Source organism: Flammeovirga yaeyamensis, assembly GCF_018736045.1.
GTDB classification, from domain to species: domain Bacteria; phylum Bacteroidota; class Bacteroidia; order Cytophagales; family Flammeovirgaceae; genus Flammeovirga; species Flammeovirga yaeyamensis.
On sequence record NZ_CP076132.1, the window covers coordinates 4149431 to 4264773 of the forward strand.

Annotated in this window: 96 protein-coding genes and 1 tRNA gene (2 of these 97 running past the window's edge); 56 read left to right on the forward strand and 41 right to left on the reverse strand. The window is 34.0% G+C overall.

What is annotated here, in order from left to right; genetic code table 11:
* The 4 genes from KMW28_RS16360 to KMW28_RS16375 all read right to left on the reverse strand — a co-directional run.
* A protein-coding gene (locus KMW28_RS16360) for a class I SAM-dependent methyltransferase (RefSeq protein ID WP_169662747.1) crosses the window boundary here: on the reverse strand, positions 1-623 show its 5' portion. Its footprint begins 85 nt before the window's first position; the window shows 623 of its 708 coding nt (coding positions 1-623); its start codon is at positions 621-623; its stop codon lies beyond the left edge, outside the window.
* 20 nt (positions 624-643) lie between these two features.
* A complete protein-coding gene (lgt, locus tag KMW28_RS16365; RefSeq protein WP_205958126.1) occupies positions 644-1492 on the reverse strand; it encodes a prolipoprotein diacylglyceryl transferase in 849 nt (282 codons plus the stop codon).
* Positions 1493-1606: 114 nt separating this feature from the next.
* Positions 1607-2203, reverse strand: a complete 597-nt coding sequence (locus KMW28_RS16370) for a chromate transporter (protein WP_205958127.1) — start codon at positions 2201-2203, stop codon at positions 1607-1609.
* Positions 2203-2757, reverse strand: coding sequence for a chromate transporter (locus KMW28_RS16375; protein ID WP_066212847.1), 555 nt, complete (start codon positions 2755-2757; stop codon positions 2203-2205). The genes KMW28_RS16370 and KMW28_RS16375 overlap by 1 nt, the downstream gene beginning before the upstream one ends.
* A 304-nt stretch (positions 2758-3061) precedes the next feature.
* On the opposite strand from KMW28_RS16375, the gene KMW28_RS16380 reads away from it, so the two are divergent.
* Both KMW28_RS16380 and KMW28_RS16385 read left to right on the forward strand, forming a co-directional pair.
* Positions 3062-6016, forward strand: coding sequence for a M16 family metallopeptidase (locus KMW28_RS16380; protein WP_169662748.1), 2955 nt, complete (start codon positions 3062-3064; stop codon positions 6014-6016).
* 188 nt (positions 6017-6204) lie between these two features.
* Positions 6205-7506 (forward strand): transglycosylase SLT domain-containing protein, encoded by a 1302-nt coding sequence (locus tag KMW28_RS16385; protein WP_169662749.1) that lies wholly within the window; start codon positions 6205-6207, stop codon positions 7504-7506.
* Positions 7507-7579: 73 nt separating this feature from the next.
* Here KMW28_RS16385 and KMW28_RS16390 read toward each other — a convergent pair whose 3' ends face one another.
* From KMW28_RS16390 to KMW28_RS16400, 3 genes are all read right to left on the reverse strand, one after another.
* Positions 7580-8938 carry a hypothetical protein gene (locus tag KMW28_RS16390; protein WP_169662750.1) on the reverse strand — a complete coding sequence of 453 codons (1359 nt, stop codon included), beginning with the start codon at positions 8936-8938 and terminating at the stop codon, positions 7580-7582.
* A 176-nt stretch (positions 8939-9114) separates the two neighbouring features.
* The gene (locus KMW28_RS16395; protein WP_215585755.1) at positions 9115-11541 is read right to left on the reverse strand and encodes an ABC transporter permease; all 2427 of its coding nucleotides are present in this window, start codon (positions 11539-11541) and stop codon (positions 9115-9117) included.
* 1 nt (position 11542) lies between these two features.
* Positions 11543-12238 (reverse strand): ABC transporter ATP-binding protein, encoded by a 696-nt coding sequence (locus KMW28_RS16400; RefSeq protein ID WP_169662752.1) that lies wholly within the window; start codon positions 12236-12238, stop codon positions 11543-11545.
* A gap of 246 nt (positions 12239-12484) precedes the next feature.
* On the opposite strand from KMW28_RS16400, the gene KMW28_RS16405 reads away from it, so the two are divergent.
* The gene (locus KMW28_RS16405; RefSeq protein ID WP_066212826.1) at positions 12485-12721 is read left to right on the forward strand and encodes a hypothetical protein; all 237 of its coding nucleotides are present in this window, start codon (positions 12485-12487) and stop codon (positions 12719-12721) included.
* Between the two features lie 36 nt (positions 12722-12757).
* Here KMW28_RS16405 and KMW28_RS16410 read toward each other — a convergent pair whose 3' ends face one another.
* Positions 12758-13567, reverse strand: coding sequence for a hypothetical protein (locus KMW28_RS16410; protein WP_169662753.1), 810 nt, complete (start codon positions 13565-13567; stop codon positions 12758-12760).
* Between the two features lie 353 nt (positions 13568-13920).
* Between KMW28_RS16410 and KMW28_RS16415 the strand changes: the two genes are divergently transcribed.
* The 5 genes from KMW28_RS16415 to KMW28_RS16435 all read left to right on the forward strand — a co-directional run bounded on the left by KMW28_RS16415 (position 13921) and on the right by KMW28_RS16435 (position 22185).
* A complete protein-coding gene (locus tag KMW28_RS16415; RefSeq protein ID WP_169662754.1) occupies positions 13921-16305 on the forward strand; it encodes a type IA DNA topoisomerase in 2385 nt (794 codons plus the stop codon).
* Positions 16306-16637: 332 nt separating this feature from the next.
* A complete protein-coding gene (locus tag KMW28_RS16420) occupies positions 16638-17936 on the forward strand; it encodes an ammonium transporter (RefSeq protein WP_169662755.1) in 1299 nt (432 codons plus the stop codon).
* Positions 17937-18129: 193 nt separating this feature from the next.
* Entirely contained in the window at positions 18130-19248 is a 1119-nt protein-coding gene (locus tag KMW28_RS16425) for an outer membrane beta-barrel protein (protein ID WP_169662756.1), read from the forward strand.
* Positions 19249-19792: 544 nt separating this feature from the next.
* Positions 19793-21943 carry a glutamine synthetase III family protein gene (locus KMW28_RS16430; protein ID WP_169662757.1) on the forward strand — a complete coding sequence of 717 codons (2151 nt, stop codon included), beginning with the start codon at positions 19793-19795 and terminating at the stop codon, positions 21941-21943.
* A 168-nt stretch (positions 21944-22111) separates the two neighbouring features.
* Positions 22112-22185 (forward strand) — tRNA-His (locus KMW28_RS16435).
* 52 nt (positions 22186-22237) lie between these two features.
* On the opposite strand, the gene KMW28_RS16440 is transcribed toward KMW28_RS16435, so the two are convergent.
* Positions 22238-23164 (reverse strand): alpha/beta fold hydrolase, encoded by a 927-nt coding sequence (locus KMW28_RS16440; protein WP_169662758.1) that lies wholly within the window; start codon positions 23162-23164, stop codon positions 22238-22240.
* A 166-nt stretch (positions 23165-23330) separates the two neighbouring features.
* Here KMW28_RS16440 and KMW28_RS16445 point away from each other — a divergent pair, with 166 nt between their 5' ends.
* Both KMW28_RS16445 and feoB read left to right on the forward strand, forming a co-directional pair.
* Positions 23331-23555, forward strand: coding sequence for a FeoA family protein (locus KMW28_RS16445; RefSeq protein WP_066212806.1), 225 nt, complete (start codon positions 23331-23333; stop codon positions 23553-23555).
* A 5-nt stretch (positions 23556-23560) separates the two neighbouring features.
* Positions 23561-25684, forward strand: a complete 2124-nt coding sequence (feoB, locus tag KMW28_RS16450) for a ferrous iron transport protein B (RefSeq protein WP_169662759.1) — start codon at positions 23561-23563, stop codon at positions 25682-25684.
* A 130-nt stretch (positions 25685-25814) separates the two neighbouring features.
* On the opposite strand, the gene KMW28_RS16455 is transcribed toward feoB, so the two are convergent.
* On the reverse strand, positions 25815-26273 hold the full coding sequence (locus tag KMW28_RS16455; RefSeq protein ID WP_169662760.1) for a DM13 domain-containing protein: 459 nt from the start codon (positions 26271-26273) through the stop codon (positions 25815-25817).
* A gap of 124 nt (positions 26274-26397) precedes the next feature.
* Between KMW28_RS16455 and KMW28_RS16460 the strand changes: the two genes are divergently transcribed.
* Both KMW28_RS16460 and hemN read left to right on the forward strand, forming a co-directional pair.
* Complete coding sequence (locus KMW28_RS16460) at positions 26398-27189, forward strand: PhzF family phenazine biosynthesis protein (RefSeq protein WP_169662761.1); 792 nt, start codon at positions 26398-26400, stop codon at positions 27187-27189.
* 77 nt (positions 27190-27266) lie between these two features.
* Entirely contained in the window at positions 27267-28631 is a 1365-nt protein-coding gene (gene hemN / locus KMW28_RS16465; RefSeq protein WP_066212787.1) for an oxygen-independent coproporphyrinogen III oxidase, read from the forward strand.
* A 93-nt stretch (positions 28632-28724) separates the two neighbouring features.
* Here hemN and KMW28_RS16470 read toward each other — a convergent pair whose 3' ends face one another.
* The 3 genes from KMW28_RS16470 to KMW28_RS16480 form a co-directional block, all read right to left on the reverse strand.
* A complete protein-coding gene (locus KMW28_RS16470) occupies positions 28725-29363 on the reverse strand; it encodes a hypothetical protein (protein WP_169662762.1) in 639 nt (212 codons plus the stop codon).
* Positions 29364-29536: 173 nt separating this feature from the next.
* The gene (locus KMW28_RS16475) at positions 29537-30523 is read right to left on the reverse strand and encodes an SDR family NAD(P)-dependent oxidoreductase (RefSeq protein WP_169662763.1); all 987 of its coding nucleotides are present in this window, start codon (positions 30521-30523) and stop codon (positions 29537-29539) included.
* Between the two features lie 157 nt (positions 30524-30680).
* Positions 30681-31328, reverse strand: coding sequence for an NUDIX hydrolase (locus KMW28_RS16480; RefSeq protein ID WP_169662764.1), 648 nt, complete (start codon positions 31326-31328; stop codon positions 30681-30683).
* 237 nt (positions 31329-31565) lie between these two features.
* On the opposite strand from KMW28_RS16480, the gene KMW28_RS16485 reads away from it, so the two are divergent.
* Complete coding sequence (locus KMW28_RS16485; RefSeq protein ID WP_169662765.1) at positions 31566-32528, forward strand: helix-turn-helix domain-containing protein; 963 nt, start codon at positions 31566-31568, stop codon at positions 32526-32528.
* Positions 32529-32611: 83 nt separating this feature from the next.
* Entirely contained in the window at positions 32612-34186 is a 1575-nt protein-coding gene (locus KMW28_RS16490) for a DUF1254 domain-containing protein (protein WP_205958128.1), read from the forward strand.
* 59 nt (positions 34187-34245) lie between these two features.
* On the opposite strand, the gene KMW28_RS16495 is transcribed toward KMW28_RS16490, so the two are convergent.
* The gene (locus KMW28_RS16495) at positions 34246-36114 is read right to left on the reverse strand and encodes a glycoside hydrolase family 13 protein (RefSeq protein ID WP_169662766.1); all 1869 of its coding nucleotides are present in this window, start codon (positions 36112-36114) and stop codon (positions 34246-34248) included.
* Positions 36115-36288: 174 nt separating this feature from the next.
* Here KMW28_RS16495 and porZ point away from each other — a divergent pair, with 174 nt between their 5' ends.
* Positions 36289-38502, forward strand: coding sequence for a type IX secretion system anionic LPS delivery protein PorZ (gene porZ, locus KMW28_RS16500; RefSeq protein ID WP_169662767.1), 2214 nt, complete (start codon positions 36289-36291; stop codon positions 38500-38502).
* A gap of 1 nt (position 38503) precedes the next feature.
* Here the strand turns inward: porZ and KMW28_RS16505 are convergent, their stop codons facing one another.
* On the reverse strand, positions 38504-38854 hold the full coding sequence (locus KMW28_RS16505) for a hypothetical protein (protein ID WP_169662768.1): 351 nt from the start codon (positions 38852-38854) through the stop codon (positions 38504-38506).
* Positions 38855-39042: 188 nt separating this feature from the next.
* On the opposite strand from KMW28_RS16505, the gene KMW28_RS16510 reads away from it, so the two are divergent.
* The 3 genes from KMW28_RS16510 to KMW28_RS16520 all read left to right on the forward strand — a co-directional run bounded on the left by KMW28_RS16510 (position 39043) and on the right by KMW28_RS16520 (position 42548).
* Positions 39043-39570 carry a hypothetical protein gene (locus KMW28_RS16510; RefSeq protein ID WP_066212761.1) on the forward strand — a complete coding sequence of 176 codons (528 nt, stop codon included), beginning with the start codon at positions 39043-39045 and terminating at the stop codon, positions 39568-39570.
* Positions 39571-39606: 36 nt separating this feature from the next.
* On the forward strand, positions 39607-40698 hold the full coding sequence (gene dinB / locus KMW28_RS16515; RefSeq protein WP_205958129.1) for a DNA polymerase IV: 1092 nt from the start codon (positions 39607-39609) through the stop codon (positions 40696-40698).
* A gap of 470 nt (positions 40699-41168) precedes the next feature.
* Positions 41169-42548, forward strand: a complete 1380-nt coding sequence (locus KMW28_RS16520; RefSeq protein ID WP_169662770.1) for an alpha/beta hydrolase family protein — start codon at positions 41169-41171, stop codon at positions 42546-42548.
* Here the strand turns inward: KMW28_RS16520 and KMW28_RS16525 are convergent.
* The 10 genes from KMW28_RS16525 to KMW28_RS16570 all read right to left on the reverse strand — a co-directional run bounded on the left by KMW28_RS16525 (position 42532) and on the right by KMW28_RS16570 (position 52518).
* On the reverse strand, positions 42532-43008 hold the full coding sequence (locus KMW28_RS16525; RefSeq protein WP_169662771.1) for a hypothetical protein: 477 nt from the start codon (positions 43006-43008) through the stop codon (positions 42532-42534). The genes KMW28_RS16520 and KMW28_RS16525 overlap by 17 nt on opposite strands.
* 134 nt (positions 43009-43142) lie before the next feature.
* On the reverse strand, positions 43143-44081 hold the full coding sequence (locus tag KMW28_RS16530; protein ID WP_169662772.1) for a bifunctional riboflavin kinase/FAD synthetase: 939 nt from the start codon (positions 44079-44081) through the stop codon (positions 43143-43145).
* 15 nt (positions 44082-44096) lie between these two features.
* Positions 44097-44801 carry a tRNA pseudouridine(55) synthase TruB gene (truB, locus tag KMW28_RS16535; RefSeq protein WP_169662773.1) on the reverse strand — a complete coding sequence of 235 codons (705 nt, stop codon included), beginning with the start codon at positions 44799-44801 and terminating at the stop codon, positions 44097-44099.
* A 9-nt stretch (positions 44802-44810) separates the two neighbouring features.
* The gene (locus tag KMW28_RS16540) at positions 44811-45632 is read right to left on the reverse strand and encodes an undecaprenyl-diphosphate phosphatase (RefSeq protein ID WP_066212741.1); all 822 of its coding nucleotides are present in this window, start codon (positions 45630-45632) and stop codon (positions 44811-44813) included.
* A gap of 33 nt (positions 45633-45665) precedes the next feature.
* Positions 45666-45890, reverse strand: coding sequence for a DUF3098 domain-containing protein (locus tag KMW28_RS16545; RefSeq protein ID WP_066212737.1), 225 nt, complete (start codon positions 45888-45890; stop codon positions 45666-45668).
* 97 nt (positions 45891-45987) lie between these two features.
* Complete coding sequence (locus KMW28_RS16550; RefSeq protein ID WP_183363922.1) at positions 45988-47553, reverse strand: NFACT RNA binding domain-containing protein; 1566 nt, start codon at positions 47551-47553, stop codon at positions 45988-45990.
* 149 nt (positions 47554-47702) lie between these two features.
* Positions 47703-49712, reverse strand: a complete 2010-nt coding sequence (locus KMW28_RS16555) for an LruC domain-containing protein (protein ID WP_169662775.1) — start codon at positions 49710-49712, stop codon at positions 47703-47705.
* 95 nt (positions 49713-49807) lie between these two features.
* The gene (locus KMW28_RS16560) at positions 49808-50659 is read right to left on the reverse strand and encodes a zinc dependent phospholipase C family protein (protein WP_169662776.1); all 852 of its coding nucleotides are present in this window, start codon (positions 50657-50659) and stop codon (positions 49808-49810) included.
* 63 nt (positions 50660-50722) lie between these two features.
* Complete coding sequence (locus KMW28_RS16565; protein WP_169662777.1) at positions 50723-51709, reverse strand: NAD-dependent epimerase/dehydratase family protein; 987 nt, start codon at positions 51707-51709, stop codon at positions 50723-50725.
* Positions 51710-51714: 5 nt separating this feature from the next.
* Entirely contained in the window at positions 51715-52518 is an 804-nt protein-coding gene (locus KMW28_RS16570; RefSeq protein WP_169662778.1) for an SDR family NAD(P)-dependent oxidoreductase, read from the reverse strand.
* Positions 52519-53027: 509 nt separating this feature from the next.
* Here KMW28_RS16570 and KMW28_RS16575 point away from each other — a divergent pair.
* From KMW28_RS16575 to KMW28_RS16590, 4 genes are all read left to right on the forward strand, one after another.
* Positions 53028-53540: an RNA polymerase sigma factor gene (locus KMW28_RS16575; RefSeq protein WP_066213495.1), complete on the forward strand. Its 513-nt coding sequence runs from the start codon at positions 53028-53030 to the stop codon at positions 53538-53540.
* A 45-nt stretch (positions 53541-53585) separates the two neighbouring features.
* Complete coding sequence (locus tag KMW28_RS16580; RefSeq protein WP_169662779.1) at positions 53586-54842, forward strand: 3-deoxy-D-manno-octulosonic acid transferase; 1257 nt, start codon at positions 53586-53588, stop codon at positions 54840-54842.
* A gap of 71 nt (positions 54843-54913) precedes the next feature.
* Entirely contained in the window at positions 54914-55897 is a 984-nt protein-coding gene (gene rsgA / locus KMW28_RS16585) for a ribosome small subunit-dependent GTPase A (RefSeq protein WP_066212714.1), read from the forward strand.
* 108 nt (positions 55898-56005) lie between these two features.
* A complete protein-coding gene (locus KMW28_RS16590) occupies positions 56006-56296 on the forward strand; it encodes a KTSC domain-containing protein (RefSeq protein ID WP_066212708.1) in 291 nt (96 codons plus the stop codon).
* A gap of 19 nt (positions 56297-56315) precedes the next feature.
* Here KMW28_RS16590 and KMW28_RS16595 read toward each other — a convergent pair whose 3' ends face one another.
* Entirely contained in the window at positions 56316-59408 is a 3093-nt protein-coding gene (locus tag KMW28_RS16595; RefSeq protein WP_169662780.1) for a SpoIIE family protein phosphatase, read from the reverse strand.
* Between the two features lie 549 nt (positions 59409-59957).
* On the opposite strand from KMW28_RS16595, the gene KMW28_RS16600 reads away from it, so the two are divergent.
* Positions 59958-61964: a glycyl radical enzyme family protein gene (locus KMW28_RS16600; RefSeq protein ID WP_169662781.1), complete on the forward strand. Its 2007-nt coding sequence runs from the start codon at positions 59958-59960 to the stop codon at positions 61962-61964.
* Between the two features lie 73 nt (positions 61965-62037).
* Here KMW28_RS16600 and KMW28_RS16605 read toward each other — a convergent pair whose 3' ends face one another.
* Positions 62038-62490, reverse strand: coding sequence for a VanZ family protein (locus KMW28_RS16605; protein WP_169662782.1), 453 nt, complete (start codon positions 62488-62490; stop codon positions 62038-62040).
* A 39-nt stretch (positions 62491-62529) separates the two neighbouring features.
* Here KMW28_RS16605 and KMW28_RS16610 point away from each other — a divergent pair, with 39 nt between their 5' ends.
* The 6 genes from KMW28_RS16610 (at position 62530) to KMW28_RS16635 (ending at position 67474) form a co-directional block, all read left to right on the forward strand.
* Positions 62530-63168: a peptidylprolyl isomerase gene (locus tag KMW28_RS16610; RefSeq protein ID WP_169662783.1), complete on the forward strand. Its 639-nt coding sequence runs from the start codon at positions 62530-62532 to the stop codon at positions 63166-63168.
* Between the two features lie 205 nt (positions 63169-63373).
* On the forward strand, positions 63374-63976 hold the full coding sequence (locus tag KMW28_RS16615; RefSeq protein ID WP_066212695.1) for a hypothetical protein: 603 nt from the start codon (positions 63374-63376) through the stop codon (positions 63974-63976).
* A 2-nt stretch (positions 63977-63978) separates the two neighbouring features.
* Positions 63979-64854 (forward strand): DUF3822 family protein, encoded by an 876-nt coding sequence (locus tag KMW28_RS16620; protein WP_158297792.1) that lies wholly within the window; start codon positions 63979-63981, stop codon positions 64852-64854.
* On the forward strand, positions 64851-65312 hold the full coding sequence (gene coaD / locus KMW28_RS16625; protein WP_169662784.1) for a pantetheine-phosphate adenylyltransferase: 462 nt from the start codon (positions 64851-64853) through the stop codon (positions 65310-65312). Before KMW28_RS16620 ends, coaD begins: the two co-directional genes overlap by 4 nt.
* 259 nt (positions 65313-65571) lie before the next feature.
* Positions 65572-66960, forward strand: coding sequence for a regulatory iron-sulfur-containing complex subunit RicT (gene ricT, locus KMW28_RS16630; protein ID WP_169662785.1), 1389 nt, complete (start codon positions 65572-65574; stop codon positions 66958-66960).
* The gene (locus KMW28_RS16635; protein WP_169662786.1) at positions 66950-67474 is read left to right on the forward strand and encodes a gliding motility lipoprotein GldH; all 525 of its coding nucleotides are present in this window, start codon (positions 66950-66952) and stop codon (positions 67472-67474) included. Before ricT ends, KMW28_RS16635 begins: the two co-directional genes overlap by 11 nt.
* Before the next feature lie 55 nt (positions 67475-67529).
* On the opposite strand, the gene KMW28_RS16640 is transcribed toward KMW28_RS16635, so the two are convergent.
* Positions 67530-68594, reverse strand: coding sequence for a hypothetical protein (locus tag KMW28_RS16640; protein ID WP_066212684.1), 1065 nt, complete (start codon positions 68592-68594; stop codon positions 67530-67532).
* 251 nt (positions 68595-68845) lie between these two features.
* Between KMW28_RS16640 and KMW28_RS16645 the strand changes: the two genes are divergently transcribed.
* From KMW28_RS16645 to KMW28_RS16680, 8 genes are all read left to right on the forward strand, one after another.
* Positions 68846-69529, forward strand: a complete 684-nt coding sequence (locus KMW28_RS16645) for a PD-(D/E)XK nuclease-like domain-containing protein (RefSeq protein WP_169662787.1) — start codon at positions 68846-68848, stop codon at positions 69527-69529.
* 169 nt (positions 69530-69698) lie between these two features.
* Entirely contained in the window at positions 69699-73232 is a 3534-nt protein-coding gene (locus KMW28_RS16650; protein ID WP_169662788.1) for a S8 family serine peptidase, read from the forward strand.
* A gap of 90 nt (positions 73233-73322) precedes the next feature.
* Positions 73323-74078: a 3-deoxy-manno-octulosonate cytidylyltransferase gene (kdsB, locus tag KMW28_RS16655; protein WP_169662789.1), complete on the forward strand. Its 756-nt coding sequence runs from the start codon at positions 73323-73325 to the stop codon at positions 74076-74078.
* A gap of 119 nt (positions 74079-74197) precedes the next feature.
* Entirely contained in the window at positions 74198-75043 is an 846-nt protein-coding gene (gene kdsA / locus KMW28_RS16660) for a 3-deoxy-8-phosphooctulonate synthase (RefSeq protein WP_066212673.1), read from the forward strand.
* A gap of 28 nt (positions 75044-75071) precedes the next feature.
* Positions 75072-76085, forward strand: a complete 1014-nt coding sequence (locus KMW28_RS16665; RefSeq protein ID WP_066212670.1) for a transaldolase family protein — start codon at positions 75072-75074, stop codon at positions 76083-76085.
* 11 nt (positions 76086-76096) lie between these two features.
* Entirely contained in the window at positions 76097-76801 is a 705-nt protein-coding gene (locus KMW28_RS16670) for a phosphatase (protein WP_169662790.1), read from the forward strand.
* Positions 76802-77087: 286 nt separating this feature from the next.
* Positions 77088-78044, forward strand: a complete 957-nt coding sequence (gene metF, locus KMW28_RS16675) for a methylenetetrahydrofolate reductase [NAD(P)H] (RefSeq protein ID WP_084005984.1) — start codon at positions 77088-77090, stop codon at positions 78042-78044.
* 188 nt (positions 78045-78232) lie between these two features.
* A complete protein-coding gene (locus tag KMW28_RS16680) occupies positions 78233-79369 on the forward strand; it encodes a hypothetical protein (protein WP_169662791.1) in 1137 nt (378 codons plus the stop codon).
* Here KMW28_RS16680 and ctlX read toward each other — a convergent pair.
* Positions 79366-80307 carry a citrulline utilization hydrolase CtlX gene (gene ctlX / locus KMW28_RS16685; protein ID WP_169662792.1) on the reverse strand — a complete coding sequence of 314 codons (942 nt, stop codon included), beginning with the start codon at positions 80305-80307 and terminating at the stop codon, positions 79366-79368. The two genes, KMW28_RS16680 and ctlX, sit on opposite strands and share 4 nt — an antisense overlap.
* Positions 80308-81489: 1182 nt before the next feature.
* Between ctlX and KMW28_RS16690 the strand changes: the two genes are divergently transcribed.
* The 4 genes from KMW28_RS16690 (at position 81490) to KMW28_RS16705 (ending at position 85554) form a co-directional block, all read left to right on the forward strand.
* Positions 81490-82107: a hypothetical protein gene (locus tag KMW28_RS16690; protein WP_066212656.1), complete on the forward strand. Its 618-nt coding sequence runs from the start codon at positions 81490-81492 to the stop codon at positions 82105-82107.
* A gap of 134 nt (positions 82108-82241) precedes the next feature.
* Positions 82242-82943, forward strand: coding sequence for a RadC family protein (gene radC / locus KMW28_RS16695; protein ID WP_066212653.1), 702 nt, complete (start codon positions 82242-82244; stop codon positions 82941-82943).
* Positions 82944-83025: 82 nt separating this feature from the next.
* A complete protein-coding gene (locus tag KMW28_RS16700; RefSeq protein WP_169662793.1) occupies positions 83026-84318 on the forward strand; it encodes a hypothetical protein in 1293 nt (430 codons plus the stop codon).
* Between the two features lie 6 nt (positions 84319-84324).
* Complete coding sequence (locus KMW28_RS16705; RefSeq protein WP_169662794.1) at positions 84325-85554, forward strand: T9SS type A sorting domain-containing protein; 1230 nt, start codon at positions 84325-84327, stop codon at positions 85552-85554.
* 236 nt (positions 85555-85790) lie between these two features.
* Here the strand turns inward: KMW28_RS16705 and KMW28_RS16710 are convergent, their stop codons facing one another.
* From KMW28_RS16710 to KMW28_RS16720, 3 genes are all read right to left on the reverse strand, one after another.
* On the reverse strand, positions 85791-86327 hold the full coding sequence (locus tag KMW28_RS16710; protein ID WP_169662795.1) for a hypothetical protein: 537 nt from the start codon (positions 86325-86327) through the stop codon (positions 85791-85793).
* 127 nt (positions 86328-86454) lie between these two features.
* A complete protein-coding gene (folE, locus tag KMW28_RS16715) occupies positions 86455-87186 on the reverse strand; it encodes a GTP cyclohydrolase I FolE (protein ID WP_084005983.1) in 732 nt (243 codons plus the stop codon).
* A complete protein-coding gene (locus KMW28_RS16720; protein ID WP_066212641.1) occupies positions 87146-87556 on the reverse strand; it encodes a 6-pyruvoyl trahydropterin synthase family protein in 411 nt (136 codons plus the stop codon). The genes folE and KMW28_RS16720 overlap by 41 nt, the downstream gene beginning before the upstream one ends.
* Positions 87557-87848: 292 nt before the next feature.
* Between KMW28_RS16720 and KMW28_RS16725 the strand changes: the two genes are divergently transcribed.
* Together KMW28_RS16725 and KMW28_RS16730 are read left to right on the forward strand one after the other, a co-directional pair.
* Positions 87849-88793, forward strand: a complete 945-nt coding sequence (locus tag KMW28_RS16725; protein ID WP_169662796.1) for a hydrogen peroxide-inducible genes activator — start codon at positions 87849-87851, stop codon at positions 88791-88793.
* 264 nt (positions 88794-89057) lie between these two features.
* A complete protein-coding gene (locus tag KMW28_RS16730; protein WP_169662797.1) occupies positions 89058-91112 on the forward strand; it encodes a sugar-binding protein in 2055 nt (684 codons plus the stop codon).
* Between the two features lie 56 nt (positions 91113-91168).
* Here KMW28_RS16730 and KMW28_RS16735 read toward each other — a convergent pair whose 3' ends face one another.
* Positions 91169-91675 (reverse strand): hypothetical protein, encoded by a 507-nt coding sequence (locus tag KMW28_RS16735; protein ID WP_066212631.1) that lies wholly within the window; start codon positions 91673-91675, stop codon positions 91169-91171.
* A gap of 296 nt (positions 91676-91971) precedes the next feature.
* Between KMW28_RS16735 and KMW28_RS16740 the strand changes: the two genes are divergently transcribed.
* Both KMW28_RS16740 and KMW28_RS16745 read left to right on the forward strand, forming a co-directional pair.
* On the forward strand, positions 91972-94905 hold the full coding sequence (locus tag KMW28_RS16740; protein ID WP_169662799.1) for an FAD-binding and (Fe-S)-binding domain-containing protein: 2934 nt from the start codon (positions 91972-91974) through the stop codon (positions 94903-94905).
* Positions 94906-95203: 298 nt separating this feature from the next.
* Positions 95204-96013, forward strand: a complete 810-nt coding sequence (locus KMW28_RS16745; protein WP_215585757.1) for an SDR family oxidoreductase — start codon at positions 95204-95206, stop codon at positions 96011-96013.
* Positions 96014-96046: 33 nt separating this feature from the next.
* Here the strand turns inward: KMW28_RS16745 and KMW28_RS16750 are convergent, their stop codons facing one another.
* Complete coding sequence (locus KMW28_RS16750) at positions 96047-96739, reverse strand: Dph6-related ATP pyrophosphatase (protein WP_169662801.1); 693 nt, start codon at positions 96737-96739, stop codon at positions 96047-96049.
* Positions 96740-97015: 276 nt separating this feature from the next.
* Here KMW28_RS16750 and cysS point away from each other — a divergent pair, with 276 nt between their 5' ends.
* From cysS to KMW28_RS16795, 9 genes are all read left to right on the forward strand, one after another.
* The gene (gene cysS, locus KMW28_RS16755) at positions 97016-98521 is read left to right on the forward strand and encodes a cysteine--tRNA ligase (protein ID WP_169662802.1); all 1506 of its coding nucleotides are present in this window, start codon (positions 97016-97018) and stop codon (positions 98519-98521) included.
* A gap of 547 nt (positions 98522-99068) precedes the next feature.
* Complete coding sequence (locus tag KMW28_RS16760; RefSeq protein WP_169662803.1) at positions 99069-100193, forward strand: T9SS type A sorting domain-containing protein; 1125 nt, start codon at positions 99069-99071, stop codon at positions 100191-100193.
* A gap of 283 nt (positions 100194-100476) precedes the next feature.
* Complete coding sequence (locus KMW28_RS16765; protein ID WP_169662804.1) at positions 100477-101595, forward strand: T9SS type A sorting domain-containing protein; 1119 nt, start codon at positions 100477-100479, stop codon at positions 101593-101595.
* A gap of 275 nt (positions 101596-101870) precedes the next feature.
* Complete coding sequence (locus KMW28_RS16770; RefSeq protein ID WP_169662805.1) at positions 101871-103061, forward strand: T9SS type A sorting domain-containing protein; 1191 nt, start codon at positions 101871-101873, stop codon at positions 103059-103061.
* Between the two features lie 177 nt (positions 103062-103238).
* Entirely contained in the window at positions 103239-104084 is an 846-nt protein-coding gene (locus KMW28_RS16775) for an exonuclease domain-containing protein (protein WP_169662806.1), read from the forward strand.
* Between the two features lie 178 nt (positions 104085-104262).
* A complete protein-coding gene (locus KMW28_RS16780) occupies positions 104263-105120 on the forward strand; it encodes a patatin-like phospholipase family protein (RefSeq protein WP_084005981.1) in 858 nt (285 codons plus the stop codon).
* Between the two features lie 3 nt (positions 105121-105123).
* Positions 105124-105846: a hypothetical protein gene (locus tag KMW28_RS16785; protein ID WP_169662807.1), complete on the forward strand. Its 723-nt coding sequence runs from the start codon at positions 105124-105126 to the stop codon at positions 105844-105846.
* A gap of 70 nt (positions 105847-105916) precedes the next feature.
* Entirely contained in the window at positions 105917-106483 is a 567-nt protein-coding gene (locus tag KMW28_RS16790; protein WP_066212598.1) for a TerD family protein, read from the forward strand.
* A gap of 18 nt (positions 106484-106501) precedes the next feature.
* A complete protein-coding gene (locus KMW28_RS16795; RefSeq protein ID WP_169662808.1) occupies positions 106502-107119 on the forward strand; it encodes a TerD family protein in 618 nt (205 codons plus the stop codon).
* Between the two features lie 81 nt (positions 107120-107200).
* Here the strand turns inward: KMW28_RS16795 and KMW28_RS16800 are convergent, their stop codons facing one another.
* The 5 genes from KMW28_RS16800 to KMW28_RS16820 form a co-directional block, all read right to left on the reverse strand.
* The gene (locus tag KMW28_RS16800) at positions 107201-107920 is read right to left on the reverse strand and encodes a 3-ketoacyl-ACP reductase (RefSeq protein ID WP_205958130.1); all 720 of its coding nucleotides are present in this window, start codon (positions 107918-107920) and stop codon (positions 107201-107203) included.
* The gene (locus KMW28_RS16805) at positions 107904-109448 is read right to left on the reverse strand and encodes a Dabb family protein (RefSeq protein WP_240972529.1); all 1545 of its coding nucleotides are present in this window, start codon (positions 109446-109448) and stop codon (positions 107904-107906) included. The genes KMW28_RS16800 and KMW28_RS16805 overlap by 17 nt, the downstream gene beginning before the upstream one ends.
* Positions 109449-109460: 12 nt before the next feature.
* Positions 109461-109937: a GlcG/HbpS family heme-binding protein gene (locus tag KMW28_RS16810; RefSeq protein WP_169662809.1), complete on the reverse strand. Its 477-nt coding sequence runs from the start codon at positions 109935-109937 to the stop codon at positions 109461-109463.
* 83 nt (positions 109938-110020) lie between these two features.
* Positions 110021-110587 (reverse strand): Crp/Fnr family transcriptional regulator, encoded by a 567-nt coding sequence (locus KMW28_RS16815; protein ID WP_169662810.1) that lies wholly within the window; start codon positions 110585-110587, stop codon positions 110021-110023.
* 44 nt (positions 110588-110631) lie between these two features.
* Positions 110632-111483 carry a LysR family transcriptional regulator gene (locus KMW28_RS16820; RefSeq protein WP_169662811.1) on the reverse strand — a complete coding sequence of 284 codons (852 nt, stop codon included), beginning with the start codon at positions 111481-111483 and terminating at the stop codon, positions 110632-110634.
* Between the two features lie 120 nt (positions 111484-111603).
* Between KMW28_RS16820 and KMW28_RS16825 the strand changes: the two genes are divergently transcribed.
* Positions 111604-112335, forward strand: a complete 732-nt coding sequence (locus KMW28_RS16825; protein WP_169662812.1) for an SDR family oxidoreductase — start codon at positions 111604-111606, stop codon at positions 112333-112335.
* Between the two features lie 127 nt (positions 112336-112462).
* Here KMW28_RS16825 and KMW28_RS16830 read toward each other — a convergent pair whose 3' ends face one another.
* Entirely contained in the window at positions 112463-114133 is a 1671-nt protein-coding gene (locus KMW28_RS16830; RefSeq protein ID WP_066212578.1) for a formate--tetrahydrofolate ligase, read from the reverse strand.
* Between the two features lie 125 nt (positions 114134-114258).
* Between KMW28_RS16830 and KMW28_RS16835 the strand changes: the two genes are divergently transcribed.
* Positions 114259-115041 (forward strand): enoyl-CoA hydratase/isomerase family protein, encoded by a 783-nt coding sequence (locus KMW28_RS16835; RefSeq protein ID WP_169662813.1) that lies wholly within the window; start codon positions 114259-114261, stop codon positions 115039-115041.
* An 88-nt stretch (positions 115042-115129) separates the two neighbouring features.
* On the opposite strand, the gene KMW28_RS16840 is transcribed toward KMW28_RS16835, so the two are convergent.
* Positions 115130-115343, reverse strand: partial view of a hypothetical protein gene (locus tag KMW28_RS16840; RefSeq protein ID WP_169662814.1) — the 3' portion only. Its footprint extends 23 nt past the window's final position; only the last 214 of its 237 coding nucleotides appear in the window; its start codon lies off the right edge, out of view; the stop codon is at positions 115130-115132.

Sequence of the window (115343 nt, forward strand, 5' to 3'; positions counted from 1 at the left end):
AATTGATAGGTCATTGATCTAGGAGAATCTTCTTTTTCGATATAGTCCAAGACATTTTGAGCATATTCCTCTCCTCCTACTTCAGTTAGATATTCTTTGTATAAAGCCCATGTATATTCATCTAACCTAGGGTCGTCTTGAGTAATTAAATCGGATACCATAAATACTCCACCTGGTTTAAGCAAAGAATATATTTTAGTAAAAGTTGTTTCCCAATCTTCATCATCCCTTAAATGATGTAATACTGCTCCAGCTAAAATGATATCGAATTGTTCCTTTGGTAGATCTACCTCACGAATATCTCCTTGCTTCATATCGATTGTTCCGGTGGTATGTTCTCTTACTCTCTCCACTGCTTTTTTCAACATCGGTAGACTTAAATCAACAAGTGTACAGTTTAGATCGGAAACTTTCGAAAGCATCATTAATGTATAATTCCCCGCACCACAGCCAATATCTAATACATGTTTAGCTTGAGGTACTATACGTTTAGAGGCCTCTGTGATCAGTTCTAAGGAAACTTTGGCGTCAATTGTAGATACTTGCCCCGTATCTAAATTGGAAAAACGCTCGACATCCTTATCAAATCGTTCTTTGATTTCTGCAGTTGTTGATTTAATCATAATAATTAGTTTGGTAAAAATTATAATGCAGGAGTTAATACTGCATTTTTTGATTTAGTGGTTTTCCATCCGTAAGTCATTAAAGCAATACCTACAAGCACATAAGGAATACTTAATAATTGTCCCATGTTGAATGTAAGTCCGTCTTCAAAGCCTACTTGATTCTCCTTGATAAATTCTATAAAGAATCGGGCGGTAAATATTAGAGAGAGTACTAAGCCACAAAAGAAGCCGTTCTTTAATTTCGATCGGTAGTTTTTGTAGAGGAACATCATTATTCCAAAAATGATAAACAATGAAATCGCTTCGTATAATTGTGCCGGATGCCTAGGCAATGCATCTATTCTCTGAAAAATAAAGGCCCAAGGAAGATCGGTTGGAATACCTATAATTTCTGAGTTCATCAAGTTGGCCAATCGGATAAATCCACAACCTAACCCACATACTACGGCTAACAAATCTAGTATATCTAAAAATTGATGTTTTGCCTTTTTAGAATACACAAACAGTGCGATAATTAATCCCAAAGCTCCACCATGACTTGCTAAACCACGGTAACCTGTCACTTCAAATCCTCCTTCAGGAAGAAATTTAATAGGTAAGATCATTTCTATTGGATGATCCAAAAAATAGGAAGGTTCATAGAACAAACAGTGTCCTAAACGTGCACCCACAAATATTCCTATTACACTATAAGTGACTAACTTTTCATAGTTCTCTTTTGGCAGATTTTCCTTTTCAAAAATTTTCCCTAATACCAATGAGCTGAAATAAATTCCGAGCATAAATAAGAGGCCATAATATCTTAATGAAAGTCCAAATAGGTTAAAAATTTCTGGATCAGGATTCCAGGTAATAAAATTTAGCATAAGTCGATAGATTAGTTTAAAAATTAGAGATTTAAGTCAGATAGTTTGACGATAAACACAAACAAATATAGATGAAAAAAGGTGATGTAAATATAATTTCACATCACCTTATTCCTAAAATATTACGATTCCTACGAGGGCACTCAATGCAATTAATGCAATAGGATGTACTTTTTTATCAAAGAATTTGAGAACAATACCTACAATCACAAACAGAACGATTGAGGCATAATGAATGTCAGTGAATGAATCACCAAAGAAGGTGCTTTCAGCAATTTTCCATCCTGCAAAGAAAATCAGCGCGATGGTTACCGGTTTAATTCCGAAGAAAAATGCTTGCTTCCATTTATTCTGTTTCATTTTTCTTAGAATTTCAGATAAGGCAACAATACATACAACGGAAGGTGTGGCTAAACCGGCAGTGGCAAATAGACCTCCTATAAATGCTCCTAATCTCCCTCCTACAACCATTCCTGCTTCGTTTCCTACAAATGTAGCCGAGTTAACAGCTATAGCACCTGGAGTCATTTGTGCTAAGGATAACACATTATAAAACTGTTCTGGCTCCATCCATCCATTCTTTTGGAATTCTACCACAAATAAGGGGACCATGGCCAAACCTCCACCGAAACTAAAGAACCCAATCTTTAGAAATGTGAAGTATAAATCGATATATACCTTTAAGGCTTCTATTGAGAATGCTTCCATCATTATTTCAGTAGTTTTTTAATTTGATTAGGCATTGTTACTAGCATCAAAATGCCTGTGACTGCTCCAAGTATGATTAATAAAATGGGGTGGATATTGAAGACAAATAACAATATACTTGCTCCTAAAAAGATGGATAAACCAAACTTTTCAGTAATACTACCTTTAAACATTTTCCAAACTGAATGGCCAATTAATGCCACAATACAAGCTCTTGCACCTAAGAAAGCTTTCTGAGCAATAGGATGTTCGAAAGATGTATTAAAAAGGTGATAGATTATGGTAATCACTAAGTAAGAAGGTGCCATTACACCTATGGTTGTCATGATCCCTCCTAGTAAACCTTTCTCTCTATAGCCCACAAAAGTGGCCGCATTAATAGCAATGGTTCCTGGAGTCATTTGAGCAATGGACATGATTTCCAATAATTCGTCATTGGTGAGCCATTTCTTTTTATCAATTAGTTCTTTCTCTAAAAGAGGAACCATAGCGTATCCACCTCCAAAGGTGAACATTCCTACTTTGAAAAAGCTGAAAAATAATTCTAAGTATATCATTGGTTCTGTAATCAGGTAAGGTCGTGTTTTGACTTATCAACAATAATACAATATACATACAACTATCTTACAGTTACTTTACAATCAATAAGAGAAAAAATTCATCAAACGTTAATTTCTCTAAAAAACACAATTGAATACCCTATCAAAGCCGCAGATTCTGTTATATGCTTTTTTCAACAAATAATTTTACTAATTTGCTTTATTATTAGATTATTAGTTCACTAATTACCAAAAACAAAGTGTCAAATTTACTAGTGAACAACTCTGATTATAACATTATAATTTATACTAATCATTCATTATGACTTACAAATCAATTTTAGCTTCTGTCTTGATGTCAGGTGCTTTGTTGCTTGGTGGTAATTCTACCCAAGCACAAGAAAAATCAGAACTCGAGTATAAAACGGTTCCCAACGACCCTCTAAAAACTAGAATTTATACTCTTGATAATGGTTTAAAAGTGTATCTATCGGAATACAAAGATGCCCCAAGAATCCAAACGTATATTGCTGTAAAAGCTGGCGGTAAAAACGATCCGGCTAACGCTACAGGACTTGCTCATTACTTGGAACATATTATGTTCAAAGGCACTTCACATTTTGGTACATTAGATTGGGGTACAGAAAAAGTGTACTTAGACAGTATCGAAAATATGTTCGAACACTACAGAACACTTACAGATCCTGAAGAAAGAACTGCCTACTATAAGAAAATTGACCAAGTATCGAATGATGCTTCTAAGTATTCAATTGCAAATGAATACGATAGAATGATCGGAATGATCGGTGCTAAAGGTACAAACGCTTACACTTCCAACGATAGAACTGTTTATGTAAACGACATCCCTGCCAACGAATTAGAAAGATGGTTGGAAATTGAAGGTGATCGTTTTAGAGAAATCGTTCCTCGTTTATTCCACACAGAGTTAGAGGCGGTTTACGAAGAGAAAAACAGATCTTTGGATAATGACCAAAGAAAAGTTTTCACTGCAATGTTTGAGTCTATGTTCCCTAACCATCCTTATGGAACACAAACAGTTATTGGTACGATCGACCACTTGAAGAATCCATCGATCACAGAAATCAAGAAATATTTCAATACATATTACCGTCCAAACAATGTTGCTATTTGTTTGAGTGGTGATTTGGATCCTGATAAAACAATCGCTTTGATCCAAAAGTATTTTGGTGATTGGAAGCCGGGTGATATTCCTGAGTTTACTTACAATGAAGAAAAGCCAATTACTGCTCCAATTGAAAAAGAAGTATTTGGACCTCAAACAGGAATGGTATTCCTAGGATATAGAATGCCTGGTTTAGCATCAGATTCTAGAGATCTTCTTAAAGAACAACTATGTGATATGATCTTGGCCAACAGTGCTGCAGGTTTAATCGATTTGGACTTGAATCAAACACAAAAAGTAGTGAATGCTTCAAGCTTCGTTTATCCGTTTAACGACTATACTGTACATTGTTTGTATGCTATCCCTAGACAAGATCAAACACTAGAACAAGCGAAAGATTTACTTTTAGCTGAAATGGATAAGCTGAAAAAAGGTGAATTCGAAGATTGGTTATTGGAAGCAATTGTCAATGATTTCAAGAAATCGGAAATCAAGAAATTAGAAAGTAATTCTGCTCGTGCTGATGCATTTGTACAAGCATTTACAAGAGATATCAAATGGGAAAACTACATTGATGACATCGAGGTGATGAAGACAATCACTAAAGAAGAAATCGTGAAGTTTGCTAATGAAAGATACAAAGACAATTATGTAGTTGTTTACAAAAGAGTTGGTGAAGACCCGAACAAAATTCAGGTAGATAAGCCATCAATTACTAAAGTAGAATTGAACAGAGGTAAAACGTCGAAATTCTTTGACAATATTGCTTCTCAAAAGTCTGCAAAATTAACTCCTATGTTCTTGGATTACGAAAAGGATATTCAAGAGGGTAAACTAAAGAGAAAAGTAGTTGTTCGTTACAAACAAAATGTAGAGAACGACTTATTTAACTTATACTACATTATTCCAGTTGGTAAAGACACTGATCCAACTTTAAGTCAGGCAGTACAATACTTAGAATTCTTAGGAACTGATAAAATGTCATCTCCTGAAATCAAACAAGAATTCTACAAATTGGGTGCAAGCTTTAGCGTAAACTCTTCTGCTGATCAGGTGTATGTTTCTTTGAGTGGATTGACAGAAAACATGGTTGCTTCTATCCGTCTTTTCGAGGATTTATTAAACAATGCAAAAGCGGATGAAGCTGCATTGAAAAATATGATTGCCAACGAAAAGAAAAGTAGAGAAGATACCCAAAAGAATAAAGGAGCAATTCTATTTACAGGTTTAATGAATTATGGCTTATATGGTGCTGATAACCCTGTAACTAATGGTTTATCAAATAAAGAGTTGGATCTACTAACTCCTGAAAAATTGGTAAACAAGATTCATCAGTTAACAAAAATGGAGCATCACATTTTATACTATGGTCCTGAATCATTAAAATCTGTAGTAGCAACTTTAAATAAAGAACATGTAGTTCCTAAGAAATTACAAGCTGTTCCTGCTGAGAAAGAATTTATGATTAACGATATCGACAAGCCAAAAGTATATTGGGCACATTACGATATGGTACAAGCAGAAGTTCTATTCTTAGCTAAAGGTGATGTTTATGACCCTCAAAGAATTGCTGCAGCAACACTTTTCAACGAGTATTTTGGAGGTAGTATGAACGCTATTGTATTCCAAGAAATGCGTGAAGCACAAGGTTTAGCTTATTCTGTTTTCAGTAAATATGGAGTTGCTTCTGAAAAGAACAAACACGATTACACTTTAGCATACATCGGAACTCAGTCGGATAAACTTAAAGAGGCAATGGCAGGTATGATGAAATTACTTGAAAATCCTCCGAAAAACGAACAATCATTTGATGCTGCTAAGAAAGCTGTATTAAGTAAGCTTGAAAGTGAAAGAATTACTAAATCAAGCGTGTTATTTAATTATGAAGCGGCCTTGAAAAAAGGAAATGATCATGATATCAGAAAAGATATTTATGAAGCAGTACAAACATTAACGATAGATGATGTGATGAAATTCCATGATGATTTTATCAAAGGAAAGCATTACAATATCTGTGTAGTGGGTGATGAAGAAAAACTAGATATGGAAACATTAAAGAGCTATGGCGAATTAAAAGAGCTATCTCTTAACGATATCTTCGGTTTTGACAATGAGCCAAGAGATGCTCAATAAGCCCCAATAACCATTAAAAATAGCCAAGTTCTATCGAAGAATTTGGCTATTTTTTTATGTTCTTAAATCGATATTATTGATTATATTAGTAATTGATGATCGATTATCTATATTTTTGCTGTTGACAATTTCTAATATCAAATAATCGATACATTAGAAATACACAAATTAACCTATCTTCTAAATATATGAATTCAAGAATTATTTCTATACTTCTCTTATTTTTTCCTTTACTATCCTTTGCCTCTTTAGAAAACATTAATGCGCCTATTCCTTCTCAGTTTGAATTAATGGGATCAAAAGTGGTCATTACAAATGGAGGAATGCAAAAGGTAATGGTCAAGTACAATAGTTTAACTCGATCAGAAAAACATTACAATGAATTGCTCGAAAGATGTAATTCTTACTTCCCATATATTGAAAGAGAATTATTAGCAAGAGGAGTACCAGGGGAATTTAAATATCTTGCTTTACAAGAATCTTTATTGGATGGAAATGCAATTTCCAATGCAAAACCTCCTGCAGTTGGTTTCTGGCAGTTTAAAGATTTTACTGCTGAGGAAAGAGGCATGAAGATCAACCGTTCTTTGGATGAAAGAAAAAATGTAGTATCCGCCAGTATTGGTGCTGCTGATTACTTATCAAAGAATTATTATTATTTGGGGAACTGGTTCTATGCCATGATTTCTTATCATGATGGTTTAGGTGGGGCGAGAAGCTATATCAGAAACCATAAGCTTAACTATTACAATCATGTAACAATTAACGAGAATACTCATCCATATTTGATTCATTATTTAGCCCACTATTTTGCATTTAAAGACAAAGTTGGTTTGGATGATGGTCATTTCGTAATGATTGAATTCCCTACAAACGGATATACTTTAAAAGAGGTTTCTAAATTTACGGGGCAATCTCTAGACATATTGGCTAAAAATAACACTTGGTTGTATGGAAGTTACATCCCAGAAGATAAAGTTTATTCTGTAATGATCGAAAGTAAGCCTGATGAAATCAATCAGATTGTTGCAAGCTTATCGCCTTATGCTAAACCTCGAAAAACTAGAGCTAGAAAAGATATATTTAAATTTTATGCTGATTCTATTCAGGAAAACTATCCATTTGTTTTACCTATAGAAAAAGGTGTGCAAGGAGAGAAATTTGAATTGGCCTTAGTGAATGGAGTAAAAGCTGTCATTCTTCATGAGGACATGACACAAAAAGAATTATCAGAAGCTGTGGGTATTTCTAAAGGAAAGATTAGAAAATACAACTACGAAGGTAAAGATGATGTGCTCATCAAAGACTCACATTATTATATAGCTCCGCTTCCTCTAACTATTCCTGAATCTTATCATATTATGAAAGACAATGAGACTTTAACATTTATTGCCGTTAAGTATGGTATATCGCTTAAAGCGCTTAAAAAATTGAATGATGTAAGAAAGGAAGAGGATGTAAAAACTGGGGATAAGATTTATTTCAATTAATATATTCTATCCACAACAAAAAGGCCGAATCACTAAAATGATTCGGCCTTTTTGCTATACATAATTTCTAAGATTAAGCTGATTTAAAACGATTAATCAAAGCTTCAAAAGCTTTTTCATCACCAAAATCTTTATATACATCCTTTGCTTCGGTGTAGAACTGTGGAAGGTCTGAATCTTCTTTCTTTATTTCAGAAAAAACAGCTAATCTCCTTAGTGCCACTAAGCATTTCAAATCTATTTTATTGGATGAACTTTCTTTTAAAGCTTTACTATATAACTCTTTAGCCAGATCAACTTCATCTCTATTGATTCTCCACTCAGCTTCTACAAAATGTTTCCACGTATTGAATAATTTAGGAGAATAACCCGCCCAATATTTAAATCTATCGTAAATCTTTCTTAGCTCCCCTTCTCGACTTTCTTTTTGGTTATTGATGTAAACGGCTTTCATGACCAATAATGAAGGATGTAAAAGTGTTCCTTCATAGATTTCTGGACTTTTATCAATTAGCATGATTACCTTTTCAAGATTTACCCTTTCTGTCATTTTTGATAACTGATAAAGTTGTAAAATCTCTGTGACAATCGGTTTTTCATCAAAGGCTACGTTTTCTAAATCATGATGTGACTTTCTTAAAGCTTCACTCTTGTTCACTCCAGAAAAAAGAAGCATTTGATAATACCTTTTTACATTTTTCCCTTTAAGGTAATTATCATTTGATTTTAGAATAAGAGAAAACTTCTCGTTTATCATAACTAAACAAACTGATAACTCTTCTAACCAAGGAAGAATGATAAAAGCATAATCAGAATAAAAGTTATTAATAATTCTTTTATTATTAGACTTTTCAATTTCTGACAAAGCAACTTGAGCATAATCTTTAGCCAAATGCATATCCTCATACTTTGTTATCATGTACCTAGATAAGCCTAAACACCCATAAGGAGTGATTTCGTTTAAACCATTTTCTAAAGAATAGTTTATTATTTCTAGTGCACACCACTTATAGAACTCCCAATCTTTTATTTCATCGCAAAGCATAAAGGGAGCAAGGATTCTTAAATAATAAGAAGTTTCATCTAAAGGTTCTTGTTTTCTGGACTGAAAAGCTAGATCTATAGAATCTTCTCCTATGTTTTCCAATAACCTAAGATGTTGTAAGGAAAGATCTCTGTGTAATTGATTACCTGATTGAGGTATATCATACCCAAACAGAGTAATGTATTTATAAATTGAATTTGATACTTCAGTAGATTGTTCGTATCGAATAGAATGTAGCAACAGGCGCATCAAACCATTGGATTGATCGTTGATATTTTCTACCGATTCTAGTGAATTAACAAGGCAAGATTTATTGGCAGTATAATCCGATTGATTAAGGAAATCATTTTCACTTAATAAAAAGGATAGATCGAATTTATTTTTCACTGATGCAAATTGTAATTAGGTAACGTAGCAAATGTAATAAATATCTCGAAGATATAACTTTAAGTAATCTTATAATACAATTACAACTACAGATAATTAACCTTAGATATAGTAATTCAACAAAAAATAACAAGATCACAATATTTTGATAATCAATTATTTGAGTAATCTTGAAATTATACTCCAGCTTTTAAATCTTCTACAGGATTCTTTAACCCTGTCTTTATTACATGATAACTTACTGTAATCATGGTCATCAGTAAAGTTAATCCACCCGAAAATAAATAAGCACCAATATCAATATTCACCGCTTTTGGAAAGTTATCCAACCAAAGTTTCATGGCCAAATAAGCTGTAGGCCAAGCCACAACACAAGCGGTAATAACAAGTACGAAAAACTCTTTTGATACAAAAAGCATGGCTTGAGTATCTTCCATACCTAAGGCCTTACGAATCGCTATTTCCTTGTTTTTTCTAACAGTAATAAAAGAAGAAAGCCCGAATAAACCCAAATTCGCAATTATTACACCAATGATTGAAAATATAAGAGACACTTTTGCTAATTGTTCCTCTTTTTTAAAGGCTTGTTCTATTTTAGATTTTAGGAAAAATGTATCTAATATCCTGTATTCTACTACTTGAGACCATTTAAAATTGAGTTGTTTTTCCAATATATTCCAATTAACACCATCTCTTATTTTTAATGCCAAAAATTTGTTAGAAAACCTTGAGGTTGCTCTATTACCGTTATTCACATCAATAACGAAAGGTTCTATTGGCTTATGAATTGGTTCATAATGAAAATCTTTGATGACACCCGCTATTTTCTGATATCCCCTTGAAGTATAAAATTTCATTCCTAAAGCTTCTTGAGGAGAGGAATAACCAGCAAATTCTATCAACTTTTCATTAACGTAGATCTCTCTTTCGCGGAGTGGACCAGTAGGATTTTTAGCGAGTATTTTAAAATCAAAGACTTTAAATACATCTGGATAGGTAACTACACTTGCATAAAATGCAGAAGGTAGTTTTTTATTCCCTTTCTTAAATGTAAAAGGATAGTTCTGTACCCAAACTCCTAGCAGTTCATCGATAGCAGTTACCGCTTCAACATCTTTTAATTGTAAGAACTTTTCTCTAATAAGATGGAAATTACTTTTCTGATATCTGACTTCACCCATTGGAACAATCACAATATTCTCTTGGTTAAACCCGATATCAGAATTTTTCATAAAATCTAACTGTCTTTTCGATACATAGGTACTAAAAAGTAGAAACATGGAAATGATAAACTGTGTAATCACACTCCATTTTCTAAATTTCTTTTGTTGATATCCTTTCGGTGAAGTATCATGTAGTCCTTCCAAAGGTTTAAAACCAGATAAATAAAACAAAGGATAAAAACTTGATAACGCCCCAACAAATAAGCCACTACTTCCTACAAGTAAAACAATGTTTTGAGGATCAGCATTTTCTAATATAAATCCTGAATCACTCAATAAATCATTCACAAAAGAAAAGAGTAATTCCAAGAATACGATAGCTCCAAACATGGAGAGTACACTTAGAATTGCCGCTTCAACAACAAATTGATTGATTAATTCTGTTTGATCAGCACCTATTGCTTTTCGAATACCCACTTCTCGAATTCTTGTAGAGTAGCGAACAGAAGATAAGTTCATAAAATTAATAGCCGCAATAACCAATACCATGATGGCAATTGCACTAAAAATATATATATACATATAGTCTCCATTCTGAGACATTTCGAAATCCAAATCAGAATACAAATGAATTTCTTGTATAGGCTGTAGGTATAATTCTACGTAATCTCTTAAGTAAGAAGGGAATTTTGAGGGATCCTGAAGCAAAATTTCAAAATCAGCTTCTAGTTCTTCTGGTTTCACACCATCTTTTAAAGTGATATAGGTCCAACATGGGTTCCAAACCCAATCTTCTTTAAAAAATAGTTCTCGATTGGTCACATTCAAAGTGGAGAAAGAAACCAAAATCTCAAAATCGAGATGAGAAGGGTAATTTTGTTTATCGACTACTGCTGTTACCTTGAGGTAATGCTTTTTTTCGTAAAGAATCTTTTTGCCAATTGCACTTTGATCACCAAAATATTTTTTCGCAATTTCTTTTGTAATCACCACACTACCTTCTTCAGATAAGGCTGAATTTCTATCTCCTTCCACTACAGGAAAGTCGAAAACCTTAAAGAAATCATCGTCAGTAAAGTATAAATGGTTTTCGTTAAATTTTTGTCCTGCAACAGAAATCACATGAGAATATGCCTGATGGTTAAAGAAACGGACAGAGTGATCTATATAATTAGGGTATAATGTTTTTATTGTTGGGCCTAAAGCGATAGGAACACTAGCAGACCTTTCTCCTATATCTTGAGTATCGATAATTTCTACTACTCTGTAGGTTTGGTCAGCATTCTTATGAAAAGAATCATAGGATAACTCGTAGTTTACCAAAAGTACCAATAGGGTAAAGAAAGCTATTCCCATTGACATCCCGACAATGTTAATACCTGAGTAAACTCCATGTTTTTGAAGATTACGAATACCTATGAGTATATAGTTTCTTAGCACTTTAACGTCCTTTGTGTAAATTCTCGGTTACAATTTGCCCATCAAATAGGTGTATTACTCTACTTGCATAATCAGAGGCTGCTGTGGAATGGGTTACCATTAAAATAGTTGTTCCCATTTCGTTTAAGGTCTGAAGTAATTCCATTACCTCTCTACCTCTTTCTGAATCTAAGTTACCTGTTGGTTCATCAGCCAAAATTAATTGAGGATTGGAAACCAATGCTCTTGCCACCGCAACTCTTTGCTGTAAACCACCAGATATTTGATTTGGAAATACTCTTTTTTTATGAGAAATCTGTAATTGATCCATCATTTTTTCTACCCTCAATTTACGTTCATTGGGTGGTACTTGCTGATAGATAAGTGGTAATTCAATATTTTCGAACACAGTTAGATCATCAATAAGGTTAAAGCTTTGAAAAACAAAACCTATAAACTCTCTTCTTAATTGCGCTCTCTTTTTTGATGAAAGGTGAACTACATTTTGACCTTTAAAAATCATTTCGCCTTCAGTAGGCAAATCCAATAGTCCTGCAATATTGAGTAATGTTGATTTTCCACATCCTGAAGGCCCCATAATACACACGAACTCTCCTTCTTGAATATTAAGAGTAACATGATGAAGGGCCAATGTATCATTGTCCTCATTTTTATAGGCCTTATTGATGTTATTTATTTGAATTAAAGGTGTATTCATAAAAAAAATTTATTCCTAGTGTTACTAACAACAATCATTCAAATTATTAACACTTCAACAAACACAGTGAGTTACAGGTTTTTATAACATTCATTTAATGTTCAGAATTGAACTATGCGATCAATCGTTTACTGTACAATACGATTAAGTTATTTTACTCTTCTTAGAAGAATGAACACATTTTGAGAAAACTTTATTATTCTTACAGAACGATCTTATTTATCAACCCATTACTACCTGTACTTTATGTTAACTTTTAAGCTACTTATAGAAAATAAAAAACAAGTGTATCATATTATCGAAAAGTATAACTTTAGAGTAATTGATTACAGACCACACTATGAAATAGAATTCTTCGCTAAAAGCTACCAAGATTTTAATAAAACCTATTTTGATATAACCAATCAGTTACAAAGACTGGAAATTAATTATATATTATCGGATCATTTATTCGTTCCTAACCCAAACAAAAAAGGAGCATAGTCAAACTATACTCCTTTTCTACCTCCTTCGGGAGGCTTATTTATTTAATTTTAATTCTGAACATTCATTTTGATAAACGAAGCTTAAGATTAACATTACAGCATCATCATCATTTTTTGCTTTTCCAAGCATGTCTACTCTATTCATAGAGGCATCCAAAGTCCAAATTTTTTCCATATCAGCCCATTCGAATACAATACCTTGAACCATAAAGTAAGTAATACCACCTTTCTTACGTTTATAGATATTGTTTAAATCATTTTCGAAACGGTCACCTTTTGGAGCCGATACTTTTGCGATAACCTGTCCGGTGTTCGGATTTTTGTATAGCTCGCAAGAACATTTTCCTTGGTATTTTTCAGATTCAATATCAGAGATATTCAATTCCATGACCATCCAACCTTCTTTTTGTTTCACGAAAGTAGCAACCATTGATTCGTAACCTTTTGAAACAATTTTATCATTCGCTTTTGATTTCAATTCATAATTTAAAGAAAAAGAAGCTACACCAATATTTCCTTGTACTCTAATTTCATGAATTTTCAATTCAGAATTACGTTCCAAACTATGTTGATATTGAGAAACATATATGTTTTTATATTCTGACTTTCTTAAAACACGATGTTTTCTACTACCATCCACATTCATTTGTGTGACATTAATGATGGCATCAGGTCTAAACGTATCGAAAATAGTATTGATTTTATCTAAATTATCATTGCTAAAAGTTGTTCTTTCAACAACATTTCTAATGACTTCTTCTATTTCTTTTTCACCATTTTGAGCAAATAGCATTGATGAAATAAAAATAAATAAGCCGCTAAATAGTAATCTTAAATTTTTCATAGTGATAGATTGATATTGTTTAATAGTAGAATGTATTTTCCAATTTTTGTTTAAATGTTTCCATTTTCAATACAACCCTTGGGTATTTTCAACATGAAATTAAGTGATAAGAATTTTAAAGCAAACAAAATTGTCGTACTTTTTTCTGTCTCTGTTTTTTTCAGTTTCAAACACAATTAGATGAACGGAGAGTACAATAAAAAGTTTAATCAAACGATCGATTTAATACCAACAATTGTTAATACCAATATTGACTATCAAATAGATATTTATTACTCCTACTTAATAAAATTGTCTAAGGTTTATGATTCAAACTTTTTTTTTAGAAATTTATCATTCCTAAAAGATTATTTATGAAAGTTTGTATAGCAGAGAAACCAAGTGTAGCCAGAGATTTAGCCAAAGTATTAGGTGCTAAAAATAAAAAGAATGGTTACTTCGAAGGAAATGGATATCAGATCACCTGGACTTTTGGTCATTTATGCACCTTAAAAGAGCCACATGATTATGATCCTACATTAAAACGTTGGGATTTAATTACCCTTCCTATCGTACCTCAAAAATTTGCTATTAAACTTATTGAAAACGATGGATCAAAACAGCAGTTTAAGGTAATAGAATCTTTAGTACAAAACGCTACTGAAGTCATTAACTGTGGTGATGCAGGCCAAGAAGGAGAATTAATACAACGATGGGTTTTGCATCATGCCAAATGCAAAGCACCTGTAAAACGTCTTTGGATCTCTTCATTAACTGAAGAAGCCATCAAGAAAGGGTTTGACAAACTTCAAGAAGAAAAAGATTTTGACTTATTATATAAGGCAGGTAGTGCACGAGCGATTGGCGATTGGCTTTTAGGAATTAATGCTACACGACTTTATACCATCAAATTTGGTGGATACAAGCAATTATTATCAATAGGTAGAGTACAAACTCCTACACTAGCCTTAATAACCGATCGATTTTTAGAAATTCAGAATTTTAAGAAAGAGAAGTATTGGGAATTAAAAACAAAGTATAGAAATGTTCTTTTCTCTTATGCAAAAGGTAGATTTACAGAGAAAGAACGAGTAGACAAAGCCATTGAATATGTAACAGGTAAACCTTTTGAAATAACATCAACACAAAGAAAAGAAGGAACAGAAGCCCCACAGTATTTATTTGACTTAACATCCTTGCAGGTAGAGTGTAACAAAAAATTTAGTTTCTCTGCGGAGCAAACACTTAAAATTGCACAAAGCTTGTATGAGAAGAAGCTTCTTACTTACCCACGTGTAGATACTACTTATCTGCCTAATAATATGTATGGAGAAATTGGACCGACCATGCGAGCACTTCATAAGTTTTCAAAAGAAACTGCTCCATTGTTTGGCAAACCTTTCCGAAAAACCAAGAAAGTCTTTAACGATCAAAAGGTAACGGATCACCACGCAATCATACCAACTAAAATAAAAGCAGGAAATATGAATCAGAACGAAGCTGCTGTATATGATTTAGTAGCACTTCGTTTTATTGCGGCCTTCTACCCTGATTGTAAAGTAGCTAAAACAGAAGTAAGAGGTATAGTAGATAAAGCAGAGTTTAGAGCAAGTGGTAAAGAAATTCTTGATCTTGGTTGGAGAGTTCTCTTTAAAAAGGAGGATGAGGAAGAAAAAAAGCGTAAAAAGAAAAAAGGAGAAGATGAAGAGCAAAGCTTACCAAACTTTGTAGAAGGTGAGACTGGTGAACACAAGCCAGAAGTTCAAATGAAAGAAACCAAACCTCCTAAATTATATACGGAAGCCACTCTTCTTAGGGCAATGGAAACTGCAGGTAAGAGTGTGGATGATGATGAGCTAAGAAAAGCTATGAAAGAGAATGGTATCGGTAGACCTTCAACCCGTGCCAATATCATTGAGACTTTATTTAGACGAAAATATATAGAAAGACAACGTAAAAACATCATACCTACTCAAGCAGGCTTAGACTTAATAAATACTATTCAAAATGATTTACTCAAATCTGCAGAACTAACAGGTATTTGGGAAAAAAAACTAAGACAAATTGAAGATGGAAGTTATCAGGTAGAAAATTTCATGAACGAAATTAAAAACATGGTAGGTGAAGTTGTTTTTAATGTAAAACAAATTCAAACCAATTTCAAAATACAAACGCCAACTAAAAGCCTTAAAGTAAAAAAACAAACCTCGAAACCTACAGCAAAAGGTAAAATGAGCCTTACTTGCCCAAAATGTAAAAAGAAAGAGGTGATAAAAGGTAAAACAGCATATGGTTGCCTCGGTTATAAGGACAAATCATGTGATTTTGTAGTGAAATTTGAATTTGGGGGTAAAAAGTTAACCGACAAGCAAATTGAATCACTCATTATTAAAGGTAGAACTCCCGAAATAAAAGGCTTTAAGATCAACAATACCTCAAAAAATGGAGTGATTACATTAGATCAACAGTATCAAATGCTATTTAATGAGATAGAAGAAGCACCATTGATGTGTCCAAAATGTGGTAAAGGACAAATAATTGAAGGAAAAACGGCTTATGGATGTGAAAATTGGAAGAATGGGTGCGATTTTAAGGTACCTTTCATCAATTTTGATAAAAAAATCACCAAAAGTCAGTTAAAATCACTCTTAAATAAGAAAATCACCCCCAAAATGAAGGGATTTACCTTCGAGAACGAAAAAAATAGAGAAGGTAGGTTAAAATTAAACCCTGACTTCTCAATTTCACTAGATATTTAAAAGTATTAGGTACATTTTTAAACTTAATAAATTTAAAAGAACGATAATTTCGTTGATATATCTTTAAAATAAACCCTGTTTTTTGAAAATATTTAAAAAATTCAAACAAACAGGGTCTTTTTTTACCCTCCTATTTGCAATTCTTAAGCGATACTTCTACAATTGTATATGAAATCAGAGGAAAAGAGTACAAGATTTTCTTGTATATGTCCTTTTTCTCTAAATAGATGTGAGTGATCCGTTTAATGGGATTCATTCGAATCTCACTAAACGGAGTATCACATCAATTCGGTTATGACACTATCTAATAATTTTTAAAATTTTCGACTGCAATGTTCTCATCTATTCACCTAATTGCCGACGCAACGTTGGCAACAGAATCGGTAGCTCAGGCTGTAACAGCGGAGCAATTACAAAATGTAGGCTTAACAGCAAGCAACATTTGGATGCTAGTTTCAACAATGCTAGTATTTATTATGGCACTAGGTTTTGCATGTGTTGAAGCGGGTTTTACTCAAGCTAAAAACACTGTAAACATTCTTTTCAAAAACACTGTTGATTTAAGTGTTGGTATTATTTCTTACGCTTGGTTCGGTTTCAATTTAATGTACCCAGGAGAATTCAACGGAATCTTTGGTTTCGCAGGATGGGGTCTTAGCTTACCAGAAGGATACACTTCTTTAGGTTACGCAGGTGGAGCTTATACTTATTGGACTGACTTCTTATTCCAAGCAATGTTCGCAGCAACTTGTGCAACTATTGTATCAGGTGCTGTTGCAGAACGTATCAAAATCTCAGCTTACTTTATTTTCACTTTCTTCCTTGTAGGTTTCATCTACCCTGTACTAGGTTCATGGCACTGGGGTGGCGGATGGTTGTCTGAAATGGGCTTCTATGACTTCGCTGGTTCTACAGTAGTACACTCAGTTGGTGGATGGGCTGCTTTAGCAGGTATCATTGCAATTGGTGCTCGTAAAGGTAAGTATGTTAACGGTAAAGTAATCGACAAGCCAGGTTCTTCAGTTCCTTTAGCTGTAATTGGTGTATTCTTATTATGGTTCGGATGGTTCGGATTTAACGGTGGATCAGTTCTTTCTGCAGATCCTGAGTCAATCTCATTAGTATTAGTAACTACTACTTTAGCTGCAGCTGCAGGTGCTATCGGTGGATGGCTAGGTGGTTATATCGCCTTCAAACGTTTCGACTTAGGTATGGTATTGAACGGTATTCTTGCTGGTTTAGTAGGTATTACTGCTGGTGCCGACCAAATGTCTCCAAACGAAGCAATCCTTATTGGTATCGCATGTGGTGTTGTTGTAGTATTCTCTGCAATTGGCATGGATAAACTGAAATTGGATGATTGCGTTGGTGCAGTTTCTGTTCACTTAACTTGTGGTATTATTGGTACTTTAGCAATTGGTGTATTAGGTCAAAAAGCTGGTATGTCTCAATTCATCACTCAATTGACAGGTGTTGCAGCTTACGGTGCAGTAGCATTCTTCTCATCACTTGCAATCTTCTATGCATTGAAATTCACTATCGGTGTAAGAGTTTCTGAAGAGCACGAAAACGAAGGTCTTGATAGCCATGAGCACGGTATCCGTGGTTATACTATCACTTTCGATAACTAAGATATTATATAGAAGGAGAGGCAATCCTCTCCTTCGTTTATATAATCGTTATACAAAAATTATAAACATCTCATTGTAAGTTCTAACGTTCTCAACTAATCGAACTTATGATTATATAGTTACTTCATTGTGTGCGAAGTAAGTATATCCAACAAATATTATTATTCACCTCTATTTAAATTTACTATTTAAGATGAAAACTAAGGTATTCTCTTTAATCGCATCCCTATTGTTTACGGGTTCAATTGTTATGGCACAAGATTCAGCAGAGACTGAAGTTATCGCTGAAGAATCTGTAGAAGCAACAGAAGAAACAGAAGCAAATAAACTTTCAATTTCAGGTTCAGTAGATTTATTCTACAACTATGATTTTGCTGGTACAGATGCTATGAATATTGGAACAAGTTTCCAAGGCGAGCAAAACTCGATCAATTTAGGTATGGCTAACGTGATCTTATCACAAACTTTAGGTAAAGCTTCATTTGTTGCAGATTTATCTTTTGGTCCAAGATCTAACGGTTCTATCGGTGACGGTAACTTCCATATCCAAAACTTATATGCTTCATACCAACTAACTGAGAAATTATCAGCAACTGCTGGTTTCATGGGTACATTTGTTGGTTACGAAATTATCTCTCCAACAGGTAACTTCAACTACTCTACTTCTTACTTATTCTCAAACGGTCCTTTCCAAAATGCTGGTTTGAAGTTTGATTACGCATTCTCTGATAGAGTTGCTTTAATGGTTGGTGTTTTCACTAACGAGTGGGATTCATACAGTGCTGCTCCTAACTTAGGTATGAGTGGTTTAGGTGCTCAATTATATGTTGCTCCAGCTGAAGGTTTCGATGTTTACTTGAACGGTTTCACATCTTCAACAAGAACTGTTGTTGATATCACTGCAGGTTACCAAGTTACTGACGCTTTCTACTTAGGTTTAAACGCTGCTTGGGCTGATAAAAAAGACCAATACACAGTCGATTTAGCTACTGCTGATCAAGTTTACACTGGTGTAGCTCTTTATGGACAATATGCATTATCTGAGTCATTTGCTTTAGGTTTACGTTACGAAAACTTTGCAGATACTTACAAGCCATCGGGTGACAACACTCTAGAGGAGTCAACTGTTAATATCAACGCATTCACTTTATCAGGTAACATTGCTTTAGGACCACTAATGGTAATTCCTGAATTAAGATATGACGCTGCTGACACTGAAATCTTCTTCGGTTCTAAAGAAAAAGAAGCTGCATCTGATTTTGATTCAAAATCAGCTACTCAAGCTACTTTAGCAGTTGTATATGCTTTCTAAGAAAGACTAACAATACTATAATTATATATGAAGCCAACCTTATTAATAAGGTTGGCTTTTTTATTGATCAAGAAATTTCTGAACTATCACTATAAATTATGAGTGATAAAAAGAACGAAATCAAAAGCTTGAAACTTTATTGAATACAACAATACAGTCACACCAATCCTCCTCTACCTTCTCTATATATTAAGGAAGAAACTCCAGGAACATCAATAAAGACAAATAATTTTTCAACTACCTCCCTAAATCACAAAGAAAACCCTCAAAAAAACAGCTCTAAATGTGTTATTTACACACTTAAAGAGACTAAAAAATCGAATAGAGTATAAAAAAATACCCTTGATTATGAAATTTTCATCATTTTAAGTCTATTAAGACAAAATTACACCCATAAGTACCAAATTTTCTTGATTTTTTTAAAAATCCGAGTCATATTTGAAACGTAAACAAAATTTCAACTTCGCCTAAGTACTAACAAACAGAAATGTGTTTATCGTTTTGAATGTGTGCTAGGCTATAGTTTTTTTAATCTCACATTACAATGACAAATCTTCGTTTTAACGCCCTTGAGACAGCTTCAGCTAGAACAGCAAAAGAAGTTGAAGCTCCGTCTAACAAAATCTCAGATTATTTTGGCGAGGACTGTTTCGGTCTTACTCAAATGAAAGCTGCACTTGCTCCAGCTATCTACAAAAAAGTAGAATCTGCAGTGAAGTACGGTACTAAAATCGACGAGGCTACTGCTGACGCTGTTGCATCTGCAGTAATGACTTGGGCCGTTTCTAAAGGTGTTACTCACCACACTCACTGGTTCCAACCACTAACTGGATCTTCTGCAGAAAAGCACGATTCTTTCTTTGATTACACAAAAGGTATTGAAACTTTCAAAGGTTCAACACTTACTCAACAAGAGCCAGATGCTTCTTCATTCCCTAACGGTGGTATTCGTGCAACAAACCAAGCACGTGGTTATACTGGTTGGGATCCATCATCACCTATCTTCATTACAAACAAAACGCTTTGTATCCCTACGATCTTCGTTTCTTACACTGGAGATACATTGGATTACAAAACTCCTTTGTTAAAAGCACAAGAAGCTATTAACAAAGCGACTATCGATGTTTGTAACTATTTCGAAGAAGGTGTTACTAGTATTTCTGCTTCATTAGGTTGTGAGCAAGAGTACTTCCTAGTAGATAAAGCTTTCTACGCTGCACGTCCTGACTTATACATCGCAGGTCGTACTTTATTTGGTGCTAAGCCTCCACATGGTCAGCAATTAGACGATCACTATTTCGGTTCTATCGCTCCACGTGTTGCTGCATTCATGAAAGATTTCGAATTACAATGCCACAAATTAGGTATTCCTGTAACTACTCGTCACAATGAGGTAGCTCCAGGTCAATTCGAAGCAGCTCCATTATATGAAGAAATCAACACAGCTGTAGATCACAACTTGTTGATGATGGACGTTATGGAACAAGTTGCTAGTGAGCATAACTTAGCTGTTTTACTTCACGAGAAGCCTTTCGCTAACTTGAACGGTTCTGGTAAGCACAACAACTGGTCATTGATCACTAACAAAGGCCGTAACTTATTCCAACCTGAAGGTTCTTTATACTTCCTTACATTCCTAGTGAACACTATCAAAGCAGTTCACGTGTATGGTGACTTGATGAGAGCTTCAATCGCTTCTGCAGGTAACGATCACCGTTTAGGTGCTAACGAGGCACCTCCTGCAATCATGTCAGTATTCTTAGGATCAACACTTACTAACTTCTTAAACGAAGTTTCTGAATCAGGTAAATTAGTTTACGCTGAAGGTGGTGACGAGTATATTGAATTAGGTGTTGAAAAGATTCCTGGTCTTAAATTAGACAACACTGACCGTAACCGTACTTCTCCATTTGCATTTACTGGTAACAAATTTGAGTTCCGTGCAGTAGGTTCAACGCAAAACACTGCAACTCCAATGACAGTGTTGAACTTGATCGTTGCTGAGCAATTGACTCAATTCAAAGCTTCAGTTGACGCTGCTATCGCTGGCGGTAAAGACAAAGAAGCTGCTATCAGAGAAATCTTAGTACAATACATCAAAGAATCTGAGGCTATCCGTTTCGAAGGTGATGGTTATTCTCAAGAGTGGGTTGATGAGGCTGAATCAAGAGGTTTATCTAACGTTAAAGATACTCCACGTGCTTTAGACTTCTTCATCTCAGCTGAAGCTAAAGAGATCTTCGCTAAGCACAACGTGTTTACTGAAAGAGAAATCGAAGCTCGTCACGATGTATGGTCAGAGATCTACTCTACTAAGATCGATATCGAATCGAAAGCAATGGAAGAGATCGTATTGAACAAAGTAATTCCTGCTTCTGCTAGCTATGTATCTAAATTAGCTGATTCAGCTACGAAACTTTCTGCTCTTGGTCTTGATGCTTCTGCTATCACTACTACACTTAAGGAAGTAACTGGATTTATGGCACAAGCTAAAGAAGGTGTTGCTGCAATGGTAACTGAGCGTGATAGAGTTCTTGAAATCGAGGACACAAATGCTCAAGCTGTTGAGTTCTGTGACAGCATCAAGCACAAATACTTCGACACTATCCGTGAAGCAGTAGATCGTCTTGAGTTGTTCGTAGATGACGCTGAATGGCCTCTACCTAAATACTCAGAAATGTTATTCCTTAAGTAATTAAGGATATAATATAATGTGGGATGTTTATACACCTCATGGTTCTTTGGAATCATGAGGGCATTTTTCCCGCTGACTTCAAGTCATTTATAAAAAAATGCAACTTTTATCTCAGATAACTGTTGCATTTTTTATTTTTATACTGTTATATTTGCATCGCTAAACACGGCGGTTGTAGCTCAGTTGGTTAGAGCACCGGTTTGTGGTTCCGGGGGCCGTGGGTTCGAATCCCATCATCCGCCCTACTAAAAAGCACAAAGGCTTATCAGTAATGATAAGCCTTTTTTATTAATTCTATTTTACCCAAGGGGCTATATCCTCAGATTTCAACCAAGCCTCAATTAAAGGAAAATGATCATCACTCCCACTTTTTGAAGTACAGATATTGATATGATCATAATCGTGTGCAAATCCAGTTTCTTTTGATAATAATATAAATTGATCATGTGCTCCATTCACTTCTTTCATCAAACGTTTTACATCGGTTTGATGCCCCAAATAAAATTCCTTTAGCCCAGTAATGTATAAAGTTGGTGGAATGCACTTCCTATGTGCAAATTCATTAATGTAATCAAACCCATCTTCAATATCGATCCACTCATCTTTGGCATATACCCAACGCCTACAATCCTCATATACACCTCTTGATTCATTCTCCTGCCCTATCTTCATTTCTACAGCAGGAAAATAACCAAATAGATTAGTCATCAGCTTTCCTACATACTTCCATACGATATCAACTTCAAACCATTTTTTAAAAGAACTGACACTAATACTTCTTTTTACAGCAATATTGATGATCCTGTTTACTTTTAACTCAGGATGTCTTGCTATATGTGCCATCAACCATACTCCACCCCAAGAATGCGTTACAAAGTTTAATTCTGCATCTTCTACTTTAGTATATATATAATTGATTAACGCCGGTATTTCTTCTTCAATAGCATCATATTGGTTGTTCTTACTATTTGATGATACTTTCGGCATACTTCTCCCTCTTCCTCTAAAATCCGGAATAAATACCTGATACCCTTTAGAAGCTAACCAAGGACCTAATCCTTTATCTTTTAAAGAGTAGAATATTCTTCCACTTTCAATACTACCATGTATCATTAAGATGGCTTTTGAAGGGTTTACAACAGAAGGAGCATAATGTTTTACAAATAATTGATCGGTCCCTACTTTTACAAAAGTTTCAGAGGTGTTGATGTCGTTAGTCATGTGTTGTTTATTTTCTTAATCTATTATCAGATAATAGATTGAATAATCTCTTAAATTATTCAATTTTAAATCAAATGATCCCTTTAAATTATAAAAAATTCGTTGATAATTGTACATTTGCTAATTATAATCAGTCTAAATTAAATTTGTGAATAATACTTCAAATATGATTAGCTTAGATACCTTGCCTATTGGTGTAGTAGGAATCATATCAGAATATTCTGATAAAGTAGTGGGAAGTAGATTAATTGAGCTGGGTTTATATCCGGGCAAGAGAATCAAAGTAATACGCAAAGCTCCATTTAATGGCGGACTCTATGTAAAATCGGATAAAAATGCTTTTGCTATTGGTCTTACCGAAGCAAAGAGTGTATTCACAACAACAGACTAAGCACTATGACTTCCAAACGAATAAAAATAGCCTTACTTGGTAACCCTAACGTAGGTAAATCATCTATATTCAATCAATTAACCGGATTAAGACAAAAAGTAGGTAACTTTCCTGGCGTAACTGTCGATAAGAAAATTGGTTCATGTCATATTACAAATGATATTGAAGCACAAATTATTGACTTTCCTGGTACTTATAGCTTATACCCAACTTCTTCAGATGAAAGAGTTGTTCTGAACAGTTTCTCTAATCCATCATCAGAAGATTATCCTGATTATGTGGTATATGTTGCAGATGCTACAAACTTAGAGAGACACCTATTATTATTATCTCAAGTTAAAGATTTGCATATTCCTGTGGTATTGGCCATTAATATGGCAGACTTAGCCATAAAACAGGGTATTTCAATAGATATTGATCGCCTATCTGAGAAGTTAAAAATAAAGGCTATAGAAGTTAATGGTAGATCAGGTGATGGCATTTCCGAATTAAACAAAAGTATTATTGATCTTATCGACGGTAAGGGTGATAATACTTCACATATTTATACGGCCACTTCAGAAGAGAAAAAAACAATTGATAAAATCAAAGAATTTGCTCCTCAGAAGTTATCTAATTATCAAGCACTACTTTGGGCACATCATTACAATGAATTGCCATTCTTAGATGATAGCCAGAAAACTTTCATAGAAAAAATCACTATCGAAGATGACTTTAAGAACATGAAGTATCAGATTGATGAAACGTTATCTAGATACAATACCTTAAGTCCAATAGTAAATAATTCTATTACTATTCAATCTTTAGAAGGAGATTCACTTTCTGATAAAATTGATAAAATCGTCACCAACAAAATATGGGGACCTATCATTTTCATTTCTCTATTGATGTTGGTTTTCCAATCCATTTTCTCGTGGGCTTCCGTTCCCATGGATTTAATTGATGAAGGCATGGCAACGCTTAACGAAGCAGTAAAAAATGTTATGCCCGAAGCATGGTACACCGACCTTATCACAGATGGTATTCTTTCTGGTCTTGGTGGTGTTATTATATTCGTCCCTCAGATTGCCATTTTATTCTTCCTAATTTCTTTAATGGAAGAATCTGGGTACATGGCTAGAGCAGTGTATATGTTCGATAGAATTATGGCTAAATTTGGTATGAGCGGTCGTAGTATTGTATCCCTTATTTCTGGTGGTGCTTGTGCGATTCCTGCTGTTATGGCGGCTAGAACAATAGGCAATTGGAAAGAGCGTATGATTACTATTATGGTTACTCCACTCATCTCTTGTTCTGCCAGGATTCCTGTTTATGCAATTTTGGTTGCTTTTGCTGTACCAAATACCCCAGTTTTGGGTGGTTTACTAAATCTACAAGGAGTAGCCTTTATGGGACTCTACTTACTTGGTATTGTTGCAACACTCTTAGCAGGTATAGTATTTAAATTGATTTTAAAAGCTGATGCACCTACTTTCCTTGCAATGGAATTGCCATCATATAAAATGCCGCATTGGAAAAATGTGGGTCTTACCGTAACCGAAAAAGTGAAGACATTCATCATTGAAGCTGGTAAAGTGATTATGATGGTTTCTATTGTACTTTGGGCTTTGGCATCTTATGGACCAGGTGATAGCATTGAAAATGCAGAAACTATTGCAAAACAAGAATCAGTAGAAAAAGGGTTAACTGATGCACAAACGGAGGATTATATTGCAGCAAAACAACTCGAAGCTTCTTATGTAGGTATTATGGGTAAAGCTATTGAACCTGTTTTTGCTCCTTTAGGATACGATTGGAAAATCTCTATTGCTTTGGTGACTTCATTTGCCGCAAGAGAGGTGTTTGTTGGTACAATGGCTACCATATATAGCATCGGTTCTGCAGGAGAAGATATTGCTCCTTTAAAAGAAAAACTTACTGGAGCAGTAGATCCAAGTACTGGAAAACATGAATTTACAGTTGCAACAGCATTCTCATTAATGGTATTTTATGTATTTGCCATGCAATGTATGTCGACATTAGCAGTAGTAAAAAGAGAAACCAAAAGCTGGAAGTGGCCATTAATACAGTTTACGTATATGAGTTTACTCGCTTATTTTGGAGCATTATTTACTTACCATATTTTCTAAGGATCATCGATTCTAAGAATGAAAGAGCATAGAGAACAACAACTCTATGCTTTTTTTTGAGCAAAATGTAAATGAAAAAAACGGTCATTTGATATCCTCAAATGACCGTTTTGCTATCTATATAAGGTATCTATTGCAACTCTGCACTACCAAATAGTACAGCAAACTGCTGACACCAAACAAGCACATATTTATTCTTTGTGAAATCTATATCTTCTGGTACCTCATAGGTTTGCACACCTCTCGTACTTTTTAGTGTACCTAGGTTGACAAATCCATTTCCTTCTAAATCTTGTGCTAAGTAAATAAATAAATCTGGACCTGAATCTGAATAAAACTCATCATTAAAACTTAACTGTCTACCATCTAATGTTACCATACCTGTAGTACTTGGATGAGCACTTGACCCTTCAAAAGTTCCAGAAAGGACACCATCCATATTTTCATCGGCCACTACTGCTGTTGAATCACTTTCTTCTTGTGAAGCTAAAACATCATCTTCAGAAAGAGCATCAGGTTTCTCGTTATCATTACAAGAAATCATGGTAAGTGTAAAAGCTAGAAAGATAAAATAAAGTAATTTTTTCATAGTAAAATGTAGATAAATTGTAAGTTTGATATAATAATTAGATTGAAAAATTTCATAGAATATTTATCCAATAAGTAATAAACTATTCTAATCATATTTTGTTAGTCGTTAAAAAGAATAAAACATGACACTTCCAATTTATCAAATTGATGCTTTTTGTGAAAATATTTTTCAGGGAAATCCTGCAGCTGTCGTTCCATTAGATAAATGGCTGAACGATAACACTATGCAAAACATCGCTATGGAGAATAATTTAGCGGAAACAGTCTTTTTTGTTCCTGCTGAAAATGAATATCAAATACGATGGTTTACGCCAGAAACTGAGATTAGATTATGTGGACATGCGACATTAGCTGCAGCTCATTATTTGTTTCATCATCAAAATATAGAAAGTGATAAAGTACAGTTTGTTTCTCATTTAAGTGGAAAACTATCTGTAACAAAAGATCAAAACGGATTGACACTTAATTTTCCAAGCCAAAAACCAAGTAAAGTAAATACACCTAGTTTTTTAGAGGAAGCATTAGGTTGTAAAGTCGATGAATGTTTCGAATCTGGAATGTTCTTGGTCGCACATGTGGAAAATGAGAAAACAGTAAAAGAACTCACTCCCAATTTTAACATGATCAACGATCAAAGTCCTGATTTAGGCATCATCGTTACAGCAAAAGGAACAAATGAAGCTGATTTCGTTTCACGATTTTTTCACCCAGGCATTGGTATCAACGAAGATCCTGTGACTGGTTCTGCACATACCGTATTGATCCCGCATTGGTCAGAAATATTGGGTAAAAAATCACTTGTTGCTCATCAGTTATCAAAAAGAGGAGGCATATTACTATGTGAAGACCAAGGAGAAAGGGTGTTGATTTCTGGAAAAGCACAAACATATTTAAAAGGAGAAATCTTTATTTAGTAAAGGTAAGTTTTAACAAAACTCAATAAGGATAACTTTCTCCTTAAAAACATGATCGATATGATTATATTTGCGGCATGGAAAACAAGACACTCATAAGAAAATATAATGTTCCGGGGCCTAGATACACAAGTTATCCTACGGTACCTTTTTGGGACAATGATCCTACTTTACAACAATGGGCTGACCATGTTGCCGATGCTTTCCAAGCAAGTAACGACAAAGATGGTATTAGTGTATATATACACCTTCCTTATTGCGAAAAGTTGTGTACTTTCTGTGGGTGTAATAAACGTATTACCGTTAACCATGGTGTTGAAGAATCGTACATCGATACACTTTTAAAAGAGTGGAAAATGTATGTTCAGATTTTTGGTGAAGAAAAAGCAAAAATTAAAGAAATACATTTGGGTGGTGGTACGCCTACTTTCTTCTCTCCAGAAAATCTTCAGAAACTTATTAATGGGATTTTCGAAGATGCTGTAGCTCACGAGGAAATGGAGTTGGGTTTTGAGGCCAACCCTGTAAATACAACTGTAGAACACCTAGAAGCACTTTACGCTGTAGGCTTTAGAAGATTGAGTTTAGGTATTCAGGATTTTGATCCTGTTGTGCAAAAGGCAATCAATAGAGTGCAATCTTATGAGCAAGTCGAGTTTGTTACCAACAAGGCAAGAGAGATCGGTTACACCTCTGTCAACTTTGATTTAGTTTTCGGTTTACCATTCCAAAAGTTAGAATGTGTGAAGGACACGATTGCAAAATCAAATGCACTTAGACCAGATCGTATTGCTTATTATTCTTATGCACACGTGCCTTGGACTGCTCCAGGTCAACGTGGATTCTCTGATGAAGATCTTCCATCGAACGAGGAAAAAAGAGCTTTGTATGAGGTAGGTAAAGAAATGTTCGAAGAAGCAGGTTATGTAGAAATCGGCATGGACCACTTTGCACTTCCTACAGATGCATTAGCTATTGCGGCTGATAATAAGTCATTACACAGAAACTTTATGGGTTATGCTCCAACTTACACTCAATTGATGGTAGGTTTAGGTTGCTCATCAATTTCTGATTCTTGGACATCATTTGCTCAAAACTTAAAGAAAGTAGAGGATTACAAAGCAGCTGTTGCCGAAGGTAAACTTCCTGTTTTCAGAGGTCATGTACTATCAGAAGAAGATTTATTGGTGCGTAAGCATATCTTAAATGTGATGTGTCATTTCGAAACAGAATGGGACGATGAGACGGCCCAACTACCTCTATTTGCTAATCTAGACGAAAAGCTAGAAGAAATGCAAAAAGACGGTTTGGTGATCGTGAACGATAGATCATTAGAAGTAACAGAAAAAGGTAGACCTTTCGTTAGAAATATTTGTATGACATTGGATGCTAGAATGTTGGTCGCTAAGCCGCAAGCTAGAATTTTCTCGTCGACGATATAATAGAAATAAAAAAAGACGTTTAATCAAACGCCTTTTCAGAAAATAAAAAAGGAGTTAGGAGCATCTAAAGTTGCATCTAACTCCTTTTTATTATTACTCTTGATCTCCAGCTAGTTTTAAAGTCAAAGATGGATATGAATTAGTTCGTAGAGCAACAATACCATGCTTAGTCTCTCCTGCATGGATAGTCTTATTCATGATATCATACATTTCCAATTCACTTTTAAACTTAGCATTGGCATTACCGGCTGTAATCATATTACCTCCTGCGATACCTGGACCGATGATCAATCCAATAGGAAATGAACTTGATTCTGTTCTTCCATTAGAATCTGTAGTAGTACGATCAAAAGTGGTAAAACTTAATAGAAGGTACAACAAATAGGATTCTACAGATTGTTTCAATCCAACGAATGCATCTTGAGTGCTTATAGGATCCAAGTAAGCACCACTTGTTGATAATAAAAGTACATCTTTACCAAAAACCACGTCATGATCAGAGTTATTAGTAAATTCAACTGCTACTAAGTGAATTCCTCTTTTCGATTCTTTTTTCTTGTACTTATTATTTCTAAGTACATTATACTCATACCTTAGTTTGAAGTCATCCAGCTTATATGTGGAATTATAACTTAGACTTTGAGGAGCAATCGGATGATAAGAAGAAGCACATCCGAAGAGTAAAAAATTAGTCACAATTAGTAAGCTTAGCTTTTTAATAAGAGTTTGCATGATAAAAAAATTAGTTTGTTAAGTACTACAAAACTATTTCATAAAAAGTGATAAACAAACTTTATTTTGTATGATTTAATAAAATGAGATAAAAAAAAGAGTGAGAAGTCAAAAAACTTCATCACTCTCTACTCTTAACTATCTAATCGTTACTTACTCTTTATGATTGATAATTACCCCACATTCGCCAATGTAGACTTGGGCAACTCTCCAAAGTTCTCTTTGATAATGTGCCAAAACTCATCAATTAAAGTGGCATCTGTTAAGGCTTCGTTCATAGGTTTTTGATCGGTAATTTTACCCAACATCTTTTTATCAGGAGCACCTAGAACATCTCCATTCTTTCCGTACCTTCCTTCAATGGCATCCACATATTTTTGTGCTGCTGCTTTTGGACTTTGAGCAATTCCAAACAATGCCATCATTCCAAAACCGATTTTCTCCAAGAAGAAACGTTCGATAGCCGGTTTGGCCGCTAACCCATTTGTACCATACGTCAAGCCAGGAGTAAACCAAATCACCTCCAATTCATCTTTATATAACTCTGCTAATTTTTGAGTAAGGAGAGCACTAGAATATTTAGAAACTCCCATAGCATTCATGTCTTTGTATTTCACATCCGATTGTCCATATACATAATCAGATAGTTGTTTGGGCGATGAAAACGATGGCTTTTCGATCATACCAGGAATACCTCTTGCTCCTTCTCCACCGGCAAAGATCACTTTGGCATTTGGTTTCAATAATCCTCTTCTCTTTAAATGATACAAAGTGATATAACCTCCAATAGTATTCTGGAAAATCGTCTTTTCAAACTTTCTTCCTTGATGTTCTATAAATTGGAAATCTTTGGTAAACACCACTCCTCCCGATTGTAAGAAGACCACATCGAATGGTTTGTCGGAGGGTAAATTATTCACCGCCTCTTCAATAGCTTTAGGATTGTTCATATCAAAACCGCCATAGGTTTCTAAAGCATCAAATTTTATATTTCCTAGTTCGTTTGAGATTTCAATTTTTGCGATGTCTGCTTTCTCAACAGTTCTACAAGCCATTGCTATTCTCTTGTAGCCTAGTTTAGTAAGGATCTTAGTGGTTTCCTTACCCATTCCTCCATTTGCACCTGTGATGAATACCGATTGTGATTGTAATGTTTTCATAGTAGTATAAGAGTTTTGTTTTTGTTTTACTTAATGAACATTACAAAGGTGGCGGTTAGTGGTGTTGTTTAATTGGTGAAAAAGATCAAAGAGTTGTAAAAAAAGTCCAAACGGTGAATTTGGACTTTATATTTTATTTTTTGATAATGATTTTAGTTCAATCAAGCTTCTCGATAATCATCAATAACTCACTTAACATCATAGCTGTAGCACCCCAAACGGTATGACCATCCACCTCAAAAGAAGGGGTTTTATAAATCTGACCTTTTGGTGTTTTGAACTTATATTCTGTATGATTTCCAGGATCTTGAAGCTGGTCTATCGTAGCCTCGACTACTTGATCTACCTCATACTCATCAATAGTATAATCAAATTCTTCGTGATAAGTGGCCACTACAGGAACTACGTGCATATTCGATGGTGGAATATATAAATCAGATAATCTCCCGATCACTTGAGATCGATCGACTTTTATTCCTACCTCTTCCTCACATTCTCTTAAGGCAGTATATATAATATCTTCGTCAGTATCATCCATTTTTCCACCGGGAAAAGCCATCTGACCGCTGTGCACTCCATCATAAGACGGACGTTTAATTAACGGAAACATCCATGTATCACCCGATTCTTTCAATAAAATTAGAACAGCTGCCTTTCTAGCAGTGGTAGGTATTTTTATTGGCGTTACATCCTGACGATGCTGAGACGACATTAAATCGTGTGCAAATCTTCCTGGTAGTTCAGATTCTAGTAAGTCCTTTAGTTTATTTTCCCAATCATGAATGATTCCTTGAGTATATTTCATATATGATGTAATTGTAATGGATATAGTAAAAAGTGATATCGCACATTAAATGCCCATTCACACAAAGCACATATTTAATTTACGATAAATTGAGAAAAAAGTAAATGCAATATCAAATATGTTTGCATATCTACTTCAATACATTAATTGATATTGTACCATAAATGTTTGCAATAAAACAAAATTGTTGGTAAGTTCATCAAAGAAAAATAGACATTACTAACACCTTTATTAAGCATGTCGAAAGCAGCAAAACAACTTGATATACTTTTAGATTATTGGCAAGAAAAACTAAAAGCCAAAAGAACAAAAAATCAATTATCCTTTGATAATCATATCGGAAAAGGGGTTTTGAACAGCTTTCTTTTTAGTGATGAACATTTTGCTTTACAGTTCGATTACCTTTTGCATGCTCCTCTAGAAGGCGACGATCTAAAGGACGATGATGGATTTGTCAACTTCTTATTTGGCTTACCTCACTCCCATCAAGAAAAATTTGTTGCTTTAAATACCGATAAAAATATCGAATTAGAAGGGGTGATTTTAACCAACGATTCCAAAAAGAATATCGCCTGGTTTCAGCCTGCTAAAGTACCTATTAAAGCCGTTATTGTAAAAATAGCTGATGATGAATTCGAAAGAATGATCAGTTTATCACCTCCTTTGAAAGAGAAACTAGATGAGCTAGGAAACTTTCTAATTTATGATCGACTAAACAATATGATGCTTGGTACCTTGGTTAGAGCATTTGATATTGACAAAAAGGACTTCTTCCGTCAGGAACTCATCAAAAACTGCTTAGATTACCTGATCACACTTTCTTTACAACGTTTCTCACTTCATGCGGAAGAGAAAGAGGACATGAACCTCAATATGAAAAACCTGTTTACTGCACGTCAATTAATTATTGATCAGAACGGAGCCAATATCGATATCAATAAATTGGCGATGGAATGTGGTATGAGTGTGAGTCGTTTGCGTTTATTATTCAAGACTTTCTTCAAGCAACCTATCTATAAATTTCAGCAGCAAGTACGTTTGGAAGAAGCCAAACGATTACTCAAAGAAAATAAAAAATCAATGTCTATGATTGCCATGGATCTTGGGTTCTCCAATGCCAGTCATTTTTCTATGGTCTTTAAAAAATCGTATGGAATCAGCCCAAAGGACTTTAAAAACAGTCAGGACGACAACAATTAGAATCTAACAAACAGCGATTAAAATTTATCAATTTGCATCAAATAATGGCCGTTTGATTAGATATAACAAAACTTTTAATCACTATGAAACTCAGATTTATAAAAAACTCTTCAATAGCACTAGCCTTAATAATGGTCGGTTTTTCCTGTCAAACTCAAGAAGATAATCGCTCAAAAACAGTAGAGAAATATCATCAAACAACGAATATACCTGAAGGAATTCTTACTCCGGATAAAGTAAGTACATCCATTGGAGATTTGGAATTTATTGATGGGGCACCTCTGCCAGAAACAGCAGAGAAAGTATACGAAAACTTAGATCGTATGCGTGGTGTAGATGTTTTCTTAAAATGTATGCCTGCCGTTTCAGTCAGACAATTGATGGTTGGCCCAGAGGAAATTGGGGTCGACGATTACAATAAAGTCTTATTATTTGATAAACTGATGGATTCAAAACCTTTGTATTTAACTGCGAATACTTCTACGCTGTACAGTATTCCTAGTTTGAATATGAAGAATACAGGTCCTATGGTGATCGAAGTACCAAAAGGTATGTTAGGCGCATTTAACGATGCTTGGTTTAGATACATGGAAGACATTGGTCCTTTTGGTCCAGACAAAGCACAAGGTGGTAAATATTTGGTGATTCCTCCTGATTACGAAGGAGAGATTCCTAGTGGATATTATGTAGTAAAATCAAAAACGTATAGAGTTTGGATTTTCATGAGAGCATTTATTGAAAATGGTATTGATGCTGCTGTAGCCAATATCAAAAATAATTTGAAAATCTATCCTTTATCAGAAAAGAATAATCCTAAACCAATGGAATTTATTAGTGGTACGGGGAAAGAATTCAATACCATCCATACCAACGATTTCCATTTCTATGAGCACTTAAACGAAGTGATTCAAGAAGAACCTTACGAAATGTTAGATGTCGAAACTCGTGGTCTAATTGCTTCTATTGGTATTGAAAAAGGAAAAGAGTTTGCTCCAGATGCTCGTATGAAAAGAATACTTACGGATGCCGTAGCAATTGGTAATGCCACTGCTAGATCTATTGTTTGGTACCCAAGAAGTGAAGGTAGCGTAAGCAATATGAAAGGAATTAAAGTCTTCCCAACTAAAAAAGATAGTCATTGGATAATGGCTTGGGTAGATCGTAATGTGTTCTTTAATGGTAAAGATGGACATACCATGAACTCGGATGCTCGAGTGATGTTCCATTATCCTTACACAGCGGTTACTCCAGCAATGGCAGTTCCTAGATTAGGTATTGGGTCGGATTATGCTATGGCTTATGTTGACGATAAAAAAGTCCCATTCGATGGCAGTAAAAACTATAAGCTACATATACCTCCTAACCCTCCTGCGAAAAACTTTTGGGCAGTAACAGTTTATGATCCTCAAACAAGATCGATGTTACAAACAGATCAAGCGTATCCAACGGTAGGTTCGCAAACGGAAGGTTTGAGAAAAAATGAAGATGGTTCTTACGATATCTACTTCGGACCAAAGGCTCCAGAAGGATATGAGAGCAATTGGTTACAAACCATCCCGGGTAAGAGTATGTTTGTGATTCTAAGATTATATGGTCCGTTACAAGAGTGGCACGATAGAAAGTGGGTACCAAGTAATGTTACTGAAATCAAAAACTAATAAAAACAAAAGGCTGTCCCCGAAAGAGGACAGCCTTTGTTGTTTCTATCTAATTTTTATTATTTCAACTCAATGATGTAAGCTGTCTTTGCAGGAATCGTCATCTTACCATCAAAAGAGATTGTTTTACCAGTAAGAATATCTTTACCGGAAGTTTTTCCTTTTAATGCTTCTTCGAAACGAGCAGTATCGAAAGTTTGCTCATCTAAATTGTTATTGATCACTACGAAAACAGATGAGTTATCCGTATATCTTTGGTAAGCATATACCTCGTTAAAAGGTACCCAATGCTTTAATTTACCAGTGATTGCTTCAGAATTTTTTCTCCATTGAAGAATTGTTCTGATATAATCAAAGTATTCGTTTTCATCATCAGTTCTTCCTTCTTTAGTGAAAGCATCGCGTTCATCGCCTGCCCATCCACCAGGGAAGTCTTCTCTTAAATCACCATGATCACCACCTTTGGCCATCAAAATCTCAGTACCATAGAAAATTTGAGGAATACCTCTTGTTGTTAATAAGAAAGTAGTCGCCAATTTCATGTTTGGAAGATCTTTTTTGAATGAACCAAATGCTCTGTCCACATCGTGGTTATCCATAAAGATTTTATTCTGACCTGCATCGTCATATAAGAAGTCTTCTGTAAGTGTTTTGTACACTTCAGTAATACTCCAGTGATCTCTCCAAGTTTTGTTTAATGCGTCCCATACAGGGAAATCAGAAATTGATTTTAAAGTGGTATTAAAACCGTCTCTGTTCTTACCGCCAGTTTTCCAATACGATTCCCAAGTAGCACCTGGCAACCAAGTTTCGCCTACAATGTAAAAATCAGGATACTCATTTAATACATAAGATACCCACTCTGACATCATTTCTTTTTTGTTGTAAGGATAAGTATCCATTCTGATACCATCGATACCAGCATACTCAATCCACCATAAAGAAGCTTGCATTAAATATTTTGCTAAGTAAGGATTATCCTGGTTTAAGTCAGGCATATGACCATCAAACCAACCTTCTTGCATAATTTTTCTGTCATACTCAGAAGCATTAGGATCTGAGATTGTTTCTCCTTTGTAGTTTGTTTTAGTAAACTCTTTCCATTGGTGAATCCAATCTTGAGATGGAAGATCTTTCATCCATAAGTGACCATTACCAATGTGGTTGAATACCAAGTCCATCACCACTTTCATATCTCTTTTATGTGCTTCTGATACCATGTTTTTATACTCAGCATTATCACCATGACGTGCATCTGCTTGATAAAAATCTGTGATAGCATAACCGTGGTAAGACCAACCCGGCTGATTGTTTTCTAGGAATGGAGTTAACCAAACTGTAGTGGCACCCAAATCGTTGATGTAATCTAATTTAGAAGTAACACCTGCGATATCACCACCGTGACGTCCACCTCTATCAGAACGATCTGCTTTTTGCACTAATTTGTCGCTTGAGTCGTTATCAGGGTTACCGTTTACAAAACGGTCAGGCATAATTAAATACATCACATCTGACTGATCAAGACCTTGCGCCTTCGTTTCTTTGTTTCTTTCTTTAAGCTCGTAGTTAATTACCGTTTTCTTTTTTCCTCTAGTAAAAGTGATAGGGTAAGTACCCGCTTTTGCTTTAGAAATATCAAGATCGATAAATACGTAGTTAGCATTATCCAATGATTTTACCTCATTGATTTTAATGTCTTTTGCATCAATAGTCACTTCCGTAGAAGCTAAATCCACACCATGAACCATCAACATCACTGATGGAGTTTTCATGCCTGCCCACCAAAAAGCTGGTTCGACTTGATTGATTACTGGTGCCTTACTTTTGTTGTTTGCTGAGTTAGTTGTTGTAGCATCCGAGGCAAGAACCGAGAACGATGCTAAAAGAACCGTCATAAGAGTAATGACGTAGTTTCTAAAAGATTTCATATTTTATTAGTATTATACTTTTTTCATTACAAACAAACATACTGTTATTAATCTTTATTTGAAAATCATTTAAAATTTCAACCGTTTGCAGTTGTATTTTTTTTCTTTTTTTCTGACTTTTTTCGATAAATAGTACTCGTTGAGTATCTTGGTATTTTAAACATCGATGATAATATGAACCGCCACTTTTTAATTAAACTACTCTGCATTCTGACTTTAGGAAGTACTGTAAACCTAATTGCACAAGATATCCCTGTGAATACTTGGCGATCCCACCTTAACTATACCCAAACCAACTCTATAACTTTAACTGATAATGAAGCGATATGCGGTTCTCAAAATGCTTTATTTTCATTAGATAGAACTGATGGGATAATCACTACCATCACTAAAGAAGATGGATTAAGTGATGCCAATATCTTAAGTATTGGTTACTCAGACATTAGTGATCAGGTTATTGTACTATACGCCAATGGTAATATTGATTTTATTAGCGATTCTGATATCGTTAATATGAGAACTGTTTTAAACAGTGACTACCCCAATAAATCATTTTTTGGTTTTAGAATGGATAAACAGTTTATGTATATCTGTGCAAGCTTTGGTGTAGTGAAGGTCAATACTACAAATTATATCATCGAAGAGACCTATGATTTTATTGGTCAAGGTGGTTCAGAAATGAATGTGTACGATATTACCTTCTCTAATGATTCCCTATATATTGCCTGTGCCGAAGGGATAAAAAGTGTGGGTGATGATGCAAACACCAACAAACAAGATTACAATAACTGGAAAAATGTAGTGACTTCAACGGCTAATGAAATCAATACTGTTTTATTCTCTGATGATAAAGTGTATTACACTGTGGCATCACCAAAAGAGATTAATGCATATCGTCCTAACGGGATATCATCAATTGGTAATTATACAGATGAAGAAAGCTTTTTACTTGATTTTTGGGGTGATAATATCAGTTTACCTGCCACCAATAAAATCTATTTGATTGATACCAATGATCAATTATCCGAATATCAAAACGAAAAAGTCCCTACTCCTAAACAAGTAATTGATGATACCGATGGAAATGCTTGGATTGCCGATGCTACCAATGGAATGGTGAAGGTGAGTAGTAGTATTGAAACTTTCGCTCCTTCAGGACCATTATTTTCTACTGCACATGACATGATCAATGCTGAGAATTTCATTTTTATGACGCCATCTGATGAATCAGGCATTAATGTAGGTTCGTTTGCTGTTTTCAATAATGGAATATGGGAAAATTATAGTTCGCTTGTAAGATCTGATGTAACTACAATTCCTAATTTACCAAGGTTTAAAGGAATGGCATTTATGCCTCAAGAGCAGAAAGTGTATTTTGGTACTGAAGGAGAAGGTTTATTCGCATTCCATATTTATGAGAAAACATTTGAAATCATCAAAGATCCTTTCTTAGTGAATGGTAGAACAGAAGCTACAATAGAAAGTTTAAGTTTCGATCAATTCGGAAACCTTTGGACGACTACCGATAGTTACCTTCACTTTAGAAACCCTGCAGCCGAATGGCAACATTTCTTAGACAGAAAAATAACGGGAGCAGCTACAGAAACTCAAAATTCCTTTCAAGGAGATGCTTGGCTTTTGGTGAGCGGTGATAGACTTTTGGTATTTAAAGATGGTAACTCTAGATATTTATCTACAGATCAAACCAACGGTGGCTTGCCAAGTAATACGGTCTTAAGCCTACAAATTGATAATGCAGGGAGCATGTGGATGGGTACAGACGACGGCACTGCAGAATATTTTGGAACAGCACCTACAGAAGCTGGAGAATTTAGTGTCTCTTTACCAAGGTACGATGGTTTCCCTCTTTTAAAGGGTGAAAGAGTACAATCAATTGCTGTCGATGGAGGAAATCGAAAGTGGTTAGGTACGGTTAGAGGACTTTGGTTATTTAGTAGCGACGGTGGCCGTTTGTTCCAACAATTTACGACTGAGAACTCTTCTTTACTCTCTAATGATATTAAGGATATTGCTATTCAACCGACAAGTGGAGAGGTCTTTATCAACACTTCAGATGGAATTGTTTCCTATCGTAGTGATGCTACACAAGGCAGCACAAAATTTGAGAACGTTAAAATCTTCCCAAGCCCTGTTCGACCGGAATATCAAGGAGTACTTACTATCTCTGGTTTAGCCGTTAATGCTGATGTTCGAATTACCGACACTGCAGGACAAATTGTATGGAATGGAGCGTCTTATGGAGGTAGCACCTCTTGGAATCTTCGATTAAATAACGGTTCTAAACCCTCAACGGGAGTCTATTTTGTGTTTAGCACAGATCAAGAAGGAGCGGAGAAATATGTTGGTAAATTTGCGATTGTGAGATAATTTAAAAATCGCAATCATAAATGTCTAAAGGAGAAGTCTGCATCTCTTCAATTTCAAAAGCAGGAAACTGATCAAAACCATTGGTTATTCTAGAACAATCTTCCCAAATTCTTCCTCTAGCTACTTGAGGTATCACTTTATCCGTTTCTTTGGATAAAGTCCATTTAGAATTCAAATAAGAATTCGATGAAATGATGTAGGCTTCAAAGAAACCTCCACTATGATATTTTACTAAAGTATCACCTGTAGTGGTTTGTAATACTGTATCAAAGTTTTTACCTGGAGCTACAGGTGTATCATTGCATGAGAATAGTAATGATAATGGCAATAACAATAAGGCTATTTTTTTCATGGTCTAAATTAGTTTCTGCAAAAGAATACTTTTTTTTAATCTTTAGCTAAAAAATATAGTTTAACATTAAACATATTAACAAAATAAATACACTGTTACCAATTATGAAAATCATTTATTTCTGCTGATCATATTGTTTTAACTTTTCTTTCTAGGTGTTACATTTGAAAAAACCATTATATCAAATCATGAAGAAAGTTAGAATGTGTTATCCTTATTTAAAGGAAACCAGTTTTAAATGCGACTACGAAGTAGAAACCGATTCATTGGCAAGTCATATTGGCTATGCTTATTCTAAAGCGACTGCCTACAAAGAAATGCAGGAAGAATTAACTTGGCTTTGTGAAATGGCCTATCACGTGAATGGTTCAATTCGTGGTAAAGTGGCCGTAACTGAAGAGGATATCTCAAAAGCTATTGATATTCACGATAAATATCAGCTACTTGTTAAGGAAGAAACAAAAATGTTTAGTCTACCTATTGGCTGTGAATTAGCTGGAATTTTAAATTTATGTCGATCAAAAAGTAAAAATTCCACTCGCTGGGCTTATAAAATAGCAAAGTTCGAGGATGTTAAAGTCGATAAATTAGTCACCGATTTATTAAACACTATGGCCGACATTTTCTTTGTGATGTCTGTTTGGGCAAACAAAATGGAAAACATAGAAACCATTGAGTTTGTTTCTAAAAGCTATGATGTTCGTTTCTTTGATTAACACATCTATCTCATAAATTACACTTTAGTTTAATTATTGGAGAGTCATAGAAAAATAATACATATTGATATGGATGCTTTTTTTGCTTCCATTGAACAAAGAGATTTCCCACATTTACGAGGTAAGCCTGTAGCTGTTGGTGGTAGCCGCGAAAGAGGTGTTGTTGCTGCTGCAAGTTATGAAGCTCGTAAATTTGGGGTTCGATCGGCTATGCCCTCAGCTTTGGCTTATAGAAAATGCCCTCAGATTATTTTTACAAAGTCGAGATTTAATGTTTATAGAGATGTCTCTTACCAAATTCGTAAAATCTTCTTTGAATATACTGATCTTGTAGAACCTTTATCACTTGATGAGGCGTATTTGGATGTCACAGAAAATAAAAAAGGAATTCGATCAGCAATACAAATTGCGAAAGAGATTCGTGAAAAAATTAATAATACATTAAACCTAACGGCTAGTGCGGGTGTCTCTTATAATAAATTTTTAGCAAAAACAGCATCAGACCTTGATAAACCCGATGGACTTTCAGTCATCTTGCCCGAACAAGCTGAGGAATTTTTAGAACAACTTTCTATAGAGAAATTCTATGGTATTGGATCTGTTACGGCAGAAAAAATGAAAAAGCTAGGTATCTACAAAGGCAAAGATCTTAAAGAATGGCCATTATCCCATTTGAATGATAATTTCGGAAAAACGGGAAAATTCTATTATTACATCGTAAGAGGAATAGACAACAGGAAAGTAAAACCTCACCGAGAAAGAAAATCTATTGGTGCAGAACGTACTTTTTCTAAAGACATTGCCAACGTAGAGAAGATGAAAGAACACCTCATTAGAATAGGTGATATCCTTTGGGAAAGAATAATCAAAGGAAATAAACGAGGAAAAACGCTAACTGTAAAAATTAAACTTCACAATTTTGAGAGTCATACAAAAAGTAAAACTTTTGAACAGCTTGTTACGCAAAAGAATAAATTAGTATCAGAAGCTTTACTTCTTTTAGATGAATTAGAACCGCAAACTTTTAATGTCAGACTTTTGGGTATAAGTATAAGTAATCTTCAAGATTTCGATAGTAATGATGATAATGATTCGAGTGATGATTTTCAACAACTAGAATTATTTTAGAACTACACTAGAAAGTAACTTACAATTAAGAATGCCAAAAAGTATCCGAATAAAACCCCTACTAAAAGGCCTAATCCAAATGAACTGTTTGCGTTGATAAATTTTTTAATTTGATGAACCATGAGCGATGAAAAATATCGTGAAAATGAATTTATATTTACAATTGTTTACATAAAAGTAAGTATAATATTTATGATTCAAAAATTTACATTCATTAATATTGAATAAAAATTCATTTTCACCCAAAAAGTACAATATTTAAACTGATTATCAGATAAATACAAAACATTTAAAACAAAATTCCTTTAATTTATTTTAATCGGAAAAATATTACAAGTGTACTATATCGGACAAAAAAAGGAGATAAATTCATCTTATATTCTATATTTTTTATTCAACTTAATTATTGTTTTACTACTTTTTGTTGTAATTTCTATATCAAGATATCCTTTTACCAAAAGTGACCAATTATGAAAATAAAACTATTACTTCTTACTCTTCTGTTTTCATCAATTTCTATGATACAAGCGCAAAATCTTGCAGGTCCATGGAAAGGGACACTTAATTTACCTAATGGCAAGCTAGATATCATCTTTAAGATTTCTACTAAGAATAATGAATTAAAAGGTATTATGGATATTCCTGCACAAGGTGTAAAAGGTCTTCCGATACATGAAATCAAATATCATCATCCCATCATTCAAATCAATTTACCTAATCTAGGAATAGAATATGTAGGTAGTGTTATGGACGATGATAATATTGAGGGACATTTTAAACAAGGTGGGCAAAAGTTTAGTATGAATCTAGTCAAAAACCTTTCAGAAGAAACTCCTTTGGCTAAACCTCAAGAACCTAAACCTCCTTTTAAGTATGTGGTCAAGGATATAGAATTTTACAATCAAGAAGACGGTATAATGCTTTCGGGTACTTTTACTCGTCCTACAGATCTCAAAAGATACCCTACTGTTATCTTAATTGCTGGAAGTGGCCCTTCTGATAGAGATCAAACTATTTTAGGACATAAACCCTTTTTATTATTAGCGGATGTGCTCACAAAGAAAGGCTTTGCTATTTTAAGATTTGATGAAAGAGGAGTGGGACGATCCCAAGGCGATTTTTCTAAAGCCACTACTTATCACTTCAAAAAAGATGTAGAAGCAGCCATCTCATTTCTTAAAAAACGAACTGATGTTGATCCAAGTAAAATTGGTTTAATTGGACATAGTGAGGGCGGCATAATCGCTCAAATGATTGCATCAGAAAATAGCGACATTGCTTATACTGTGCTTATGGCCTCTCCTACTATATTAGGTAGAGACCTTTTGTTACATCAAAAAAGACAAATTGAAATTCTGAGTGGTGTTCCTGATAAAGCCGTAGCAGCCAATCAAGTGATTTTTGAGAATGCCTACAATATCATTATCAATAACGAACAACCTTTGGATACTCGATTGAGAGAATACTTTAAGCATCAATACCAAAATAATATCAGTAATCAGCAACTAAACTCTATTGTAGAAGGCATGACCAATAAGTGGTTTATAGAATTTGTAAAGATAGATCCTAAAAAATACCTTAAGAATATAAAAACACCTCTATATGCCCTAAACGGTAGTAACGATGTGCAAGTCCTCGCTGATGAAAACCTACAAGTGGTGAATGATGTATTGACTAATAATGAGAATCCCAATTTTAAAACTGAAAAGTTAGAAAGGCTGAATCACCTGTTCCAAGAAAGTACTTCTGGATTACCTGCTGAATATGGTCTTTTAGATCAGACGTTGTCGCCTGTGTTTTTAGAGAAAGTCAGTAGTTGGTTGGTTGAGGTGGTTAAGGTGAGGGAATGAAATCAGTATTAAAATATTTTATAGTTGTGTCAGATCTAGAAATGTATATATCATTTTCATAATCACTTTTATCTTCATCTAAAAAACTTTTTATTTCAGTTTGCTTGTAGAATTTTCCAAATAATTGGGTGAATACAAATATTTCTCCACCGGGATATGTTTCTTCTTTTGAGAGTAGAAAGAATTTTTCGCCCTTATGTATTCCCAAGTAACGATGAACTCCATTATAATCGATTTCAAAATAAATAAATGTTTGATGTGCATCGATTTCTTTGGACATAACCTTTGTACAATATTCTTTATTATTTAAAGAATTAGTTTTTTCGTATTTCGATTTATCTACCTCCTCAAAACTTGACAAATCTAAGTTCCTTACTGAAAAAAGAGAATTAAGTGGAGCTAATGAGAACAGAATAATTGGTAAAAATAGTATTAAGAGTTTGTTCAATTTGCTTTTCATAATCTTAGTAATTTTATGAGAATTAATCAATCAACTAAAACTACAAATTTTCATATGATAAGTTAAAAACTTATCAAAAAAAATAAGTTCTGAGTGAGGCTGACACTTAACACACTGAACAGCATAAAATGATTTTAAACAAAAACCGATAGGGCTGCTTTTTTATCCTCATGCAGCTGGGCAATTAACGCCTCTACTCCATCGAACTTCATTTCTGATCGGATTCTATGGATAAGAGATACTTTTACTTCTTGATCGTAAATATCACCTTCGAAATCGAAGATATTTACTTCTATCGTTTTTAGTATCCCATCAGTTACTGTTGGTCGGTTACCGATGTTCATCATTCCTTTTCTTTCTTTCCCTTCTACATCAACGGTTACAGCGTAAACGCCAATTTTAGGGAGCAATTTAAAGGAATCTAATAATTCAATGTTTGCTGTTGGAAAACCGATTTTACGTCCAATACGGTTTCCACTCACTACTTTACCTTTGAAGGAATAATGATAACCTAGATATTTTTCGGCTGTTTCTACGTTCCCATCATCAAGAATTGCTTTTCTAATGGCTGTAGAACTAACAGCGGCATCTTCGATTTCCTGCTTTGTTATTTCTTCTACCTCAAAACCAAAATCTTTTTGATGCTGCTTGAGATAATCGAAACCTCCTTCGCGGTTTCTTCCAAAGCGATGATCATAGCCAATCACTAATTTTGTGGTATTGATTTTATTGATCAAGATTTCCTGCACAAACTCTAAAGAGGTCATCTGAGAAAACTTCTTATCAAACTTCAATACAATAAGATGATCGATCCCTTCTTCTTTTAAGCGATCGATCTTCTCTTCTAAATTAGTGATTAGCTTTAATTCTTTTTTTGCCACTTCGGGTTGAAGTGTAAACCTCGGATGAGGCCAGAAAGTAATCAATACGGTTTCAGAACCATCCTCTTCAGCTGTTTTTCTTAGATGCGACAAAATCTGTTGATGCCCAAAATGCACACCATCAAATGTCCCACTAGTCACTGTAGCTTTTTCGAGAGGCTTAAAATTTTCTATCCCGTAATGTACTTTCATTCTTTATTTCTTCGATTATTTATTCTCCTCTTCCTCTTTCGATGCTCTCCAAGCACGGATCACTTCAATCCATTCCTCAACGGACTTTGCATCTTTTACAGAGTATTCGCCAATTTTGGTTCTTCTTAGGGCACTCATGTAAGCACCTACACCTAATTCTTTACCAAAATCGCGAACAAAACTACGGACATACGTCCCTTTTGAACAAACCATTCTAAATTGAATTTTAGGAAAATCGATCTTTGTGATTTCTAATTCCTTTATTTCAATTTCTCGAGGGTCGATTTTTACTTCTTTCCCCTTTCTAGCATGTTTATATACCCTAACACCATCTATTTTTATAGCTGAGTGCATAGGAGGAACTTGCATGATTTTACCCGTAAATTGAGGTAAAAGTGCATGAATATTTTCTTCGGTGATATGAGAAATATCCGTTTCGCTATCCACTTCTGTTTCCATATCGTGAGACGGTCTCGTTTGTCCAATGACCATTTCCCCTTCATACTCTTTGATTTTCCCCTGAATTTGGTCAATCGTTTTTGTACTCTTACCTGTACATAAAATTAAAAGACCTGTTGCCAAAGGATCCAAAGTACCAGCATGCCCCACTTTCTTCACCTTCATTTCCCACCTTAACTTCTTGACCACGCCAAAAGAAGTCCATTCCAAGGGTTTATCTACCAATACTGTTTCACCAGCAGCAAAATCAAAATCTTTCATTCTATCAGATTAATTCGAAAAGAATAATGAGTAAACTATCGCAATTGTACCCACAGAAGCACACCAAATAGAGAACCATTGCAGTTTGGCTTTCTTCACCAAAGCAATCATCCACTGACATGCTAACATACCAGTTACAAATGCTGCAATAAATCCTAAAGTTAATGGTAAAGCACCAATGCCGTCGGCAAAAGTACCATCCATAATTGCTTCTTTAGAATCTAACATATCTTTAGCAATCTTACCAAAGATTAAAGGCACTACCATTAAGAACGAAAATCTAGCAGATTTTGCTCGGTCGATACCCAATAATACAGAGGTAGAAATTGTAGCTCCTGAACGAGAAATACCTGGAAGAATAGCAATTGCTTGGGCAACACCAATAATTACTGCTTCCATATATCCAACAGGTTTAGTGGTATTCTTGGCTTTATCTGCCAACAATAACAATACTGCAGTCACTAAAAGCATACAACCTACTAGCAATACTGCTCCACCAAAAAATTGTTCTATTTGCTTATTTAATAATACCCCAACCAAAGCTGCAGGTACCATAGAGATTATAATCTTTAGAGAGAACTGTGTTTCCTCATTCCACTTAAATTGGAAAAGTCCTTTTAGGATTTCCAAAATATCTTTTCTAAAAATAACCACGGTAGAAAGTGCCGTTGCGAAGTGCAACATTACCGTCATCATCATACTTCCTTCCGGATCCAGATCCTGATTATTAAAAATTGCTTTAGCTAACTCCAAATGTCCACTGCTACTTACAGGCAGGAACTCCGTCAGTCCTTGGATAATACCTAAGACAATCGCCTCAAAAATGCTCATTAATTCTAATTGATATTTATAATTGGTTTGTTTTTACTCTTCTGGAGCGCTAGGAGTTTTTAAAAGAATAGCATAGAAATTAATACCAAATCCTGCTACTACGATAATTGGACCTACAGTAAGACCTAATGAACCGAATCCCATTGCAGCAGTCTCCATAGACATAATTGCAAAACCGATGACGATAGTGAAAATACCAATCAACATCCAAACGAAGTTCTTCTTACCGAAAGCCAAATGTTCTTTATTATTACTCATTTCCTTATTATATTTTTTACTTGATGTACTCAAATTCAGATTTTACAACTTACAAAGTTATAAGGTTCTATAGTATATGAAAAAAAACGCGAATATATTACGTTAAAGTCTCTGAAAAAGGAGCAGGTTCTATTAGTACTACTTTTTCTTTATCAACTACTACCAACCCTGCCGGATCTCCTTTTCTCTTTCTCACAAACTTTTTAGGAGTATAAATTACCGGACACAATGTATCTGTTTTTCTCTGAGAATAATAAGCGGCAATCGATGCTGCTTTCTCAATCACATCTACAGGAAAATTCGGTTGCTTCGACTTCCATTTCACCACTACATGCGACCCTGCCACATCTCGAGCATGTAACCACAGATCTCTTTTATGGGCAAAACGTTGTGTGAGCAAGTCATTATTTACAGCATTTTTACCTACCCAAATTTCAAACCCTTTGTACTCAAATTTTCTAAACGGGAATACAGGTTCATTTTTCTGAAGTTTCTGTAGTCCGTTGGTCTTAATATATTTTCTGATCTCTCTTACCATTTCAAATTGATCCAACGCCTCTCGGTGTTTTTTCAATTCTTCCATTTCAGTTTCTTTTTGCTGAATATTGGCTTCAAGATTCTTTACTTCTAACTTTTGATTTTTGGCTTTACGATAATACGTCTCCGCATTTTTCTGTGGAGTATGTAGTTCGTTCAACTTTATTTTGATATCCTCCTCATTATAGAAATCAAACAACGTCACTTTTTTTGATCGAGGTGGAATTGCATGAAGGTTGGCCATGATGATATTGGCGATTTCTTCAAAACGTGCATTCTCTGTCAACTCTTCATAGCGGGCATAATGCTTTTTCAAGTAGCTTTTTGATTGCTTCAACCTTTTATCAATCTCTTTGATAAGTGGCCCTTTTTCTCTTTCAACAAAATACCTTTTCGAGAATCGGTAATAAAACTCGTTGGCTGCATCAATGGGATCATCAGATTCTAAGAGGGTATTCGCTCCTTCTAATTGAAACAATAAAAACTGAACTTGTTCGTCTAATTCCTCCACATAATAATTAGGCGATTCAAGTTGCTTCACCAAATTAGAAAGTCTAGTCCATTGTTCATCGGGAGAGCATTTATCAAATCCTTGATTCTCAAGATAGGCATTTGCTTCCCTACCTAAAGTGGGGAAAGTAGCTTTTATTCCACCTTCATAAAATGCTCCTTTCGATTGATCAATTTCTCTATCCAACGAACTGATATCCATGTTTTGATCATCAATGTGTCTTTTCTGAAAGATAGCATACACCTCTTCTCCTTGGGTTAATAGAATATTGGAACGATTGCCGTACATTTTAAATAACAATCCCCAATCATCCGTCATTTGAATTAAAAAGGCTCTCTCATTTTTATATTGAATGATATCCAATACTTCCTGATCAATTGCTTCTTTAAATAAATCGATGCTATTGACTTTCTTTCTTTGATAATCAAGAGGAAAAGTCAGTAAATTAAAATTTGGTATTAAAGATGCTCGAATCCATTGCTCGCGTGCTCCTTTATAGAAGCCGATCATCAACTCGTCTTTACTTTGACTAAAACACGCCCCAAGGGTCATCCCTACTAATCTTTCTTTTAGTGCCTGACTAAGTTGTCTAAGGAAATAATAATTATTGAACATCTTTTTCTCCACTCTCTTACAGATTTTAGCATCAATTTGAGAGTATTTATTTTAATTTCAGATTCTTTTCAACTACAAAAAAACACATATATATGATATAAAAAAAGCCTCAAGAACGTGTCTTGAGGCTTATATATTATTTTTAACGATTAGAGTCGCTGAAAAATCATGTCATCATTTTTATAACCCGATTTGGTTTTATACCAATCTGAATAATTACCACCACTTGATTCTGCCCAAGTTTTAAAGTGATTATAAGCAGAAGTGATCTCTACGTTTTCATATGGATATTTAAATTCGTTGGCTACTACATTGATCGCCCAAGGATGGTTTGCACTTGTTTTATAATAGATATTTTGACCTGAATCTGTGTTATCATCACTTGTTTTAAAATAATCTTGATTAGCCAATGCCGTAGGTTCATAATTAGGTAAATGTACCTCTCGACCTCTTTCCTGATCTACAAAAATAAATGGATTCGGGTAATTGGTAAATGATGAATTTGCTAATTGTCCTGCATTAAAACTTAATGTAATGGTAAATTCATGAGGTGTAACATAAGTACTAGATGGTTTTACATTCACTAAAATTTCATCTGATGACATCAGAGAGTAGGCGTTTTCGAAAAAGATAACGCTAGCTTTTGTACTTCCTACTTCGGTTCCATTTGCAGCTGTAGTTACCACACCTTGATCCAATACCTGACCTGTAGTATTATTTACAAGTGAAGCATTGAAAGGAAATTCAATTCCAAAACCGTTACGATAATAACCACCAATGGCAAAAACTTTGGTATCCATTACAATCTCTCTAATGAAATAATTCGCATTCAATACCTTTTTGTATTTCACCCCAATAACTAAATCGTTGAAATCGTAATCACCTTTTGCTGGCCATAAATCTTCAAAACCATAGGTAGAAAAACTTGATTTATTATTGATATATAAATTAAATGCTCTTTCTGAATCGTTAGGGTAATCTTCTTCATGATCAAATAAACCGTCTCCATCCGTATCTACAGCTTCAGATAAATCATCATAATCATCTACGCTAATTGTAAAAGGATTAGCTGTTAGATAAAACATACAATCGTTGAAGTCGTTATCACCTCCCGGACGAGTTAAATCTTCAAAACCTAAAACAACGATGTTTCTATCCGTATCTTTTAAGGCTACCATATGTTGTTTATAGCCTTCAGGTGAGTCATTATTTAATAAATAGTTACTATACTTTACTTGATTTTTATATACTGGTTGTTCTATAGAAGTGTCCCAACCATTTGGAATTAGTACCCATCCTATTGAAGTATTTGCATCGAATCGTCCTAAAAATACTTTATCTCCAGTTTTTAATTTGCCACCAGCATACAAATAAGATACATTTGGAAAGACCACTTTGATACTATCAATATCATTTGTTGACTGTGGTGGATTACCTGTAGGATACGTGTAATAAGCCAAAGTATTTCTGTAACCTGCCCCTTCATGTACAAAAGTAATCCACACATCTGCGTCTTGAATTATTTTGGTATCATAATTAATATCTTTTAAATATGAAGGATTATACGTTGGAACTGGTCTTCTCTCTGGTAAGGAGGCATCAATATCATCCATAAGAGCTTGTGATACAGTATCGGGGTCTATCAAATAATCTGGCAAACCTTGATTGTCCCAATTACCGTAAATGCTATGTAACTGTCCTGTATATGCAGTTCTTGATGAAGATGAATTATCAATTTCATCAATATTATTATAAATAAAATTTTCGCTTAATGATAAATAGTTAACACCTTCACTAACATCAAATTCAAAAAATTGAGGTACACCTGCTTTTAATGCTTTGATATATAGTTTTTTCGTCCCTCTTTCTATGTTGATACTGGATGTAAAAGTTGAACTACCTTTTAAAACAACACTTCCCAACAATGAAGTTTCATCAAAATCTGTTGACGAATAAATTTCAATTGGTAGATTTGAAGAAACATATTCTTGCATGATATTGATATCAAAATCAACGGTTGTGGAATAGTTAAAGGAATTGTCTACCTGTAATGTTTCAAACCCTGACTTTTCGGCTGTAGGTTGTTCTTCATTGTTGTTTTTACATGAAGAAAAATAAATTAACAGTAGAATTGATGCAAATTGTAAAAAGTTTTTCATGGTATGGGATGTTTATCTAAAACTTTAACTCTCTCATTTTAGACTAAGTTCCCATGTTATTTTACTCTACTAATTGTCCAATGAAATACTTTAAATCATTCAACTTTATATTTCAAGTCTTTAAGATCGGGTTGTCCTGCATCTACCCAACAGGTAAACCATAAGTTGGCAATTCTTTGTATAGATAACTGCATTCTTGCACTCACCATCTCTCCCACTGCTTCATTGTATTTTTCCGCATACTTTTTTGAGGGTAGCATTTGTAAAGTAGCCCCTCGACGTTTTACCACATACTTCCCTCTATCACCAAAAGTAGCACTTACTTTCTTTTCTTCATTTAAGACTGTTTTTACCAAAGCATGGGATTCTCTCATGGCTTCCCATACCGTCTCCTGAATATTGTCTATATAATGGGCATTTTCTAATTGAATATTATATTGATTATAATAGTTTTCTGGCAATGTGGATTCCCAAAAAGCATGAATTCCCACTTGATTTGTCAGTTGACCATTATAGTTGTGGGTAGTATGAAGGGGTACGTGTAAATCGCCATAATAATGCCCCACCTCTCCTGCATACTTAATTATTAGATAAGCATCCTTTTCTTCAAAAGCTTTCCTCAACAGAAAATAGTACTTTGTAACTACCCAAGGTGTCATACCATTCGCCAATAATGAATCGTTGGAATATTTCAACAAAGCATCATCAAATTTTATGGGTTGTTGTAACAAAGAATCGTAAAACTCAATATCAATATAGTGTTTACTTCCTTCGTTGTCTAATAACCCTTTACGTTGATCAGGCCTTATCCCTCCTTTCTTTAACTCATTAATATGAGATTTAAAGAAAAAGAACATTTCATCAGGTAATAAGAAGGTGGCTTGGAGATTGATTTCTTGATGTGCAAAGAATCCCCAGAAAGAGAATAAGAGAGTAAAAGTTTTCATAAATCGTTAAGTGTTAAAGCTTAACAATATTAATAAGAAAATTTGATTTACTCAGTTATATCATCAAATATGTTGGTTTTCTGAGAACCATTTATTTGCTTTTCGAATCGATTTTGAAGTATCTGTTTGATGCATTCCTAATTCATATCTTGCTTTTTGATTATCAAAATAATTATCCAAACAAAACAAACGTTGGGTCACTCTATCAAACGGAAATGAGGTGGATAAAAACTTATTTGATAATTCGACCACTCGACTCCCAAGGATTAATAAGCTTTTTGGAATAGACACAACAATCTTACTTTGTGGAATTTGATAGCGTACCTTATCAAAGAATTGTTTGAAAGTAAGATTCTCCCCAGAAAGAAGATATACATTCTTAGGTTTTCCTTTTGTAATAGCATTGACCACTGCATGTGCTACATTTTGTACATCAACAAAACTTTTCCCTCCAGGAGGACAGAAAATCACTTTATTTTTTAGAGCGAACAATAACAATTGACCACTAGAATGATTTGCATCTCTTGGACCTATCATAAATGTAGGTGACAATACCATGGTTTCGAAAATTCCATCTTCGTTTTGAGATAAGACATATTCTTGTGCTAAATATTTACTGTAAGCATAACCCGATTTATACAGCCATGGCATAAATGAAGTCGACTCATTCCCTGGTTTTTCTATTGTTCCGTTAGTCATGGTATTGGCCGTACCAATAAACAAAAATCTCTTTACACCAGAAGCTTTCGAAATGTCTATCAAATTCTTTGTTACCTCTACATTGATGGGATAAAACGCATCTAAGGTATTGATATTACTTTGTGTTTTAGCCGCACTATGAATCACAATATCACATCCTTTTATTGCTTCTATAAGATCCTTTTTATTTGATATATCTCCGTAGAACATATCACAATCAAGATCATTTAGACCTTGCAGATTGGCCCCTTTTCTTACCAAAGCCACTACTCGATAGTTAAATGCTAATAGAGATTCTACAATATTAGCACCTAATAAGCCATTGGCTCCTGTTACTAAAACCTTATTCATTTTACTCATGCCATATTAATTTCCTGTAATAGATTTCTTCTCACCATTGGGAGTCTAATTTTATCTGGACACATTCGGATAAGATACCTACATACTCTATTCATTAGCCCCGGGATAATTCTAGCTTTACCTTTATACATTTCTTCTAAACATATTTCGGCTACCTCGGAAGGAGATAAAATGGTGTTCCTAATTAAGATATTGGAATGTTGTTTTATGCGTTGAGCCACAATTTCATTTGTAGGCATCCCTCCAGGGTGGGCAACACTCACCTTTACACAAGAATCTTTTAATTCTTCATTTAACCCAAGTGAAAAAGATTCAACAAAAGCCTTGGAAGCAGGATATACAGTTTTAAATGGCATTGCTCCAAAAGCAGCCACACTCGAAATATTTAAAATATGTGCCTCTCTTTTATTTTTTAAATTAGGCAATAGACCTCTTGTCAATTTTACCAATGCCAATACATTCAGATTAATAATGTTTTGAATGTATTCTTCCGATGCTTCTTCAAATCTACGACTACCTCCAATTCCGGCATTATTAATCAAAACTTCTATTTGGTGTTTCTGATTGATCTTTTCTATCAATTGATCTAATTCAACTTGATTCGTTAAATCAGTCTCATAATAGTAAACGGATACTTTAAATTTAAAACTCAACTCTAATGCTAAGTTTTTGATGTTTTCTTTGGGTAAAGAAATTAGAATAAGATCCTTCCCTTTTTGTGCACAAGTTCGAGCAAACTCTTTTCCCAAACCCTGACTCGCTCCAGTTATTATAATAAAGTTGTTGTCTGATGTTCCCATAAATTGATGTGATTTCTATTTATATCACTGCAAACCTACTTGTTACTCACATCAAAGCATTTTCATTTCTTGGGAAGCGTCATATTTTCTTTTGAGTTGTAGAATGATTCTTTGAGTTGTATTTGAATATATCTTTAAAGAAAAGCTTAAACAAAATGAGTAAAAACTCGAAAATCTATTTTGTTTAAAGAAAATTAAAAAATAATAAACAAAATATTTTCAACTTGTTTCTGTCAGTTTTCCGATTCTATAACGACCAATGACTAGAACTCAGATTTCAACAAAACCTCCAAAACATCATCAAAAAGCAATATTTATAAGAAAATCAATCATTTACAACCTTATTAATAATAGCTTTTTTCAGAACAAAAAGACATTTGCTATAGATTTTTTCTGTTTAACTATAAGTAAAATATATTAAACAAAATTTGCAAAGAGTTTTAATAACCTATATATTTGTTTCAACAACAATGAGAAACATTAAACAAAACACCTTTAACTCTATTATTATGACAGCTATAGAATTCAATCACAAATTGCAGTATTTAATCCCAGCATTGGAGCCATTCGCTTACAAACTGACAAAGGACACTGCGAATGCAAAAGATCTAATTCAGGAGACAATGCTTAAAGCTTTCTCTAATAAGGAGAAGTTTATGGTAGGTACAAACATGAAAGCATGGGTATTTACTATCATGAGAAACACATTCTTAACGAATTACCAAAAAAATGCACGTCAGAAAACGTTTATTGATACTTCTGATAATCTGCATTTTATCAATAGCACTTCTACAAAACAAGAAAATAAAGCTATGGGTCAGTTTGCAATGGATGATATCCAAACGGCTATTGAGAATTTAGATGATACGTACTCTGAACCATTCATGATGTATTTTAGAGGATTTAAATACCATGAAATTTCAGATAGATTAAACATTCCAATTGGTACAGTAAAAAACAGAATCTTTTTAGCTAGAAAAGAATTAAAAGAGGTATTAGCAGTGTACGCTGATAGATATTAATGAATCTTTTTAGTACTACTTAAATAATGCTGTTATTTTTGTAAAATGATACAAGAACAGCTTTATAATATGGGCAATGTTGCCTTCGGTGGTGCTATGAAAATTGCATCTTTTCTTCATCCAAAAGCCAAATTATTTATTGATGGAAGGAAAGGTTTACTATCAAAAATATCTTCCGATTTTAAGAATAACACACGTCCAGTAGCATGGTTTCATTGTGCATCCCTAGGCGAATTTGAGCAAGGGCGTCCTGTTATCGAAGCTTTTAGAACTGTATTTACCGATTATCTAATTGTACTCACATTCTATTCACCTAGTGGATATGAAGTTCAAAAAGAGTATGATCAAGCTGATTTTGTATATTACTTACCAATAGACACCAAATCTAACGCGACAAAATTTGTCGAAACTATTCAACCTAAAATTGCATTCTTTGTCAAATATGAATTTTGGCATAACTACTTGAATGCATTAAAAAAGAATTCATCCAGAATAATATCCTTCTCGACGATTTTTCGTCCTGATCAAGCTTTCTTTAAGAAAGGGGGAGGATTTCAACAAAATATGCTAAAGAAGTTTGACTTCTTTTTTACTCAAGATCAGCGTTCATTTGATCTGTTGAGTCAGATCAATATTAATAGTAAAGAGATAGCTGGCGACACTCGCTTTGATCGTGTTGCCGAAATCTGTGCGTCTCCTAAACAAATACCCTTAGCCCAACAATTTTCGGAAGGAAATCAAGTGGCCGTTGTGGGAAGTAGTTGGCCTCTTGACATCGAAGCACTGAGCAAAAGTGTCAATAGTATTTCTTCTCTAAAATGGATCATCGCTCCTCATGAAATATCCGATAAAAAAATCCAATTTATTATAGATACATTTTCTAGTAGAAAGTGTATTCGTTATTCAAAAGCAACAACTGAAAATATAAATCAGTACGATATTCTAATTATCGATAATATTGGAATGTTGTCATCCTTGTATCAGTTTGCCGATTTTGCCTATGTTGGTGGAGCATTCAAAGAAGGTTTACACAATATTTTAGAGCCTGCTACATTTGGTATTCCTATTGTTATTGGTGCAGAATTCAGTAAATTTATTGAGGCGATAGCGCTAGTAGAAAGGAAAGGAGTGATAAGTATACAATCCTCTGAAGAATGTCTGTCTATTATCAAAAAGTTAGTAGATGATGTTGAGTTTAGAACTACTACCGGCAGAATTACCAAACAATATGTTAATGAGAATTTAGGCAGTACTGAAAAAATTATCAGTTATTGTCAAAAGATTATTTCAGAAAATCAATAATTCAAATTAAGTTTACGAAAAGACATAATCCTTCTGTAAAGAAAAGTTTATAGAGGTGAAATCACATTAGAATGGCAAAAAAAGGGAAGAAAAAAAATAAAGAAAAAGAGGTTAGTGGAGATGTTAAAGTAGGAATCATTACCAAATCTACTGGCTTATGGTATGAAGTTGAGGATAAGGAAACTCGACAATTCTTTAAAGGTCGCCTTAGAGGAAAATTAAAACTCAAAGGTATGAAAGTGACTAACCCTGTTGCTGTTGGTGATTTTGTGAATTACACATTAGAAGATGAAGTTGAAAATACGGTAATCATTCATGATATTATCGATAGAAAGAACATTATTCTAAGACAGTCTACCCGTAAAAAATGGCACGGCCATATTATCGCTGCCAATATTGATCAAGCTATCTTAATTGCCACACTTGCCCTTCCCAAAACCTCTCTTGGTTTTATAGATCGTTTTCTAGTAGCAGCAGAATCTTATGATGTTCCTACCTATATTGTTTTCAATAAAGATGATTTATTGGAGGATGAGGACAGGGAATATTTAGACTACCTAAAATCAATCTATGAACCACTAGGTTACAAATGCTTACGTGTTTCAGCGACCGAAAATCAGAACCTTCAAGAGCTAAATGAAATCATAAAAGATAAAACTTCGCTATTGGTTGGTCATTCTGGTGTAGGAAAATCTACTCTTTTGAATAAATTGGCATCAAAAATGCATCAAAAAACTGATGAGATCTCTTTATTCGCCATGAAAGGTAAACATACTACTACTTTCGCCGAAATGTTCACCCTTGCAGAACAAAATGGTCATTTAATAGATACCCCGGGCATTAAAGAACTTGGTATCATGGGAATAGAAGAAAATGAAATTGGTCATTTTTTCCCTGAAATTCGTGAGGTAATGAATGAATGCAAATACAATAATTGTACTCACGTTCATGAACCACAGTGTGCAGTCAGAGATTTAGTCGACGAAGGAAAAATTGCCACTTCACGCTACTTAAGTTATTTAAGTATGTTAGAAGGTGATGATAATAGAAAATAAAAATTAACTTTGATCGTTATACCCATAGTACAATCTGAAATATTTTTTTCATATCACTTTTTAAGTGAATAGGATTTTCAAATTGACTACAAAAAAAGTTATAAAGACATGAGAGAAGTTCTCGTAGAGAAAATAGTACCTAAAAAATCCTCTTTAATTGAGTTTTTGATCTATAATAAACAAGACAATATTCTTCAAGTTTCATACAAAAGAGGAAAACACTCAGGAAAAGTAATTACTTATAGAGATTTTCCTGCTGATTCTTTTGATATGATTATCACATCTGAATCTCAAGGTAGAACACTACTAAGAGAATTAAAGCGATACAAAAAAGAAAAAGATTCTTTCTTTAAGTTTTTTATTAATCTCTTTACCAAGAATAATAAAATACCTTATTAATCAGCAAACAGTCTATTTTTTAAACATTTAGGCCTACTATTGTAACATCATCAATCTGCTCTGCAGATGCCTTCCACATCGTAAAATAATTTTCTAACCAAACTTTTTGAGTTTCAAAAGATTGGTCTTGAGATATTTCGTGTAAAATTTTTCTAAATTTCGCAATCCCAATACGTTTTTTCTCTCCATTAAATTGGTCATAAAAACCGTTTGAAGTAAGATAAATTGTATTTCCTTTATGTAAATTTATTTTGTGTTCGGTAAAGCCCTTTTGTCGAACATGCTCTGGCTCATTACCTATAGCTCTTCTTGTGCCTTTTACTTCATGAAATTTATTTTCAGAAACATAAAACAATGGTCTTTTTGCACTTGCAAAAGATAATTCACATCCATCATCATACTTTTTAAAACGAAGCACCATCATATCCATACCTACTAAAGTTGGATCTTTTGTTGACTTTTCCCTCAACAGTTCATCCATTTGTTCTAAAATATTAGGTACTGTAATATTTTTATCTACTACAATTTGTTCTAATAGCTGCATCCCAAATAAAGATTGTATCCCCCCTGCTGTGCCATGACCAATACAATCGGAAAGAACGAAATAACATATTTCTTCATCCCTTTCTTTAAAGGTCTTCATCCAATAAAAATCTCCAGATACTTTTTCTTTTGCTTTAAACATCACAAAAGAATCAATAAAATAACTATTTATCTTTTCGTTTGGAGGTAGTACGATAGACTGTAGCGAACGTGCATAATACAGTCTTTGTGTCATTTCTTTTTGTTGATACTTCAGCTTATCGTTTACAGATTTAAATTTATCAATTTGCTTTTTAAGAATCTCCTCTCTATTGGATAATACTTTATTCTGACTTGCCACTTGATTGGTTCTTTCTAAAATAAGTTTCTCCAAAATTTCTTTATCGTATTGCACCTTTTCATCATAAAGTTTAAAAGCTACATAACCCAACCCTAACAGGAATAGTATTATACCTGCTAATCCATATACAGTTTTGTACCATTTCTCTTCAACTACGAAAGAAAAATTAGTGGAATCGCTCCAATCAAACTCTCCTATTTGCTTGGCTTTTATTTGTAATACATATTCACCCGTCTCTAAACCCGAAGCAATTAAACTATTATTCCATCCCAAAGATTTCCATGGACCATCATTATATCTGTACTTAAATTCTACCATTGCACCAGGGTAGCAGAGACTACTAAACTCAAAATCTATATAAGATGAAGAAGATATTTCGGGGTTATCTATATTTATAAAATCGAATGTGGCATTACTAATTTTTGTAAAAATTGGTTTAGGTGTTTTCTTAAGGTTCATATCTCCGCTTGAGATTCCAATACCAGCAGTTGTTCCAGCCCAAACTTCTCCATCATCACTAATTAACATAGAACGGAATCCTAGTGTTTTACTCGGTAATCCCGATAGTTCATCAAAGATTAAGTAGTTTTTCCAATCCTCAATTCTAATCACACCTCTGCTATTGGAAATCCAATACACTTTTTCGTGTCTTTTATCATGCTTTATTGTTTTCACTTCACCTAAATCAAGATTATCGACTTGTTTTAAGTTCAGCTCATCTTCATCAAGAATAGCCAAGCCCAAATTAGTAGCCATGACTATTTGTTTTCGGTCGATAATAAAATCATTGACACTTAGTTTATTTACCTTCTCAAAACCTAATGGGACAGATAGATTAACGAAACGATCTAACCTTTTTCTGTAGCTAAATATATAAGAATGATTATCACTTCCTCCTGCGTATAATGTCCCTTTTTCTACTTTTAAAACGTTTACTTTACTTAATAACCCTTTTTCTCTGCCGTAACTTATAGGAATACTATTATCCTTCAATCGGTAAACACCTCCATGATCTTGGACGTACCAAATCTCTCCTTTCCTTTCTACAAGGTTATATATTGCACCTCCTCCTTCCGACAAATCTAATTTCTTAAGCAATTCGCCATCAACAGAATATACTAGGATATAGCCTATATTAGTTGACATCCAATACTCTTTTCCTCTTTTTAATAGACGAAGAACTATTCCATAATTACTTGGTATTTGCCAACTTTTCTCCACTCCCTCATGAATCACATTTGTAAAATATACGGCGTGTCCATCGGTATAAACCACCTCGTCTCCTTCTTCAATAATATCCTGAACGTATCCGCTGCTTATATCTTTAAAAGGTTTAGTAAAGTATTGCTCCTTTAATAAAGTAATTCCATTATCTGTACTCAACCATATTTCAGAAAGTCCTTCCAAATAGATAGAGTTGATTACTCTAGAGGACACCTCTTTCATTTTCGTGATCTTAAATTCTTTTTCAGAAGTATCGATAACAAAGAACCCATTGTTCCAAGTAGTCACTAACCAAAGGTCTTCGGTAAATGGTACTACCCATGAAGGAGAAAAATTATTAATTAGAATAGTCTGCGACAAAACTTCATCACCCGATTTATTCAACCAAATGGAAAAAAAGCCCGAATCTGTAGAAACATAGATCAAACCATCTTTAAAGAAGGCATGATTCACTCTATCTAATTGACTTAATAAAGAAATTTCTTCAAACTGATCATGTATTTTATTGTATCGATAAAAGTAACCTGCTTCAGAAAAAGCATAAATACCAAGTCTTCTATCCTCTAGAATGGTAAATGATCTTTGAAAATTTGTTGGGATATCTTTTTCGGAGAATTGGTAGCGTTGCTTAATTTTAAATGAAGAATCCAGTAAATTAATGGAGTGATTATCGGCAACCCAAATGTCATTATTCTTAGATTCGAATATTTGCTTTGGGAACCATAACAAAGAATCAGAAGCATAGGCATCCCCTTCAATAAGCAATTCTATTTCGGGATGTGCTGCAGAAGTTTTTACCTTTATCAACCCTAAATCTGTTGTTGCTAAAGTCACACCACTTGATGTAGTAAAAATATTTTTTACGTAAGGACTGGGCAACCCCTTTTTAATTTGAAGGAAGTTTTTACCATCAAATCGAATGATACCCTCATCTGTAGCTGCCCACACAAATCCCAGACTATCTTTTGCAATAGATTTTACCAATGGATTTTGAAGCCCCTTCAATTCGTTGTAAGTGGAAACATTCCATTGAGCAAAAGTCCGATGGGAACAGTAGCATAAGAATATCAGATTTAGATAAAGTATGAATATTTTTTTAGTAAAAATTCTCAAATCAATTAATCTTAGAGTGCTTTGATGTCAATTAACATTTTAATCAATAAAAAATTTAATCAATGAAACCCTCAAATCATAATAAAAAACGAACATTATCAGTTTAATTCTAAATCATATAATTAGGATGAAAAAATTATCTAAAAAGCAATATTGTTTTTAAAGAAATTCAGACCTTACTTTGTAAGAGTGGCGTGTGTAAAGTGCCTATAAAATTTTAATAACCTATCCTTTTGTCGTTAGAACAAACATTAACAAAGCAATCAATTAAAATTTCACTCACTTCACACCTCATTACATTCATTTTCAAATGAATACATTTTTATAAGTTGTTTTTTTCTACTAACTTAAAAGGTATTCAAACTGTAATTAGAAACGAAAAAAGAAGACATACCATACATCTGTTTATCCCACGGTAAACGGTTCAAACTTTTCTAAAAAATGATGACATATAAATTCACCCTCGAAAACAGTTTTCTTGATAAATACAAGAACGTAAAACCTCCATTTGGCTTCAATGGTCTTGGAGAGTTAGTGTACATGCGTACGTACTCTCGTCTTAAAGAAGATGGTACGAACGAAGTATGGTGGGAAACTGTAAAAAGAGTTGTTGAAGGAACTTACACTATTCAAAAAAATCACATCTTAAAGTACCAATTAGGATGGGATGACAATAAAGCACAACTTTCTGCTCAAGAGATGTTCGCCCGCATGTTTAACATGAAATTCTTACCTCCAGGTCGTGGTCTTTGGGCAATGGGTTCTGAACTAACTACAAAGCGTAACCTTTTTGCTGCATTGAACAACTGTTCTTTTGTAAGTACAGAGACAATGGCTGAAGATCCTACTAAACCATTCGAATTTCTTATGGATATGTCGATGCTGGGAGTAGGTGTTGGTTTTGATACAAAGGGTGCTGGTACGGTAACTATTTACCAACCAAACAATGAAGATAAAGTTACCTATGTTATACCTGACTCAAGAGAAGGTTGGGTAAACAGTACAGGAATGTTATTGGATTCATTCTTCCACGCTGGAAGAGTAAATGTAGAATTCGATTATTCTAAGATTCGTGAAGCAGGTCTTCCTATTAAAGGATTCGGTGGTATGTCATCTGGACCTGGACCTTTAATGAAACTTCATGATCAGATCAGAACAATGTTTACGGGTAGACCGGAAGCAGCTACAATTACAGTAACTGATATTGTTGACATCATGAACATGATCGGTTGTTGTGTAGTTGCAGGTAACGTAAGACGTTCTGCAGAGATTGTATTCGGTGATCCTAACGATGACGAATACTTAAAATTAAAAGACTACCGTTGGAATCCTGAGTCTCAACAGATGGAAGGATCTTCAGCACACCGTTCTGAGTACGGATGGTCTTCTAATAACTCAGTATTCTCTACTGTAGGTATGGATTACAGTAAAGTAGCAGGACAAACTGCTGTGAATGGTGAGCCTGGCTACATTTGGTTAGATAACATGAGAAAGTTTGGACGTATGGGTGACGCTCCAGACAATAAAGATAATCGCTCAATGGGTACTAACCCATGTGCTGAGCAAACACTAGAATCTTATGAGTTGTGCTGTTTAGTAGAGACTTTCCCTACAAGAGCAACTTCTAAAGAAGATTACTTAAGAACATTGAAGTTTGCTTACTTATACGCTAAAACAGTAACGCTTACAAATACACACTGGCCTGAAACCAACCGTGTATTATTAAGAAACAGACGTATTGGTACTTCTATGTCAGGTATAGCTCAGTTTGTTGAGAAACACGGTATAGATACATTCAGAGAGTGGTGTGACGAAGGATACAACACTATCCAAAACTGGGATACTATCTATGCTGAGTGGTTGTGTGTTACTCCTTCTGTAAAAACAACTTCGGTAAAACCTTCTGGAACAGTATCATTACTACCAGGTGTTACTCCAGGTATGCACTACCCAGAAAGCAACCACTACATTAGACGTATTCGTTTATCGAAAAAATCTCCTCTAATTGAGAAGTGTATCGCGGCGAATTATCACGTAGAGCCTTCAGTATCTGAATCAGATACTATGGTAGTATCCATTCCAGTTGAAATCCCAGGTGTTAGAACAGTCAATCAAGTGGGAATTTGGGAACAAGTTCACTTGGCTGCTTTCCTTCAACGTTATTGGGCTGACAACCAAGTATCAGTTACTGTAACATTCAAGAAAGACGAGGCCAACCAAATTGAGCCTATCTTGAACTACTTCCAGTATCACTTGAAGTCGATCAGTTTCTTACCAAAATTAGAATTAGGTAATACAGTCTATCCTCAAATGCCTTACGAAGAGATTTCTAAGGACAAGTATGATGAGTTAGCAAAACATATCAAGCCTTTGAACTTCGATGAGATGGGTCAAGGTCAAGATGTAGAGGCAGAGAAATTCTGTGATGGCGACCACTGTCAGCTATAATTTACATCAGAAATAAAAAAGAGTTCGATATTTATATATCGAACTCTTTTTTTATGGGTTTTAAAAAAAATCATTAAATCTGATCAGTTTCCAACTCTTTATTTTTTATATTATAAATAGGTACAATAGGGACTATCTGATGTAAAATACCATAACAATAGACACCCAGAAATCCACCGAGTGCATCAGCAAAAAAGTCTAGTACATCACCTTCCCTTGCATCAAGCATCAAACCTTGTAATATTTCTGTCAATGCTCCCCAAGAACAAACAATAATGAGTACTGTTCTCACTATTTTTCCTTTTTGATTATTAAAAAATCGACCACCACAAAAAGAAAACATCAAACAAGCAGTAAATATTCCAAAAATTCCAAAATGTGCTACTTTATCGAAATGTGGTATTTTAGAGAAAAAACTGTCAGGATCTACAGGCTGTACTGTTAATAACAACTTAATTGTCACTAAAAACCACAAAACTGATGGAAGTAACCACAGTATATCTTTTCCTATTCCGTTCTTGTTCATTATTTTCGTCATAAATTTGATTCATTAAGTCACAAAAGTATGCGATATACCTCATTATATATAACCATATTGTTATCTATCAGTGTATTTTTTAATGCACAGGCTCAAAAAAAGAAAAAATTAAAAGGTAAAGATGAAATAGCGATTGTTTCTACCGATTTTGGAGAGATTGTTTTTTTACTTTCAGATAAAACACCAGAACATAAAGAGAACTTTATCAAACTGGCCAAAGAAGGCTTTTATGATGGGACGATATTTCACAGGGTGCTAAAAGGATTTATGATTCAAGGAGGCGACCCTAATACACGCACCGATGGAGACTCTACAAGAATTGGTATTGGATCTCCTGGCTATACTTTAAATAGTGAATTTACGGATGAACTAAAGTTCGATTATGGTACAATTGGCATGGCTCGCCAAAGTGATGAGATTAACCCAAGTAAATCATCAAGTGGATCACAGTTTTTTATTATTGTATCTAGAGATGGAGCATATCATTTAGATAGTGACTATACCGTCTTTGGTCGAGTGATAAAAGGGATGGAAGTCGCTGAAAAAATCGCCGATTTGGAAATAAATTCAGATGCAATTCCTCTCAAAAGACATGAAATAAATATAAAAGTTGTTAAACTTAAGAAGAAGGATATTGTAAAAACGTACGAATTAGATAATTTTTAGATCGATATGTAGAAAAAATAGGTGATTATCAACATTCAGTAACAAGTTTTAGGGAATCGAAATTATTTTTTATCAGTTTTCTAATTAAATTTGCCTTGTTCAAAATTTGGGATGTTTATTACTGAAATGTTTTTAGTTTCTATATCACATATTTTGTTTTATAAAGTATTTAGTTCGCAGCAAGATTAAAGAAACTCTTAGAGAAATGACAAAAACAACAATACTTACAATTTTAATGATACCTGTAGTATTTTTACTAAGTTATTCATTATATCATAGTGTTTTTGACACCATTCAAGAATCAGAGGAGATCCGCATTTCAGAAAAAAATGTAATCCTTCGTTTGAAATTGATACGTGAAGCTGAAACAGCTTACTTCCAACGTTATAAAGAGTATACTGGATCATGGGATACGCTAGCAATGTTTATCGACAATGATTCAATTTACAACGTTCAGAAAAGAGAGATCATTCAACCTCGTAAGAAAAATGACCCTCTTTACTATACTCGTACTGACTCAGTTCGTATCGAATATGATACAATCGACGCAGTACAAGTAAGAGAAAAAATCTTCCCTGGTGAAGACTTTGATGCTACAAGGCTAAAAAGAATTCCAGGTAAGAAAGGAAAAGAATTTACACTTTCTGCAAGTACGGTCAAAAAAGGTAACGCTACTGTAGCGGTTGTCGAAGTTGTTGACAAATACCCTCGTGACCCTCACCGTAAAGAATCTAACCCTTCTCCTACAAAGAGATTACTTAAGTTTGGTTCTTTAACTGAAGCTACTACTGCAGGTAACTGGGAATAACATTGGAAGATCTGCTATTTGAATCAGTCAGATACTCCGTACATTCAGACAGCTTTGATGTTGCTCAACTTGCTAATTACAGCTTGCATTTGAGAATACATCAAAGCTGTTTGACTATAGGGGTATTTGATGCCGAAAACAACGAATGTCTCGTACTGGAATCTTACCACTACGACACAGCACAAAACACTACTGCTCTAATTGTGAATTTGCATAATATTGTGCAAAAACATTCTTTCCTAAATGCGGCATTTTGGAAGAACGTTCACATTATTTCTGCTCTACCTTCTTTTGCATTTGTTCCTGAAGGAATTCATGACGAAGAAAGTAAACAGAATATCTTATCACTCATTTCTAAATTCCATCAGAAAAAAGACAATATTCATGTTCATCCTAAATCTGGAGAAACTGAACTTTGTTTTGCTATCCCTAAAGAATTAGAAGAGTGGCTTTCGGATATGTATAGTAACTCTCAAGTTAGTTACAACCACACTACTGAAAGTTTTATTGTCGAAGCAAATGCATTATTTGGTAATGTATTGCACTGTTACATCGACGTGGACACGATTTTGATCACAAAATCGGATGATGAAAAAGTCCGTTTTGCGAACACTTTTAAATATAAAACTCCTCAAGACCTTTTGTATTTTGTTCTTTTTGTTTTAGAAGAATTAAATATTGACCAACAAGAAGCAGAAGTGGTTATTTGGGGTGAAGTCGATTTCCACGGAGAAAGTATTAAAACACTTAAAAAGTTTATAAACAAAGTATCTGCTGGCACACGACCAACAGATGTTCGTTTCGCTTACCAATTTGATCAAGAACCACAAGAACAAACGGCTATTGATATAATTGGAAATATGAAATTAAATAAATGAAAAGAATAGCTTTTTTCCCTGGCACTTTTGATCCGTTTACAAGAGGTCATGAAGACATTGCTCTTCGTGGTGCAGAACTTTTTGACGAAATCATTATTGGAATAGGTCACAATACTAAGAAAAAGAGATTTTTTCCTGCTGAGGCCATGAAAATCCTTATCGAAGAACACTTTAAGGATAACCCTCAAATAAAAGTGATCTTGTATCAAGATTTAACGGCAAAAGTAGCTAAAGAATTAGGCGCTACTGTACTTCTTAGAGGACTAAGAAATACAACAGATTTTGAATATGAAAACAGTATTGCTCAAGCCAATAGACACATTAACGGATTAGATACTGTTTTCATATACACTTCTCCAGAATTCTCTCACCTAAGTTCTTCTATAATCAGAGAGTTACATAAATTCGGACATACCGTAGATGAGTTTGTTCCATTTTCTTTAGAAGTACCCAAATAATCTTTATCACCTAGAGAATAATATCATTAGATTTAAAAAGTTTAAGAGCAGACTAATCAACTTAAATTTTTTAATGCTAAATTGCACCTAATCCTTAATAATAGAATTATTACTAAGGTTTTAAGAACGATTATTTAAATTAAATAATCTAATTTTTAGATAAACATTTTTATCTCTGATCCCTCGCTTAATTAAAATAGCTTTGGATCAACGGCCAGTTTGCCGACCCTATCTATCAGATAGCTTAAATATATATATTATGGGATGTCAATCGTGTTCGACGATGGCATGTGGTGTACCTACAGGTTGCGGAAGTAACGGCGATTGCCAATCAGGCGGTTGCAGTAAATTAAATGCTTTCGATTGGCTTGGAGATATGGATCTGCCATCCTCACAACGCTTCAATATAATTGAAATAAAATTTAAAGGTGGACGCAAAGGGTATTTTAGAAATACCAACCACCTGGAAACTTATATCGGTGATCCTCTTGTAGTTGATACAGGAAATGGACATCATATAGGTCATGTTAGCCTTCAAGGCGACTTAGTACGTCTTCAAATGTTGAAAAAGAACGTTGAAGACGACGAAAGTATTCTTTCTATTCTACGTCATGCTACTCCTAAAGATTTAGAGAAGTTAGCTATGGTGAAGAATAGAGAAATTCCTACACTTTACAAGACCAGAGAAATCATTCAAGATCTTAAGCTTGATATGAAACTTTCTGATGTTGATTTCCAAGCAGACAATTCTAAAGCTACTTTCTATTACTCAGCAGACGATAGAGTCGATTTCCGTCAGCTGATTAAAGTATTGGCAAGTGAGTTTAAGATCCGTGTAGAAATGAGACAAATCTCTTTAAGACAAGAGGCAAGCCGCTTAGGTGGTATTGGATCTTGTGGTAGAGAATTATGTTGTTCTACATGGTTAACGGAATTTAAAAGTGTTTCTACTTCTGCTGCACGTTATCAAAACCTTTCTTTAAATCCTTCGAAACTTTCTGGACAGTGCGGGCGACTAAAATGTTGTTTAAACTATGAGTTGGAAACGTATATTGATGCTTTGGTAGATATTCCAATGATCGATAAAAATTTACGTACTCAGAAAGGAGAAGCTCACCTTCAAAAGGTAGATATTTTCAGAAAGCGTATGTGGTTTAGTTTCCAAGGTGAAACTACTTGGCATGTCATTTCTACAGAAAGAGTAGAAGAAATTTCTAGAATGAATGCTAAAGGTAAATTCCCCGAAACATTAGAGGAAGATATCGAAGAAAAAGCACCTGCATTCCAAGAACAAAAGCTAAGTAGTATTCTTGATAAGCAGCCACTTCCTCAAAAGAAGAAGAAGAAAAAAGCTGATAATAGAGCGAAAGGTGGACAGAACCAACAAGGAAATACTGGCCAAAACCAAAATCGCAAAAAGAATCAACCTTCTAACAGAAAGCAGAATCAAAAAGGAGGACAAGGAACACCACAACAGAAGAATGCTCCTAAAAAGGGCAATTCTCCACAAAAAGGTGCTCCTAAGAAGAATGCCCCTCAAGGAAATTCTAACCCTGCTCAGAAAAAGAAAGATGGACCAAAACGTCCTTTTAAACCTAATTTCAAAGGGAACAAAAGACGTAAAAGACCAAACAATAATGATGAATAAAATCTATCCATTTTTTATCAAGTTAAGCTGTCTATTGGTCGCTCTATCATTCTACAGCTGTGATAGTACAAGAGTAGATGAAAAATACATTGATTTTACAGAAGGTATTTGGCCTGTAGATTCATTGGCAAGTTTTGATTTTGATATCGAAAACCCCAATGAAGATTACAACCTTATCACATACATAAGAAACACGAATGATTATCCTTACCAAAACATCTATATCAAATACTCTTTGATATACAATGGAGAGGAAAATAATGATACCATTATCAATAATACATTAAGTGATTTTCAGTTATTCGAAGTAAAATCAGGTAAACCTTTTGGAGAAATGGAAACCTCTTTAGGTAATAGTAGCACTGGTGCGATTTACAATCACCCTTTACTATTAAAGAAAGACATTTCATTCCCAAAAGAAGGAAATTACTCCTTAGAAATCCAACATTATATGCGACAGGATTCTTTGGAAGGAATTATTGGAGTAGGTTATCGAATAGAACATTCGAAATAAAAAAAGAGGTATTGCTATAAACAATACCTCTTTTTTTATCACTTAATTTGAGCTTTTAATAAGGCGATTCAAAATTGAACATATCTTTATACTTTTCTTGCTGTTTTAAGACATGTTCTATTGATTCTGTGACTATTTCACCCATGTTTTCACACTTAGAAAAACGATTGTTTTTATAATGTAAAGTCAGCTCATCTCTAAGTGTTTCTACATTTTTATGAGGTGCTATGATATCTTTCCTCATTGTTTTTAATATATCTTTTGCTCTATGACGGAAACCCATAACACGGGTAGCAATCATAAATCTTTCTTCTGCTTGATATTGTCTTACCGATTCCCATGAAATCTTACCCATACCCAATTGAATCACCGGGTTATTTTGTCTATAGAACTGAGGCATGTAGATATTCCTTCTCCCTTCATAACTTTGCTGATCAAAATCTATTGGGCGAATTCTATAGTTGATTTCATCAAAATCTGGCACCATTAATACTACCCAGTTGGAAGAGTGCATATCTCCCAATAATTGCACAAAACATCTCTCATTAAACTTAATAAACTCTTTCGCCAAACGTGTTTTATTCTGATGCCCATCTTCTAGATAATTATTAATAAACATATCACCTGGAATACCCGGAATATGCTCTTCAATAAGCGTTTGTTCAGTCACTAAGTAACTCACCTTATTGGGCGATAATATATCCTCTAACTCTAAACCATAAATACGTGAAGCATCGGCCACTTTAATATAGAAATAGTCAAAGTTATCGTTTACACGGTTTACAATTCGAATTCTAAAAGGCTTTGTATTACCATATGTACACATATCCACCCTCTCCACAAAAAGGTGTTCCATTACAGTAAGGTTACCATCGGCTCTTAAAGACGCATACAACTCTTTCAGCGTAGAGTAAATATGCTCCATATCGTCTTGCGGATAATACACAGTTACCCATAAAGTATCCTCCCCTTGTGAATCATATAATGGAACTGCAGTATTAAAGCGCAAAAGGTCATTATAATCTATGGATATAGGCGATAATCGATCGTACTGATCTAAAAAATATTCTAATGGTTCAGTGACAGGATAAGGTACTTTTTTCTTACTGATAATGGCCATACGCTACAATTCGGTCTAAGTGATAAGTTTGAGATATTCTGTGTGTTCTATCGAATAGATAATTAAATCTCTGCTTAAAATTACATATTTTTTGTACCCTATTAAAAAGATATTCATCATTTGATGATAAATAAGAGAAAGATCATCAAACCGTAGAAATATTCATTGAACATATCTCAATCAAAGTTGCACCTCCTTTTTAACTATTGCATCTTTGTGTTTTATTGTTCAAATACATTTAATAAAATAAGATGAGTAAAGTTAATTTTGATATTGTTGAAATGGAGGAAACGGATTACAGAAACCACCCTGCCCTTGCCAATACAGATATTCGAAATGCTCAACTTATTTTATTAGGAAAACAACCTCACACTCCCAAAAAAGCGCTAAGAGAAGGAACTTACCTTCATTCAGCAATTTTAGAACCTGAAGAATGGGTAAGAATTCAAAGAAAACTACCCGCAAAACAAGCCAATCGAATCAATAGAATCGCTCAAACAGCTAGAAACTATCCGTTAATGCAAGAAATGCTTTCTCACTCAAATGCTCAGGTAGAAAAGTGTATTTTCTGGAAAGATCCCGTTACAGGTTTAGAGTGTAAAGCTAAACCCGATCTATTTATTGAGGGAGAAGTCGTAATGGACCTAAAAACTACTTCTAGAACTATTAAAGGAGCCTTCGAAAATCAAGTATTAAGAAATGATTTCGATCGTCAGATTTCTTTTTATAATATTCCTATTCAAGCTCCAATAGCTAGAGTAATTGGTGTAAGTAAAATATCTAAAGGAAAATTGTTTCGTTTAGACTGGGAAAGAGAAGATGAATATCTAAAAAATGGACGTCAAAAAGCAGACATTCTTTTAAAAAAATTAGCGGATGATACTGAATTGATCGAAAAAGTTATTCAGCTAAGAAAGTTTAAAAACCAAAAATAGGTTACTTCATCAATCTATAGACTTCTTCTATTTTTAAGAACAACATAAATTATAGTATATTTGTGAAGCTATCAATTGGTTAATGGATTGATAGACGCTACTTTATACATATATTTTTTCAATAACACCCAGTTGTAAAACTGCTTATCACTATCTATACAACCCATTTATGAAATTATTGAGATTTCTACATATCTTTTTATTTTTTATAGGAGTCACATTGTTTCCTACGATTCTATCTGCACAAGATTCTGAAGATAATCTAAATACAGTCCTTTATGTAAAGCTTAAAAGCGATCAAAATGAAGTTTTAGGTCCCTGGTCTCGATCTTATTTATCGGATAAAGATGAGCCCGCCAAAATGCTTAAACCTAAGTTTTACATGCACCTTATTCAAAGAAGAGTAAGAAACCTTTCTACAGAACGTTTTTTCCCAAGACCCTATCCTGATATTTTAGAAATTGAATTACAGCCAGGAAGCAGTGTAGAAAACGCAATAAAAAAATTAAAAGAACATCCACTAGTAGAATATGTAGAAATAGAAGAATATGTAAACGATTTATATACTCCTAATGATACTAGAAGTGGTGAACAGTTTTCTATACCATTACATAATCTCACAGAAGCGTGGGATATTAGTAGAGGTGATGAAAATGTAGTCATTGGTATTCATGACTCCGGTTTTAATACTTCTCATGAGGACCTCATGGGCAATCTTTATGTAAATGAAGCAGAAGCAAATGGTTTTGATGGAGTTGATGATGATAATAATGGCTATATAGATGATATACATGGATGGAACTTTAAAAGAAACTCCAATGATTTATCTGGTACAGCACATGGTATTTATGTATCTGGAAGTGCATCTGCTACTGGCGATAATAATCTAGGTGTTATTGGTAGTGGTTTTAACTGTACGTATTTACCCGTCGTTAGAAGCCGCCTAAGTAGTCTAGTATACACTTGTGAGCAAAACAATGTCAAGATTGTCAATATGTCTTGGGGTAGTAGAGGTAGTAATCAAATTTCTTATCAAGAAGTGATTAATTATTATTCTGAAACACCTGAATATGACATTCTCTTTATTGCTGCTGCAGGTAATGACCCTCATGGTAATGTCCCTTCTGATTATTACCCTGCTTCTTATGAAAATGTTTTATCAGTAACAGGTGTCAATCAAAATAGAGAAAATACAGGTAGAACTAGAGGGTATTTAATCGATGTAGCAGCTGCTGATGGGTCTTTATCAACACATAATTCTGGCTATGCCAATCAATTTGGAACATCTTACGCCTCTCCTACGGTTGCAGGTATTGCAGGATTGATTCGTTCAGAGTTTCCTGATCTAAAGGCTTATCAAGTGGCTGAGTTAATTCGATATACCTCAGATACTACTTTTTACGATGTTGCTGCGAATAATGGTCTAAAATATTTACAAGGTTATGGAGTTGTTGATGCTCATCGAGCTTTAACCGGAAAGGATAATATACACGTAGCTCGAGCAAGTAATATTCGTTACAACAAATTGAACTCTAGTGATATCTTTTTAGCTGCTGGAGACTCCATGGAAATCAACATGGATATTCAAAATATATTCAATGGGAATAGCAACCTCAAAGTAAAACTCACTCCATACGACCCAAATATTACTGCAGTTTCTAATGAAGTTACAATTGGCCAAATATTAGAATCCCAAATAACCAACAACCCTAATCCTTTTGTATTTAAGTTAGGACTCTTAACCAATCTTCATGAAAATCATTATTTCAAAATAGAATTTTATGATGAAGCTAATAACTATTACGATTGGCAAAATATAGAAATCAACCTCACGTTACAGCAATACATCAGTCTCAATAATATCAACGGTTATTTTAGACCTGACGGTACTTTAGGTACTGCTCATGGATTAAACTTTGGTTCTCATCCAATGACTAAATCTACAGGTCTTATGTTAGTAGCTAACAACAAAGTAGTTGATGTCGCTTATACTGATAGTGATAACAATATTCGATCTGCTGATTTTAGAGGAACTAATACCATACAACAAGTAACAACATCGTCTACAGATCCTGTTTATCCTTATTCTGAATATCTATTTCAATATGACGATGGTAATGCGACTGATCCTATTGGATTAAATATCACTCAAAGATTATTTGGCAAATTCGAAACCAACCGTGATAGAGCCATTTTTACCGAGTATCAAATTACCAATAATGGTACTGGGGATTTAGACTCTTTAGCAATCGGGCTATTTACAGACTGGAATTTTAGTTATCAAGGTAATGATCTACCTTTCCAGGAAGACAGTTCCAGATGTTATTATGATCCGGTAACGCAAACAGTTTACGCCTTTCATTCTAATAATTTCTTGAATGGTGCCATTCGATTATTAAATAGAAATGAGACTGTCCATCTTCAAAATATGGATATTATGCGTCCTATCAACTCTGAAATCGATATTAGTAATGATTATACAGACGCAGAAAAAATAACCACTCTATCCAACGGCATTGGTACCGAAGTACTTGGATACAGTACTATTGGAGGGACAAATATTGCCACCGCTCTAGGAACAGCATTAGCAGATGTGAAACTAAATGAAACTGTACATGTAGGATTTTTATTTGTTGTTGGAGAAAGTATTGATGTAATAAGAACACAATTAGATTCCGCACAAAAAGCATCTGAATATTGGCTAAAAGGACCTTCACCTTCAATTGCTCATCAAGTAGCGAATGAAGGTGAAATGGTGAACATTAGAACGACAACATTCGATTCTTTAGCTTTATACAAATTGGAAGGCAATACTAAAGTGTTAAAAGGTAGAGGCCGACTTTTCCAAGTACTTATTGATAGTATCGATTATTATTATGTACAATCACAGGGACGTTTTGTATATGATGGTGACTTAGTTCAACTAACTGGAGATGCTATCCCTTATCTTTCTGCAACTACTCCAATGAATGTTTGTAGAAATACCAAAGTAATTGTCTCCCCTAATGGTTGTAGTACATTTAATTTCTACGATAACCCACTTATGATCTCGCCGGTATATACAGGTTCATCTCTTATTCTCGAAGATTTAGAAAGAGACACCACTTTCTATGTAACTTGTGCAGTCAATAACAGTATAGATAATTCATTACGTATAGATGTACTTGTTAAAAATAGTATTAATAACTTCCTATTATCAGAGAATTCCTCTTATGTTGGAGGTGCTGTTACTGCCACTTTAGCACAAACAGACGATGCCGTTTCTTGGCAGTGGTATCATAATGGAGAGTTACTAAATGCCAACGATCAAGCAAGTGTAGACATCAACTTTAGTAGACAGGGTACTCATGAAATCCGACTCTCTGCTACCAACGAAGCAGGGTGTACTTATTTTGTTACAAAAGAAATTGAAGTTTTTCTTGACAACCCTAATTCTTCAGTGGTCTCTTTATTGGAGAATAGTATTTTATATCCAAATCCAATTAAAAACGGTTGGGTGAATATTACTGTTCCATCAAGTATTGGTCAAATTACCTTTGATCTACTTCAAGTTGATGGTTCACTTATTCAGGCCCATGTACCTTATGTGATGGATGGAAGTAAATATACTGTTTATCTTCCTCAGCATCTATCTTCAAAAACCTATCTACTCAGAGGGCAAGCAAATGGAGGCAGTTACACCTGGAAGATCTCCATTGATTAAAATAGTGTTATTATTTACAACCTAAATGATATCACTTATTGCAAAAGTGCTACCTTTGTAGCCTAATAGAATAAGAACCAAATATTTAGTATGCGTAAGTTTTTAGGACTTATTCCTGCACGTTACGGTTCATCGCGTTTAGAGGGAAAACCTCTAGCAGATATTTGCGGTAAACCGATGATTCAACACGTGTATGAACGAGCTAAAGTCGCGATTGAAGATGTGTATGTAGCCACTGATGATCACAGAATCGTTGATGCTGTAGAGTCTTTTGGCGGTAAAGTGATTATGACTTCGGCAAATCACGAAAATGGAACATCAAGATGTCTTGAAGCGCTTGAACTAGTGAACAAACAAACTTCTGCGGGATTCAACGCCGTAGTCAATATCCAAGGTGATGAACCACTATTGGAACCTTCTACTTTAACAGAATTAGTCAATAGTTTTGATGATGAAACCAACTTTGCCACTTTGGTAACTCCTGTGGTACATCAGCAAGATTTAGAAAACGATAGTGAAGTATTTGTGACTTTCGATCACAATAAAAATGCACTTTATTTTAGTAGAGCAGTCATTCCTACGGTTAGAGGGAAAAAACGTAGTGAGTGGATGCAACATACTACTTTTTACAAGCACTTAGGATTATATGCCTATACCGATGAAGCCCTAAAACTGTTCTCTACTTTAGCTCCAACAACATTGGAAAAATTAGAGAGTTTAGAACAACTTCGTTGGGTAGAACATGGATACCAAATTAAGGTCGGAATTACAGAACACGACAGTATTCCTGTGGATACAAAAGAAGATTTGGAACGAGTGAGGAATATTATGCAAGAGTTAGTATAAAATTTACAAATACCTAACGTTAATCATTGGTCGTTAATTCAAAAAAATTTTAAATTGCGGCTTATTGGAATACACCTCTTTTTTTTGGGTATTCCACTATAAATAGCAATCGAATACAAATGAGTAAAAACATAGTAAAAGTTGGCGATATCAATTGTGGAGCCGACGAATTATTTCTGATCTCTGGACCTTGTGTTATCGAGGACGAGAGCATCATGTTAAAAACTGCTGAAAAGTTAAAAGAAGTAACGGAACGCCTAAACATTCCTATGATCTACAAGGCGTCTTTCCAAAAAGATAACCGTTCTTCTGTAGATTTCTACAGAGGTCCAGGTATTGAGGAAGGTCTTCGTATTCTTCAAAAAGTAAAAGACGAATTCGGTTTTTCATTGGTATCAGATGTTCACTACCCAGATCAGGTAAAACCTGCTGCTGAAGTATTGGATATCATTCAAATCCCTGCTTACTTATGTATGCAAACAGACCTAGTAGTGTCTGCCGCAGAAACAGGTAAAGTAGTGAATATCAAGCATGGTCAGTTCTTGGCTCCTGAGAACATGATCAAGCCAGCTCAAAAAGTAGAATCTACAGGTAACAAAAATATCATCTTAACAGAAAGAGGTTTCACTTTCGGTTACAACGATATGGTCGTTGACCCTCGTTCTTTCTACGAAATGAGAAAAACAGATTACCCTGTTGTTTTTGATGTAACTCACTCTATCCGTAAATATGGTATTCCTTCTGCGGATCCTAACGGAGGAGCTCGTCAATACTTAGGTACTTTGGCAAGAGCAGGTGTGGCTGCAGGTGTTGATGGTTTATTTATCGAAACTCACCCATGTCCTTCAGAAGCACTTTGTGATGCCGCTTCTCAATTAGAAGTAACACAATTAGAGGAATTCTTAAAGCCACTAATTGAAATTCATAATATTGAATTAAGCTATAGAAATAGCCCTAATCATTAAGATAAAATAATAGTAAAATACTTATAGAATGGAATTATATTTAGATTCTGCTGAGATCAACGAGATCAAATCAAGTTTCCAACAGTTACCTTTCATGACTGGATTAACTACGACACCTACTTTCATGGCGCGTCATGGTATTACAGACATCGATGGAACTATTGTAGAACTTTCTAAAATTGTACCTGTACTTCAAATCGAAGCTTTAGGTGATACAGCTGAGGAAATTGTTGCAGAAGCAAAAAGACAAGAAGCTTTAGGTCTTGACCGCGACAAAACAGTTTACAAAATTCCAGTATCAATGGAAGGTTTGAAAGCTTGTTCTATGTTGGTTAAAGAAGGCTTTAAAGTAAATATTCACTTAGTATATACTTTACAACAAGCATATATGGCTATGCAAGCTGGTGCAACTTACGTTTGTCCACTTGTAGGTCGTCTTCAAGATCAAGGTCATGATGCTCTTGGTTTAGTAGAGCAATGTGTTGAAGCTGTAAACTACTACGGTTACAATACTAAAATCATGTTCTCATCAGTTCGTACAATCCAACACATCCGTGATGCTGTAGAACTTGGTGTTCACACGATTACTGTACCTTGGAAAATCATGAAGCAGTTAACTGATAACCACTTCACGAAAATCGGTACTGATCAGTTCATCAACGATACTCGTTTAATGACTGAACGCGTAGGTGATGCGATTTCTGAAACAAACCCTACAGTAACAGCTGAAACTACTGTTGCTGATTGTTTAGTAGCTATGACTACTTACAAAACTGGTGCAGTTACAGTAATTGATGCTGAGAAAAACCCTATCGGAATCTTTACTGATGGCGATCTTCGTCGTTTAGTAACTGAGAAAGGTGGTGACGTTTCTGGTATCAAAGTAAACGAATTAGGACTTACTGCTCCTATTTCTATCGATGCTCACGAATTGTTATTCGCTGCTCATAACTTGATTAAAGAAAAGCAAGTTGACGAACTAGTAGTTACTTTAGACGGTAAAGCTATTGGTATGTTAGACGTTCAAGATATCGTAAAATAATATAATCTCTTATGAGAGAAGAATTATTTGTTGAAGGAGGAGGAGTGTTCGTAGCACCCTCCTCTTCTCTTTTAGAGCAATTGAAAAATGTAAAAGGCCTAATTTTCGATTGGGATGGCGTTTTTAATAATGGCGTTAAAGGTGGAAATATGCCAAGTCCTTTCTCTGAAGTGGACTCTATGGGTGTAAATATGCTACGTTTCGGCTATTTTTTGGAACATGGTAAAATCCCTTTTACAGCCGTTGTTACAGGAGAATACAACGAAGCTGCTTTTAAATGGGCACAAAGGGAACATTTGGATGCTGTTTGCTATCTAGTAAAAGATAAAGTAAAAGTATTGCCATTGGTAGACGAACTTTCTGGTGTTCAGCCAGAAGAAATTATGTTTACTTTTGATGATATTTTGGATATATCTTTAGCAAAAGCAGTAGGTGCTCGATTTATGATTGGCCGTGACGGCAGTCCTCTCTTTACTGAATACTGTAGAATGAATGGACATTGTGATTATATCACAGGAAATCCAGGCAACAACAATGCAGTGAGAGAAATTTCTGAAGTGGCTTTATGTCTTTTAGATCGATTTGATGAAACCATCGATAAAAGAGTCGAATTTGAAGGAGATTATGCCACTTATATCAACCTAAGACAGCAGATAGAAACAAAATATTTTAAAAATGATAAAGGGGAATTCATTCCTTCTAATCCTTTTGAATAAATTGCTTTTTATTTTTATCAATTAGTGATTTGATCATCTGTAGTTTATATAAGACACTTAGAGAGAAGCCTTTTAGCTTCTCTTTTTTTATAACATATTTCAAGAAATACTATCCTTTTTTGTGAATTTCTTAAAATAATTGATGCTTTTGATGAAATTTATCACCATCTATTTGGGAATAGCGAATGTTAAAAATAAATTTACGGTCCGATTGAGTAGAAAACATTTTATACATACTATGTAACTTCTACTTACTGTTTCAAACAAACACTTAAATAAAGGGCCTTTGAAAGTTATAGATCGTTTAATTCAAGCTGAAAGGGAGAAGAAAACTTTGTTCTCGTTCGAGTTACTCCCACCTGTTAGAGGTAAAAGTATACAATCATTATTTGATGCTATTGATCCTCTAATGGAATTCAATCCAGCGTTCGTGGACGTAACTTATCACCGTGAGGAGTATGTTTATAAAGAACTTCCTAACGGATTGTTTGAAAAATCTGTTCAGAGACACCGTCCCGGAACAGTTGCTGTTTGTGCTGCAATTATGCACAAATACAATGTAGACACCGTACCTCATATTATTTGTGGTGGTTTTTCTAAGGAAGAAACGGAAAATATTCTTATTGAATTGAATTTCTTAGGAATTGAAAATATCCTTGCACTTAGAGGTGATGCTGCTAAAGGTGAAGCTGCATTTACTCCTCATCCTAAAGGATATAAATACGCTTCTGAATTGGTAGAACATGTAGATCAATTGAATAAAGGTGAATTCATGTATGCTGAATCTGGTTTTAAAGGTGGATTCTGTATGGGTGTTGCGGGTTATCCTGAAAAACATATGGATGCAAGTAACCTAGATACGGATATAAAATACTTAAAGCAAAAAGTTGATTTAGGTGCTGAGTACATCGTTACTCAGATGTTCTTTGATAACCAAAAGTACTTCGATTTTGTCAAAAGGTGTCGTGAGGCTGGTATTACAGTCCCTATTATTCCAGGTCTGAAACCATTGACTACAAAAAGACAGTTAACACTTTTACCTAATATCTTTAAGTTAGATTTCCCTCAGGAACTAATTAAAGAAGCTGAGAAGTGTAAAGACAATAAAGCGATTAAGCAATTGGGTATTGAATTCGGTATTCAGCAAGCCAAAGAACTAATGGAATTTGGTGTACCTAGTATGCATTATTATTCTATGGGTAGATCTACTTCTGTAAAAGATATTGCAGAAGCTATATTCTAGAATATCAAAATATCATTATATTTCAGCAATCATTCCATAAAGGGGTGATTGCTTTTTTTATGACTTGGATTGGCATACTTCTATTCATTATACTGATTTACTTTCATTGGAAATCGGAATTCACAAGTAAATCGGCTTTTCGTAAATTATATTTTCCATTTTTACTGACTAAACTCTTATTAGGTAGTATGGTCGGTATTATTTATACCTATTATTATCAAGGGGGAGATACGTTTGCTTTGTTCAATGACGCCAAATTTCTTTCTGAATTAGCAATAAACCAGCCCTCGGAGTATATCAATTATATTTTTAGTAGACCCTACCACTACCCTGAACATATACAAAGTCAACTTTTAAAAAGTAATGCCTCTACTTCTATCTTTTGTATTCTGCTCAGTTTGATAAACATTTTCACCAATAATAATTATTGGATTAGTGGTTTATTCTTCAGTACTTTTTCGTTTATGGGAATATGGTTTTATATAAATACCCTTAAAAAGTATAACCCAAAATTACATTTTAGTTTAATTCTTCCCTTTATCGTTCTTCCATCGTTTGCTTTTTGGAGCAGCGGTATTATAAAAGAATCCATTTGTATGGGTATTTGTTTTTCAATTGCAGGATTTTGGGTGAAAACTGAAAAAGAAAAAAGAATCAATTGGCCTCTACTTTTTATTCACTTACTTTTTGCCTTTTTATTATTGCAAATCAAGTTTTATTATTTCTTATATCTATTCTTGATGCTAAGTGTAAATCAATTTATGTTTAGAAATAATGCTTCAAATAGAAAAGTGAACATAAAAACATATTTTGCTTTTACTGTTCTTATCATTTTAATACTACTACTATTACCTAAAATTCATTATCATTTTGATTATCAGAGACTCTTAACGACGTTAGAAACAAATTACATTAAATTATATAGTACTTCTAAAGACGGTACTGCTATTGAACTTCCTTATTTTGATGGCAGTTTAAGTGGTTTTATCATCTCCTTTCCTTTTGCATTAATAGGTGCTTTTGAATTAAGTAATTGGAATTCATCAAAAACACTATTTCAATGGTATTCTTTGATAGAAAATTTGATTGTTTTGATCGTTTTTAGTTTTGCTGTCTTCCAATTCACAAAAATTGAAAACATAAAAAAACGCCCCTTTTTAATAGGAGCGTTGGTATTTTCAATTTTATGTACTCTTCTCTTTATAGGTATTATGGGTATTGCTAGTCCTAATCTTGGATCTTTAAGTCGATACAAAATTTTATTTTTAAGTACACTAACACATATATCACTTATAATACTAGAACAAAGAAGAAAAGTTGATTAAACATAAAGTTGCTCATCTAAATATATTTCGGCCATCATGCAACGGCTACCACCTCCACAAACTATTTCAATAGTATCTAATGAGGAATGAAGAAGTTTTACATATTTAGACATTGTTTCTTTTTGTTGATCAGTAAAGGCATTAAACGCCTTTGTTGACATCGTTAATGTTTTTTCTCCTTTTAAATTAGTTACTTCCAGTACATTACAGGTAAAACCTTTTAACTGTTCGTAGGTTACATCAATTATTTCTTTCTCTAAACTTCTGAATTTTTCAAAAAGTAGTTCTTTTTCTTTTTGATCTGGGATAGATTCACCGCAAATCACCACAAAGTCTGATGCAATCGACAACATCACATTGGTATGATAAATTGGAGTACCTTCTTCGTCAACCGAATCGAATAATATTGGTTCATAACCCAAATTTTCCATATGATCACCGAATAAAGCTTCATCTGTCCTATGAGAACGACAAGCAAAAGCTACTTTATTCACCCTATCGAAAATAATACTCCCAGTTCCTTCTAGAAAAATATCATTTTCTTCATTTTTTGATAAATCAACCACCTCAGAAACATGAAAGCACATTTCTAACATTTCGATCACATCAGTTCTTCGCTCTAGTCTTCTATTTAGAGGTTTCATTGGATAAAGACAGATTCTCCCGTCTTTATGAGTTGTAAACCAATTATTAGGAAACAAAGCATCTGGAGTATAAGGATCTGGAGTATCGTCTACAACAACAACATCAAGATCATTTTCTCTTAAGTAGTTCACATAGTTATCAAATTCAGATAGTGCTTTTTCTTCAAGGTTATCCAGATTTTTAATCTCGTCGAAGTTCTGAAATTTGTTATCCACAGCTGTATCCTTATTAAAACCAAAGGATGCAGGTCTTACCATTAAAATATGGTTAGAAGAGTTATGTTTATAATGCATTTATTATGAGTAAGTAAGGATAAATCAATGACTTTTGTCAAAGATATAGAGACAAATAAAAGTTTTTTTTAAAAAAAATGAAAAAAAAATTAATAAGTGTAGATTATAACCTTACCGAATAAAGATGAAGAGATATTCATCAATATAAAAATAATCAGATAGGATAAACTTACACTTAATGAATCAAAATGCATTAAGTGTAGTCAATACAAAATAAATAGATATTAAGTGTTAAAATACACTTATAAAATTTTGCGGTAAATAATTTTGACAAAATAAATTAATACCCCATATTTGTAATGTGATCAACGGAAAAGAGTTGCTCACAAATAAAGATTAAGATATCAACAGTCTTTAAGACTGATAAAAATATAAGTAATAATTCATTTCATTTCATACTTTATTGGGAGAGGTTATCATTCAGTGGTAACCTCTTTTTTGTTGTCCATATTTTTTATAATTCATTTTTTATTTCTCAGTTAAACTTATAAATACTCCATTAATATCAGTAAGATATTTCATCCCTATTTTCTGTTATCACTTTTTTCTTATGGCTACAATAAAAAGTGTCAAAACACTCCATGTATTTTTTATCAAATTTCAAAACACCCTATATTCTATTCATGGTCATTTTCAAACAATTTACAATATTAACCTAGTGTGAACTGTTTGAAAACTAAAAATGAATATTAGTTCACAATCATTTTCAGTAAAATCAATAAATGTATTACAAACTATTAAAAAACTGTCAAAACGCAGGTTAAAACCCTTAAAAACAGTGTTTTTATAAGATTTACTGAAGATTTAAATCTCTTCTTTTTTCATTTTTTAGTCGACTTTCTAGATGAAAATTGAAATAAAAAATACCATTAACACTCATTAACAATAAAATTTTATTTTTTTTCTTTTAAGTGTAAGCGCGTACACTTTTAAAATTATAAGCTGATATAGAAAGGATATGTAATAGATTCTAATAGGATCAAAGTACACTTAATGAATAAAAAAGAATAAAGTGTATTTAGAACGAAATATTAAATTATTAAATAGGTAAAATACACTTATAAAATTTCTTTGATTTTAGTTTTGACAAAAGAAAATAATCCTACACCTTTGTCATGTACTCAATCGGGAAGTACAACAAAAATTTGAAACTTATATACACACAACAAAATATATCAAAACATGAAAAAGTTATCATTAATCATTGCAGCGTTATTATTAAGTTTAAGTTCATTTGCTACTGAAGTTTACTTACCATTTAACGGAATCTCTTATTTCTTCAAAGCTTCAACAAATGGAACTTCAGCTACATTAATGTTAGAAAATTTAGAAGGTGAAGAAGTTAATTTCTCAATTGCTAATGCAGAAGGCAAAGTATTTATGCAAAAAACAGTTATTGCTTCTGGAAAAGTAAAAGAAGATATCAACTTTAGATCATTACCAGAAGGAAAATATAACTTCAAATTAAAGTTCGAAGACAAAATGTTAGTTAGAGAGTTTTACATTACTTCAAATAAAACAGCAGTAATGATGAACTATCAATTAGCTACTTCAGATCAAAAGTTCAAAGCATCAATCGTTGAAGATCAATTAAACTTGATCATCGGTAATGATGTAGAAGGTTTTGTAAAATTAAACCTTAGAACAGAAGATGGTGAGTCAGTTTACTCTACAAAATTCTTAGCAGGTGCTAAAAATGTAAAGCGTTTTGACTTATCAACATTGCCTCAAGGTACATATACTACAGAGATGGTTATCGACGGTGTTTCTTACTCAGATTCATTCTCAATCATCAAATAGTTAAAAATATAAGTAATAATTCATTTCATTTCATACTTTATTGGAGAGGTTAGCATACAGTGCTAACCTCTTTTGTTTTATAAGAAACTTTCCTATTATTACGTTCTTATTGCTCAACTTAACGATTTAATACTATGTACACAGAAACTGACTTACATCTAAGTATCAAAAACTTAGCAGAAGAAGACCGTCCAAGAGAAAAGCTGTTATTAAAAGGGCGTCAAGCTTTATCCGACGCAGAACTTATTGCCTTATTAATTGGCTCAGGAACACCAAAAATGTCTGCAATTACCGTAGCTCAGCTTTTATTAAATGCTGCCAACAATCAATTAAACACTTTAGCGGGGTTTAGTATTAAAGACCTTAAACAAATTCAAGGTATTGGAGATGCAAAAGCGGTAACAATTACAGCAGCATTAGAACTGGGAAGGCGTCGAAAACTTCAGGAAACCAAAGAAAAAGTTAGAATTACCTGTTCGAAAGATATTTACGAGTTACTTTCCGAACACTTATTAGACCTTAATCACGAGGAATTATGGATTGTGTTACTTAACCGGGGTAATCAAGTACTAGGAACAGAAAAGGTCTCTATGGGGGGAATGACAGGTACAGTGGCTGACCCTAAAATAATATTCAAAAAAGCTTTGGAGAAAAATGCCTGTTCTATAATTCTTTCACATAATCATCCTTCTGGAAATGTAAAGCCAAGTCAGGCAGACATTTCACTCACAAAAAAAGTAAAAGCTGCAGGTCAGTTTATGGAATTACCCGTACTCGATCACCTAATTTTTGGGAACGAGAAATATTTTAGCTTTGCTGACGAGGGAATTTTATAGCTATCCTAAATTTATTAGTAATATTTTAGTATCTTATTGTTATAAAATATTCGAACTACCAAATACTATTATTGCTTTAAATATGAAATTTACTTTCCTACTCTCTATTCTCTTATGCTTTGCTTTTGAAGGGTTTGCTGAGGGCACATTTCAAAATATAAAACCAGTACTAGAACGCTATACTTCAATCGATGATTGGGAAAATCCAAATAATTGGTCACCAAAAGTAGTTCCTGATAAAAACAGCTTTATTTCAGTAAAAGAAAAATTCTTTATAATCGATTTTAATACAAGATCTTATCATGTATCTGTAGGTAGTATTGACGTCCCTGCAGGGAGTGAATTAACGATTACCAACCAAGGTAATTTACTAGTCAACAATGTATTAACCATTAACAATAAAGCTGCATTAATCATTGAAGGTAAATTAACTGCTCAGAAGATAAATATTTTTGCACATCAAGGAGAGTTTACTTTAGAGGAAACAGGTACTATAGATGCTCACGAAATATTTTTAAAAATTGATGATTATACTGCAGATATCAGAGGTCAGATTTCAAGTACATATATCGATATTGGCTTTGTGAGTAAAAAAGGAAGTCTACTTCTTGGGAATAATGCTTCTATTGATGTTCAAAGTAAGTTTTACATAAGAAATAAGTTCAAAGACAATATTACTGGGGATATCAAAAAGATTTCTTCTTTTGAATGTGAAGGAAATGAAGCAATATGTAAAGGAATTAAATCCAATAGACTGAGAAGGCCTACGATTGTCGACTTTTTTGATATCGAAGTGAACAATCAAACAGCATTTATTTATTGGGAAACACTCAGGGAAAAAAATTGCTCAAAGTTCATTGTAGAAAAATCTGAAAATGGAGTAGACTATGTTTCAATTGGAGAAATTCCCGCAGCGGTAAATGCTAGAGAAATATCTCCATACGAACTACAAGACAAGAATTTTGATACCAACAAAGAAAATTATTATCGCCTTAGAACTGTACAACAAGATTTAGAAGAATTTATTTGGGTAAGACATCTTCCAGCAGGAAAAAATGATAGAGAAGAGTTTGGTGTCGCAAAAGTTTCACCCAACCCTACCAACTTTAAATTAATCCTTCAACTAGAGTTTGAAGATCCAAAGTCTTTAGATATTAAATTACATCATACTCAAAATGAAAGTATTTGGGATATTAAACCTACCATAGAAGGTAACAAAGGTATTTTTAATGTGCACCACTACCCTGCTGGAAACTATATACTTAAAGTAAAAAATAAAGAACAATTGATCTATTCTGGAAATGTGGTCATTTATGCCACTAACAGTAAAGGCAATTTAAAAAATAGTCAAGCTATAATTATCGAAGAAGAATAAATTGATATGAATCCAAAAAAAATTCTATTTCTTGCTATTATCAATTTCCTGATAATAGAATCTTATGCAACCACTCAAACCATACATGGTAGACATTACAAAAACTTTTATGTTGCACCTGGAGATATTGTTGTTGTCTCTGGTGATTTATATTTTGATAGTGATTATTCACATAATGGACAAAATTATTCTTCCAACGGGAGTAGCCCTCATAGTTTTTTGATAGACAATGGAGGGACCCTAGTTGTACAAGGATCTTTATATGTGGATGGTTTGGTAACTATGATTAGTCAACATGGAAAACCTAACGCAAATCATCCAAGTCTTCCTGTAAATGTTAGAGGAAATATACTTATTCAAAGAGATTTAAAAACAAATGGAGCAATAAACTTCCATTCTACACCTCAATCTAACCTTATCGTTTTGGGTAATATCATTAAAACTCAAGAAGTTTATGGTGGTAGACATGGAAATGCTGCTATACACAATGATATTATTGGAACAGATAGAAGTCACCATTATTTAGGAGAACACACTCAAATCCAATCTTCGTTCTTCCATGGAGGAGGAGGTCAAACTAGAATTACACCAGATACTAAAGATCAAATTCCACCAATTATAAAAAATCTAATCACGACATATGCCCCAAATTCACAAGCGGGAGTAGCTCTACCTGTAAAGCTTGTTTATTTCAAAGCAGAAGTAGTAGAGAACTCAGTACACCTAAAATGGGAAACAGCTACAGAAATCAATTCTAAATTATTTATCCTTCAAAGATCATCTACCGAAAATGAGAAGTTTAAAAATATTGAGAAATTTAAAGCAGCAGGGAACTCCAATACAACAATAAAATATGAATTTGAAGATAAAAATGTAAGTTATGGTAATCACATCTATAGGCTTATTGAAAGAGATATTGATGGAAAAGAACAAAATTGGACACAGTTAATACATATTTCTTCCCATAAAAATGACGGGAGAATTCTAAATGTGTATCCTATTCCATGTAAATCTGTATTAAATATTGAATTAAATAATTTAGAAGAAAACGATCAACTCGATATTGAACTTATACATACAGGAACAGGTCAAAAAATACCAGTAGTTCATGAACAAGAATCTGAACGTTATCATCAACAATTAAATGTCCGAGAAATGGAAAATGGTATTTATGTTCTTATTGTAAATGATAATGGTAAATCTATCTTTAAAAAAGAGATTGTCATACAACATTAATGATCATTTTTTTATAAAAACCAAAAAGCTTCATTCAATTGATATATGAATGAAGCTTTTTTCAAATATTCCTTAACGCAATGAACTCAAATAAATATAATACGTGATATATATTAAAATTACTTGAAAAGCGAACTCAAGATATTGAGATTTATTCTCAGCCCATTATTAAAAGAGTTTTACATATTGAACTGAAAATTTGAAACAGTTTCTATTCTATAGGGACTGTTTTTTTATTAGAAATAAAATCCAACTGTAAAATCTACAGCACCTAGAGTATATCCTTGATATTGCCCCGAATACAAATAGTTTAACTGAAGATTAAATATGGCTACAGTTGCTCCGACGCCACCTCTAATTCCAAAGCTCCAAAAGTCATCGATAGGTTTAGGGTCTTGACCTGTGCCTCTATGTTGTAAAAAATAAGTCTTTACACCTCCTATACCACCTTGTACATAAGGGTGAAACAATGTACCCTCTTTTCCTATAATATAATATCTACCTGATGCCATAATTGGAACTTGATACCATACATGAGTAAGTGAAGGATCGACTGGAACAGCTGCAAAAGCATTTACATGTCCTGAAAGGATTCCGTCCCATTTCTCACCTGCATTATAACCTAACTCCAAATAGGCACTGTAACCTAAGTTAGAAAAGGGCGATAGATCTCCTACTCCTTGACTACCACCTCCTCCTATTCCAAAATGGAATTGAGCAAATGATAAAGTAGACAAAAATAGAAACGATATAAGTAACAGGAATTTTTTCATAGGTTTATGAAGAGCACTAAGTTTTTAGAATAGTAAATATTGTGTTATACAAATTAATAGGATTTCATTAAAAAGAAAAGAGATGACCACTATTGTAATCATCTCTTCTTCTATTATTTGATATATTTTATTCAGAAGTTTTTGGTACTAAACTTAAAAACTCCTTCCTAGTATCTGCTTCTTTAAATTTGCCAGAGAAATGAGATGTTACAGTAGCACTGTAAGTATCCTCAATACCTCTCATAGAAACGCATAAATGTTTCGCATCAATTAATACCGCAACATCTTCTGTTCCTAATGTTCTTTTCAATTCCTCCGCAATTTGTACTGTTAGACGCTCTTGTACTTGAGGTCGTTTAGCATAATGCTGAACGATTCTATTGATTTTAGAAAGTCCTATCACTTTACCATTAGAAATGTAAGCAACATGTGCGAATCCAATAATAGGTACAAAGTGATGTTCACAGTTAGAATAGAAATGAATATTCTTCTCTATCAACATCTCATCATATTTGTACTTATTGTCAAACAGCTTGATGTCAGGCTTATTTTCTGGGTTAAGACCACTAAATATTTCCTTCACATACATCTTCGCGACTCTATTAGGAGTTCCACTTAAACTATCATCCGTTAGATCTAGTCCAAGTGTATCCATAATCTCACGAAAATGACCTGAAATTTTATTTATTTTCTCTTCATCAGACAATTCAAAGGCATCTTCTTTCATTGGTGTATCGTAAGATGTACCAACATGATTATCCCCAATTTCATCTATATCTGATTCTCTGTAGACCTCCATACCATTCTGGGCAATTGCCTTAGATTGATGGGTACTCCACGAAGTTTCTTTCTGTTTCATATAATATTACTTTTAGGTCAAATTTTTCTTCCAACTGATTTCTCAGTAGTTGCCAAATCACAACACAAATATTTTCTGCCGTTGGATTCAAAGAAGAAAATTCTTCCACCTCTTCATTTAAATTTTTATGATCGAATTTATCAAGAACATGTTTTTGAATGATATCTCTAAGAATTTTCATGTCAATAACATAGCCTGTTACTTCATCGATCTCACCTGTTACCTTAACGGTAAGGTTATAGTTATGTCCATGATAATACGGGTTATTACATTTGCCGAATATCTTTTTGTTTAATTCATCCGACAAGTTTGGATTGTGTAAGCGATGAGCCGCATTAAAATGTGCAGTCCTTGATACTGTTACTTTCATTAATTAGTATGTTAGATCGTTTCTGACCAATTTCAAAAGCGTACCATAAAGGAAGTCACAAAGTTACAAGAGTAGCTTTAATTACCTAAATTCAAATGTGATAAGTTTACGAACATTATCACAAATGATGTTGCAACAGGGGTTAGTAATTAGAAACTGATCTAAATGATTGTTAAATCCTCTTCACATAAAGCATAACAAGCAAAAAAATAAAATGTTTTTAAAAAATGACTTTTTAATTTTTTCAATTGAAGTGTTTAAGTTGGTATTTTTATGACAAATTAATGATCATATGACAATCACACAAATAGAATATATAATAGCTGTTGATCAGTACCAAAGTTTTTCAGCTGCAGCCGAAGCTTGCTTTGTCACTCAACCTACTTTAAGTATGCAAATCAAAAAGCTCGAAGAACTGCTTGATGTTGTCATATTTGATAGAGGTAAACAGCCCATTATACCTACCGAGATAGGAAAAAAAATTATCGAACAAGGAAAAATTGTACTTCAAGAATCTAAAAAAATTGATGATATAATTCTTCAGCACAAAGGAGAAATTAGTGGTGAACTAAAATTGGGTGTTATCCCAACGCTAGCCCCTTATCTCTTACCTTTATTTGTCGGTGATATATCCAGAAAATACCCTAACCTCAAATTAATCGTTAAGGAACTTCAAACAGAAGAAATCATCAGTCAGTTAAATAAAGACTTAATTGATGTCGGATTGTTAGTCACTCCTATCAACGAAAATGGGATCCATGAACTTCCTCTGTTATATGAGGAAATTATGGTGTACACCAATCCAAATTACAAATTTGAGGGACAGTTAGAAGTCAGCTTAAACGATGTGGCTTCTCCAGATATATGGTTACTTTCAGCAGGACACTGTTTTAGAGATCAAATGATTAATCTTTGTTCTTATCAGCGTACAAATAAAATGAACAGTTCGTTACCTATTTCTTATGAAAGTGGATCTTTGGAAACTTTAATTCGATTGGTTGATAAAGAAGGAGGTTTTACTTTACTTCCTGAACTGGCCGTTGATTTACTTCCTGAAGATGGAAAAGATCAAATTAGGACTTTCGTAGAAGAACGACCAATGCGAGAAGTCAGTTTAGTGTATGCTAGAAACTTTGCCAAAGCCAGCTTAATCAAAGTTTTAGAAGAAACTATAAAAGAAAATGTTCCTAAAGAAATGCTCACCCGTGAAAGGGGAAGTGTAGTCGAATGGAGATAATTAAAAAGGATGAAGTTGAAAAATTTCATCCTTTTTTTATGGATTCAAATGGGGGACGTATCATTGTTTACCCCTCTTTTCGTATAGAAATATAAATTTTTATCCCCCACTATTTAGCGATAAAATTTTCCGCAAATACCCTCATCATCCTATTAAATTTATCACCGAAATGAATTATTAAAAAAGCTGTAAATGAAGCATTTGAACTAACTTAACTAATCAGATAATTGCTTACTTAACTACAGCTACTTCAATCTTAACTTTATGAATAAAAAACTACAATTCATCTTTTGGGGATGCATGGTATTCGCTTTTTTGTCCACTCCTCTTCATGCTCAAACCACTATTCAAGAATGCGAAAAAAACGTATTCGTAGAACGAGACGGATATGTTGTCTTTGAGGCAGAAAACACCACTCTAAACGACTATTGGCTACTTACCAACTCCTTTGATGAAGACGCATTGGGTGATGGTCATATAGAATTTCAAGGGCAAAACAGTTACGGTAGTGTTGTTGAAGAAAGTATTATCACATACAAAATTCAAATCTCTAATCCGGGAACTTATCAAGTAAAATGGCGCTCTAGAAATGGTAAAAATGCCGTTAAATTTGATGAAGAAAACGACAGTTGGATAAAAGTGGAAGCCACAGAATATTACGGTATAAAAGCAAGCACAGGAGAGAAAGTGGTCAACGGTAATCACTTTATTAAAATGTGGATTCAAGATCTTGATAAATGGTCTTGGAATAGTTTCGGGGAACATCATGGAGTCAACGGCATGAATGTTTATGCATATTTTGAAGTACCTGGAATTTATGAAATTCAAGTCGCCGGCCGATCTAAATTTCACCCTATCGATAGAATCGCATTGTATCAAGCTGACAAAGGTAATGTCGCTATGAACATTAACACACCTGCTGCTGAATTGGAATGTGAAGATGAATCTTTTAAAGATTATGCAGCCAAAAGGGAATATAAAATCAAGCAATTAGAAACTCCTATTACAATTGATGGTGAGGCAGAGGCTCTTTGGGATTATGTAGAAGCAGAAAAAGGTAATTACGAAGTAAATGGAAATGCAATTTCTACTGTAAGCGATCTTAATTACACTTTCAAATTAGCTTATGATTTAGAATACTTATATCTCTTGGCAGAAGTCACCGATGATTTCCCTAAAGTATTAAACCCTTCATCGGATAAAGAAAACGGAGATGCAATTGAACTGTACTTCAACCCTAATAATATACATCAAGAAAACGGTGCATACGACGATGATCTAATGATTCGCTTACAGTATGGAGCAGAAAACAACGAAAACTTCAAAATTGGGAATTGGAAAGCCGAAAACGACGACAACATTCAATATACAAGCACCACGAATGCCTCAGGTTATTTATTGGAAGCTAAGATTCCTTGGAATGGAATTCTTACAGATGTATCTAATCTTGAACTTAGAAAAATGGGATTTGAAATCTCTGTCATCGATAGAGATGCCAATCTACTTATAGAAAATGAGTTAAACTGGGCAAACAGTACTGGTAAAAATCTAGCCAAAGAAGACACAAGAAAATTCGGTACCATACAACTTGATCAAAAAACATATAATTATCCATTTAAAACAGGTTGGGAAATTATTTATGTAGACAGCGAAGACACCAATGGTATTGCTGAAAATGCAATTGATGATGATATGGAAACCTTTTGGCATACGGAATGGAGAGATCAAAAAACAGCCCTTCCTCATGAAGTTCAAATTGATATGAAACAGGAATATCACATTGAAGAAGTACATTATTACAACCGACAAGATGCATATGGTCCGAATGGAGCCATTGGAGATTATGAGGTCTACATCAGTAATTCTTCTTCTGAATGGGGAGATCCTGTTGCAAAAGGGACACTCGTCTGGGGAGATAATTTAGTTGAGAATTATAAAATTCTTCAAAAAATTATTTTGGATGAACCTGCTACTGGACGTTACATGAAATTGGTGGCATTATCAGAAGCACAAAACGATCCTGATATACCATTTACGGCAGCTGCTGAATTTTATATCGTAGGAAAAACTCAAGATGTTACTTCTGTAGATCGTTTAGAACATCAAGATATTTCTATATATCCCAATCCAACATCAAATAGGTTGACTATTAGAAGTACTGCTGAAATAGAGCAATTTAAACTGTTTGATATGTATGGTAAGTGTGTTATTAAAGGAACTGCCAATAGTATTCAACTATCTGATATTGCATCTGGAGTATATATCCTCCACGTATATGTAAAAGGAGAAGTGATGAAGAAGAGAATCATCAAACAATAAATAAAAAATCCCATCAGCTTATCAACTGATGGGATTTTTTTATCAATACCGATAGTTTAATAATCACCGTTATTGATGGCTTGTAGATCTTGCAACTCTTTGAGTCTGGATTCGTGTTCATCTACCCACTGAGTTAGATTATATTCTCCTTCTTCGTAGAGTTCAGAGTAAGGAACGTATTCACTACCGAGTTCTGAAAACTTATCGGTAAAGTACAGTTCAATTTGACCGAAATTAAGATTTATATTTCTTGTCCAATCTTCGTATTCAGTTTGTGTTACCTGAGCACGAGATAATGCTCTGTTTATTTTAGCTTGCTCTTGTTGTGCTTGAAAATCTTTATCAGCATTTAATAGATCTTTTTTAAGAATTTCATAAAGTTGATATTCTTCAGCAGTGATATCAAACAAATCTTTACCAAAATACATTACCCATAAATTTTCATCCGTTGGGTTTTCTTTTAGTTGAGACCATATGTGAGGTTTAACTAATGGATCTTCAATCATCTGCTCATCATCATAATATTGAGCATGGGCTAAGGTGGATCCAAATAAAAGGAACATGAAAAATAAATACCTTAATATTTTGACATTCAATCCCATAAAGTTTAAAAAAATAATACTACGCTTATAAGTTATTATACTTGTAAATTAGATAAAGTGTTTCGTTGGCACTTCTCCAATAAACAAAAAATCGAAAAACTATGCCAAATATACAACCATCTTTTTTTTAAATTGATAAAAAAATCACTGAATAATGTGAATCAATATTCGGTTGTGACTATTATATTTGCAAACAAGGAATTATACTATTACAATATTTGTCGATCCGGTGCGATTACACCAATAATATTTTTAGAATGACAGCAAAATTGAATATAAACAGCAGACATCTTCAAAATCTCCAAAAAAAGCTAAAAGGAGAATTACATTTTGATGATGTGATGAAAACACTCTACTCTACTGATGCCTCTGCATATAAAGAACTTCCTTTAGCAGTAGCTTTCCCAAGAGATGAGGAAGATATTAAAACCCTTATTCAATTTGCTAACGAATATAATACCTCACTTATTCCTAGAACTGCAGGTACTTCTTTGGCAGGACAAGTAGTAGGTAGCGGCATCGTTGTGGATGTATCGAGAACATTCACCAAAATTTTAGAAACTAATAAGGAAGAAGGTTGGGTTAAAGTACAGCCGGGTGTTATTCGAGATGAGTTGAATAAACATCTAAAAGATTACGATTTATTCTTCGGGCCTGAAACATCTACTGCGAACCGTGCAATGATTGGTGGTATGGTTGGAAACAATTCTTGCGGATCGAACTCTGTTTTGTATGGATCGACTAGAGATCATTTAATAGAAGTTAGAGGTTTCCTAAGTGACGGTAGTGAGGCTGTTTTTAAAGAGGTTACTCCTGAAGAATTCAAACTTAAAGCGGCCCAAGATAACTTGGAAGGTCGTTTATATAAAGAAGTGGAAGAAATGCTTCTTCCTGAAGAGGTGCGTGAAGAAATTGCTAAAGAGTTTCCTAAACCATCTATTCCGAGAAGAAATACTGGTTATGCCATCGATTTGCTTGCACTGATGCAGCCATTCAACCCTAATGGAAAACCTTTCAACTTCTGTGAATTGATTGCCGGTTCTGAAGGTACTTTGATCTTCATTACTGAAATTAAACTTCACTGTAATCCAACTCCTCCAAAATATAAAGGTGTGCTTTGTGCACAATTCGATTCCATTGATGAATCATTAAAAGCCAATTTGATTTCCCTAAAATTTAATCCAACTGCGGTTGAGTTAATGGACAAATACATTTTGGATTGTACTAAAAACAGTATTGAGCACAGTCAGAATAGGTTTTTCTTAAATGGTGATCCGGCTGCTGTTTTGGTGACAGAAATTGCTAGAGATACTCAGGAAGAAATGCGACAAGCTGCCGCAGATTTAGAAGCTGCGTATAAAGAAGCAGGAATGGGTACTTTCTTTAAGCTAGTGGAAGGTGCAGATGTAAAACGTGTTTGGGATCTTAGAAAAGCTGGGCTTGGTTTATTATCAAATGTTCCGGGCGACCCAAAAGCTGCTCCGGTAATTGAAGATACCGCTGTTGATGTAGAAGATCTTCCTGCTTATATCGAAGAATTCAATATCACTCTTAAAAAATATGATCTGACATGTGTGCATTATGCACATGCTGGTTCGGGTGAACTTCACCTTCGTCCTATCCTTGATTTGAAGACGGAAGAAGGAAATAAAATGTTTAAAACAATTGCCGATGAGATTGCTCATTTGGTGAAGAAATATAGAGGATCGCTAAGTGGTGAACACGGTGATGGTCGATTGAGAGGTGAGTTTATCGAGTTTATGGTAGGTGAGAAAAACTTTAAACTTATCGAAGCGGTAAAACGTTCTTGGGATGGTAATAATATCTTTAACCCTAACAAGATTGTGGACACTCCTCCTATGAACGAAAGTCTTCGTTTTATGCCTGGTATCGATACTCCTGAGATTAAAACAACCCTAGACTTTAGTGCAGCACATGGTGTATTACGTGCAGCAGAGTTTTGTAATGGAGCGGGTGCTTGTCGTAAAACAGAGGTAACAGGTGGAACAATGTGTCCTTCTTATATGGCTACTAGAAACGAGAAAAACACAACTCGTGCTAGAGCAAACATATTAAGAGAATACTTAAGAGCACCTTATCAGATTAACCGTTTTAATCATAAGGAGATCTACGAAGTAATGGACCTTTGCCTTTCTTGTAAGGGTTGTAAATCAGAATGTCCTTCTAATGTTGATATTGCCAAGCTAAAAGCAGAATTCCTACATCAATATTATAAAGCGAATGGTGCGCCTTTACGTTCAAAATTAATTGCTTACTTCCCTAAGTTAACGCAAATGGCGATGTTAACTCCTGGGTTATTCAATTTAATGATCAGTAATCCACTTACAGGAAGCATCTTTAAATCATTTACTGGCTTTGCACAAGAAAGATCAGTACCTAAAGTACATAAGTTTACATTTAAAAGCTGGTTGAAGAAATACGTTTCTAAACCTGCTGCAAAAGGTAAAGTTTATATTTTCTGTGATGAGTTTACCAACTTTAACGATACAAAGATTGGTTTAAAAACGATAGAATTATTAGAAAAACTAGGTTATGAAGTACATTATCAGCCACACGTAGATAGTGGTCGTACTTTTATATCAAAAGGTTTCTTGGATGAAGCGCAAGACCTAGCATGTAAAAACGTATCGATGTTGAAAGATTACATCTCTGAGGAAACTCCATTAATTGGTATCGAACCATCAACTATTATGGCCTTTAGAGACGAATACCCTGATATCGTTCATGATCATTTAAAGCCTGCCGCAAATGAATTAGCAAAACATGCGTTGATGATCGACGAGTTTATTGCCAAAGAAATGAAAGCAGGTCGTATTTCAGAAGATCAGTTTACTGATGAAGAAAAACTAATTAAGCTACATACACACTGTCAGCAAAAAGCAACAGGTACCCAAGTAACCGGTAAACAAATGTTGAGTTTACCGAAAAACTATAAAGTACAAATTATCCCGACGGGATGTTGTGGTATGGCGGGTTCTTTTGGATATGAGAAAGAACATTACGAAGTTTCTATGAATGTTGGAGAGTTAGTACTTTTCCCTACGGTTAGAGCTTTGGATAATGATGTGATTGTTGCTGCATCAGGAACAAGTTGTAGACATCAAATTAAAGATGGAACCGACAGAGATGCTTTACACCCTGTCGAGGTTTTATTAAATGCTATTAAATAACATATTACATAATATTTATATAAAAGAAAGAGGACTTGTTCCTCTTTCTTTTACCTGAAAAACAACACACTAGTTAAGAATTGAACATATTATTATAAAATAAATATCAAAAATATAGTGTTGATATTTATTTACTTAAAAGACTGAAAAGGTTTTGTATATATGCGTTAATACATTGATTTTTTAATGAAAGTATCTCTTACTTTTGCATTAACAATTGACTGACACAACTGTAATAATGGTTCGAGACAAAAAAAATATACTGATAACTGCACCTTCAAGTATCATTGGCCGAAATATGATTCATAGAGCTCTTCGTAATGAGGAGTTGTTCAATGTATATGTTGGCCAACGTAACTATATGTCTAGAGAAAATGTGATGTACAGAACATTAGATTTTCATCAGACATTTACGTTTAAGGATGCCCTAAAAAATATTGATTTTGTTTTCCTAACAGTTCCAGAAAATTTTTCGACATTCAAAAAAGAAAACTACGAGAACTTTTTACAAGCTTGTAAATTATCTGGTGTAAAAAAGGTAGTTCTGTTATCTGTACATAAAGCCAATTCTATTTGGTTTATGCCTTTGCAACAAGTCGAAAAACTTCTAATTAACAGTACCTTAAATTATTCTATCATTAGAAGTACTGTTTTCATGCAAAATATATTAAGGTACTATCAAGTAGATATTGAGACCCAAAAAAAGGTCAATATCCCCAACTTTAATGTAAAGGTGAATTGGATTGATGCTTCTGATGTTGCTAAGGTCCTATTAAATGCGATGCATGATATCGACTTCTTATTAAATAAAACAGTAGAAATTACAGGTTTAGAAAATCGTGATTTTATGGAAGTTACTGCAAAATTGAGTGCCTCGACCAATCAGGATTTTCAGTACAAAGTTGGTTTACCTAAGTTTATCAAAAAGTTACCTGTAATAGATCGTTTAGTATTTACTATTCTATCTATTTATTACTTTATTTTGGGTGCCCCTACTCCTACGAATACTTTCGAAGCATTAACAGGGAGACCACCCAGGCGATTAAACGAATTTATCATGCGTAATCTCTCTGTATTAATGCCCGATAAAGCAAAGAATACCTTTTAATCTGAGTTTGGTAAAGCTTTGATTTTCATTAAATTACTTTAATTCTAAATCACAGAAATGAAATTTAGAATGAATCATATTGCCATCGGCATCTTTAAATTCGTATTCTCTCACTAATTTATTTCCTACTGTAAAAGGTACTGGATTATTAAAAATAGGACCGTCGAATACAAAAGTGTGGAATTCTCCATTTTCTCCACATGGATCAATTCCTTCAGGTAAATCATTATAAAAATCCATATCCAAGATACGACCATTAAAGTCATCCCCTAATTTTTCATTTACTGCAACAGTAATGGCTTTAAATCCTGCAGCAACAAAATCTTTGTACAATTGATGTGTATCTCCTCCCCACAAAGGAAAATGACACTTCAGCCCTACTTTATCCATTTGGTCTTCTCTATACTTTCGTAAATCTTCCAAAAAGATATCGCCAAGAACTAAATCTTTGATTCCCTCATTTACAAAAGGTTGAAGGTGTTTGCCCAACTCTCTATCATAAGTGTCGTGTGTTGCATCTTCTTCTAAATACATTTTATGCAATGGCAAACCAATTGATTCTGCCTGAAGATCTAATAATTCCTCACGCACTCCATGCATACTTATTCTTTTGTATTCTTTAGACAAAGAAGTAAAGAGACCCGTAATTTTCCATTCTTTTAATGCCTTATAAAGAGCAAAAGAAGAGTCTTTTCCACCACTCCACTGAAATAGTGCTTTATTCATTTTCAATTCCTATTTATTATTTCTAATTTTGGTTATCTAATCAAAGGTAATTTATGAAAAGCATTTTACATACCGCTATAATCAATATCAACTCCACTCGATGTTGTTGATTACCATAATCCTCACTTTCTGTGCAGGATAAATTACCTATTCCCTAAAAATTTTATTTTGTTATTAATTTTTACTCTAGATGATGGAGGAAGTATGTCTTAATGTGCATCTTTCTTTGCATATTTGCGTCATCTTGGTAAAATCAATTTTATAAATATTGCGAACATGCAACCAGATTTAAGAAAACAACTAAAAGTCTACAATACACTTTCGAGAAAGAAAGAACTTTTTGAACCTCTTAATCCTCCTTTCGTAGGAATGTATGTCTGTGGACCAACCGTTTATGGTGATGCTCACTTAGGTCATGCACGTCCTGCTATTACTTTTGATGTCATTTTTAGATATCTAAAGCACCAAGATTTCAAGGTGCGTTATGTACGTAATATCACCGATGTTGGTCACCTTGTAGGTGATGCTGATGAAGGTGAAGATAAAATTGCCAAAAAAGCCAAATTAGAGCAGATCGAACCTATGGAAGTGGTACAGTTTTATACTGATCGCTATCATAATGATATGAATGCCCTGAATGTATTGCCTCCAAGCATAGAACCAAGAGCTACCGGACATATTGTAGAGCAAATTGAAATGATTGAAAAAATCATTGAAGCTGGCTACGGATATGAAAGTAACGGGTCAGTTTATTTTGATGTTGTAAAATACAACAATGACAAAGAATATGGTATTCTATCTGGTCGTAACATTGAAGAAATGCTTGAGGGAACTCGCGACCTTGACGGGATGAGTGACAAGAAAAACCAAGTGGACTTTGCACTTTGGAAAAAAGCAGAACCTGAGCATATCATGCGATGGAATTCTCCTTGGTCGGTAGGTTTCCCTGGATGGCACCTTGAATGTTCTGCAATGTCAGCCAAATATTTGGGTGAACATTTTGATATTCATGGAGGTGGTATGGATTTAAAATTCCCTCACCACGAAGCAGAAATTGCTCAGTCACATGCATGTAATCATGTTACTCCAGCTAAATACTGGATGCACAATAACCTGATCACTATTAATGGTCAGAAAATGGGTAAATCCCTTGGTAACTTCATTACACTCGAAGAACTGTTTGAGGGTAAGCATGAGTTATTAGAAGAGGCATACTCACCTATGACTATTCGATTCTTTGTTCTTCAGGCACAGTATAGATCAACATTAGATTTCTCTAATGATGCTTTAAAAGCTGCTCGTAAAGGATACAGAAAAGTGATGAACGGTCTACGTTTGGCAAAAAGTATGAAGTTCGTTGCAGACGATAGCATTGAAGTAAATGAAAAACAAGCCAAAAATATTGAAAGCATTATCAACTCTATTTACAGAGGTATGAATGATGACTTCAATACAGCAGTAGCTATGGCGGGTATTTTCAATCTTTTAAAGAAAATCAATGCTGTTCATGCTGGTAATATTCCTGCAGCACAACTTGGTGAAAAAGCATTCAACGATATGATCAATGCTTATATCACATTTATTGAAGATGTTTTAGGCTTAAAAGAAGAAGTTCCTAATCACTTTATTCCTGCTTTAGAATATATCCTTAAAGATTATGCTTCTGCAAAAGAAGTAAGAGATTATGATAAAGTAGATGCTATTCGTGCTCAGTTGAAAGATATGGGTGTTGTAGCTAAGGATACTAAAAATGGTGTTGAATGGGCTTATGATGAAGCTTAGGATAAAATACATTTTTACTAAAGAGACTCTGTATTTCGGTACAGAGTTTTTTTTTGTCAAGTATCAAAATCTATTTGATCAGAAAACAGGAAAAAACAATTGTTCCGATTATTTTTTTACTATTTCAAAGTTTTCATTACAACTAATTTACCGAATAACCTCACAAAAACTTACTTTAAAAAACTGATAATCAAAATATTAAATTACAGTACAAATACTCATATTATTTTATTTTTTATACAAATAGTTACATCAAATAGGCGTTTTTATAAAAAAATCAATTTGTAATATCAATAAAATGATAAAATAATTACACTTATCGACATTAGATAACATCAGTTTTAGTCTTAAAATCTAACTCAGACCTATTACTCGTACAAAAAACTCTATATTTACAGGAATTCATTCGTTTTAAATCACTCATTATCAGCTTATTTATCTTAAAAGGATTCAATTATTTTGCACCCAAAATACTCGATTCGAATTCTACAAAACTGTGTATTCTACATATAAATAATTAATCACCCACATCTTAACCGCTTCCTTCATGAAAACATTCTTACTACTCGTTACTCTTTTTATTTGTTCAAACAAATATATATATGCGGGAATTGTTCCTATTAGTTCTACCATAAATACTAACACAACAATTGGTCAAAGTGATGTTGGTATTCATAAAAGTACAGGTGCGGTTACAATAGACAACACTGCATTAAACAATCCAATTTTCAATATTAAACTAGATTACACATACGACTCTGGAGATCCAAGTAACTCCAATTATGTAGTAATTGCAGGAGACTTAATAATACACGAAGATTCGGAACTCAATATCGAACAAGGAGTTTTAGTTATTGTAGAAGGTGATGTACAAGTTAACGGAGATGTTTCTTTCAAAAATCAAGGTTATTTTGTAGTCATGGGAAGTGTTACTGGTTCCGGCACCGTTGATACTGGTTCTGGTGGAATAGCAACTCCTGCTTATATAGGAGGGTCTATTGGTCCTGGGATTAATGTTATTGGAGATGGCACTAGCGATACACCTTTAAATATTACAGAGCCAGATGTACGTTCAATTTTAGATTATGAAGTTAGTGGTTGGGAAACTGATTTACCCGTTGAACTTATTTCCTTCAGTGCAAACTCGATTCATAATACAACAATTTTAAAATGGTCGACAGCTACAGAAATAAATGCATCTCATTTTTCAATTGAAAAATCACATGATAAAACCAATTGGGAAAATATTGGTGAAGTTGAAGCAAGTGGAAATTCTACTACTATAAAAGAGTATCAATTTATTGATTACAACCCAAAACAAACAGCTACTTATTATAGATTAGTTCAAGTAGATTTCGATGGTCAAACCGAAATATTTGGTCCTCTCCTTATTAATAGTTCTTCATCAACTTCTACTATGAATGCCCATGTGTTTCCTAATCCTGGAGGAAATAAATTGAATTTACAACTAAACAACATAAAATTATCATCATCATTAGAAATAGTTATATTAGATAAATTAGGAAAAGTAGTCTATAAAGAAATTATCCAACCCACAGATCAATCTTTATTAATCAATCTTAAAGAAAAAGGTAACCTGCATAATGGTAACTATTTCTTAATCATTTCATCAGCTAGTGAATCCATTACTAACCGCTTTGTAATTCATTAATTATAATAAAAAACAATCTAAATATTTACAAATCACCTTAATATCACATGTAATTAAGGTGATTTGTTTTTTATTTATCTGACTTTAAGTATATTAACTTACTCTTAAGAACTTTTGCACCTAACATTGTTGTTCTAAAGTTAGTTCACTCTAACATTGTATTTTTCTCAGAAACGAATAAGAAAATTGTAAGGATCTACAAAAATTGTTAATAACCTAATCCTTGAAAGTGTGAACCTAAAATAAATCTTACATTATTCACTCTATAAATCCTATTGCTTAAATGAAAAAATTTCTACTACTTGTTACAAGCCTTCTTGTATGTAATTTTTCTTTGTACGCAGGGTTAATTACTCTACCTGCTAATATCAGTTCTGATTACACTATTAAGTCAAATGATTATGGTATTCATAAAAGTCTGGGAGATGTTACTCTTGACAATTCCGGTGGAACTAACCCACTATTAGATATTAGGTTAGATTATGTATATGACGCTGTAACTGAAAGTAATTCAGATTATGTAGTTGTTGCTGGTGACTTATATGTTGATGCTAATACAGAAATTGATATTGAACAGGGTGTACTCTTTATTGTAGAAGGAGATGTCTATGTAACTGGTGATATTACATTTAAAAATCAAGGCTATTTTGTTGTGATGGGAAGTGTTATAGGAAGTGGTAATGTAAATACCGGTACTGGATCAATTGCTTTACCAGCTTATATAGGTGGTTCTTTTGACCCTAATGTAACAGTAACAGGCACTGGTTCAATTGATACTCCATTAAATATTAGCGAAGCAGATGTTCGCTCAATTCTAGATTATGAAGTCACAAACTGGGAAGCTGACTTACCCGTAGAACTAATCTCTTTTACATCAAAAATTATCAATAATAGCGTTGAATTAAATTGGTCAACAGCAACAGAAATTAATGCATCACATTTTGATGTTGAAAAATCATTTGATAAAAACGATTGGCAAAAAATAGGTACAGTTGAAGCTCATGGTAATTCTAATACATTAAAAGAATATCAGTTTACTGATGATAACACTGTTCAATCTGTAGTTTACTATAGATTGGTACAAGTAGATTTTGATGGTCAATCTGAGATATTCGGACCTTTGCAAGTAGTTCAAAATATTACTTTTATGGATGTATCTATCTTTCCAAACCCTTCCTCTGAAAAAGTAAATTTACAAATCAATGGATTAAGTTTATCAACTGAATTAGAGATTACAGTATTAGATAAATTAGGAAGGGTTGTCTTTAAAGATGCATTTATATCAGATGAAAATGCAATGCTTTACGATTTGAATAGTAAAGCAAATCTAAATACAGGAAAATACTTTATACATATAAAATCAGGTAATCAAACAAAAACTTCACGGTTTATCATTCAATAAATCAAATTTTTATTTGACTCAAAAGGCTCTAGTTACTAGAGCCTTTTTTTATTTATTTACTTTAAATGATAAATAAATAACTTTTTATTACATTTTAGATTTTTTTTCGTTTAACAACATTGTTTAATAAAAAGTTCATTCATAAATTGCATTATTCTTATAATATTATTTCAATAATCCACTATTTTATAATATTAACAAACATAATTTCTAGTTTTACCGTAACAACTAAAAAAACATTACATCCTCGGTTTTACTGCTCTACTAATAAAATTATGAAAAAAAACATTCTTTATACCTTTTTATTGCTTGCTGCAACTTTTTTCACTTTTTCAAAAGCAAAAGCACAATGTGACTCTTACCAAGAGACTATTAATTCATCTCAAACTCATGGTGAAACTTGTGATATTGAATACAGTGTAAATAATAGTGAAATAACCAATGAAGGTGCTATTGGAGGTGACCCTGTTGTTACTATAAGTAATACTGGAAATGCTAAAGATGAAGTTCCAGATTCATATTCTGTAATTCAAGGAAACTTAACTGTTTCAAATGCTTCAATAAATATTAGTGAATTTTCAGTTCTAATAATTACAGGCGATTTAATCTTAGATCATGGAAGTATCAACTATACATACAGTTCCGGAAATGGAAATTCTAAACCAGTTTACTTGGTTGTTCTAGGTAATGTTAATGGAGTTGGTTCTATTACAACAAATACCAAAACAGGTAATGGTAGCCAAAATGTTCCAATTTATGTTGAAAGTGGAAATGTTAGTCCACAAATTACAGGTAATTTAGTCGATGACGCTGTAGATGATTCAGGGACAGATGGCGTTGAAGCTGTTTCTAATTTACCTGATAATATTGCAACAATCGTAGACGCTATTAAAAATGGTGCAGACTTACCAGTAGAACTAATCTCTTTTACTTCTAAAGTAAATGATAATAGTGTTGATTTAAATTGGTCTACAGCATCAGAATTTAATGCATCACATTTTATTATTGAAAAATCTTCAGACAACTCAAATTGGGAAGAAATTGGTAAAATTGATGCTGCTGGAAACTCTACTACTATCAAAAGTTATGCTTTCACCGATAATGAATTCGGAAATGCAGTAAGTTACTATCGTTTAGTACAAGTAGATTTTGATGGAAAATCAGAAATCTTTGGACCATTAACTGTGTATCCTAAAGGATTACAAAGAAATTTAGAGGTTATGGTTTTCCCTAACCCTTCTGTTGACAAATTAAACCTTCAGTTATCTGGAATATCAGAAGGTATGGAATTTGAGATCACAGTATTGGATAAATTAGGTAAAGTAGTATTTGCAGAAAACTCAATTTCTGAAAATAATTCATTTATCTACGACTTGAATAGACACTTAGATGTTCAACCAGGTAATTACTTCTTGATGATTCGTTCAGGCTCTCAAAAAGTATCTACTAGATTTGTAAAACAATAACATAATTTTTTCTTAGTTCTATTTATAAGAACTGAGAATTTATGATAAAGAAAGAAAGGCCCTTAGAAATAAGGGTCTTTTTTTTTCTTCTTAACGATCAATAAGAATTAGAGAATCCATATCATTTTATTTTTCCATAGACAATACACATCTTTGTAAGTTCAGTAAAAACTAAATATGGAATTCACAGCAATAGACTTTGAAACGGCACATAATGCACGTTGGAGTATTTGTCAGGTAGGTATTGTTAAAGTTAAGAACGGTCAGATTGTCGATCGTTATGAGTCTTTGGTACGCCCTCCTGATAACAGATACAATAGTTTTAATACCACTATACATGGTATTACTGCTGATATGACTGAGAATTCACCAAGTTTTCACCAAGTATGGGACGATATTCTCCCATTTATCGAAGGTCAGTTAGTCGTAGCTCACAATGCACAATTTGATATTGGAGCCATGCAACAAGCTTTGGAATTGTACGATCTAGATGTTCCATTTTTTGAATACGATTGTACATACAAAGCGACAAATGCTGCTCTAGACGATTTGTGTTATACATTTGGATGGCCTTTAAAACACCATGATGCCCTTGCAGATGCTGAAGCTTGTGCTAAGGTATATGTAGAACTTCATCGTGAAAGAGTATTTCCCGAAATACTTAAAAACCCCAATAAAAAGAAAAAAGGTGGGTCTCCCTTTAGGACTCAACTCACCGGTGATATTCTTAAACCTGATTACGAAAATGCAGATCCAGAAAGTCCATTTTTTAGACAGAAAGTAGTCATTACTGGTCTATTTAACCAATGGGAACGTTATGAATTGGCAGGCATTCTCAAAAGATTGGGGGCAAAAATCAATACCAATATCTCTGGTCAAACCAATATGGTCATGGTTGGTAGCGATCCAGGTCCTAGCAAACTCAAAAAAATTGATCAGTTTAACGCGAATGGAAAATACATTCAAAAGCTAAATGAAATTGAAATTAAAGAAATCTTTGAAGTACTGAATGTACAGCATTAATACATTACCTCACTTATCAATATTAATTATTATTTGTTTATTTAATTGTGAATAACTCCATTTATTATTCTTGATTAAACACTAAAAATTCTCAAAAACCCACTCACAACAACTTAATTGTTGATAATTTTATTAAATTATAAGTGAGAAACCATTCATTTATTCACAACTTGTTGATATGTTTGAGAAAGTAAAATGGAATAATCTATTTAAATCCAAAGCAACTGTGGACAAAAAATATAAACTAGGATTAGTCTTATCTGGAGGTGGAGCAAAATGTCTTGCTCATATTGGTGTGCTGTACTATTTAAAAGAATTAGGTATTCAACCCGATGTTGTTGCTGCAACAAGCGGAGGTTCTATGGTTGGAGGTATGTATGCTTCGGGTACCTCTTTAGGAAAAATTCAAGATTTCTTTCATGATACTGATTTATTTCAATGGAATAACTCCTCTTTCTGGAAACATATTATAAAATTTAAAGGGATTGTAGATACGATAAATTTTGCTCCAAAGCTTAAAGAGAAATTGATTCATGATGATTTCTCTAAAACTAAAATGGATTTATTTGTCGTGGCTACAGATATGGAAAACGCCAAAGAAAAAGTGTTTCATTCCGGTAGTATTTCTCAAGCAGTATTAGCATCGAGTGCTTATCCATTTATTTTCACCCCCGTAGAAATCGATGGTATAACTTACAGCGATGGAGGTATTTTAAACCATTTTCCATTAGATGTGATCAGGGATCAATGCGAATATGTGATAGGTGTTTATGTTTCTCCTATCCGTACTTATGGAAAAGAAGATTTACAAAATGCACAACAAATAGCCTATAGAGCCATGTCTTTAAAAGGTGATAAAGCTGAACTTCAGAAATTAAATCAATGTGATATTGCAATTTTCCCTCAAGAATTGACTAAATTTAGTACTTTTGATACTCAGCCCGACAAACTATATGACATTGTTGATATTGGTTATCGAGAAGCTGATAAACACAAAGAAGCTTTATATGCTCTAAGAAAAAAACTTACTGTTTAAACTATGTTTGAATCCCTGAAAAAACTGTTGCACTTTCAAAATCATACTTTAGCTATTCCATTGCTCAAAGAAGCTGTGGAACAATTAGAGCTTGAAAAAGAAGTGCTACATGATCATTTTTTTAGGTTCAAATCTCAATGGAATAATTTAAACGAGAAGATCAAGCAGTTAGAAATTCATCTAAAAAAGCTACACTTTGAACACGATAATTTCAAAGACGATGAATTGAAAACGCTTCAACATCAAAAATATATTTCTTCTTTGCAAAAGGAACTGAAAGCGTATACAGAGATGATGCAGGAACTAAAACAAGAAATGCTTCACTCTGAACTTCAAGCTTCTCAGATGGCTTATCAGATTGAAAAAATAAGAACAAAAATCCTACTTCTTTCTCCAACTTTAACTACCGATTCTTTCGATGTGGAACATTTTCTGATTGATATTCATCACGAAGCAATCGAACAGACAAATCATGAAGATGAAATGTTAACTCAAAAAATTGATCATTTGCTTTCTTATGTAGATGACAAAGAACAACAGAAAGAAGATGTGAAGAGTTTCTTTAAAAAAGACAAACAATCTGATAACAATAATGTGATCTCTTCCAATCTAAAAGAGACATTTGATCGTTTCTTTTCGGAAGAGAAATCAACTGAAGAAAAAAAGAAAGAATTTTTTAATAAAGAAAACAAATCCAAAATAGATCGCTTTTTTAAAGGGTCGTAAAGTATTATATTACAATAAGTTCTTACTCACAAACGTTTAAAAATCGAATATCAAAAATTAATTGACACTCATGGGAATCAATCTAACGAAAGGCGGAAAAATTAATCTAACAAAAAGCGCTAATTCTTTAGACAAAATAATGCTAGGATTAGGATGGGATTTAATTCCTGGTAACTCTCTGGATCTCGATGCATCTGTATTTATGATTGGAGATAATAATAAAATTCCAGCAGATGAATTTTTCGTCTTTTTCAATAACTTAAAATCACCTGACAATAGTATAGAGCATACTGGTGACAACAGAACAGGTAAAGGAGATGGTGATGATGAAATGATTTTAGCACATTTATCCAAAATTTCTGATTTTGTTAATGAACTAATTTTTGTAGCTACTATCCATAATGCCGAAGTATTAAGACATCATTTCGGGATGTTGAAAAATGCCTATATCAGAATTGTAGATATTGATACACAAACAGAAATTTGTCGCTTCGATTTAGACAAAAAGAACTTCGATAAGTCTACCGATATGGAATTTGGACGCCTGAAAAGAATAAATAACGAATGGACGTTTGAAGCTTCAGGTATTGGATCGAATATTGGTCTACAAGGTTATGTTGATCAGTATACAGGATAAACAAACAATAGCAATTACATGAATTTAAGTAAAGGAACCGGTATTTCTCTTCAAAAAGGAAGTAAAATCTCATTGCTAAAAAATGATGGTGGTAGTTTAGATTACATCAGAGTAGGTGTAAACTGGGGTGCTATTCATTCTAAAGCTTTATTTGGGTTAATTGACAGAAACATTAATGTTGATTTAGATGCCTCGATGAGTGCTTTTGACAAAGAAATGAATGAGATTTATACTGTCTATTACAACGCCTTAGAATCTCCCGATGGAGCCGTTACGCATACAGGTGATGATTTAGCAGGTGACCAAGGAGAAGATGATGGGTTAGATAATGAAATTATTCAAATCCACTTGAATGAGGTGCAAGATGATATCGATCAGATATTCCTTTATTTGAACTCCTACAAAAAGCAAGATTTTTCTGACATCCCTTTTTCTGAGGTGAGAATCTACACTAAAGACGATGTTTTAGCCACTTTTAATATGTCTTCTAATAATGAATACTCAGGTTATGTATCCATGATTATGGGAAGGTTGTATAAAATTGAAGGCAACTGGAAATTCGAAGCTTTAGGCGAACCTATCCACGCAAAAGATATTGAAGGAACGATTACTTATCTTCAAATAAAATATAGTTAGACGCTGTAGAATTAAACTATAGTTTAACAATGAGGCAGTTTCTATCCTAATAAATAGGAAGAAACTGCCTTTTTTAAAACCCTAAATTGGGTTTGTTGACCACAATGCTGCACTTTTTAGCATTGCTCTTCTGGGTAGTTCTAAAGCTGATGAAATCAATTGTGCAAAATCTTCTGGTTGTAATACGTGTTCTTCTGAGTTTTCTTTGGTGATCCCCAACCCGACCGTCATATCCGTTTCTATAGTACTTGGAGTTAGTGTTATCACCCTAATATTATTCTTTCTTACTTCTTTCATTAATGACTCCGACATCCCTATAACAGCAAATTTGGAAGCCGAATAAGCTGAAATATTTGGATTGCCATTTAGACCTGCTGTAGACGCTACATTAAAAATATCCCCTTCGTTTTTTTCAATTAAATAGGGTAATACTTCTTTGGTGACATAGTACATTCCCAAAACATTGGTTTGAATGACTTTTTCCCATTCGGCTACCTCCATTTCATTAAATGAACCCACTGCTGCTATACCGGCATTATTTACTAGAATATCGACAGTACCTAACTGTTCTACGATCTTCTTGATACTTCTTTGAACATCATTATAATTTGATACATCAAAAACTTCGTAAATAGCTTTTACTCCAAAGGCTGATAACTCCGAAACAGTCGCTTTTAAAACGTCCTCATTTCTACCAGTAATTGCAACATCAATTCCTTTTTTAGCGAATTCTAGAGCCGTAGCTTTTCCTAGACCTCTACCTCCACCGGTAATGATTGCTTTTTTATTTTTCAAACTCATAATTATTATTTTTCACCCAATAATCCATCACAAAAACGTCTTCTATTATTGGACCTATCTTATCTACTAAATCTAAATGTGCTTTATGGAAAAGATATATTTCCCTAGCTGAAGCATCTTTAAAAGTGAGCGTAAAACAATGTGTAAAACCTTTACTTAACCCTTCAGTGCTATCATTTACTCCCCATTCCAGACGAGATATTTCAGGAATTTTATTTTTTAAGTTTTCGAATGTTTTCACAGCCAAATCAATCTGTTCTTCAGTGGCATCAGACTTGTATTTTATGCTTACAATATGTTGTATTTGTTTGTTGTTTCTTTCCGTTTGAGGCAGCACTTTATACGTTACCACTTTTCCTAAATCAAATCTAAAAGATCCTGCAATCAATATATGTTCTCCTTCAATTTTATGGGCTCTTAATCCATAATAAATAGAATAACCTGTTCCTAGATAGTTGATGGGAGAAAGCTCGCCCACTTTATTTAATCGACAAAGCTGAATGCTTTCATCGTCTCGAGTTCCAACAGCTATAATTGCTTCCTCACTATTTGATGAAACCACTTCTATTCTTGTTTGCCCTTTTAACTTGGTTTCTTCCGTATCTTTTAAAGTGAAATGGGGAATTAAAGCTCCTTTTTTATCCACCTTGAACACAGATACCCCGTCTCCATGATACACAAAATCGGTCTTTTTTATAAAACCTTTTCGCTTATAATATTTATGATGACGATGCCCAACAATCACATAGTTGTTCTCTCCCAATTGCACCCCAGTAACTGGATAAGTACCCGTTAAATAGCGGTCCGTATCATTATCATCTATATTGCTGATATTCTTAAAATGTCCGTTTTCATAAACTCTAAAACTACTTACGCCATTGTCTTGAAAACCGCCCGTATATAAATACGTCTTCCCATCAATTTTATGAGTATACATTCCAATTATGCCATCGGTATGAATTTCATCATTGTCTTTTAAAGATTGAATATGGGTGAGTTTTCCATCACTTTCAATTTTAAAACAACTTAAACCAGGAGTTTCCTCCAGACCACCAATAAATAGATAAGATGCTTTTTTCATATGTACCACCTGCAAAGTGATGGCCACCCCAATATGTGTTTCTTCCGTATCTTCTACAATGGCCACTCTTTCCAAAGCACCGTTATCTAAAATCTTATGCGACTCGATAACATTCCCGTATTTGTTTGCCACAAACAAGAAGTCCGTTCCATCAATACGATCGGCCACCATTCCTCTAGCAGGTCCTTTTTGTTTGTACAATTCATGGTTACTGATAGGAGTTAGTTGTCCACTTTTTGCTAAACCAAAAACATCTATATTTCCGAATCCACCAACATATACAAAGTGCTTTTCTCCTTTTTGATAAGAAGTGATCGTCACTGTATTTTTTGCTGAAATACTTTTGAAATCTTGTCGCTCAAGCATCAAGCTTTGCTCCTCTTGTGCCCAGAGTATCTGATGAAAAATCAAGAATAAGAGTAATAGTATATATCTTTTGTTTGTCATTTCATTCATAGATTATAATTCTAAAATGGATTGAGCTGCAGCAATCGCTATAGCTCTGTCTTGTTCAATAGTTCCACCACTAATACCTATTGCTCCAATAATCACATTATCTTTGTTCTTAATGGGTAATCCACCCGGAAAGGTTATTAATCCTCCATTGGATAATTCAATATTATAAATTATTCCTCCAGGCTGAGTCATTTCACCCAATTTACCTGTATCAATATTAAAATATCTTGCTGTTTTTGCCTTCTTAATGGCAACATCTATACTTCCCAAATAAGAAGCATCCATACGAATAAATGCTTTCAAATTTGCTCCAGCATCGGTAACAGCAATATTCACAAGCACATCCATTTCCTCTGCTTTTGTTTTGGCAGACAATAAGACTTTGAGGGCTTCTTCCTCAGTGATATCATAGGCATTTTGAGCATACAATTCTCCTGAAAGAAAGATAGAGACGATTAAAGAGAGTAATAATTTGTTCATCGTAGTTTGGTTATTCATCTTGATGACAAAGTTCAATAACCTTTTTCAAAAAAAAGTTGAACTAGTTCAATTCTCTGAAAAAACTATCGCTTTTTAATCTTACTCAAAAATTCGTGAGTGATCCCAAGATAACTTGCCAACTGCTTATCCTTTATCTTTGAGGCAATAGAAGGATATGTATCAATAAAATTCTGATATCTTTCTTTGGCTGTCTCGCAATGGTTACGAATTAATCGACGTTGCCAAGCCACCAATGCTTTCTGAGACATTACCCTAAACAATTTTTCTACAAGAGGTAAAGTCTCGTACAACATCAATTTATCTGTTCTTTTGATGAGCAAGACTTCACTATCTTCTAAAGCTTGCATGTTAAGATGAGAAGGATTCTGATGCATAAAGCTATCATTATCCATTAACCACCAATCGCTTGCTGCAAAGTAAAGCGTATTATCATTTCCCTTTTGATCGAAAGTGAAGATCCGAAAACAGCCCTCCAATACAAACCCTTCGAACTTACAAGTCTCCCCCTGTCTCAAAAGGAACTCCTTCTTCTTAATGGTCTTTTGATGAAAATACTGACCAAATGTTTCCAATTCAGCTTCTGAAAATGAAACATGCTTACTAATATTTTCCTTTAGTAACTCGTGCATTTGATTAGATAGTTTAAAGAGATGAGCAATAGAAATGATAAAAATTATTCGGTAGTGTTGATCTGATTATTATTAGAAAACAACTTCACTATTTCAGCCACAGCAGGATTGCTTAAGCTATCTTTCGGATAAGATAATCCCACTTCTCGGTAAGATACAGGTCCCTTGTATTTCTTGATCTGAAACCCATTCCACTCTCGAACAAAAGATTCTGGTAAAAAGGTAATTCCAAGACCAGATACCAATAGTGTAAGCACATCGTTTTTAGTGGCACAATTCGCTACTGTTTTCCACTTCCCTCCTAAATCATTCAGAATCGATAAACTTTGCTGATGCGCCTCACAAGGAGGACAATGAATAAACGGTTCGCCTTTTAGATCTGTTATTTCTATCTCGTCTTTATCACATAATGGATGATGATCCGGAATACATAAAACATAATCTTCCTTCCATAGCGGTAGAAATAAATGTTCTTCGAATTTCCATTCTCTAACCAACAGATTCAGATCACAATCACGACCAATCGCCCTGATATCCCATTCGATATTTGATACCTCCTCATCAATCTGAAGAAAGAACTTCTTTTTTAAAGATTGAGGCAAACTGTCGGCTACACCAAGAATAACTTTTTGCTTAAAATCCTTTTGCTTAAACAGTTCAGGAATCTCATTTAACTCTCCTAATATTCTTTTCGCAATAGGGTATAATTGATGACCTTCTTCCTTTATCGTTACTCCTTTTTTATGTCGCACAAAAAGTTCTTTCCCTAATAATTCCTCAATGTTTTTTATTCCATTGGAGATATTAGGTTGAGAAACAAAGCACTTTTCAGCTGCTCTAGAAATATTTTTTTCTTCGTATACCGCTACAAAAAAACGGAGTAATCTTTCATCCATAATAAAAACTTATGATAACGATACAAAAATAGTATTTTGATCACAATAACACAGTAAATACCTTTGTATCAACAGTTAAATAAAACATATCAATCATAAATAAATCTAATACTTCTCATTATGGAATCAACAAATAAAAGTCTGATCGTTATCACAGGGGCAAGTTCTGGTATTGGTGCTGCTACAGCTCAACTGTTTTCTAACCAAGGTTTTCCTCTTTTGCTTTTAGGTAGACGAGTAGAAAAAATGGTAGCATTAAACCTTACAAATACTTTAATTAAAAAAGTGGATGTAACAGATTACGATGCTTTTAAAAATGCAGTCGCTGAAGCTGAAAAACAATTCGGTCAAACAGAAGCTATCGTGAACAATGCAGGTATGATGCTTTTAGGTGATATCGCAGTTCAAGATCCTCAAGAATGGAAAAAAATGTTTGATGTAAACATCATGGGCGTGTTGAACGGTATGCAAATCGTTTTACCTCAGATGAGAGCGAGAAAAGGAGGTACAATCATCAACATTAGTTCAATTGCAGGTAGAAAGACGTTTGGTAATCATGCGGCTTACTGCGGTACTAAATTTGGAGTACATGCTATTACTGAAAATGCTAGAGAAGAAGCCGCTTTAGATAACGTTAGAATGGTAACAATAGCTCCTGGTGCAGTAGAAACGGAACTTTTATCGCATACTACAAATCAAGAAATCAAAGATGGATATGAATCTTGGAAAGAAGAAATGGGTAGTATTTTAAAGGCTGAAGATATTGCCAATGCTATTTGGTATGCTTTCAATCAACCTCAAGGGGTGAATGTGAGAGAGATTGTTTTAGCAGCAACTAAGCAACAGCCATAAGCTATTTGATATTAATGAAGAGTCATCAAATGCACTCTAAAAAGAAAACCCACGACAAACATCGTGGGTTTTCTTTTGAGTAAACTCCATCTATATTTTATCCTTCAAAAAAGGAAGTTTTATCTCATTACGACAAGCCTTCAATCTCACCATCCACAAACTTAATTTTGTTTGCTTGAGGTACTTTTGGTAAGCCTGGCATTCTCATAATACTACCTGCTCTAGCGACAATAAATCCAGCGCCTGAGTTGATAATCAAATCTTCGAAATGAATATCATATCCACCTTCAGGAGCATTTAAAACCTTAGCATCGTCTGTAAATGAGCTCTGTGTTTTCGCAACACAAACAGGTAAATGATCCAAACCATAACGTTTAATGCGCTTCAGTTGCAATCTTGCTTTGTTATCTAATTTGATTCCATCCGCACGATATACTTTTTTGGCGATTTTCTCTAGTTTAGTTTCGATACAATCTTCAAGATCGTAGGTAAACTCTAAAGGTTTAGAAGGATTAGTCTCTACCAAATCAACTACTTTTTGTGCTAATTCAGTAGCACCTTTTCCACCTTCAACAAAACTATTGTTTACGGCAAATTCAACACCTTGCTCTTTACACCATCCTGCAACGAAATCCATTTCCTCTTTGGTATCAAATGCGTATTGGTTGAAAGTAACCATTACCGTCTGACCAAAGTTTTTCATGTTCTCGATATGACGTTTCAAGTTCGGTAAACCTGCTTTTAAACCTTCAAGATTTGGCTCCTTGATGTCTTCTAATTCAACACCTCCATGTAATTTTAATGCTTGAGAAGTCGCTACAATCACCGTTAATGCTGGGTTTAAACCTGCATTACGACATTTGATATTGAAGAATTTTTCTGCTCCTAAATCAGCTCCAAAACCTGCTTCAGTAATTGTGTAATCAGCATAGTTCATACACATCTTAGTGGCTAAAACTGAGTTACAACCGTGAGCAATATTGGCAAAAGGACCTCCATGTACAAACGCTGGAGTATTTTCTGTAGTTTGTACTAAATTCGGGTGAATTGCATCTTTCATTAATACAGCAATTGCTCCTTCGATACCTAGATCTCTAACATAAACAGGTTCATTTTGGTAATCGTAACCAAGGTAGATATCACCTACTCTTTTTTGTAGATCTTCTCTATCTTTAGCCAAACAAAGGATGGCCATTAACTCTGATGCAGGAGTAATATCAAATCCTGCTTCAGATACTTTTCCGTTAACGAAACCACCTAAACCTGTTACCACAGAACGAAGGGATCTATCGTTTACATCAAGTACTCTTCTCCAAAGTACATTTTTTAGTTGCTTACCTTCTGCTCTGTTAAAATGTTGGTGATTGTCGACCAAAGCAGAGATCATGTTATTCGCAGAAGTCACGGCATGAAAATCACCTGTAAAATGAAGATTGATATCCTCCATAGGTAATACTTGAGCGTATCCTCCACCGGCAGCTCCACCTTTAAGACCGAAACACACTCCCAATGATGGTTCTCTCAATGCAGGAATGGCATTTTTACCTAATTCTTGTAGACCTAATGCTAAACCCACCGAGGTAGTTGTTTTACCAATTCCGGCTCTCGTTGGAGTAATAGCAGTTACTAAAATTAGTTTACTATTGCTTGCTTTCTTCTCGTCGATCACATCATAAGGCAATTTTGCCATATAGTGACCGTATGGAATTAAATCGTCTTCTGAAATTCCTACCGATGCAGCAATTTCTCTGATCTTTTTTAATTCTGTTTCGCGAGCAATTTGGATATCTGTTTTCATGTGAACGATTAGTATGTATAGGTTACCAATAATCTGACGAAATATACTTTGATTATGTCTTCAAATAATTGATATTGTGTATGTGATTTTAGTCAAAAATAATACACTCAAATCTACTCAAAGACATGAATGAATACCAAACAATTATTTATAATAAAATAGAACAACTAGGTATAATACAATTAAATCGACCCGATAAACGAAATGCACTTAACGATCATATGGTCAAAGAATTAACGCAACTTCTTCTTCAAATTAAAGAAGATGCAGAAGTTAAAGCGATCATCTTAAAAGGAAACGGAAAAGTATTTTGCGCTGGAGCAGATTTACAATATATTCAGCAACTTCAAAAGAACACTTACGAGGAAAATTTAGCCGACTCCAATCAACTTAAAGAATTGTTTTATTTGATCTATACTTTTCCTAAAATTATCATCTCCCAAATTCACGGGGCCGCTATAGCAGGAGGTTGTGGTTTGGCTACTTTATGCGATTTTGCTTTTGCATCAGACAGTACAAAGTTTAGTTACTCTGAAGTAAAAATTGGTTTTATTCCCGCTATTGTAAGCATTTTCTTGACAAGAAAAATTGGTGAGGGCAAAGCATTGCAATTATTATTATCTGGTCAAATAATTAAAGCCAAACAGGCTTTGGACTATGGTTTAATAAATGGAATTACAGAAGAAGAACTATTGGAAGAGGAAGTGCTTTCTTTTGCGAAGAAATTGATAAAGGAAACTTCTGTTGAAGCCAAAGCCAACACAAAAAATTTAGTACATTCCACATGGCACTTACCCATTGATGAAGCTTTAGACAAAGCAGTCGAAGCAAATGCAAAGGCTCGAAGTTCTGAAGACTGCAAAAAAGGTATTGCTTCTTTTTTAAATAAAGAAAAAATCGAATGGTAATTTCGATACGATATAAATCAATTGAAATAAAAAAAGGTGATTCCATACTTCAATGAAATCACCTCTTTTTTTTGGAAATTTGTTAAGATTACTCAGTAACAGTTTCTTCTTTAGCTTCTGTAGCTTCTCCTTCTGCTGGAGCTTCTACTTCAACAACCTCTTCAGTTACCTCAACAGCAACAGTAGAATCAGCAGCAACAACTACCTCTTCTTCTACTACTACTTCTTGTGCAACTTCCTCAGTTTGCTCTTTCTTTTGCTCTTGAGCACAAGAAATTACTGCGAAAGAAAATACTGATGCT

Coding starts and splice junctions, on each gene's coding strand:
- kdsB (WP_169662789.1), top strand. CDS start 73,323: ATGCGTAAGTTTTTAGGACTTATTCCTGCACGTTACGGTTCATCGCGT.
- KMW28_RS16610 (WP_169662783.1), top strand. CDS start 62,530: ATGCGATATACCTCATTATATATAACCATATTGTTATCTATCAGTGTA.
- KMW28_RS16510 (WP_066212761.1), top strand. CDS start 39,043: ATGAAGAAAGTTAGAATGTGTTATCCTTATTTAAAGGAAACCAGTTTT.
- KMW28_RS16770 (WP_169662805.1), top strand. CDS start 101,871: ATGAAAAAAAACATTCTTTATACCTTTTTATTGCTTGCTGCAACTTTT.
- KMW28_RS16410 (WP_169662753.1), bottom strand. CDS start 13,567: ATGAAAAATTTAAGATTACTATTTAGCGGCTTATTTATTTTTATTTCA.
- KMW28_RS16665 (WP_066212670.1), top strand. CDS start 75,072: ATGGAATTATATTTAGATTCTGCTGAGATCAACGAGATCAAATCAAGT.
- KMW28_RS16485 (WP_169662765.1), top strand. CDS start 31,566: ATGTCGAAAGCAGCAAAACAACTTGATATACTTTTAGATTATTGGCAA.
- KMW28_RS16690 (WP_066212656.1), top strand. CDS start 81,490: ATGAAAAAGTTATCATTAATCATTGCAGCGTTATTATTAAGTTTAAGT.
- rsgA (WP_066212714.1), top strand. CDS start 54,914: ATGGCAAAAAAAGGGAAGAAAAAAAATAAAGAAAAAGAGGTTAGTGGA.
- KMW28_RS16600 (WP_169662781.1), top strand. CDS start 59,958: ATGATGACATATAAATTCACCCTCGAAAACAGTTTTCTTGATAAATAC.
- KMW28_RS16645 (WP_169662787.1), top strand. CDS start 68,846: ATGAGTAAAGTTAATTTTGATATTGTTGAAATGGAGGAAACGGATTAC.
- KMW28_RS16730 (WP_169662797.1), top strand. CDS start 89,058: ATGAATAAAAAACTACAATTCATCTTTTGGGGATGCATGGTATTCGCT.
- folE (WP_084005983.1), bottom strand. CDS start 87,186: ATGAAACAGAAAGAAACTTCGTGGAGTACCCATCAATCTAAGGCAATT.
- KMW28_RS16735 (WP_066212631.1), bottom strand. CDS start 91,675: ATGTTCCTTTTATTTGGATCCACCTTAGCCCATGCTCAATATTATGAT.
- KMW28_RS16800 (WP_205958130.1), bottom strand. CDS start 107,920: ATGAGTTTGAAAAATAAAAAAGCAATCATTACCGGTGGAGGTAGAGGT.
- truB (WP_169662773.1), bottom strand. CDS start 44,801: ATGAAAGATTTTGATTTTGCTGCTGGTGAAACAGTATTGGTAGATAAA.
- porZ (WP_169662767.1), top strand. CDS start 36,289: ATGAACCGCCACTTTTTAATTAAACTACTCTGCATTCTGACTTTAGGA.
- KMW28_RS16505 (WP_169662768.1), bottom strand. CDS start 38,854: ATGAAAAAAATAGCCTTATTGTTATTGCCATTATCATTACTATTCTCA.
- KMW28_RS16760 (WP_169662803.1), top strand. CDS start 99,069: ATGAAAACATTCTTACTACTCGTTACTCTTTTTATTTGTTCAAACAAA.
- KMW28_RS16490 (WP_205958128.1), top strand. CDS start 32,612: ATGAAACTCAGATTTATAAAAAACTCTTCAATAGCACTAGCCTTAATA.
- KMW28_RS16380 (WP_169662748.1), top strand. CDS start 3,062: ATGACTTACAAATCAATTTTAGCTTCTGTCTTGATGTCAGGTGCTTTG.
- KMW28_RS16835 (WP_169662813.1), top strand. CDS start 114,259: ATGAATGAATACCAAACAATTATTTATAATAAAATAGAACAACTAGGT.
- hemN (WP_066212787.1), top strand. CDS start 27,267: ATGGAAAACAAGACACTCATAAGAAAATATAATGTTCCGGGGCCTAGA.
- KMW28_RS16575 (WP_066213495.1), top strand. CDS start 53,028: ATGACAGCTATAGAATTCAATCACAAATTGCAGTATTTAATCCCAGCA.
- radC (WP_066212653.1), top strand. CDS start 82,242: ATGTACACAGAAACTGACTTACATCTAAGTATCAAAAACTTAGCAGAA.
- KMW28_RS16750 (WP_169662801.1), bottom strand. CDS start 96,739: ATGAATAAAGCACTATTTCAGTGGAGTGGTGGAAAAGACTCTTCTTTT.
- KMW28_RS16725 (WP_169662796.1), top strand. CDS start 87,849: ATGACAATCACACAAATAGAATATATAATAGCTGTTGATCAGTACCAA.
- KMW28_RS16640 (WP_066212684.1), bottom strand. CDS start 68,594: ATGGCCATTATCAGTAAGAAAAAAGTACCTTATCCTGTCACTGAACCA.
- KMW28_RS16405 (WP_066212826.1), top strand. CDS start 12,485: ATGTTAACTTTTAAGCTACTTATAGAAAATAAAAAACAAGTGTATCAT.
- KMW28_RS16795 (WP_169662808.1), top strand. CDS start 106,502: ATGAATTTAAGTAAAGGAACCGGTATTTCTCTTCAAAAAGGAAGTAAA.
- KMW28_RS16565 (WP_169662777.1), bottom strand. CDS start 51,709: ATGAATAAGGTTTTAGTAACAGGAGCCAATGGCTTATTAGGTGCTAAT.
- KMW28_RS16545 (WP_066212737.1), bottom strand. CDS start 45,890: ATGAGTAATAATAAAGAACATTTGGCTTTCGGTAAGAAGAACTTCGTT.
- KMW28_RS16550 (WP_183363922.1), bottom strand. CDS start 47,553: ATGTTCAATAATTATTATTTCCTTAGACAACTTAGTCAGGCACTAAAA.
- KMW28_RS16670 (WP_169662790.1), top strand. CDS start 76,097: ATGAGAGAAGAATTATTTGTTGAAGGAGGAGGAGTGTTCGTAGCACCC.
- KMW28_RS16420 (WP_169662755.1), top strand. CDS start 16,638: ATGTTCTCATCTATTCACCTAATTGCCGACGCAACGTTGGCAACAGAA.
- KMW28_RS16825 (WP_169662812.1), top strand. CDS start 111,604: ATGGAATCAACAAATAAAAGTCTGATCGTTATCACAGGGGCAAGTTCT.
- KMW28_RS16700 (WP_169662793.1), top strand. CDS start 83,026: ATGAAATTTACTTTCCTACTCTCTATTCTCTTATGCTTTGCTTTTGAA.
- KMW28_RS16480 (WP_169662764.1), bottom strand. CDS start 31,328: ATGAAATATACTCAAGGAATCATTCATGATTGGGAAAATAAACTAAAG.
- feoB (WP_169662759.1), top strand. CDS start 23,561: ATGACTTCCAAACGAATAAAAATAGCCTTACTTGGTAACCCTAACGTA.
- KMW28_RS16580 (WP_169662779.1), top strand. CDS start 53,586: ATGATACAAGAACAGCTTTATAATATGGGCAATGTTGCCTTCGGTGGT.
- KMW28_RS16790 (WP_066212598.1), top strand. CDS start 105,917: ATGGGAATCAATCTAACGAAAGGCGGAAAAATTAATCTAACAAAAAGC.
- KMW28_RS16815 (WP_169662810.1), bottom strand. CDS start 110,587: ATGCACGAGTTACTAAAGGAAAATATTAGTAAGCATGTTTCATTTTCA.
- KMW28_RS16520 (WP_169662770.1), top strand. CDS start 41,169: ATGAAAATAAAACTATTACTTCTTACTCTTCTGTTTTCATCAATTTCT.
- KMW28_RS16775 (WP_169662806.1), top strand. CDS start 103,239: ATGGAATTCACAGCAATAGACTTTGAAACGGCACATAATGCACGTTGG.
- KMW28_RS16820 (WP_169662811.1), bottom strand. CDS start 111,483: ATGGATGAAAGATTACTCCGTTTTTTTGTAGCGGTATACGAAGAAAAA.
- KMW28_RS16455 (WP_169662760.1), bottom strand. CDS start 26,273: ATGAAAAAATTACTTTATTTTATCTTTCTAGCTTTTACACTTACCATG.
- KMW28_RS16445 (WP_066212806.1), top strand. CDS start 23,331: ATGATTAGCTTAGATACCTTGCCTATTGGTGTAGTAGGAATCATATCA.
- KMW28_RS16555 (WP_169662775.1), bottom strand. CDS start 49,712: ATGAAAAACTTTTTACAATTTGCATCAATTCTACTGTTAATTTATTTT.
- KMW28_RS16440 (WP_169662758.1), bottom strand. CDS start 23,164: ATGACTAACGACATCAACACCTCTGAAACTTTTGTAAAAGTAGGGACC.
- KMW28_RS16460 (WP_169662761.1), top strand. CDS start 26,398: ATGACACTTCCAATTTATCAAATTGATGCTTTTTGTGAAAATATTTTT.
- KMW28_RS16560 (WP_169662776.1), bottom strand. CDS start 50,659: ATGAAAACTTTTACTCTCTTATTCTCTTTCTGGGGATTCTTTGCACAT.
- KMW28_RS16530 (WP_169662772.1), bottom strand. CDS start 44,081: ATGAAAGTACATTACGGGATAGAAAATTTTAAGCCTCTCGAAAAAGCT.
- coaD (WP_169662784.1), top strand. CDS start 64,851: ATGAAAAGAATAGCTTTTTTCCCTGGCACTTTTGATCCGTTTACAAGA.
- KMW28_RS16605 (WP_169662782.1), bottom strand. CDS start 62,490: ATGAACAAGAACGGAATAGGAAAAGATATACTGTGGTTACTTCCATCA.
- KMW28_RS16805 (WP_240972529.1), bottom strand. CDS start 109,448: ATGACAAACAAAAGATATATACTATTACTCTTATTCTTGATTTTTCAT.
- KMW28_RS16705 (WP_169662794.1), top strand. CDS start 84,325: ATGAATCCAAAAAAAATTCTATTTCTTGCTATTATCAATTTCCTGATA.
- ctlX (WP_169662792.1), bottom strand. CDS start 80,307: ATGCATTATAAACATAACTCTTCTAACCATATTTTAATGGTAAGACCT.
- KMW28_RS16475 (WP_169662763.1), bottom strand. CDS start 30,523: ATGAAAACATTACAATCACAATCGGTATTCATCACAGGTGCAAATGGA.
- kdsA (WP_066212673.1), top strand. CDS start 74,198: ATGAGTAAAAACATAGTAAAAGTTGGCGATATCAATTGTGGAGCCGAC.
- KMW28_RS16370 (WP_205958127.1), bottom strand. CDS start 2,203: ATGATGGAAGCATTCTCAATAGAAGCCTTAAAGGTATATATCGATTTA.
- KMW28_RS16525 (WP_169662771.1), bottom strand. CDS start 43,008: ATGAAAAGCAAATTGAACAAACTCTTAATACTATTTTTACCAATTATT.
- lgt (WP_205958126.1), bottom strand. CDS start 1,492: ATGCTAAATTTTATTACCTGGAATCCTGATCCAGAAATTTTTAACCTA.
- KMW28_RS16780 (WP_084005981.1), top strand. CDS start 104,263: ATGTTTGAGAAAGTAAAATGGAATAATCTATTTAAATCCAAAGCAACT.
- KMW28_RS16710 (WP_169662795.1), bottom strand. CDS start 86,327: ATGAAAAAATTCCTGTTACTTATATCGTTTCTATTTTTGTCTACTTTA.
- KMW28_RS16810 (WP_169662809.1), bottom strand. CDS start 109,937: ATGAACAAATTATTACTCTCTTTAATCGTCTCTATCTTTCTTTCAGGA.
- KMW28_RS16830 (WP_066212578.1), bottom strand. CDS start 114,133: ATGAAAACAGATATCCAAATTGCTCGCGAAACAGAATTAAAAAAGATC.
- KMW28_RS16740 (WP_169662799.1), top strand. CDS start 91,972: ATGACAGCAAAATTGAATATAAACAGCAGACATCTTCAAAATCTCCAA.
- KMW28_RS16745 (WP_215585757.1), top strand. CDS start 95,204: ATGATTCATAGAGCTCTTCGTAATGAGGAGTTGTTCAATGTATATGTT.
- KMW28_RS16680 (WP_169662791.1), top strand. CDS start 78,233: ATGGTCGGTATTATTTATACCTATTATTATCAAGGGGGAGATACGTTT.
- KMW28_RS16785 (WP_169662807.1), top strand. CDS start 105,124: ATGTTTGAATCCCTGAAAAAACTGTTGCACTTTCAAAATCATACTTTA.
- cysS (WP_169662802.1), top strand. CDS start 97,016: ATGCAACCAGATTTAAGAAAACAACTAAAAGTCTACAATACACTTTCG.
- KMW28_RS16375 (WP_066212847.1), bottom strand. CDS start 2,757: ATGATATACTTAGAATTATTTTTCAGCTTTTTCAAAGTAGGAATGTTC.
- KMW28_RS16720 (WP_066212641.1), bottom strand. CDS start 87,556: ATGAAAGTAACAGTATCAAGGACTGCACATTTTAATGCGGCTCATCGC.
- ricT (WP_169662785.1), top strand. CDS start 65,572: ATGGGATGTCAATCGTGTTCGACGATGGCATGTGGTGTACCTACAGGT.
- KMW28_RS16415 (WP_169662754.1), top strand. CDS start 13,921: ATGAAAGTTTGTATAGCAGAGAAACCAAGTGTAGCCAGAGATTTAGCC.
- KMW28_RS16470 (WP_169662762.1), bottom strand. CDS start 29,363: ATGCAAACTCTTATTAAAAAGCTAAGCTTACTAATTGTGACTAATTTT.
- KMW28_RS16540 (WP_066212741.1), bottom strand. CDS start 45,632: ATGAGCATTTTTGAGGCGATTGTCTTAGGTATTATCCAAGGACTGACG.
- KMW28_RS16430 (WP_169662757.1), top strand. CDS start 19,793: ATGACAAATCTTCGTTTTAACGCCCTTGAGACAGCTTCAGCTAGAACA.
- KMW28_RS16570 (WP_169662778.1), bottom strand. CDS start 52,518: ATGGGAACATCAGACAACAACTTTATTATAATAACTGGAGCGAGTCAG.
- KMW28_RS16635 (WP_169662786.1), top strand. CDS start 66,950: ATGATGAATAAAATCTATCCATTTTTTATCAAGTTAAGCTGTCTATTG.
- KMW28_RS16425 (WP_169662756.1), top strand. CDS start 18,130: ATGAAAACTAAGGTATTCTCTTTAATCGCATCCCTATTGTTTACGGGT.
- KMW28_RS16590 (WP_066212708.1), top strand. CDS start 56,006: ATGAGAGAAGTTCTCGTAGAGAAAATAGTACCTAAAAAATCCTCTTTA.
- KMW28_RS16385 (WP_169662749.1), top strand. CDS start 6,205: ATGAATTCAAGAATTATTTCTATACTTCTCTTATTTTTTCCTTTACTA.
- KMW28_RS16650 (WP_169662788.1), top strand. CDS start 69,699: ATGAAATTATTGAGATTTCTACATATCTTTTTATTTTTTATAGGAGTC.
- KMW28_RS16615 (WP_066212695.1), top strand. CDS start 63,374: ATGACAAAAACAACAATACTTACAATTTTAATGATACCTGTAGTATTT.
- KMW28_RS16495 (WP_169662766.1), bottom strand. CDS start 36,114: ATGAAATCTTTTAGAAACTACGTCATTACTCTTATGACGGTTCTTTTA.
- KMW28_RS16400 (WP_169662752.1), bottom strand. CDS start 12,238: ATGAATACACCTTTAATTCAAATAAATAACATCAATAAGGCCTATAAA.
- KMW28_RS16765 (WP_169662804.1), top strand. CDS start 100,477: ATGAAAAAATTTCTACTACTTGTTACAAGCCTTCTTGTATGTAATTTT.